This window comes from Chitinophaga sp. SVR4-12A, assembly GCF_056754765.1.
Window position 1 is genome coordinate 1845488 of record NZ_JBPGWP010000001.1, and the last position, 115343, is coordinate 1960830.

The following is a 115343-nucleotide window of genomic DNA, read 5'->3' on the forward strand; positions in this document are numbered from 1 at the left end:
ATGAACAGTGGGAAATAGGCGTTCTGGTGACCGGTATCTTTAAACATCTTATCGAGTACGTCGCGCATACCCTCCCATAAGGCAAAACCATAAGGTTTTATCACCATACATCCTTTTACAGGCGAATAATCGGCTAAACCGCCTTTCAGCACGAGGTCGTTATACCATTGCGAATAGTCTACTGAACGGGCCGTAATCTCTTTACTCATAGTATTTTTTATGTGCCGCCGCCACAGTGGCTGCTTTCAAGGCGCCACCGGCCTTTGGCTTAATTTTTGCTGTAATATTAAAAGGAAAAATCTTACAAACCTACATGAAAATCAGAAAGACACAAACTGTTTTTGTTAAAATAAATGAGCTGAAATGAGGTGCTGTAACATTCCGCGTTAATTAAGCGTTAAAACATTTATATTTATATTCATGAGAATAAAGTAAATTTACTACATAAAAGGACCCGATTAAATCACAACAAGATGAAATCCATACTCTATACAGCGGCCGGGGCTTTGCTCATATTGAGCAGTTGTTCTACGGCGTACAAATCCGCCCGTACGCCGGACGATGTATACTACTCTCCGCGTACGGAGCGTACAGCCTATGCCTCATCAAATAATAACAACCAGGGCCAGAATCAGCGCACTGTTGCAGCAGCGAACGAAGATGACGGTACCTATGTGACCTATGACGATGAAGACCAGGGGGATTATGCAAAACGTATTGACCGCTTCAGGAACAACTACAACGGTTCCTACTATGACGACGGTTCTCCTAACGTATATGTAAACAACTACTACGGCGGTTATGGCGGTGGTTTTGGTTACAGCCCTTACAGCTACTGGGGTGGCGGTTGGGGTGGTTACCCTTACTATGGTTACGGTTCAGGCCTGAGCATCAGCCTTGGTTTAGGCTGGGGTTGGGGCGGCGGCTACTACAGCCCCTGGTATAGCCCATACAGCGTTTACAGCCCGTGGTACAGCCCCTGGGGCTACCCGCACTACTATGGTGGCGGCTGGGCTTATGGCGGCGGTTACTACGGCCACTACTACCCGGGCGGCTATTACACAGCTCCGAGCCGTGGATACCGCAGCAGGACCGGCTTTGGCGGCGCCAACGGTTATACTAACGGCAACCCGCGCACGGTGCCTTCCGGCACTACCGGTAACACCGGCGACTACAGACCAAGAAGAATTTTCAGGGATAACAGCAGCGGCGGCTTTAACGGCGGCAGCAACAACGGCGGCACCTATACTCCAAGAAGGATCTTCCGTTCATCTCCGAGCGAAACGCCCACTGTACGTCCTAACAACGGCGGCAGCAACAGCAATGGCGGCAGCTACGCTCCCAGAAGGGTATTCCAGTCTGAACCGCGCGAAATGAGAAGCAACCCTGCTCCTCAGCGTACCTTCAGCGCACCTTCCTACTCTCCTCCTTCCAATAGCGGCGGTTCATCCGGCGGTGGCGGCGGAGGCGGCAGAAGCTTCAGGAGCAGAAACTAAAAAGACGACTCTTTACGTTATAAAGAAAATACCCTGGCATCAACACCAGGGTATTTTTATAATCCATGCTATTCTAAACCTCTAAAAAGATGATCAGAAAGATTGTATTGACCATTGTAACGACAGGGATTTGTTACACCTTGAACGCCCAAACCATAGCCGACGCATTGCGGTACAGCAGCACCGGTATCAGCGGCTCGTCCAGGGTGCAATCCGTGGGTGGCGCTGCCGGTTCACTGGGCGGCGACTACAGTTCCATGTTCGTTAACCCAGCCGGCGTTGCCTTCTTTAAAACCAGTGAGGCCGGTTTTTCCTTTGGTTTCCAGAATTCTTCTGCAGATGGCACTTACCTGGGCTCCAAAGGCAGCGACAACAGGGGCAACCTGTATATCAACAGTGCCGCTTTTATATTTGGCGGCGCCAAGAAAAACCAGAACAGTAAATGGGAGAACTGGTCTGTAGGCCTGGGCTTTAACCGGATCGCCAATTATAACGAGACCATTTACTACCGGGGCATCAATAAGAACTCTTCTTTTGCCGATAACTGGCTGATAGATCTGACCAACAAGCACATCACCGATCCCAATGTACTGAGCTCCGATCCGCAGTATGCGCACGGAGCAGACCTGGCCTATGCCACCGGTCTGATAGACCAGGATGTAGACCAGAACAACCAGCCCAATGGTGTATGGTGGGCGCCTATACCGGTTGATAAAGGCATTACACAGGAAAACTTTTTTACCAGCAAGGGCAACGCCAGTGAGCTGAACCTGTCTTTTGGTGGTAACTATAGCGACCAGTTCTATATCGGTGGTAGCCTCAACGTGCCTACCTACCGTTATGAACATAGCAGAAGCTTCCGGGAAACCAATACTTCTGACGCCACTGCACAGTTGAATTATTACGAGGTAACGGAAGACCTGAAAACAGACGGGGTAGGTTTTAATACCCGTATCGGTATGATCTACCGTCCAATAGTGCCTTTAAGGTTGGGCCTTACCTTTGTGTCTCCTACCTGGGCTACTTTCAACGATTCTTATGTTACCAGCATGGTAACGGATACCAAAGACCTGGGCCACAAAACTGCCAACTCTACCGAAACCAATAATGGTTATGCGGATGAGTCTAAGTACAACGTGACCACACCGCTGAAGGGGGTTGCCAGCGCCAGCTGGATCTTCCGCCCCGCAGGTGGGGATCCTACCAGGCCCTCTGGCTTTATCTCCGTAGATTATGAGTATACTGATTTTGCGGCCATGAAGATCAAGATGAAGAACGGCGGTACTTCAGATGCTACGGAATCTGCAGATAAGAACCGGGCGATCGATGAAACTTACCAGGCAGTGTCTAACATAAGAGTGGGTGGAGAGCTGAAGCTGGATGTTTTCGCTGTCCGCGCGGGCTTTGCTTATTATGGCAATCCCTATAAGATCTCAGGCCTGGATGGTTCCCGTAAGTTCTATACCGGTGGCGTAGGATACCGTAACAAGGGATTGTACCTGGATCTGGCGGTCATCTATAATACTGCCAGCAGGCAGGATCAACCTTATACAGTGATGGCTAATAATAGCGGTGTGGTGTCTCCGGCCCCGGCGCAGATTGATAGTAAGATTGTGAATGTGACGGCGACTTTAGGGTTTAAGTTTTAATAAAATAGTTGTTTTATACCGCGGGGCGGTGAAGCGATCTCTGACCAAAAAGATTGCTTCGCCGCCCCACTGCTTTTATCTGCTTTACGGCTTCGCAATAACGCGTCTCATTGTATGATGTGCTGATGCAGGTACTGAAGAATATGTTCGGGATCCTGGGAATCGAACCAATGAAATGCGTTGTCTTTACGGAACCAGGTGAGCTGGCGTTTGGCGTACTGGCGGGTGTGGGTTTTGATAAGATCTACAGCTTGCTCCAGGGTGGTTTTGCCGTCGAGGTAGTCGAAAACCTCCTGGTAGCCCACCGTCTGCAATGCGTTGTGATTGCGGTAGGGCAATACGCCTTTTACCTCGTCCAGCAGACCGGCGGCCATCATCTGGTCTACCCGGTGGTGAATGTTGCGGTGCAATAGCTCTTTGGGAAGGGTCACTCCTATTTTTATAATGCGGAAATCTCTTTGAGCAGGGTTGGCGGTACGAAAAGTAGTGATAGAACGGCCGGTGGCTTCCAGTACTTCGAGGGCCCTGATAAGGCGTTGCGGGTTCCGGGTTTCGGCTACCGCGTAGAAACCGGGGTCCAGCTTTTGCAGCTCCTGCTGCAGCCAGGGCAAGCCTTCTTTTTCATACTGCTTGTTGATAGCCTCGCGAATGGCAGGAGAAATAGCCGGCATGTTGTCTATGCCTTCACAGAAGGCTTTGATATACAGGCCGGTGCCGCCACACATCACGGCTATGGGCGTTCTTTCAAAGATATCCTGCGCGTATTGCAGGGCGAGCCTTTCAAAAAGGCCTGCGCTCACTTCTTCTTTGATAGAATGAGAATCAATAAAATAATGCGGAACGGTTTGCAGCTCCTGCGGTGAAGGTTTGGCCGTGCCTATGCTCAGTTCGCGGTAACATTGGCGGCTATCCGCAGAGATGATGGCTGTGCCGTAGGCCTGCGCCACTTTTATAGCTAATGCGGTTTTGCCTGCTGCGGTAGGACCGGCTATGACAATAACTGTGTTTTGCAAAAACTTCAAACATCAAGCGTTTAGTAAAGGCTTTCGTCCTCGCCTCCTGTTTCTTCCCCTTCATCTCCTGCGCTTTCTTCATCCTCCTCTCCTTCTTCGCTGAAACCGTCTTCACTCATGCCTTCTTTATTCAGATCGTATTTCTCTTCCATCTCTACCAGCTTATCGCCGATGAGGCCTTTGGTGCCATACTGGCTGGGGGCCAGTCCTTCTTTACGTACACAGTAGGGATAGGTGATCTTGGCGTTTTCATCCTTGCTGATGCCGATGAGCTCCACCAGGAAAGTCCAGCTTTTGGCAAAGTCATACAGGTAGATAAACTTCTGGTTAGGATCTTTTACCGCTGCGGCAATAGGGGTTTCTGCCATCAGCAGGGGCTCTGCTTTACGGGGCGCTGTATCCTTTTCGAGTATGATTTCCCGGCCGCGCTGCCAGTTGTCATTGCTGCGAAAGAACGTGGCTTTATGTTTACTGTCGAACTCAAATGCCTGCAATATGGACTGGTGAAACTGCAAAAAGGACTGATTAGGCTTAATGGCAATATCCCTGTATACACTTTCATCCTCCTCCCAGTAAACTCTGAATTTCAATACCGGCATGACAAATATATGTTATAGGTTTTAGTAATGTTCAATATAATGATGGCTTTTTCTGCTGTACAAAAATGGTGCTTAACAAGTGCTTAGGCCGCATAAATTTACCATTTTTATTTAACAGGGCTCAGGTTCATTGTCCGGGCTTTTTCCAGCATAAAAGCGTACGCAGCTTCGTAGGTATTGGCGATTTCTCCGTCGAGTATCGCTTCCCTGATAGCATTCTTCAGATCACCTACCTGCTTACATGGCTGCAGGCCGAATGTTTCCATAATCACTTCACCGGTTACGGGCGGTTGCCAGTTGCGGATCCTGTCGCTCTCTTCCACTTCCTTCAGGCGTTCCCGTACCAGCTCGAAGTTCTCCAGGTAGCGTTTAACTTTCGCTTTATTCTTGGAGGTGATGTCCGCTTCACAGAGCATCATCAGCGCGTCGATATCATCGCCCGCATCGAAGAGCAGGCGCCGTATAGCCGAATCTGTGATATTCTCCTTTGTAAGACTGATAGGGCGCAGGTGCAGCTCCACCAGCTTTTTCACCAGGCGCATCTTTTCATGCTGCGGGAGCTTCAGCCGTGCAAAGATACGGGGCACCATCTTCCCTCCCACTGCATCGTGGCCGTGAAAGGTCCATCCATGGGCCGGTTCAAAGCGTTTGGTGGCCGGTTTGCCAATGTCGTGCAGCAGGGCGGCCCAGCGCAGCCAGAGGTCTTTGGTATTGCGGGAGATATTGTCTATTACCTGCAGGGTATGATAAAAGTTATCCTTATGGCCTTTACCTTCCACCATTTCAACGCCTACCAGGTCTACCATTTGGGGGAAGATGATCTTCAGCAGACCTGCCTGGTATAGGAGATCGAGGCCTACAGAAGGTTTAAGCGACAGCATGATCTTGTTCAGCTCATCGGTGATCCGTTCCTGTGAGACGATCTTTATGCGATGTGCATTTTGTTGTATCGCTTCGAAGGTGGGCGGATAGATGGTAAACTGCAGCTGGGAGGCGAAGCGGATGGCCCGCATCATGCGCAGTGGATCATCGCTGAAGGTTTGCGCAGGCTCCAGCGGGGTACGGATGAGCTGTTTCTCCAGGTCTTCCAATCCGTTGAAAGGATCTACCAGTCTGCCATAATCATTCTCGTTGAGGCTGATGGCCATGGCGTTGATGGTAAAATCGCGGCGCAGCTGATCGTCCTCAAGGGTACCGGCCTGCACTTCCGGGTTACGGGAGTGGTCGCGGTAGCTTTCCTTGCGGGCGCCTACAAATTCTATTTCGAGATCGTTCCATTTTATCTGGGCGGTACCATAGGTTTTGAAAAAGGCGACCGGCACATTATCACCCAGTATTGCGGCCACCTTATGCGCGAGGCCGATGCCATCGCCCACGCATACGATGTCCATGTCTTTCGTTCTGCGGTTCAGCAGCTTATCGCGTACAAAGCCTCCGATCAGGTAGCAGGGAGTACCCAGTTCGTGGGCAGCCGTCGCTATCTGTTCCAGCACTTTCCGTTCCTGTAGCGTACAGGGAATGTCTATAGGCTTCCTACTGATCATATAATGAAAAGATATAAAAAGCGCAAAAGTATTTTAATAATTAATAATTAAGAATTAATAATGAATAATAAGTAACAAGTGTATCATTATTAAGTACTTGCAAATGGTTACTCCCGTATAACCTGGATATCGCCGTTGCGCAGGATCTTTATGATACGGGAGGGCTGCGCTGGTGTAATATCATGCTGCCGGTATTGCACTACATAGTTCACGCCATTTTTTATCTCGGGGCTCACGTCTGCAAAGGTGGCAGGTGATGGCTGTCCGCTGATATTGGCGGATGTGGACACCAGTGGTTTACGCAGGCGTTTTACCAGGTGGCGGCAAAAAGTATCGTGAACAATACGGATGGCCACGCTGCCGTCCTGGCTTACCACGCTGGGGGCCAGTCCAAGGGCGCCGTCGTATATCACCGTAGTGGGGCGGTCCACTTTCTCCAGGATGTCTGCGATGTTGGGATGGGGATGCGCCACATACCTCAGCAGGTCTCTGACATCGGCCAGCAGTACTACCAGGCTTTTGCTTTCTTCCCGTTGTTTGAGCGTGAACACCTCTTTTACAGCATCTTCGTTAGTGGCATCGCAGCCGATGCCCCAGATGGTATCTGTGGGATAGAGGATGAGGCCTCCGGCGTTCAGTACGCGCAAACTGGCGGTGATATCGTTCTCAAAGTCTGTCATATAAAGTTTTTGAGGTTTGAGGTTTGAAGTTTGAGATTTGAGGTTCGTTAAATGTTAGAGGTCCGGGATCATTATACCTTTACGGCACGCTTGATCCTGAACATCCAACTTCAAACGAACCTCAAACCTCAAACTTCAAACCTCAAACTATTATATACATTCATCATGGCTGCAGCACATTTATCCGGGGTGAACCGGTGGGCATGGGCCCAGCCTTTTTCTTTCATATCCTGTGCCAGTGATGCATCTTCTACTACCCGGCGGATAGCGTGCGCGATAGACACGGGATCCAGCGGGTCGGTATATTGGGCAGCATCGCCGGCGGTTTCTGCAAAACAGGACCCGCGGGAGGTGATCACGGGGGTGCGGCTCCATAATGCTTCCAGGATCGGAATACCAAAACCTTCAAAAGTGGAGGGATACAGGAAAGCCTTAGCGGCCTGGTAGAGCATGGGAAGCTCTGTATAAGGCAGCCTGCGCTGTTCGTTCAGCCATATCACCTGCTGCTCCAGGCCATGTGCGGCGGTAAATGCCTTGACCTGTTTCTTGTAGCCCTTGCCATCTCCCAGCACTACCAGTGGCAGATCTATATGTCCTTTCAATACATGCAGGGCCTTCACAAGGCCCAGGAGATTCTTGCGCTCGATCACGGAGCCTACATACAGCAGGTATTCCTGCGGCAGATTGTATTGCCGGCGCATGGCCTGCAGCTGCTCCGGCGTATGCGGAACAGCGAATGCGGGATCGCAGCTCTGGTATACTACCGCGATCTTTTCCGGATCAGTATTATAATAGGTGATGAGGTCTTCCCTGGTTTGCTGACTGATCGCCACTACCTTATCGGCATAACGGCAGGCATATTTGGCCTTACGGCGATAGGTCTGTACATCGATCGGGTTATACTGTTCAGGGTAGCGCTCGAAAATGAGGTCATGCATGGTGACCACACTTTTGATACCGCTACGGTGGATGCCGAAAGGTATTTCGTGGCTCAGGCCATGGTACAGACCGATCTGGTGCTGTTGCAGATCGCCCACCACATATTTGCTGCGCCAGGCGCCGCGGAAAAAGCGGTGTAAAGGCCGCTGCGGGAGAACCACCTGCATATCCGCAAATGGAGTGGTATTAAAGAGGCCCGTTTTCTTAGGTGCGAACAGATAATAATGATGTTCGGGAAAATGAACGGCCAGGGCGCTGATCAGGGAACGGCTGTAGTTTCCCAAACCCGTGGTATTCTGAAAAGCGCGTTTGGCATCGAAGGCGATGTTCAAAGTGTGTGTGTTTTGGTACTATAGGAGGGCAAAGTAAAGAAAAAATGTGCGGATCCGCCAGCACTCTTCCCATTGTCCACCCTGGCGAGTATATTTGCAAAAAATTGTCAACAATGGAACTAAAAGAGCAAATTCAGACCGTTTGGAACGATCGCAATCTGTTGGAGGAAACGACCTATACAGACGCGATACGGACGGTAATAGAAGCGGTAGACAAAGGTAATTTAAGAGTAGCGGAGCCCACCGCCGACGGATGGCAGGTAAACGAATGGGTGAAGCAGGCCATACTCCTGTACTTTTGCATACAGCCGATGGAGACCATTAACATGGGCCCTTTTGAGTTCTATGATAAAATGAAGCTGAAAAGCAATTATAAAGACCTGGGCGTACGCGTGGTTCCGCATGCTATTGCCCGTTACGGCGCATATATTGCCAAAGGCGCTATCCTGATGCCTTCTTACGTGAACATCGGCGCTTATGTAGGCGAAGGTACCATGGTGGATACCTGGGCTACGGTAGGCTCCTGCGCGCAGATCGGCAAGCACGTGCACCTGAGCGGCGGCGTAGGTATTGGCGGCGTTTTGGAACCGCTGCAGGCCAGCCCGGTGATCATCGAGGACGGCTGCTTTATCGGTTCCCGCTGCATTGTAGTAGAAGGCGTTCGCGTAGAAAAAGAAGCGGTGCTGGGCGCCAACGTGGTGCTGACACAGTCCACCAAGATCATTGACGTGAGCGGCAGCGAGCCGAAAGAATATAAAGGTTATGTACCTGCGCGCAGCGTGGTAATACCAGGCACGATCACCAAGAAATTCCCTGCCGGAGAATACCAGGTATCCTGTGCGCTGATCATTGGCCAGCGTAAAGCATCTACTGATCTCAAAACCAGTCTGAACGATACTTTGAGGGAATTCAATGTAGCGGTGTAACAACTTTTTTCCTTTCTGTGAAAGAAAAATTTGCAGGAATAAAAAAGTTATATACCTTTGCAATCCCTTAACACGGTTGCCCAGATGGCGAAATTGGTAGACGCACTGTGTTCAGGTCGCAGCGCTCGCAAGGGCGTGCTGGTTCGAATCCAGTTCTGGGCACGAAAACGGTTGTAAGTCATAAGATTTACAACCGTTTTTTATTTAACGCAAATCTCTCCGCTGACTTTTCTCTCCCGGTTAAAAACATTATTTTTATAGGGTGTGACTATTGTGAATATAGCTTACACAATTGAACCCTCGAAATAATGAAATCCCAGGCAGATAAAAATCCCGCTACCAAAGCCAATGCTGTTGCCAATCATCCGGCAGTACCACAAATCAACGATCCCGAAACTTTTCAGGCGGGAAATAGCGCCCCTGAGCATGTTGCCCAACGGCAACTGCAGGAAGCAGCCAATAACAGCCCGCAGGTAAAGCAATTGAAGGTACTGCACGCCGTAGCCAACCGCCGTACGTTTAACACCGCGCAGCTAAAGGGAAATAATTCACCCAGGGAGAACTGGCATGTTGCCCAACAGGCAAAGGCAACCGTAAATGAGGCAGCCGATGCGGTAGTGCAGAAAATATCAGGCGCCCTTGCACAGCATGCGTTTTTTCAGCCGGCATTAAATACAGACAGGGCGCCTCATTTACATTCCGGTAAAGGCACCGTACAACGGGCCATGCTACAGGTAACGACTGTAGACTATGATCCAAAGCACAACATAAAGTATGATTTCGATGTTAACCAGCAAAAAACATCGGGGATATTAACTGCGGCTAATAAAACTGCCAAGGGCAACCTGCAAAAAATATATAAGCAGCCTGTGACCAATGCATTCAATCATTTGAGCAACGATGCCGGAAAGCAGATCGTTTCGGCAGACGTACCAACACTTGCTGCAGACCTTTCCACAGAGGTACTTGGCAGATATCCTACTGCCAACCCTAACCTGGGCGCGCTGCCACAGAACCAAAAAGATATCGTGACCAATGCCATCACGACAGCCCTGCACGATTTTATGAAAGACCGGATCTTCGGGCACGGATTACAAACAAAAGCTGCCAAAGCGGATTTTAATAACATGATAACTGTCAGTACCTCAAAAAGCCGTGATAAAGGAGTCACCAATGTGATCAGCCAGGCTGCCTTGAATGGGGTTGATGCAACAGCCAATAATATCGCCACAGCCGTTGATACTGCTTTCAAAGCGCTGCACGTACTCAATCCTTCGCCGATGAAAAAAGCAGCACGGGGAGCTCAATATATAGCAGACCTGGCAACTTTGCCTGCCGGAAGAGACGCTCATCACAATGTGGCCGGCTGGCTGCCAGCATTGCCGCGGCCTGCTGCAGCTCCCTGGACCGCTCCCACCAATGATCATAAACGGTCTTCTGTGGTGGCCTGGGCCCTTACTGATGGTGCGCCGAGCCTTTACATGGAATTCAATGGCGGCCCAACTGCCAGCCGGATCGTTTATGACCCGGTGAACGGAATTTCCTATGCAACCATGCACTATACCAGCATAGGCGGCTACAATCCCTTCTTTAAAATAAACTAAGCACACCTGTATCAGTATGGAAGCAACGATACCTACCTCTAATGAGCTCATCCTGGATGAAAATATTCCTTTTACGCAAAGCATGATGTGGGACTACCAAAGAGCATATTATTTAAAGCAAAGTATCAACGCCTGGGCAAATAAGATCCCGTTCTATATCACCAGCAATCCCTACATCGCCAATTCATATGCAAATATCATCATCCGGTTCATCCAGGATTGCACGAAGAAAAACAGTCTTGATCCCACTAGTCCTTTCTATATTGTTGAGATCGGGGCAGGCTCTGGCACCTTTAGCTTTTATCTTTTAAAACGGCTTTTCGAGCTGAAAGCAGCGCTCTCTGTTGATGTGAAGCTGGTATATGTAATGACAGACCTGATCCAGGAGAACATCGATTTCTGGATGTCGCATGAAGCTTTTCAACCTTATATTGCTGCCGGGCAGCTGGACTTTGCCAACTTCGATGCTGAATACTCAAAAGAGATTTTCCTGACCCGGTCAAAAGTCACCCTCTGCAAAGAAGAAAATAAGGATGAAAAGAACCCCTTCGTATTCATTGCCAATTATTGTTTCGATTCATTAAGGCATGATGTTTTTCATATCTCAGATGATAAGCTACTGGAAGGACTTTGCAAGCTGACAACCGATGCCACTAATATGGATGATGAGCGCATTGTTCAGCTGAACCAGGTAAAAGTGTCGTTCAATTTCCAGGAAGCACAGCTGCCATATTATCATCATGAAGTGCTGAACCAATTACTGCTGCACTATAAAACCACTGCCAATAATCAGTATATTTCTTTTCCCATAGGTCCCTTAATGTGCATAAAGAATCTCTTGAATATTTCGAATAACCGGTTATTACTGATCAGTTCTGACAAGGGTTTCTCAAAGCATCTTGAAATCAATCAGAAAGAACCGCCTGAGCCTGTTTTTCACGATAACTGCTTCTCTTTGTCTGTAAACTTTGATGCCATCAGCCAATATTTTAAGCTGACAGGGGGCGACAGCTTTAACCAATTCACCGAGCAGGCCCTTACCACCAGCGCATTTATCAGCGGTTTTACCTTTGCTGACATGCAGGAAACGTCGCTCGCCCTGGAGACATCCTTAAACTCCTTTGGTCATTCCACCATCAACAACCTGTTCCTGAATTATAATTTCACCGCAAATCTTGCCAGCATAGAGGCTATCCTGCCTCTTCTGGGCGCTATCAGATGGGATCCCAGGGTATTCAACAGTTGCCGCGATATTATCATTAACCAGATCAGGAACGGGTATGCCAGGACTTCAGACATTGAAGACCTGAAAGAGAAGATGCCTGTAATTGAGGAAAATTTTTATATGCTGCCAAAAACAGCGGATACCTTTTTTGATATCGGTGTTTTTTTCCAGGAAACCATGCACTATGAGCAGGCCCTGGAATACTACGAAAAATCAATACATCATTTTGGCGAAAAGGATATCACCTTGTATAATATGGGGCTTTGTTATTACTTTCTAAAACAATCGGTTACAGCTATAGAAAAATTTTCCATCGCCCTGAAACATAACCCGGGCTATATTATGGCGAGAGGCTGGATAGCGCAGATAGCTGCTGAATCAGCAGATTAAACGTCTGGACCCTTACATCTGTCGTCTTACACCGCACATCTGTCAGCTGGCAGCTTACATCTGTCATCTTACATCGAACACCTTCGATCTGTCACTGTACACCTGTCAGGTGGGGCTATACATCTGTCATCTCGAACGATACATCTGTCAGCTGGCGGCGCAGATCTGTCATCTTACATTCAACACCTTCGATCTATCACGACAAACTTGTCATCTTTCATCGAATACCTTCGATCTGAAGCAAATTGTTGCCATGTGGCAAAGCACATTGCTTATGAGTGAACCTTAGAATCTACGAAATTTCCCGCAAATAAAAAAAACGAACTTGGCCGCTTTTCATTCAGGCAGGCCCATTAATTGCAGCATATAAGCAAAGAGGTATTTCGTGCTGAAATGGTTTAATGCCGATTTATTTATTCCACGACAGATAGGGTCTCGCGCTATTCGGGTTTTGCATTCATCTATCAAAATCTTTTTGTATGAACATGGTATTTGCAGCCCTCCAGGACTTTTTTGGCGGAGGAGGAGGACGGACTTACGAGCCCAGTCCTGACACCGCACCTTCCAACGTAACTGTTACCGCTTTTTCACAACCCAACGTACTGCAGAAAAGGATGCAGGAAGAAAAAATGTCGCATGGCGGAACAGTGAGAGCAAATTTATCACCGGTTCGCCTCGCCCTGGATCATGGTGGTGTGGTGATGTATTTTTGTCCCATGCAAAAACTGGAAATCCTTGAAGTTATTTCGGAAGGAGATGGAAAGACCATTCCAGACTCCGCCCGGGTAGAGGGATTGGACATTCCCGCCAATTTTAAATCAGGGCTTTATGAACTTGAAAACGTTGAATTGACTTCGAATGGTGAAATACAGGTAAAGGCTACAGAAGAAACGACCTGGAAATATATTGAAAGAGCACCTGCTTTTTGAAATGAAATAAACACCTGGTACACCTAAACGGTTACGATCATTGATCTGTAACCGTTTTTTAATGTCAACACTTGCAACCGATTTCCATAGTAATTGTGTGGACACTGTCCACATATTTTGATGAACGGGCTTGTACCCAGCCTCTGCAATCACTATCTTGCCAACTCATTTACTGAACGTTATGGTACTTAGATCGAAAAGAAATACAAGCCGGTCTTTGACGGGCTTTGTATGCCTATGCGGCGCCGGTATTGTGTTAAGCGGCACTGCGGCAGGCCAGGCTTCCAACATCTCCTTACAGGATCTTTCCGCTTTCCGCGATCCTGGTAAAAGCTGGCAGATTGCGGCTGATGTTAGTGCAGACCTTAACAAGCACGATGTGCTGTTCCCGGTGAACGGAACAGGCGTGCTGGTGAACCTGCCTGATAAGAAGCATCCGGGCCAGGACCTGTTTTCCCAAGCCGAATATGGCGATATGGAGCTGGAATTGGATTATATGATGGCGCCCGGCGCCAATTCCGGTATTTATCTGCAGGGCAGGTATGAGATCCAGCTGCTGGACAGCTGGAGCGTTACCAATCCCCGCCCCGGCGATAATGGCGGTATTTATGAGCGTTGGGATGACCGCCGTCCCGAAGGACAGCAAGGCTACGAAGGCTATGCGCCCCGCGTGAACGCCAGCCGTGCTCCGGGCCTGTGGCAGCATATGAAAATAGCTTTCCGCGCTCCACGCTTTGATGCTGCCGGTCACAAAACAGCCAATGCCCGCATGCTGCGTATTGAGCTGAACGGCGTTGTTATTCACGATGACGTAGAACTGATGGGCCCCACCCGCGGCTCTATTGGCGGCGGCGATGAAAAAGCCTCCGGCCCCCTCCGCCTGCAGGGCGATCATGGCGCCGTTGCCTTCCGCAATATCCGCATCGAAACCGCTAACCCGGATAAAGAACCGGCGTATAGCCGTCGCGACGACGTAGACCCTATCCTGGTAGATGCTACTTCCTCCAATACCATCTTGCGCAGCTTTATGGACGTGCCAGGCAGTGCGCGCATTCCGCATGCCGTATCCGTAGGTAGTCCGCTGCAGGTACATTATACCTATGATCTGGACAAAGGCATGCTGCTCCAGGTATGGCGCGGCGGCTTCCTGGACGCCACTCCCATGTGGCACGACAGGGGCAACGGTTGCTCCCGTCCCCGCGGTACCGTGCAATACTTTGGTAAACCGGCATTCGCGCTGGCAAGGCTGTCCACACCCGATGCCGCCTGGATCAGCGATAGCAGCGGCACCGGTTACCGTCCCAAAGGCTATGTGCTGGACGAAAAAGACAGGCCGGCTTTCCGCTACTTCATCTACGGCTCGGCTGTGACAGATGTTATCAAAGTAATGGACGACGGCCACGGTCTGACCCGCGAGTTGAGCGTGGAAAATCCCGGCGAAGGCCTGTATGCAAAGCTTGCAGAAGGCAGCAGCATCGTAGCGCAGCCAGATGGCATGTATGTGATAGACGGCAGATCCTACTATCTCCAGCTCAATGACGCTGCCGGCGCTAAACCGGTTGTACGTCAGAGCAACGGCCACCAGGAACTGATCGTGCCTGTAAAAGGCAAACTGGCCTATTCCATACTTTTTTAAACCGGAAGAGAACGACAAATACTAACAAATGAAACTGATCTATAAAACATTGCTCCTCACTGCTTTATCGGGCAGCGCGTTTGGGCAGGAAACTCCCAAGGAAGAGGATTTTTCGAAGATTGTGAAAGTGAGCTCTCCGGAGGGTACCCTGCTGGAAGTAGGCGGACTGGTAATGATGCCTAACGGCGACCTGGGTGTGAGCACCCGCCGCGGCGATATCTACATCGTAGAAAACCCTACCAGCCGCAAACCTTATTTCAGGAAATTCGCTTCCGGCCTGCATGAAGTGCTGGGCCTGGCCTGGAAAGACGGCGCCCTTTACTGTGCACAGCGCGGCGAGCTCACAAAGCTGGTAGACACTAATATGGACGGCAAAGCCGATGTATATGAAACCGTATATGCCTGGCCTTTGTCCGCCCACTATCATGAATACAGCTTTGGCCCGAAAATAGCGCCTGACGGTTCCTTCTTTGTATCTGCCAACGTAGCCTTTGGCGACGAAGAATGGTGGCGCGGCGAAAGCCGGGTACCCTGGCGCGGCTGGATGATGAATATCACCCCCGACGGACAAATGACACCTTATGCCACTGGTTTCCGCTCTCCCTGCGGACTAGGGATGATAGACGGTGAATTGTTCTACACCGATAACCAGGGCGACTGGGTAGGCTCCGGCGGTGTATGGCAGGTAAAGAAAGGCGATTTCATCGGGCACCCTGCAGGTCTTCGCTGGACCAACATGCCGAATTCACCCGTGAAGCTGACCACCGAAGAACTGTATGCGCTGGTAGACCCGCGCCGCAATAAAAATGCAGAAGGACGTTATATCAAGCCGGAGAATGTAGTGAATGAAAAATTCGTTACACTGGCGGAAGTAAAAGAAAAGATCCCTACCCTGCGCCTGCCTGCTGTAATACTGCCGCACGGCGTATTAGGTATTTCCAACTCCGAGATCGTGCCTATTCCTGAAGGCAGCTTCGGTCCTTTCACCGGCCAGCTGCTGGTAGGCGACCAGGGACAAAGCAAGATCATGCGCGTGGAACTGGAAAAAGTGAACGGAGAATACCAGGGCGTAGCTTTTGATTTCCGCAACGGCTTCCAATCTGGTGTATTACGTATGGCCTGGGCTAAAGACGGTTCCCTCTTCGTAGGTGAGACCAACCGCGGCTGGGGCTCTGCCGGTGAAGCGAATGAAGGCTTACAGCGACTGGTATGGAACAAAGAAAAAACGCCTTTTGAAATGCAGACCGTAAAGGCCATGCCCGACGGCTTTGAGATAACATTTACCCAGCCGGTAGATGAAAAATCAGCCAACGACCTGGCTTCTTATTCCGTGGAAAGCTTTACCTACAAATATCATCCGGTATATGGCAGTCCCCCGGTAAACGTAGAGACTTGCCCTGTCAAAGGTGTGAAAGTATCTGCGGATGGACTGAAAGTAAGGCTGGTGGTAGACAACCTGCGCAAGCATTATGTGCACAACATCACCCTGGAAGGTGTACGCGAGAAAGAACATTTCTATTCGCTGGTACATCCTACCGGTTACTACACCCTGCATAGCATACCGGAAGGAAACCGCCTGGCGGCGAGTGAGCTGAGCACACGCAATTCCGCCACGGAAGCTGCTGCAAAAACAGCGGCTGAAGAAGCTGCCAAAGCAAAAAGCGCTGCCGGCAAAACTGCCGCTGCTGCAAAAGCAAAGACAACCACCGCCACTAAAGCGGTAGTAGCTCCTAGCTATGAAGAGGTGAAACCCTTACTGGCCAAATATACCTGCTCCGCTTGTCACAATGCCAACAAAAGACAGGTAGGACCTGCTTTTATCGATGTGGCAAAGCGTAACTACAGCAATGACAAGATCGTAAGCCTGATCTATAACCCCCAGCCACAAAACTGGAGCGGTTATGCTACAGAGATGCCGCCTATGCCGAACGTGCCCAAAGCAGAGGCACTGAAGATAGCAGCATGGATCAATTCATTGACTACAGGAAAAACAGCGGCGAAATAAGAGAGAGATCAATGACAAATAACACTGGGCTGGCCAAAAGGGCCGGCCCTTTTAATTTTCCCCCTTCATCAGGTCTTCTATCTGCTGCGTGCCCGGCTTCGTCTTCATTTCAGCATACTCTCTCGGCGTTACCTTGAACTGTTGCAGAAAACATTTGGAGAAATAAGATGGAGAACTGAAACCGGTCATATAAGCGATCTCTGTAACCGTATGATCAGCTGTTTGCAGCAGCTTTGCAGCATGCTTCAGCCTTACCAGCTTTATCAGTTCATTGGGCACATAGCCCGAGAGAGATTTCAGTTTCTTATGCAGGTTGGAACGGCTCATGGCCATATCGCGGCTCAGCTCTTCTACTGAAAGCTGCGGATCAATGATGCGCTCTTCAATAATGCTCACTACTTTTTCCATGAAGGCTTTATTGCGGCTGTTGGTGGCCAGTACGCTCACATCGCTGTTAGGCTGTTCAGAGAATTTCAGGCGCAGCTTTTCACGGGAAGCAATCAGGTTCTTTGTTACGGCTGCAATATGCTTCCATTTAAAAGGCTTCATAATATAGGCATCCGCACCGGCCTCTATACCTTTTAGTTCCGATTCGCTATTGCCCCTGGCGGTGAGCAGTACAAAGGGGATGTGACTGTACTCGATATTGGTTTTTACCTGGTAACATAATTCCAGACCATCCATCTCCGGCATCATGATATCAGAGATGACCAGGTCGATAGCATGCGCTTCTATCAGCTCCAGCGCGGCCTTACCATTGGCTGCTTTCACCACGTTATAACCGTTGTCCTGGAAGCTCTCTGCGAGGAATGTTTGTATGGATGGATCATCTTCCGCCACAAGGATCAATGGCCGTGCTTCGTCGATGATCGCTGCTCCGGCATTCCGTTCCTGCTGCGCCGGTGGCTGTCCGGTCAGTGGTAGTTCCAGGGTGAAGATGGTCTTCTCCCCTTCCCTGCTTTCTACCAGCAGCTTTCCACCATGCTTTTCGGCCAGCGAATTGGCCAGCGCCAGACCAATGCCCGTGCCCTGGCTCTCAGTAGCAGTAGTGAAGAACTGTTTGAAAATGTTCTTTAAATGAGCAGCGGGAATGCCTATGCCATCGTCTTCTACGCTGATACAGAGACGTGCCCCTTCTCCTTCAACGCCTGCAATATCAAAAACAGAGATGCTCACTTTCGTTTTTGCAAACCGGAATGCATTGATGAGCAGGTTGCTCAGGATCTTATTCAGCACCTCCGGATCTGCGTGCAAAGGAAGCCTGCTCAGGCGGGTGCTCATCGTGAACGCAATATCCTTTTGATATGGCAGGGAAGAAAAGCGGGAGTAAACAGATTGCACCAGTGATATGATCTCCACGTTCTCTTTGCGGATCTCATATGCATCACTTTCTATCCTCCTGAAATCAAGCAGTTGATTCACCAGGTCCATTAAGCGCTCGGCATTTTCGTCCATAGTGGCCAGCTGCTGTTTTTCTTCCGGCCGCCACTTGTTCATGGCAAGCAATTTCTCCAGAGGCGCAATGATCAGCGACAAAGGCGTTCTTATTTCATGCGCCATCACTGTAAAAAATTCTATCTTCCTGGCGTAGAATTCCTGCTCTTCTTTGTTCTTCAGTCGCTCTATTTTGATCTGGTTCTGCTTCCGCATGTAGTTGAACGAATACCGGTAAATACCGTAAGCCGCCCCCAGCGCCAGTAATATGAAAATTATATATGCCAGCGTGGTTTTATAAAATGGTGGTTTTATCACCAACTGCATGGTGGATTCAGGCACGTTCCAGTTTCCTTTATCTGCTGTAGCCTTTACCTTGAAAGTGTAGGTGCCGGGCGATAAATTGGTGTAAGTGGCCTTACGCTGATCGCCCACGTAGTTCCAGTCCTTATCAAAGCCTTCCATCTTATAAGCATAGCTCAGTTTCTCGGGTGCGCTGAAATTAAGCGCTGCAAACTCAAAGCTCATGACGGATTGATTATGCTGCAATACCAGTTTATGCGCGTAATTGATCTGTTGCTGCAAGGGCCCGTCTTCAGACAATGGTACGTTCCTGTTGAACAGCTGAAAGTTGGTGAAGGAGACGTAGATCTTATCTGTAACAGTGGACACCTTTTCCGGGTAAAAGGCGTTAAATCCTTTGATACCACCGGCAAACAGCTTGCCATCAGACATTTTGCTGAAGGCTTTGTAATTGAACTGCCGGCTTTGCAGGTTGTCCTGCGGCGTAAAGTGCCTTGCCTTTGCGTGCAGCGGGTCTATGCTGTAGATACCGTTATTGGTAGTGATCCAGATCAGGCCAGCATCATCCTGCTGAATACCATACACCACATTCGCGCTGATGCCCGTTTTATCATTGTAGGGTTCTACCTGCTTTGTGTTAAAGTTATATTTATGCAAACCGCCGCCGTCTGATCCTATCCAGAGGTTTCCCTGGTGATCGTCATAAAGGCAGGTCAGTTTGCTCATGCCTTCTGCGCCTACCTTATTCCACTGATCGGTTTTCTTGTTATAGAAGATCAGGCCATCGTTATAGGTGGCAAACCAAATCGTTTTATTATTGTCTTCGTAAATATCGTAGATAATGGTGTTGCTCACACCATCCTGCAGCACGCGTGTAAAATCACGGCGTTCGCTGTCGTACAGGTCCAGTCCCCTGTCTGTTCCTATCCAGATCTTGTTATCCCTGTCCTGGTAAATGCAGAAAACATTATTGCTGTTCAGGGAGTGAATATTTCCTGGCTCATGCTGAAAGTATGCCACCTTGCCTGTTTTCGGGTCCAGCACATTGATCCCACCGGCAAAGAGCCCGATCCAGATATTACCGGCTTTCTCTCTTAATAAGGTGTGAATGTTATGATAGGATAGTGGCTGCTGCCCGGGCAGAAAAGGATATTGCTGAAAGGCGTGTGTAGCGGTGTTGAAATACTGCAAGCCGCCATCTTCCGTACCTACCCACAGTTTGCCGGGGCCATCTTCGAGGAAACAGCTCACCGCGCGGCCGGATAAGGCATTCGGCTCTCCTGTGGGATAATACAGCTCAAATGCCGGGCCTTTTTCATTAAAGTAGCTGGCGCCTCCAAAAAAGGTGCCCACCCACATGGTGCCTGCCTTATCAGGAAATATGGAATAAATGGCATTATCGCTGATGCTGAACGGATCATCCGCCTTGTTGGTATATGCCGTGAACCTGTCCGTTGCGATATCCAGCACATTTAGTCCCTTCTCTGTGCCCACGTAGATCTTATCAGGAGCAACCTGGCACAGGGCTCTTATAATATTATCCCTGATGGAATAAGGGCTTCCATCGTTACGGTAAACCTGGAAGCGGCGCTGGCGCGGCAGCCATTTACATAGGCCGCCATTCCAGGTACCCGCCCACATTACGCCGTCCCTGCCTTTGTATACGATATTAATATAATCGTTGCTTAATCCGCTTGTTGCGGAACGCAGGTTGCTGAATGAACCGGTGGAAGGGTTGTAAATGTCAATGCCATTCCCGAATGTACCGATCCAGATATTCCCGTCATCATCCTGTGCTATCCTGCTGATCTCATCGCTGGACAGCCCGGAGTTGCCTGCCTTGAAATGCTGCAAGAACCTTTTCACCGGATCATAGCGATATAAACCGTTGAGCCGTGATGCAAACCATATCATACCGTCTTTGTCGCGCATGATATCATAGACGGTTTTCTCCTTCGGCGGACCGAAATGCGAGAACTGTTCCTTTTCCAGGTCAAGTATATAAACACCGTTCTCAGTGCCTATCCATAAATGGGTATTGTCTATCCTGGTAATGCAATGTATAAAGTTGTTTCCCAGGGAGCTGGTATCGTTCTTTTTATATTGAAAATTCCTGAACTGATATCCGTCAAAACGGCTGATCCCGTTCTTGGTGCCAAACCAGAGGTAACCCTGGTCATCCTGCGCAATAGCGCGCACGGTGCTGGATGGCAGCCCGTCCGCCACGGAATAGTTCCGGAAGCGTATAGGCTGCCCCTTGCTTTGATAGTAGAGGAATAGCAGGCAAAAAAAGATCAGTCGTTTCATTCATTATATCATTTACACAGCTTCCTGATAAAAGCTTCTTCTTCCTTGCTGAAGGGTGTTCCATCCTTCCTGTAGATATCATGGAACCATAATTTCGGTTCTTCTCCACCAGGCATCGGTGTGTCCCAGGCGTAAATGGTGTTGGTTTTCCCGCTTACAAAGCCCCAGTTGATGGCGCCTATGTTTTCCGCTTTCAGCAAGGGCATGATCAGCTGGAACAAGCTGCCATTCCTCCTGGCCATGTACTCTGTACAGATCAGCGGGCGGCCGTACTTCTTCAGCGTATCGATGGTATGTTTGTGATCATCAATGTACGAGTAATTGTGGTAGGTGATCACATCGGAGTTTTCCAGCTGGAATTTGTTCAGGGCTTCAAATGGAGGCCCGTCGGCCCAAACGCCTGCTGATACAGGCTGAGAGGGCCTTACTTCAAATGCCCATTGAAATACTTTCTGCAACAGCGGCATGCTTTTACCAAACTGTTTGTTGTTGCCCGGCTCATTGTAAAGGTCCCAGAGCAGGATGCGGTCATCGTTCTTAAAAGTGGTGAGCACATCCTTTACATAGGCTTCCAGCACCTTCATGGTGTCAGGATGCGTGTAGATCATGGTGCCCGGATCTCTTACCCAGCCGGAGTTGTGCACGCCTGTTTTAGGCGCCGGCTGTTTGCCCAGCCAGGCAGTGTCGTTCCAGCAATCGTCAAAAAATACGAAGAGCGTTTTGATGCCATGTTTGGAAGAGATGGACAGGTAGGTGTCCAGCCTTTTTTTGAATCCTTCCTTATCTCCTGCCCATAACAGGTGATGCAGGTATACCCGCATCACATTAAAGCCAAGATGTTGCGCCCAGCTCAATTCGCGGTTGATGGTAGCAGTATCGAATGTTTCCGCCTGGAACATCTCCAGCTGGTTGATAGCGGTGGAAGGCTGAAAATTGCTTCCTCTCAGCCATCCCTGCTTAGCGTACCATTCTTTTGCTTTAGCAGCGGTCCATTTGCCTTGCGCTGTGGCTATGGTGATAAATAAGAGGCCAACGGCCATCAACATAATTGATCTCTTTATAAACATAGATTTTATTTTTTACCGGGTTTAGGAAATACATTGTGCGTGTTGGCCCATTGCTGCCATTGGGCCGCCATTTTGGAAACCATGTCTGGATGCTGGCCAGCCTGGTCATTCACCTCGCTTTCATCCTGGTTAATCTTGTACAGGCGCCAGGTAGTATCGCCGGATAAGGATACCAGTTTCCAGTCGCCATTACGGATATAGCGGGCATTGAAATGTTCATTGTACAGTGCATCATGCTCTTTCCCCTCTTTGCCTTCAAAGGCAGGCAGCAGGCTCAGACCTGTGTAAGGCGTGATATTATGCCCTTTGTAGGTAGCAGGATAAGATGCTTTTGCTACCTGCAGCAAGGTGGGCATAAAATCCATCACATGCCCCAGGTGGTCTGTGAATGCTCCTTTAGCCTTGATATTTTTCGGCCAGAAGGCGATCATGGGTGTACGCACGCCCCCTTCATAAGATTGCGCTTTGGCATAACGGTAGGGCGTATTCACCACATTGGCCCATCTTTCGCCGATAGAGGCGAAAGTGGTTTGCGGGCCTGGCAGTACTTTTTTATTCACCGGGTAGATGATCTCTTGTCCATTCCTGGTTTGGCCGGGGCGGTCGAAGCCAGGGCCATAGCGCATACAGTTTTCCGGGCTGGCGCCATTGTCGCTCAGGAACACGATGATGGTGTTATCCAGCTTTCCGCTTTCCCGCAATGCCTGGATGATGCGGCCAATGCCCTGGTCCATACGGTCTACCATGGCTGCGTGAACGGCCATCGCCCTTGCATCCCATTCCTTATCAGGATTATTCTCCCAGCTCAGCTCTTTGTTGATACGTGGTGATAAGGGCGTGGTGGCGGGATCGATCAATCCCTGCTTTACCATCCTGTTATAACGGGCTTCGCGGATCGCGTCCCAGCCGGCTTTGTAGGTATCTTCATACTTTTTGATATCCTCCGGTAAAGCCTGCAGCGGCCAGTGCGGCGCTGTTTGCGCTACGTAGAGGAAGAAGGGTTTGTCTTCCTTACTGAATGATCTGATATAGCTGACAGCCGTGTCGTTGATGGCGTCTGTATGATAATAATCTTTCGGCACTTGCTCAACGGGTGTTGTGCCATTCACCAGGCTGAAGGGATCAAAATAATCCACTACGCCGAAGATGTTGCCGTAATACTTTTCAAATCCCCTGCTCACGGGGTATTGTTCTACCGGTGAGAAATAAGGATGAGAGGCCTGGTGGTTCAGCCATTTAAGCTGTGCCTCTTTTGTTGGCTGTTCAAGAGTATTGGATACATGCCATTTGCCTGACATGGCGGTATGATAACCCGCGTCTTTCAATACCTCCGCCAGTGTAACAGTGTTCTCTGTGAGATAGCCGCGGTAACCGGGCTCCGGTCTTTCCGCTGTCATTTCGCCGATACCTGCCTGCTGGTTATACAAACCAGTGAGCAGGGATGCGCGGGAGGGACAGCAGCGGGAAGTGTTGTAAAAACGCCTGAAGCGCAAGCCATTGGCCGCCAGGTAATCGAGGTTGGGCGTTTGAATTTCACCGCCATAACACCCGATGTCTGAATAGCCAAGGTCGTCTGCCAGGATCAGCACAATATTGGGCCGTTCGTCTTTATTCACGGCCTGGTTGTTCTTGCGGCTTCCTGCACAGGATGTTAAAGCGATCGATGCTAAGAGTACAGCCAGTTTGTTCATTGTATCAGTTTTTCCAGTTCTCGTTTCAAATTGTTTACTATCTCCGGGTGTTGCGCTGCAAGGTTATGCGCTTCGCCGGGATCCCGCTGCAGATCGTACAGCTGTGCTGTGTGCTCCAGCCCCGTTTCAATTTTCTTGTTCTGCAGCCAGCCAGGCGCGGGCTTTTGCTGTGGAGCGATGTACTTCCATCCATCCCTGCGGAAGGATAAGGTATAAGACTCTTCCAGCAGGTATTTACGGTTCTGCTTTGACCTGCCCAGCCATACATCCAACGCATTATGGCTGTCCTGTGCAGCGCCGGACGGCAGCTCCCGCCCCGTTAATGCTGCCAGCGATGCCAGCAGATCCACCTGTGAGCACAAAGCAGGGGAAACACCGGGCTGTATATGGCCCGGCCAGTAGGTAACAGTAGATACCCGGGTGCCTGCCTCAAAAGCGCTGTATTTACCGCCCCGGAATATCCCTGCGGGTTGATGACCATCGTTCAGCTTTTCAGCGGAATCTTCGTACCCATCGCCCAGTACAGGACCATTGTCGCTGCTAAATATAATCAATGTATTTTTTGCAATGCCCAGAGAATCCAGCAGCTGCGTGATCTCCCCGGCCATCCAGTCCATTTCCGCGATCACATCACCACGCGGCCCGAGCTTTGTACTGCCAGCAAATTGCTTATTGGGTGTGCGGGGCACGTGGATATTAGGAAAAGGATAATAGAGAAAGAAAGGTTGGTTCCTGTTCCGGATAATGAAATCCTTTGCCTTGCTATTCAGCACCAGCGGGATATCCTCATCCACCCAACGGGCAAGCTTTCCACCGGTCATAAAACCGATGCGGCTGATGCCGTTGATGATGGTGTTGCTGTGCTGCGTATCCGCCCGCTGTTTCAGCAGCTGTGGGTCTGAAAGCCCGGTAGGCTCATCGCCTATCTTCCCCGCATAGCTGACTGCAATAGGATCGGCAGGATTGAGGTTGGGCACGCGGCCATTCTCCACAAATACAGTAGGCACACGGTCTGTAGTAGCGGGAATAATAAAAGAATAGTCAAACCCGATCTCATTCGGACCTGGTGCGATGTGCCCATTCCAGTTAATGGTACCGCTGCCCAGGCCTAAATGCCATTTACCTATCACCGCAGTAGTGTAACCTGCCTGCTGCAGTACACCCGGTAACGTAACTGTTCCCGGCCGGATCAGCAACGGCGCATCACCGGGAAGGATAGCGGCATTGTTGCGGAAAGCATATACACCGGTTAGCAGCGATACCCTGGAGGGCGTGCAGGTAGCGGCGGTACAATGTGCATCCGTGAAACGCAATCCTTTAGCAGCAAGACGATCAATGTTGGGAGTTTTTACTGCTTTTGCACCATAACATCCCAGATCGCCATAGCCCAGATCATCTGCATATAAAATGATGATGTTAGGCCTGGAGCGGGCCAGTTGCCTGCCACGATTGGTGATATCTACAAAATCATCAAACCACAAAGGGTTCGGTGTATATCCCCCATCTGCCTGCCGCTGCAGGCTCTTCATGGGAAAGATCGGGTTGATGAACCATATAGGCGTATTGGGCGTCACCTTTGTGGGTGCAGACTGGCTGAGATAACCATAGGTTGCCAGCACTACCCCATACTTTTGAAAATAGCGATAATAGGTCTGCATGAAATGCGGCGGAAACCATGCGCGTGAAGCAAAGAGATCGGACCACTCCGCGGCGCTTACCTTCTCTGTATTCGCCTTGCTGTACCATTCGTACAGCTTCATGCCCGGCTGGTAATGATATTTACCTGCGAATGTAACACCCGCCTCCGTGCTGCCCAGTTCATCAGACAAATGCTGGTTATACAAGCGAAAGAGCGAGAATTCGGGAATGATAATCGGCTTAACTGGCATGATGGAACGCACAAATTGAAATGCCTTGTCCATATCTGTGGAATCACTGATATGCAGATGCACAGACAGTCCTTTGATGCGATTGTTCTCCTGTGCCAAACGTATCAATCCCTGCACGCCCGGTTTTTTCTGCTGCTGTTCTTCAAACAGGGCAGGTAACGAACCGGTATACACATCGGGCCGGGTAAGCTGCGGATGCTGTTTGTAATAAGGCTCCACCACTTCGTCCAGGAGCCTTTCCGTAAATCTCACCAATGGCGCCACTCCTTTTTCATTCAGCTGCAGGTCCGGCTCCATGGTTTCCAGGTTGGGCTCATTACCTAACTTGAACACATGTACGTACGGGCCTACACGCTGCAGTATAGCAGTAGCGGTAGCAAAATACTTTTGCTCTTCTGCAGAACCGGGCTGCGGTATGCGCAGTGAATACTTTTTGAAATCCCAGCGGAAACCAAAGGCCACTTTATAACCAGCCTTTGCTGCATCGATCATTTTTTGGAGGCCCGGCGCCGTAGCGGGATCTTTTTCTCCATTGATATATTCAAAGATGTAGGGCGTGGTCCGGATCCATTGCACCGGTGTTCTCCGCAATACCGCCATGTCGATGATCTCGGGATCGTGATTAAAGTTGGCGCCAATCTCCTGCGCAAATACTGCTGCAGGAAGCAAGACCATCAGTGTTATAAAAATCCTCTTCAGCATGTTACTTTAATTTAAAAGAGGTATCCGGTCTTAGTTTACCGTTCTCCCATTTTACGGGTACCAGGCCGGGCCTGCAGGTTACCGTAAATTTGGAGCCCATGATGCCTCTTGGGTTAAAGAAAATCGTGGACCACCAGCGGCCGTTCCTGTCTTTAAAGAGATTGTTATGACCACCCTGTAAGATAGCGGCATAACGTGGCCCGTAAGGGCCGTAAATATTATCTGCTGCCGCCACTACCACATCATAGCTATACAAAGAATCCTGCTTGTTCTTATCATTCCGCAGGTAGGTAAAAGTGCCGTCTGCTTTCTTTACTGACCAAACGGTTTGCAGCAACTGGTACTTACCATCATGTTTGGTAAGGAAAACACCCTCGATGTAAGGGTCCGGATCGTAGGGCGTTTCTTTGAGCCTGCGGAAAGGTGCTGCAATATCACTAAGATCGTCCTTCATCCTGGCAATAAAATGATTATGCCCTACCAGGTATACTTCGCCCTTATCATCTTCGAAAAGGCTGAGATCAATATTGGGAAAAATAGCCTTTTGCTCATTCCCTTTAATATTCCTGTATGGCCCTTCCGGTTTGCCTGAAACGCTTTCCAACACGAAGGATCCCATTCCGCCATTCAGGCAGGCGATCAGCAGCCATTTCTTTTTACTGCTGATGTAGTGTAATTCCGGCGCCCATACTGCGCGGTAAAAGGAATCCAGCCGGTCTTTGTTAGGCGACATAGCGCCGGGCTCTAATGGTCTTCCTTTTTGCTGCCAGGGAGCGGCGTCTTTATCGAAGCTCCAGATCTGTCCCATTGCTTCCCATTGCTGCAGGTCTTTTGATCTCCACATGTACAGGCCGTCATTGTAATCCCAGCAGTGCACACGACCGCAGGGAAACTCACGACCGGGAGTGGCGGTGGTGCCCGTCATATAATAGTATCCGTCAGGGCCTGTCATCACGTAGGTATCCCGCATCCATTGGTCCATGAGGGGCACAACGGATGCAGGTACTGTTAAACCAGGGTCTCCTACCGGCGCTGCCGGATTGCTGTACCGGGCGGGCTGTCCACAGGATGAATGCGCGATCAGGCAAGCCAGGCCTGCAATCACAGTGCTTAGTCTAATCATTATAATACTTCCTTTAGCTTCAGTTACTAGTTGACAGTTATCAGTTATCAGTTATCAGTTGTCAGTTGTCAGTTGTCAGTCGTCGGTAATCTTTTTCGTCTCAGTAATCACTGACAACTGTCAACTGACAACTGACGACTCTCAATACCCGTCGTTCTGTTTACATGCCGGGTTGGCGTCAATCTCCGTTTGTGGTATGGGGAACAGCTTGTGCTTGTCTGCCGCTACCGTTACGCCCCTTGCGAGCGCTGATGAAATAAATTTATTGTGACGCAGCAGGTCTTCCCTTCTCAGGCCTTCGCTGTAAAACTCCCATGCTCTTTCGCGGAGGATCAGGTCTCTCAGTACTTCTTTGCTGCTGGCCTCTGCCAAAGTGAGATTGGCAATACCTGCGCGGGTTCTTACCTGGTTGATCAGGTCTAGTGCTTCCTGTGTAGGCCCGCTCAACTCATTCAATGCTTCTGCACGGCTTAACAGGATGTCTGCATAGCGGATGATGGGCACATCGTTGCCGCTATGGTTGCCTACAGTGGCGTTATCCCAGTATTTCAGGCTTCTTACGTTATCGGCGGTGGATAATAAATTCACCGCTGCATTGTTCGTATTTACATAGTGGCGTAAGAGCAGGATAGCCCGTGTGTCGTTGATCGTATCGAAAGTATTGGTAAACCCGGAGCGCATCCGGTACTGTGTGGCAAAATTGGCCATGGCGCTTGTCCACACAAATTCAGGGATCTGCGCGGATGTTTTAAAGCCCGGTGGCAGGGCGCCTGCAGTATACCAGTTGCCGAAGCCGTCCTGGTTGCGGCACGGATGCACCATGATCATTTCCTTGTTGCCTTCATTCTCCACCCTGAACATGTTCTGATAAGCAGGGAACAGCTGGTAATAATTATAGTTCATTACCTGCCTGCCCGCGTCGGCGGCTTTCTGCCATTGTTTGGTATTGAGATAGAATTTCGCCAGCACACTGGCAGCCATGCCTTTGTTGGCCCTTGCAAAGGCTTCTTCTTTACCGGGATCCGGCAGGTCGGTAATGGCGGCTGTGAGCTCCGCTTCAATAAAAGCCTTCATCTGCTCGTCTGTAGCCCTTGCCAGCGTTGCTTCAGAAGTGCTGGAAGTACGCAGCGGAACAGGGCCAAACCATTTATACAGCAGATCATATCCATATGCTCTCAGGAAGCGCGCTTCAGCGGCGTATAATTTTTTGTTGGCATCTGTGGTGTTTACGTTGGCAATGTTCTCCAGCACAATATTCGCATCGCGGATAGCGCGGTAGGTGGGCGCCCATACATCGGCCTGCAAGGTACCCAGTGATGCATCCCAGGTAAAGTTGATGAGCTGGGAGAGCGTAAGGTTCTCGGCACCGCCGGTGTTGTAGCCCACGTCTGTAGTCACTTCAGCATTATTGACCAGGTAGCGTGAAGGCGTTGGGTTTTGTATGCCTGCGTAGGAAGAGAATAATACGGAACGGATCCCTTTATCTGTGGTGAGCACATTGCCAGGCGCAAACTCGCCGGGAGGCGTTACATCCAGCGTCTTTTCACAGGCTGTTTGCCCGAGCAGTGAAACAATAATAAATGATAGTATGATGAGCTTTTGCATATAAGCGTTTTTAGAATTGAACATTGATACCGAACAGGAAGCTGCGGGTCATCGGGTAAGAGCTGTAATCTATTTTCAGGATATCATCGCCAATGGAGTTCACGGCAGGATCAATGCCGGAATAGTTGGTGATGGTGAACAGGTTCTGACCTGTAACATATGCCTGCAGCCCTTTGATCACTTTGTTATGCAGCTTGAAATCGTAGCTGAGCCGCACAGATTGCAGGCGCAGGTAAGATGCATCTTCCACCGTCCTTGAGTTTACGGTTTGCTGGCCCTGCGAAGTAGGATTTACGAAAGAAGGATATTCATTGGTAGGATTTTCTGGCGTCCAGCGGTTCAGGTAGGGCTTTGCCAGTTTGTTCCTCCTGAAGCTAACAGGGAAATAGCTGTCTATCGCCGCGTTATTCAGTATGCTGGCGCCTTGTGAGCCTTCCAGGAATACAGACAGGGAAACCCTTTTAAAGCTGAAGGTATTGGTGATACCGTAGGTAAAGTCTGGCAGGGATTTGCCCAGGATCACGCGGTCGTCTGCATTGATCTGCTTATTGCCATCCACATCGCGGAACTTCAGATCGCCCGGCTTCACGCCCACCGGTGCAGTGGAGAAATCATCATGCGATTGCCATACACCCAATACTTCATATCCATAATAAGATCCGAGGGATGCGCCCGGCCTGATAATGCTGGCATTAGAAATAAAGCCTGCACCACCGGTAAGGATCTGCGATAAAGGCCCGAGGCTCAGCACTTCATTCTTCACGGTGGAGAGCACTGCGCCGATGTTCCAGTTAAACCCAGCGCTGCTGCGAAGTACATCGCCGGCTAAATGCAGGTCGATACCCGTATTCTTCATGCGGCCGATGTTCTGTGTCTTTACGGCGAAGCCGGTGCTTAAAGGCTGCGGCAGATCCAGCAACAGATCGGAAGTGCGCCGGTCATAGTATTCAATAGAGCCGGTAAGGCGATTGTCGAACAAGGCAAAGTCGATACCTACATCCGCCTGCTTGGCGGCTTCCCATTTGAGGTCAGGATTCGCTACACGGGAAGGCGCGAGAGAAGTATAGCGGTTGCCGCCAAATACAGCATCGCCGCCGCCGGAGAAGGTAGTGATATAAAGATAGTTGGCAATGTTCTGGTTACCGATCACACCATAGCTCACCCTGAATTTCAGTTCATCGATAAAGCTGATGCCCTTCAGGAAAGATTCTTCATGCATTTTCCAGGCCAGTGCGGCAGAGGGGAAATAACCGAAACGGTTATTGGAACCAAACCTGGAAGAGCCATCGGCCCTGAAGCTGGCGGTAAGCAGGTAGCGGTCCTTAAAAGTATAGTTCACGCGGCCCAGGAAGGAAACGATCTTGGTAGAAGCGCGGCCGCTGCCAATCTGGTTCAGGGTGCTGTTACCGGTGCCTATGGCATTATAGGTAAGATCGGGCAATGCGTAGCCCCGACCGTTACCGCCAAAGGAGTTGGAGCCGAAATGCTCGTAAGTGCCACCTGCCACTGCATTCAGGGCATGGTCTTTTCCAAAGTCCTTTTTATAGTTGACGGTAGCCTCTCCCATATAGTAGTTCACGTTACCCGTGTTGATGGAAGCGATGCCGCCCGTGGGAGATCCGAGGATGGTAGAAGGATCAAGCCAGGTATTGCGCTGGGTAATATTCACATCACCCGCGCCTTTCAGTTTGAGCGAGAGACCGGGGATAAAAAAGTACTCACCGTACACGGTGCCGAAGGTCCGGAAACCATCGCTGTTGGCATACTGTCCGTTGGCCAGGATCAGCGGGTGGTCAATGGTGGTCATGTAGGGAGAGCGGTTATAGCTGCCATCCGGGTTGTATACCGGGTAGGAAGGATCATAATTGATAGCAGCATACAAAGCGCTGCCGTTCTCATTCACGCCGATACCTACCGAGTTATAATTGTCTCTTATATAAGAGGTGTTGAAGTTAATACCGAAGGCATATTTCTGCGCAACGCTGTTCTCCAGGTTCAGCCTGGCGGTGTAACGTTTTACGGAAGAATTCTGCAGCACACCTTCCTGGTTGAAATAACCGAGGGAAGCGTAGAAGCGGGTATTGTCCTTACCGCCGGAAAAAGAAAGGTCATGGCTTTGCACGGAGGCGGAGCGATACAGCTCCCGTTGCCAGTCTACATTCACGGGATCGTTGGTTACTCTTTCTGAAGCCACGCCCCCACCAGCGTCAATAATCGCGTTCAGCACCTCTTTATATTGCTGGCCGTTCAGCATTTCCAGTGAGTTAGAGGCTTTCTGCACACCGTAGTAGGCGCTGTAGTTTACTGTTAATTTCCCGCTCTTCCCTTTCTTGGTGGTGATCATCACTACGCCGTTGGAGCCGCGGGAACCGTAAATGGCTGTAGCAGAAGCGTCCTTTAAGATCTCGATGGACTCAATATCCGAAGGATTTAAACTGTTCAGCGGGTTACGGGGATTAGGCGTAGCCACGAAGCCGGCGCCGCTGCCCGTTACGGGAGCCAGGTTGTTGACCGGCATCCCGTCTATTACATACAGGGGATCATTCCCTGCGGTAATAGAGCTGGCGCCGCGGATCTTTACGCTCATGGCGCTGCCCGGCTCACCGCTTTTCTGGTATACCTGCACGCCGGAGGCCCGGCCCTGTAAGGTCTGCTCCACGTTAATATTGGCGCCGGGCGTAAGGTCTTTTGATTTCAGGGATACAACGGCCCCGGTAACGTCTGATTTTTTCACCGTTCCGTAACCTACCACCACTACTTCGCCCAGGCGCTCATTCTTTAATTCCAGGGCTACATCCAGGTTAGTGTTGTTGCCCACGGGCAGCTCTTTGGTAGTATAATCCACCAGGTAGAACAGCAACACGGCATTGTTGCCGGGCACCTGGATGGAAAAGTCGCCATTGGCGTCGGTGGTGGTCCTGGAATTGGATCCTTTCAGGAGCACCGTTACATTGGGGAGCGGCGTTCCTTTGTCGGCCGACGAGGCCTTTCCCCTCACCGTGCGGCTTTGGGCATTGGCCAGCAAGGTGCAAAATAAGAGCAGCTTGATCAGCAGCAAGCGTGTGGAATTCTTTGACATTTTGTTCATGTTTTCATTGGTTTTAAGGGGGTGCTCGCAAACATGGATGCCGGAATGGAGGCTGAGGATGGTGGTGGAATGTCACTCAGTGTTCACGGATTCGTTCGTATCAGATTTTGGCCGTAGGTGGTGTGGACCAGTTTGTATTGTCGGGTATGAAGTACCGTTTTAAGTGGGTTTTGGGATGTAATTTTTGTAGCAAAAAATGAGAAAAATGTAGCGGGGCAAAAAGACAGAAAGATCTAATCAGCTGATTTACAATAAAAAATCCGGAGCAGATACTCCGGATCATAAAAAGGTCCTATGTGTAGTTATTTTATTTATCCTGTTTCGCCAGCGGCTGCTTCACCCACAACATCTCTCCGCCACCGCTTCCTCCGCCACCGCCATTACGCCGGCCGCCGCCAATACTGCCCAGGTCTATGCCAACGCCGCCGCCGATACCCGAACCGCCATAGCCATAACTGCCGCCGCCAATACCCAGGCCAAATCCTACCCCACTAAATCCACCCCCGCGCCTGCGGCTGCGGCCACCACCTTCTATACTGCCATCATTAACAGCAACACCGTAAGCGATATCTTTAGTGTAGCCAGCCGTTATTCCGAGTTTAGACAGGGGGATCACAAATTCCAGGTTCAGTGAATCTCCTTCCGTCAGGGTGATCTCCGCAGCAATACCTGCTTTACGCTGGGCAACGTCGATGGTGCCGTCAGACAAGCCGGTAAGGCCTTTTACACCGGCGTTATTCATATGAGGCCGCAGCTCCCGGTAAAGATCTGCAGGCACCGGGCGATCAGCTGCCGAAGGCCGTCCATAACGACTGTTACCGTTGGCCTGCGCGCTGTTCCGCCGCTGGGCAAAGAGCACGCTTCCGGCTATCTGCGGATAGGTGAGGCTGGTGGTCTCTTTCTTTTTACCTTTAATATTTACCGCGAAGGTGAGGCCCCCGCGCAGGATGTTCACCTGGGTAACCTCGTCGGTAGTGCTGACGGCCAGGTACAGGTTCTCGCCGTCGTTGAAGATATCGTAAGTCAGGCGGTTCTGGTCATCTATATACCTCAGGGGGGTGGGCCATTCAGTCAGGGCCCCGTCCGCTGTTACCGGTGTGGTGGCCCAGCCGGGTAATGGGAGTTTTTCCTTTTGCGCGTATACGGCCGCGGAAGAAAGCACCAGGAAAATTCCCGGTAAAAAGCAGGTCAGTCTTCTCATACAATACAATTTTATGACCCGGAGTTTCAGATCATCGTGCAAAGAATACGTCACAGTCCTGCTTAAAGAACGTTAAACCGGATCAACAACGTAAAATTACGGCTTAAGTCCGGGAATTTACCGACCTGCGCGTTGAAATTTATCGATGTATTCTCTTCTCAGGCTTTTTACCGGATCGGCTACTGCTGCCCCGATCGTTTGCACGCCTAATGTGCCCAGGGCGATCAGCAGCATAGACAAGCCGCATAAGGCAAATACCCGTAACCGTTACGGAGAAATCATCATTGTACTGGATCTGGCTGCCGATCATATCTCCTATTCCGCTTGATGGAAAGTATTGTTTTGCCCCGGTAGCGGACACTGTCCGGATGCATGTCCTATCCAAATCAACACACGAAAAAGTCCAAAAATCCTCCCCTGGTTACGATGATAGATTTTAATTTTGCCCCATGCTTCCCCCGCTTATTAAAACTGCAAGATTTATTTTAAGACCATACGAAAGGCATGATGAAGATGCTTTTATTGAAATATCCTTAGATAAGGAGGCCAGAAGATTCATGGATGGAGGGCATACCAGAGGCGAAAATGAAGAGCGCAAATTATTCAGAAAAATATTTGACATCTATGCCGCTGATGATAAAAGATGGTTCTGGATCTGGGGAATTTATGAAGACAATAAATTATGCGGGCATTTTGAATTAAAAGAAACAGAGCATACCACTGCAAATGAACTGGAGATCGTGTACATGGTCCATCCCCGGGAAAGAGGAAGAGGAGTCATGTCTGAAGTCCTATACACGCTTAAAAATAAACAATCTGCCTGGAACAAAACCATCATTGCTACTACCAGCCCGGATAATGACATATCAATTGCTTTGCTGCATAAATGGGGAATAGAAAAGCAGGAGATTATTACCAGCGCTGATACAGCAGAGCAGTATTACAAATTCCATTTAAGCCGCTCCTGAGCCGCCTTTGCTGATCTCAGTAACTAACCCAGGCTTGCCAGTCTGCCCAGCTGTTTCAATTTGTGCCGCACTTCTTCCGAAAAAGGTAATCCCAAAGAAAGCCGCATACAGTTATTAAACTGGTCCTGCAGCGTAAATATTCTCCCGGGTGAGATGCTTATTTTCTGTTTCAGAGCGCGGTCAAACAGTGCTGCGGTATCGATCGTTTTATCAAATTCCACCCACAAGGCAAGCCCACCCTGGGGCCTGCTGGTCTTTGTACCTTCCGGGAAGTATTCCGCTATTGCCTCGATATAGTGTTGATAATTTTGTTGCAAGGACTGGCGGAGCTTGCGAAGGTGACTGTCATAGCGGCCGCTTTTCAGAAAATTGGCAACGGCCTCCTGTGTAACAGACGAAGAGGATATCGCGTGCACCAGCTTCAGTTTAATGATTTGTTCCTTGTACCGGCCCGGCGCTACCCAGCCCACACGATAGCCCGGCGCCAGCGTTTTCGAAACAGAGCTGCACCATAACACCATTCCCTCCTGATCAAATGACTTACAACACACAGGGCGTTGCGCTCCGAAATACAGATCGCCATAGATATCATCTTCAATCAGCGGAATATTGTGCCTGGCTAAAAGTGCTACCACCTCTTTTTTATGTTCGTCCGGCATACAGCTGCCCAAAGGGTTATTGAAATTGGGGACCAACAGGCAAAGCCTGATCTTGGGGATCACCTTTTTAAAGCATCGATCTCAAGCCCCGTTGCGGGATGTGCAGGCAGCTCGATCACCTTTAAGCCCAGGCTTTTAGCCAGCCGTAAACTGCCCGGATAACAAGGGCTTTCCATGGCAATGGTGTCTCCTGCTTTTGCCAAAGCCATCATGCAAAAAGACAAAGCATTCATGCAGCCGGCAGTAGTTACCAGGTCCTCTTCCTGCAAATTACCTCCCCAGTAAACAGAACGGGCGGCAATGAATCTTCTTAATTTTTCGTTTCCCTGCAGCTCCTCATAGGCAGTACCGCTATCGCTCAGTTCGCGGGTGGCCAGCATAATCTCCTTGTTCAGCTTTGCTACAGGCAACAGTTCGCCGGAAGGTACGCCAACGGAGAAAAGTGTAAGATCGGGTTTACCCATACTGGCAAAGACCTTCCGGGTCAATTCCTCCGGTTCTTTGTTCTGCGTACCGGCTGAAGGCCTGCTTACTTCCGGAAGCGGAAGCCGCTGATAAGACAGGCGGCTAACAAAATAACCGGACTGTGGTTTTGACGCTACTAGCGACTGCGCTTCCAGTTCCATGAATACCCTTTTTGCAGTATTCATACTGATACCATGCTCCTGGCATAACATTCTAACCGAAGGCAGCCGGTCACCCTGCTTTAATACACCATTTCTGATCAGTTTGGCAAATTTGTTGGTGATCTCAGCATATTTAAAGTCATCCTTCATGCAATAAAGGTAACTGTGTCCATAAAAATAAACAAAACTGGTACTGTACTCATTGCATACTGCTATCTACCTTTGCATAAAAACAGTAAAAGAGCATGTCAACAGTAGTCATTAAAACAGGCAAAGAGCATATGGATGTTCCGCTCATACACCGGTTCCTGTCTGAAGATACCTATTGGGCCAAGGGCATTTCCTACACCGTTGTAGACGAATCACTGAGCCACTCATTTTGTGCCGGCGCCTTTATAAATGGTGAACAGGTAGGGTTTGCAAGAATGATCACTGATTACAATACCTTTGGCTGGCTCGCAGATGTTTTTGTATTGCCGGCGTACCGAGGACAAGGCATATCAAAAAAAATAGTATCCCATATACTGGAGCAGCCCTGGTCCAAACGTTTAAGAAGAAAAATGCTGAATACACGCGATGCCCAGGGTTTGTACCGGCGCTATGATTTTACGGAGCTTGCTCATTCTTCGTATATCCTGGAGGTCTATCAACCCGATATCCATTTACGTTAATGCGCCCATATTACTAAGTTTAGTCACATATAGCGGCCGAATCTAATGGTATCAAATTTGACATGTTTTAGTAACTAGCATGAGACATGACATGAAAAGACGATTTGATCACCTGGATTTGCAGAGTTTATATGATCTCTTAGCAGTGCAAACTAAACGGTATACCAGCGCTCTTGTTAACGGTCGTAGAGAAAAACTCCTTTTATATAAGCAAGCAATTGATTCACTCCTTGAGGAAATTCGCCGCAGGAAGAAGGGAAGTATCTCCACAAAGCAGCATGTGGAGTATTTTACCCGCTAAGGGTCTATTCCTGATGCGCCAGCCAGCTGAGCGCCTCTTTAATAGCCTCCAGTGAGCTGTACCGCGGTTTGTAATGTAACAACCGCCGGGCTTTTTCAATACTTCCAATTGTGCTATGCATGAGGTGCTCCCGGCTGCATTTTGCATCTTCTGCGGAAACGGACTGACGAAAATCCTCCCAATTCACAAACTTTAGTTTGGCCTCCTGGCCGTACCAATCTGCAATGGCCTCAGCATAGCCACGACAGGTAATGGCATTTTCAGACAGCACATGAAAGCTTTCCCCCACTGCCCGCTCTTTGTTTGCCATGGCCTGCATAAAGGCCGCCGCTACATCATCCGCATGAACATGATGTAAGGTTTCCATACCCAGGCTGGGGAAAAGCACTTCCTCACCATTCGCTAATTGCGTAAAAACAGCCTCGTTAAAGTTTCCCACCGGGTTGACAGGCATCCAGCCAGGACCTACAATATGACCGGGATGCAGTATCGTGACCGGAAACTGTGTTCGATCTACTTCTTCCAGCAGGTATTGCTCCAATGCTGCCTTCAGAATACCGTATTCCCCAAGGGGACGCCGGGTATGCCATTCTTCAGACGGTACTTCCACCTTGTGCCCATGCACCCACATAGTTCCACAATGCAGGTAGTGTGAAAGATTTCCCTGTAGCGCACTCACCAATTGCTCCGCACTTTCAGTCTTAAAACAGATCAGGTCGATAACCACTTCCGGCGATAGATCAGATATTGCCTGGCCAAAGCTGCCCTCCTGTTCCATCTGGACACGGTCCAGCGTAACAAATCTCACCTGCTGCCAGGTAGGGTGCTCCTGGTAAGGCGTATGGCGCTGGCGGCTGACCACCGTTACCTGGTGGCCGGCTTCCACCAGGCGCGGGATCAAAAATGTGCCTATATGTCCGGTACCACCGATTACAACTACATGCATATCTCCTGGTTTTCTTTGCTACAAATGTACTAATTGCCACATCCTCTCTTTATCTACTTTATTTTCCAATAAGCGCTGGTCCCCGGCTTGCGCTCATCCGTGGCTTTTACCAATAAGGTATCGCCGTTGCGGAGATCGCCAAAAACTTCTATTCCCTTATCGGTGGTAATACCCTGGCGTACGTCCAGCCACGTTGCCTTCCCGTCGTTCACCCTGATCACAAACTTTCTTTCCTGCGTGGCAGCAACAGCTGAAGGAGGCACTATAAAGGATAGTCCTCCGCGTTCCAGGTCAAGCTTTACATATGCAAACGCACCTGCCTTGAGCTGGCCGGCGCTGTTATCCACTTTAAATTCCCATAGCTCTGTACGGGTAGCAGGATCGATCGTCTCAGTTTTGCGTGTCAGCACTGCGGGGAAACGCTGGCTCGGATAGGCGTCCACCCGGAAATCAATGTTGCGGGTCACACTGGCCGCGGCCACATATATCTCGGGAACCGCCACCCGTAAACGGAGCGTACGATTATGCTGTATGGTGAGCAACATTGCCTGTGTACCTACCAGCGCACCGGGATCCGCTTTACGCGCCGTTATCACTCCGTCAAAAGGCGCCGTAATATGCAGGTACCCGGATACTTCTTTATATGCCTGCGCCTGTTTCCCCAATGCTTCGTAAGAGGCACTGTCTGCCAGCATCTGGTTACGGCTGTGCTCCAGGTCAACGGGAGCTACGATGCCGGGTGTTTGCGCCTGGGAAGCGCGGTATAAACGTTCAAACTGGTCCCGGCTGCCGGCCCATTTGGCTTTAGCGGCCTGCAGCGCTGCTGCTGCTTCGGCAAATCGCGTATTCACCTCCGGCGCTTCAATAATGGCAAGTGTTTGTCCTTGTTTAACATGGTCGCCTATATCCACTTTCATAGACCGTACAAAGCCCGGCACTTTTGCATACAGGTCTGCCCGCTCATACGGGATCAGCTCAGCAGGTAATTCAACTGTCTTTTTCAGGGTATCTGATCTCAGTACAAAAACCGGTACCGTATCCTGCACATCAGCACCGGCTGCAGCGCTATCTGGCTGTCCGGCTGCCCCGCTGCAGGCTGCCAGTAAAGAGAGAAAAGCCATCAGTGCGTGCAAACCACGGCCGTACTGTATATTAGTGTTTGTCATAGTTCTTACTGTTAAGATCATCGGGATCTAATGATACATCGCTATACTGCACCCGGCCGATGATCCATTGGTACACATGCGGCAGGAAGAACAGCACACTGATCGTAGAAAAGATCAGGCCCCCTATCACGGCGGCACCCAAGGGAGCAGTCTGATCGCCTCCTTCCGTTAAACCCAGAGCCATCGGTATCATGCCTGCGATCATAGCCGCACTGGTCATCAGGATAGGACGCAAACGAGCTTCCGCCGCATGCAGGTGCGGCTGGCTGACAGCTTCTTTCCTTGCTTGTTCAGCATGGGTGATAAAGAGCACGGCATTGGCAATTGCCACTCCTACAGCCATGATAGTGCCCATATAGGACTGTATGTTCATGGAATGCCCGGTGATGAACAACAATAACAGGGCGCCTGCTATCACCGCCGGTATTACAGATAAAATAGCCAGGGCAACACGGAACGACTGAAAATAGACAGTCATCGTCAAAAATATAACCACCACTGCTATCAGTAATCCGAATTGCAGGCTTTGCAAGGTATTTTGCAGCAATTCCGGCTGCCCTCTCAGCAGGATCTTCGCCCCTCCCGGCAGCTTGCCAAAACTGTCGATAACTTTTTGCACCTTGCGGAAAACAGCCCCTCTGTCTTCATCATGAATATTGGCTGTTAACGTAATATAGCGTTGCTGATTGAGGCGGTCATATTCGCCCGGTATATTGGTATGTTTCCAGGTCGCCACTTCACTCAGGAAATGTGTAGTGCCTGCCCCGGAAGATACAGGCACCATTTCCAGTTGCGAAGTGCTGTTCATACGGTACTCAGGATATTGCACCTGTACCTGGTAAGCGGTGCCGGTAGCCTTATCCAGCCAGTAGCTGGGAGTAGTGAAGCGGCTGGAAGAAGTAGCGGCCACCGTAGACCTGGCCACCTGCTCGCTGGAAATGCCTAACTGCCCGGCTTTAACACGATCCACCTCCAGTTTAATGGCCGGGTAGTCCAGTGGCGTTGCTATCTGCAGATCTCTTAATGCCGGTATGGCTGATAGCTTTTGTTGCAACTGGCGGGCGGTCTTTTGTCCCTCCGCCAGGTTTCTGTTCACTACCGCTATTTCTACCGGGTTGCTGCTTCCCAGGTTTAATACCTGTTCTACGATGTCGCCCGGCTCAAAAGATAATTTTGCTCCGGCTATCTCCTTAGCCGCAGCTGCTCTTAATTTTTCCCTGAAGGTTTCAATAGGAATCACACCTGGTTTTAACTTGATCCTCGTAACAGATTCGTGCGGGCCGCTGGTCCACAAATGAATGTAGTTTACAGGATAGCTGGCAGGCTGCGTACCTATAAAAGCGGATGTAACCTCCACATTGCCTTTACCAGCGATACGTTCAGCGAGCGACAACAATTTGCGGGTGGCATCTTCCGTGCGCTCAAAACGGGTGCCCACGGGCAGCCGCAAACGCACCTGTGCCTGGCCGCTGTCTGTTTCGGGAAACAAGGCTGTGCCTGTAAGAGAAAAGAACAATACGGTAAGCCCTGCCGCAACGATAATAAACAGGATGGTGAATACTGCATATCCGTTATGGAACCGGCTTCCAGCTTTCATGTAACGATCTTTGAGCCGGTAAAAAAATCCTTGCGGTGTTGGCTGCTCCCTGTCATGCAACCGTTGTTTCAGCAGCCAGTTGGCAAGCACCGGTACAAATGTCTGCGACAAAAAGAAAGATGCGATCATGGCAAATCCTACTGCCATCGACAGCGGCATAAACATCGCTTTAGGCACGCCATTCATGAACAAAGCCGGTACGAACACGGCGAGTATGCTGAGCAGGATCAGCAATTTGGGCGCGGCTATCTCTTTACATGCATCTGCAATAGCACGCGGCCTGGTTTTACCCATTTCCTGGTGACGGTGTATATGTTCAATTGTTACAGTAGCTTCATCTACCAGGATGCCCACTGATAATGCCAGGCCGCCCAAGGTCATGATGTTGATCGTCTGGCCGCTGAGATAGAGCAAAGTAGCTGCCGCCAGCAAGGCCAGGGGGATGGTCATCACAACAATCAATGCACTACGACGGTCGCCGAGGAACAACCATACCATCAGCCCGGTCAACAGCGCGCCCAATCCTCCTTCAAATAACAGGCTTTTCAGGGAGTTGATCACATAGCCTGATTGATCAAATTCAAAGCTTACTTTAATATCGGCTGGGATAGCCGCCTGCATCTCCGGCAGCGCTGCCTTTACCCGCTGCACCACATCCCAGGTAGATGCATCGGCGCGTTTGGTAACCGGAATATATACAGAGCGTTTGCCGTTTACCAGGGCATAGCTGGTAGTAACATCGGCGCCCATGCTCACCGTGGCAATATCGCCAATATACACAGCAGGGCCGCTCCCCAGTTGCAGCGGCGTGTGCTGCAGGTCCTGCAATGTTTCTATAACGCTGTTTTGCGGGGTGATGTAGGTTGTATCGCCTATACGAACATTGCCCGCCGGCGAAATAGTATTGAATTGCACCAGCGATTGCACCACCTTGTCGGGTGAAAGCTGGTACGCCCGCAGCTTTTCCGGGTCAACCGTTACCAGCACCGTCTTCTGATTCCCGCCAAAGGGTGGCGGCGCAGAAACACCTGGCAAAGTGGAGAACATGGGCCGTACACGGAACAGGGCCAGGTCAGATATCTCTCCCAATGAACGGCTATCCGAACTAAATACCAGCTGGCCTACCGGCACACTGCCCGCATCAAAACGCGTGATAAAGGGCGGAACTGTGCCCGGTGGCATGAATGCCCTGGAACGGTTTACGTAACCCACGACTTCCGCCATGGCCTGGCTCATATCAGTGCCTTCATTAAATGCTATCTTGATAATGGCGGCGCCCTGGATACTTTTGGATTCTACATATTTAACGCCGGTGATGTAAAGGAAGTGATACTCATAATAGGATGTTACAAATCCCTCCATCTGCTCCGGCGACAGGCCGCCGTAAGGCTGCGCCACATAAACCGTAGGGAGGCCAAGGCTGGGAAATATATCGATCCTGGAATTACGGATAGACAGGTAAGAGAAAAAGATAATGGCGATCACCATTACCAATATTGTGATGGGGTGCCTTAATGCCGAAATAATTAATTTCATACGAATAGTCCTCCGATTATTTCAATTGATCGGTAAAAATTTGAAGGTTACCGCCAGCCACGGCTATTTCCAACAGGGAACGCCATACCTGTAAATTAGCGCCTGCTTCCGCGATCTCCGCTTTCAGCAGCTCATATTGCCCCTGTATAAGCCGGGTATAATCCGTTAATCCACTTTGATAACTGAGCTGCAAACCTTCATAGGCATAGCGAACAGCCTTTGACTGAAGGGGCGCCTGCTGCGCCACCAGCACGTTTTGCCGGTAGTTATATTGCGCGGTTTCCGATTGCTTCTGCAGGTTTAAAGCCACCTGCGAAAGCTGCGCATCGTCTGCTTTCAACAGGAAGCGGTATTGCTTCTTCCGTATACTTTCCCGGGAAAACTGTAAAACCGGGAAGCTGAGCTGCAGTCCGGCCCCGTAATTACTACGGGTTAAAGACCAACCATCCGCTTTATGCACCGTGCCATCGGCATTAATGCCGGAGCCACGGCCATAGGCATTTGCCCAAAGATCCAGCCGCGGGCGCCAGGCACGCTTAACTTCCTTTAACGCAGATGCACTGAGCTCTTTTTTTGCCTGGTAGTACCTGTACAAGGGGTTGTCTGTATAGGCGCCGCCAGCCCCGGGCTGTACCGGGAGCTGTACGGTGAGCATGGTATCGCTAAGTTGTATGTTGTCCGGCATTTCCGTCAAACCCGTTAGCCTGGTCAATTCTAACAACTGCGACTGGTATTGCCGCCGCGTATTCAGCCGGTCCATTTCTGCCTGCGCCATTGCCGATTGAAACTGGGCGGTATCAATACCGGGCCGCAAGCCTTCCCTGGCTAATACAAGGGATTGCTGCAGGCCAACGTTAGTACGCACCATATTAGCCTCTATAACGTTTAACAGCTGCTTAAGATACACGGCTTCCAGGTATACGTTGATGGCGGTATATTGTTCCCGGAATAATGCATCGTCATACTGGCTGGTGGCCAATTTATACTGCGCAGCAGCTTTTTCTACCGCAGCCTGCCGCTGGCCGAATGTAATCGGGCTCCATTTCAGCAAAGCCGTCAGCGCCGTACCGGGTACAGGATCATAAGTATTGCTGAGGGAAGGCGGACCGCTGATAGGCAGGATCAACCCGGGGTAACTCATTCCTGTAATATTATTATAGGTAGCATAACCAGCCTGGTAAGCCGCTTCCAGCTGAGGCATCAGCGTATTCCTGGCAAGATTGACATCATACCCCGCAGCGTTTGCCCGTTCGCGGTAGGCTGTAAGTTGTGGTTGCTGAGACTGTACAAGTGACAGGGCCTCTTTTATGGAAACAGCTCTTGGCTGTGCACTGGCAGCCTGGAAAATCAGCGCGATGCCGTTACATAAGATAAAATTGACTGCCCTGTTCATAATTGCGGCTGTATTGGGAACAAAGTAAATAGCTAAAGCCGGTAGAATATGGCGAAAAAGATAGAATTAATGGTAATTTTGAAAACTACCCCGCCTGAACTCCTCCGGGGTTTGCTGCTGGTATTTCTTAAAAAACTTGACGAAATACGACGGATCTTTAAAGCTTAGCCGGTAGGCAATCTCGTTAACATGATTTTCTGTATACAATAACAGCCGCCTTGCTTCATTCATGATGAAATCATCGAGTATTTCACCGGCGCTCCGGTTCACCGCCTTACGGCAGGCAGCGTTCAGATTTTGAGCGGTCACATTCAGTTCCTGTGCAAGTACACCTATCTTTCGCTGAACATATGGCCCGGTAAGCAAAAGATCGATATAACGGGCGTAGAGCTGTGTTTGCTGACCTGTATGCATGAAATTATGCCGGCCTTTCTCCAGTATACCTGCTACAAGCGCCTTCATCAAGCCATCTATACAATGATGTTCATACACGGTATCCATGGACGCGTGCGAGATGAGCAAGCTGAATAAAGTAATGATCTCTGCTGCATCCTCCAGGTAAAGACTATTGGCATGCCAGATCAAATGGAGCAGTTGCTTTAGGGATTCATCCCTGCTCTGCTGCAGAAAACTGTTCTTCAGGATCAGCACATATCCTTCGGGCTCCCCCTGCAGTTCCCAGTTATGTACCTGATCGCGGTTAAGGAAGAACAGCACCGGCGGTTTTACTTCGTAGCAAATGCCATCTATCCAGTGGTAACCGTTTCCTTTTGACAAAAGGATGATCTCAAAATACTGTTTGTGCTTATGGGGTTGCGTAACGCGCGTATCCTTACGGAAAGGCTCCACTTTTATATGTTTATCGGCATTGATCTTGTCTTTGATCTGTATATTCTTTTCTACGGGGAGGAGCATGATGTGGTCCGTTTTTACTTAAAACAACAAAATATGAAAAAATACTGCCTCACCAGGTACACAGTTTGATCAGCAGGCCAAGGGCAGCTGCTATTAAAATAATAATCTCTACCGATAGATTTCTTTGTGAGCTTATACGCGCTGACTGCTATGATGCCGATCACGGCGCGCCTACTCCATAGAACACCGCCTGCATCCAGCTGATTCCCTGGTAGTGCACATAGATAGCCCCCAACGCCAGTACCATCAGGAACGGAGGGATATTCCACCATGGTATGATAAAATGTTTAATGCATTTCGCCGTGGCCTGTCTGGTCCAATGCCGCTTTCAGCCCCGCTGCCAGCTTTTCAACCGGCCCAACGCCCCAATAGTGCAGGAAAAAGATACGGGGCTTTTCATGCACCATATGATTATGGACAGCCACTACTTCTATCCCGTTTTCTACAAGTGCTTTAATGACCGGCGTTACTTCGTTTTCCAGCATCGTAAAATCTCCCGCTACTGCCGCCTTCTCCGGTGTTCCCTGCCAGGCGGCCCATGTATTGAAACCCGCAAAGCTGCTTACAGGGATCCCATGTTCCTGCAGCGACACATCTGGCCTGCCGATAGTGTATTTATATACCCCTTTGCTCAGCTCTCCTTTATGTCCCAGGAGGGAATCGAGGTGAGGGATAGACAAGGTATTGATCACACTGTCTGCCTTCCCCTCTTTAGGATCATGGCCGCGTGCCTCCTTTACTTTTCCGAAGATGGCTTTCACGCTGCCCGCCAGCTGTTCTACCGGGCCCTTCCCATCAATGTGCATATACATCACGTTGGGATGATTGCGCACAAAGTGATTATGGATGGCAGTAATGGCGAAACCCTGGCGGATCACTTCCTGCTGTACAGGCGCCAGATCGGTTTCTGTCAGGATAATATCTCCCATCACCATGGCGCTGTCACGGCAGGGAGTAAAGCAGGCCCAGCTTCCCAGTCCCATTGGCGGGATGATCTTAAATCCGTCCACCACTACATGCAGGTCATTTTGCGGAACAGTGATCTTGTATTCGCCGTTCTTTTCAACGCCTTTCATGCCAGTTACCCGTTCAATGGCAGCAACATCCAGCTTGCTGCTGCCTGGCGGACAAACAATCGTATTGGAATCATTCTTTGCACCGGTTACAGCATTTGTAGCCGTTCCGGCGGAAGGCTGGCAGCTCTGCAGGAACACTCCTGCGGCAATTGTTGATAAAATGACGGTGGTCTTCATTTTATTATCTAGATCTAATTCAGCACAATGCTAGCCATTAAAAAGCCCCCGAAATAGAACAGGAATTACCCCCCTCTTGTACAGAATTTACTTTTTCTGCAAATTTTTCCTGTATGCTGATGGATTCTGACCGGTGTACTTCCGGAAGATCCTGGTAAAATGACTTTGATCGGAAAACCCGGTCAGGTAGCTGATCGCTGTCAGGGAATAAGCCGGATCTTCCATCAGCTGTATAGCCCGGTCAATACGCTGTTTCCGGATGTATTCCCCAAAAGAAAGATTGTCGAAGTGTTTTGAAAACTCGCGGGAGAGGTAGGAAGGATTGATATCGAGATCTTTGGATAGTTCTTTCAGACTGAGATTGGTATCAATATGATCCTGGATCATCTCTTTCAGTTCCTGCGCCCACACAGGTATACTGTTAGCTGTTTTTTGCCTGGACTTAAAGAAGCGGCTGAACATTTCCAGCAACAAATGTTCATTTGGCTGTTGGGTGTGCTTTTCTTTTTGCAGATGCCCGGCCCAGCTATAAAGTGCATCATAGATCAGCATTCCCTTTTCCAGGAGCTCGTAATCGTCTTTATAATTGTAAGCCAGACCAGCCGAGATAGCCCATAAACCGGACGCCTGTGGGGCAATATCGTGCCGGTCAGTATCCGCTCCGCGAACAACAGGGGCCATTGCCAGCACCGCAGGATCGGTGATTTTGTATTTTTTGATGAGGTAATCAAATGTACATTGGTCTCCATAATGCGTATGCTCTACCTCCGGAACGTCAAAAGGAGTCGCGCCCAGTGCGGCTGCCCGGCTCATCACATCGCTGAATGGCACATAAATAATCTCCGCATCCGGGTCTATGAACCGGCGTATCAGCCAGGGACATGCAATACGATCTATCTTCGGGTGCTCACGCGTAATCCATTTCATAAGGAAATTATACAACAGCAAAATACCCCTTTGTTTTGATTTTCTTTATTGAAAGCACCGATCGTCCCTTATCTCTAAGAACTACCAGCCATAGACCAGCCACGCCTACAGCTTCCTTACCAACGGTCCACCATTACTACAATCAAGCACTACCCTGTCGTCAATATTAAAAACCTGTCCGGCAACATCTACCCTTACCATCCTGTTATCCAGCAATATCACCAAACTCCCATTCCCTTCAACGGACACGACGCTGCCTGTCAATACCGAAGCATCCTGTTTCTTCAGGAAAAACTCCGCCGGGGCCGCCTGTTGCCTAAACCGCCCCTGCTCCAGCTGGAACACGGTATCCGATAACCGGATGATCTCATCTTCATTATGGCTTACCAATATCGTGGTCAGCGCAAAGCGCCGGTGTATCTCTGCTAAAGTGCCCTGCAGCTGCACGCGCATGGCATTATCAACAGCCGATAAAGGCTCATCCAGCAGCAGGATCGATGGCCTTCTGGCAATTGCTCTTGCCAATGCCACGCGTTGCTGCTGGCCACCGGAAAGCGACTGCACCTTCCCTCCTGCCAGCTTGCTCAATCCGGTAAGTTCCAGCAGCTCATCTACAATCTGCCGGGGCTCGTTCCTCTTCAATCCAAAGGCAATATTCTCCCGTACGTTCATATTCGGGAACAGGGCATAATCCTGGAATACAAAGCCGATCTGGCGGTGCTGCGGGTCTATATCGATCTTCTTTGCCGCATTAAACCAGGTAATACCATTTACTGCTATGAAGCCGGTGTCTGGCTTCATCAAACCAGCCAGCATCCGCAGCAGGGAGGTCTTCCCTGAACCAGACACGCCGTACAAACTAATGAACTGCCCCTTTTCCAGCCTGGCCTGCACATCCAGTTCCAGCCGGCCTTCCGCACTGCTTAAAGTTTTCTGTAATGAAAAATCGATCATACCTCAATAGAATTTCACCTGCTTCATCTTACCGTTAAATGAGTACATTATCAATAATATAATTAATGACAAAGCAAGCAGAATAACCGCGTACACATTCGCCTGGCGGTAGTGGAATGCCTGTACTTCATCGTAAATGGCAATGGAAGCAGTCCGCGTTCTGCCAGGCATATTGCCGCCGATCATCAATACCACACCAAACTCACCCACCGTATGGGCAAAGGTCAGCACAAGGCCGGTTAGCAATGAAGGCTTTATATTAGGCAGCAATACCCGCAACAGGGTTTGCCATTTTGTTTTCCCAAGCGAGTAAGAGGCTTCTTTTAAGCTGGGTGGTAGTGAAGACAGGCCCGATCTGATAGGATGTACCATAAAAGGCAAACTATACGCCACCGATGCGATCAGTAATCCCCCAAATGAAAATGCCAGCCGGATGTTCATCCATTGCTCCAGCCATTTGCCAAATGCATTGGCCGGGCTGAAGGCCAGCAATAAATAAAAACCGATCACCGTCGGCGGCAGCACCAGCGGCAGCGTCACTACGCTCTCAATAATAATTTTCAAAGGCGTCTTTCTTCCCGAGAACCAGGTAGCCAGCGGGATGGCCACCACGAACAGGATCAGCGTGGTGCTCAGTGCCAGTTTCAATGTAAGCCACAAGGGCGCGAGTGCTATCATTTTACAAGGTATCCAGATTGCTTATAAATAACCTTTGCTTCATCCGAGTACAGGAAATCGTAAAACTTCCTGGCTTTTGCTTCTTTGCCTTGCGCATACTTCAGCAGCGCAGCTGATTGCTCGATAGCGGGATAAGCGCTGGCATCCAGGTCTATCCATTTCCCCTTGCCGCTCATCTCACGGGAGACCACAACCGCCTTTGCCGTAAACCCGATATCCGCGTTTTGTGTAGCGATGAACTGGCTTGTCTGGGTGATATTTTCACCCTTTACCAGTTTCGGCTGCACCTGATGGTACAAAGCGTATTTTTCCAGCAGGGCTACCGCCGCACGCCCATAAGGGGCGGTTTCCGGGTTCGCAATGGCGATACGTTTGATGCTATCGCTCAGCAATAATTGCAGATCGCTTTGGGGGGTAATGCCTGGCCGTGTGCTCCATAACACCAGCTGCCCCTGTGCGTACACTTTAGGGGCTTCGATCGTGAAGCCTTTCGCGGCCAGCTCCTGCGGATATTGCTGGTCTGCAGATATAAAAATATCAAAGGGCGCGCCGCCCATGATCTGTTGCGTAAGATTACCGGATGCGCCGCTGATCACCTCGATCTCCGTGTTGTCCGTCCTGTTGAATTCCGCAATCAGCGCTTGTATGGTGTATTGCATGTTTGCGGCAACAGCTACGGTCAGTTTCTGCCTGGTGGATGATTGACAGGATACCAGTCCCAGTAGCAATAGCACAAATATTCTTTTCATAAGCTCCTATTTCGCTATTTCCTTGAAAATACAACGACCTAAGGTATTGAAAATTCAGACGATATCTTTTCTTATTTTTGAAGGGCACCCCAAAGGCCTTTGATAGCCATGCCATTGAGATTATGCTTGATCACCGTGCTGTTATTTACGCTTGCTGCCCCACTCCAGGCACAGCAACCGCATTTGTATTTTGAAAGGCTTACTACGGAAAATGGCTTATCCCATAATAAGATCAATTGCTTTTTACAGGATAAACGCGGCTTCATATGGATCGGCACAGAGGACGGACTGAACCGCTACGATGGCCATACTTTTACGATATTCCGGAATCAGCCCGGAAACGCCTCCTCCCTTTCAGGAAATATTGTTACCGACATCATAGAAGACAGGGACCAGCGCCTTTGGATCGCTACCGCCGATGGCGGAATGAGCCGCTATGATCACCGGCTGCCTCCCGCAGAACAGTTTAAACAATACCGCCATTTAGCGGCCGACAGCAGCTCCATCCCCATCAATATCGTTAATGCCCTTTTATACGACAAGGAGGGATACCTGTGGCTGGGTACCGGTGGAAAAGGCGTATGGCGTTTCAACATCCGCACGGAACGCTTTGAGCAGTCAACGAAAAAAGGTACACAGGGTGTCCTCGACCTTTGTATGGGCCGCGGCGGCATCATATGGGCAGGACGGCAAGGTGGCGGGCTCCTGAAGATCAACACGCGGAACTTCAGCTATGAGATGGACGAGCGATATACCGATCTGTATGCAAAACTGCCCCATGCCACCGTCACGGCGCTTTTTCAGGACCGCAGGCAGCATATGTGGTACGGCTCCTGGGATAAGGTGCTGTACCGGTTCAATAGCGCCACCGGGAAGGAGGAAGTATTCCAGGAACACAAAAAAGGCGGTAGCTTCCTGAACGATGAAATAAACTGTTTCGCAGAAGACCCTAAAGGCTTGTTGTGGATGGGTGGCAGCAGCAAGGGCCTGCAGATCTACGATCCTGCAAGGCAGCGCTTTTATCATTACGCCTATGACGCATCACTTGAAGGCTCTCTCTCCGACAACCGGGTCAATTGTCTTTTTGCAGATCAGGATGGGATCATGTGGATAGGCACCAACAAAGGCATCAGCATCAACCATCCCGGGCAGCAACAATTCGAACAGGTGTTCCTGCCTGCCGATAAAAAGATGCGGCCCACCATCTATGATTTTTTAGAGGATGATCTGCATAACCTGTGGATAGGCGCCAGCAATGGCATCTATATCTATCAGCCTGCATCGGCAACATTCCGCCATCTCCCGCTGGTATATAAAGGAATGCCGCTTATCATCTCTAAATTTTTCCGCGATGTGGACGGTACCCTTTACCTGGGCTCCGATTACTCCCTCTTCCGGTTTGACGGGCAGCAAGGACAGCTAAGGCTCCTGCCCAATACAGAGAAAGATCCGGTGATGAACAGGATCATTAAATCGAGGATCGTATCCATAGTACGGGATACGATCGAAGGCCATCCCGCGCTGCTCGTGTCTCCCTACGGGCATTTCCTTGCCTATTACGATCTTGTTGAGCAGCATTGGGTATCCCGGCTGGACACTGCCCGGAAGATCCTGCAACGCTTTAATCTGACGGACAATCTTATCAGGAAGCTCTTCAAAGCAGCTAACGGAAAAATATGGCTGGCTACCGGTAAAAGCGGTTTGGGTGAATGGCTGGAAGGAGCGCCGCCCCGTGTGCAATACCTGAATAGCAATACAGCAGCGGCAGGCAGTATCAGCAGTGATAATGTATACGATATTGCTGAAGACAGGCGTGGCAACCTCTGGCTGAGCACCTATGGCGGCGGTTTAAATTATTTTGATAAGGCTACCAGGAAATTCCGCCATATCGCCGATTCGGAAAACCTGCTGGAAGGTATCCAGCTGGACAGCAGCGGGCATGTATGGATGATCAGTAACGGCAACCTGCACCAATATGATCCCGCCAGGCGTCGTTATTATTCTTATCACCTGCCGGATATTGAAAGATCCGGGGGTGTTTCAGGTCCTGTTTATAAAGACCCCCAGGGTAAAATGTATGTAGCGGGAGCTGGTTATTTTATTGCGTTTGACCCCGCAGCCGTCATCACGGAAAGCCGGCAGCCGGAGATCCACTTCACCGATTTCAAGATCTTCAATACCTCCTACAGCCAGCTCTTATCCCAGGATGAGATCAGGCTGCGATATCACCAGAATTATTTCAGGATCGAGTTTGCGGCGCCCTTCTTCTCTCCTTCCCGCAATGTGAGATATGCCTACAGGCTGGAAGGCTGGGACAAAAACTGGGTAGAAACCGGGCCTGAGCAGTTTGCACAGTTCTCCAACCTGGAAGGCGGCGAATACGTCTTCAAGGTAAGAGCGAGTAGCAGCCAGGGCGCCTGGAATGAACAGGTGGCCAGCATCCGCATTGTCATTGTTCCACCCTTCTGGCAACGCTGGCAATTCTATGTACTGCTGGTAGTATTGGTCTGCGGCGCAGCCTTTGGCATTTACCGCTACAGGGTCAATGAGCTGCTGAGACGACAAGCCATCCGTAATAAGATCGCACAGGACCTGCATGATGACGTGGGCTCCACCCTGAGCAGCATTGCCGTATACAGCCAGGTAGCGAAGATCTATAATGAGCAGCAGCAGCCGGAGGCATTAAAAGGCGCCATCGATAAGATCAGCGATACGGCCGGCGAGATGATCACCGAGATGAATGATATCGTGTGGGCCATCAATCCCCGCAATGATAGCATGGAGACAATCCTCCAGCGAATGGAATCTTTTGCCAGGCCCCTGATGGCTTCCCGGAATATCCGTTTTCATTTTGACGTGGAAGAGGGCCTGCAGCATATTAACCTGGGCATGACGCCCCGCAAGAATTTCTACCTCATCTTCAGGGAATCAGTTAACAACATTCTGAAATATGCAGATTGCAAAACCGTATGGGTTAAGGTGCAGATGCAGCACCACCAGCTGGAGCTGAGCGTACAGGACGACGGCAAAGGATTTGAGCTGGAAAAAGTCAAGGTCAATGCTTCCCAGTCATTGTCCGGTAACGGCTTGCGGAATATGCAGATGCGGGCCGCAGAAATAAAAGGCAGCCTCCTGATTCATACGCAGCCAGGGCATGGCGCCACCATCCGGCTGCTCTTCCCGGTGTCCTGAACGCCGGCCATCCCCGCTTTCGGGGATTGTAGAAATGCTTAATTAATAGGAACTTAGGTAATATCCTCCATTATGAGCATACGCATTGCGATATTTGACGACAATAAGAACATCCGAGACAGCATTACTTTGCTGCTAAAGACTGTGCCCGGCCTGGAAATAGCCGGTTCCTTTTCTCATGTGCTGGATTGTGTGGAAGACGTCAGGAACAGCCGGCCCGATATTATCCTGATGGACATTGAAATGCCCGGCATGTCTGGCATTGAGGCGGTGCGCCTTATCAAACAATCCTTTCCAGGTATACAGATCGTGATGCAAACTGTATTTGAAGATGATGAGCGGGTGTTTGCCTCTATCTGCGCCGGTGCCTCGGGGTATATATTGAAAAATCACCTGGACAGCCTCTTGCCGGATGCGATTCCTTCCCTTCAAAATGGCGGTGCGCCCATGTCTCCCTCCATTGCCCGGAAGGTGCTGGAGAAATTGCAGCAGATGCCGATACAAACGGCGCCCGCTATGGATTATCACCTCTCTCCGCGCGAGAAGGAAGTATTGGCCTGCATTGTAGAAGGACTAAGCTATAAGATGATCGCCGACAGGCTAAAGATCGGTTATGAAACCGTACGCAGCCATGTAAAGAAGATCTACGAAAAGCTGCATGTAGCCTCGCTTACGGAAGCCGTAGCAAAGGCCATCAACCAGAAGCTGATCTAAACAGCGGTGGCCAAACCGCCTATATCCAGGCGGTTGAGCAGCTCGATCGCATTGTTCACCTGGAATTTTTCGAACAGTTTCTGCCGCATGTTCCGTACGGTATTAGGACTGATACCCAGGCAGCCCGCGGCTTCCTTGATGGAAAGTCCCTGCTTCATCAGGGGGATCAGTTCGTTTTCGCGGGGCGTCAGCTGCGCGCTCAGCTCACTCGCTGCATAATATTCCAGCACTCTTTCGCTATAGCCTTCTTTATAGGCCGTTATCTTGAAACCGCCGTAAGTCCCTTCCTGGCTGATATCCTTTAGCAGCATAAAATACAGACGCTGCCCGTTCTTCAGGCGGATCATTGCTTTCTCATCATGAATACAGATGTACCTGCCGTCTGTCCGCAATACCCTATAGTTGAATATAAACCGGAATTTATGATGTTCTTCCGGGTCTTCCTTTTTGAGCAGTTCTTCCAGCACATGAATGCCCTTGTTAAAATCAGTCATATCTGCCGGGTGCACCCGGTCGAAGAAGTTATCAAGATGGAAAGCCTCAATGCCTGCTGCGGGGTCCAGCCCTAACAGGTTGCGGAAATTATCACTTACATAAAAGAAGTTCGAATGCATGAACCTGCAGGTGCAGACGGTCCACTCAGGAAAGATCCTGTGAATGTTACAAAGCGTATGCATGATCTCCTCGTCTATTTCTTCCGCCTCCCCCTGGTCGGGGTCGAGGAAGGAAATAATATGATTCACACGCCTTCTCAGCTGAAGATGGGAATGCATTGGGGTATTCAATTTAAGTTAAGGAATAGTGCTACCGGAAATAAGCCACAAACTTAACATTCTTTCAAATACCCGCCAATCCCCATTTCCGGGGATGTGGCCATGGTAGAAATTTACTATTTCCAGGGGCTTCCTATGCCAATAATTTTGTGCCCATTATTTCAGTTTTGAGTACAAAAATATAATCCCAAAATGATGCAAATGTTCAGTGATCACCTGTTCCCCGTGAGCAGCGAAAAGAGGCCATACATCTTCAGTATGCAGCCAGCGGCGCTTGATAATGTTCCGTTCCATCAGAACACCGCCTGTATAACCAGGTATTTTGCCAGGCGCTTTCCTTTACACCTGGCAGTCCACGAAATTTCGCCGGTGTCAGCTCCACCTGCAGAATACACACATCCGCACAAACACCTGGACAGCGATGAGGTCAACATCATCCTGGCAGATGAGGAGCTGTTGTATAAGATCCGGATCGGCGAAGAAACATTCATCGCAGGCAAAAATTCCTGCGTATGGATCCCCAGAGGTGTGCTGCACTCCGCCAATGTGATGAAGGGAAGCGGTTATTTTATTACGCTCCGCATACGTTAATCTCATAATAATTAAAAATAAAAATGTACCGTCATGAAAATTGTATTGATCTTTGCCGCCGCGATGGCCTACGTTACGTTCGCAGAAAAAGACCGCCTGAACGGAAGATGGGAAACCAAACCATCCCCCAAAGGCAACGTAACCGGTGTGGTATTTAAAACAGATAGCACTTTTGAAGGCTATGTCAACAAAAAACCCTTTGTAAGCGGAACCTATACGCTGCAAGACGACATCTTCACTTTTACTGACAATGGCTGTGAAGGTAAACGAGGCGTATATAAACTTTTCTTCTTCAGCAATGCAGATTCCGTGCGCTTTATCCCGATAATAGACAGCTGCACAGAAAGAAAAAACGGGATGAGTAAGCTGGTAATGGGAAGAGTGAAATAATCCGCTTATTATCATGAAACAACTGATCATTATAACTATCGTTGCGACATTTGTGCTGCTGGTTCCGGTCTCCTTCAGGGACAAGGAACCGGCAGACATTGCCGAGCTGGGCGCGCTGCTGTTCTTTGATCCGATCCTTTCTGCAGACAGCACAATCAGCTGCGGTAGCTGTCACCAACCCGCTCATGCCTTTGCCGATACCGGTATGGTGAGCACTGGAGTAGGCCACACGAAAGGAACACGCAATACGCCTACGGCCATGAATGTCAGGCTGCAAAGCTCATTCTTCTGGGATGGCCGTGCTGCCAGCCTGGAAGAACAGGCCCTTGCGCCCATTGCCAATCCCGTTGAGATGAACCTGCCTGTATCAGTGGCATTACAGCGCTTACGCAACCATCAAACCTATCGCCATTATTTTAAAAAGCTCTTTAACCGTGAGCCAGACAGCACTAGCCTGGGCGCTGCACTTGCCGCTTTTGAACGTACACTGGAAACCAGCGACAGTCCTTTTGACAACTGGAAATTCAGCGATAATCCCGCTGCAGTAAGTGACGCTGTTAAACGAGGCTTTGCAATTTTTAACGGTAAAGGCAAATGTATTGAATGTCACTTCGGCGCTGATTTCACCCAGCCTGATTTCCGCAATATAGGCCTGTTCAATGGCACTACACTCAATGACAGCGGTCGTGCGCTTATAACAAAGCGCCCGGAAGATCTGGGTAAATTCAAGATCGGTTCGTTGCGCAATGTAGCCATGACGCCGCCGTACATGCACAATGGTATGTTCAAAACCCTGGAAGCAGTGATTGACTTTTACAATGAGCCGGATAAGTTTGTGCCGGATGCGATTAACAGGGATAGTTTACTGGCTAAGCCGATGGGACTGACGACAGATGAGAAAAAAGATTTATTGGCCTTTCTTCATTCACTGACGGATAAGAGGTTTAGTAAAGCAAGTGAATGAGCCGTTTTTGTTCCCCTTTCATTCTAGGACCTGAAAAAAGGGTGCCTCATTCTTGAGACACCCTTGCGCTATAATTTGGATAAGCATGCGGAAACAAAAATGCAGCAACAGCCTAATTTTTATGCCCTGACTCGCCGGGATATGCAATTTTATTATCCACGTCTACAACACAGGGACCTGAGAATACAGGACCGGTTGTTTTAAATACCCATTTAACTGCGCCGCTTCTGGCATCATAAGCGGATAGATCGTGTGTATAACTTCCGGAGAATACAACCCCGTGCGATACCGTGGGTTGAGGCGCCGCATCATAATTAACAGTCGAGTCAGTCGAGATCCATTTCAATGCTCCTGTTGCGGCATTCAGCGCATACACTCTCCCGTCGTAGTTACCAGCATATACCATTGTGCCTTCAACCACCGGGTAAGAAAATTCGCCGGACCGGAACGTACCGCTACCACCCGCATTATATCTCCATACAAATGCGCCGTTTTTTTGTTTATTGCGTAAATTACCATCACCGGCCCGAAGGAACCAAAGATTTCATTACCACCGAAATTGAATTATAATACTCCGGCACCCGTCTCCTGGATCCCTGTTCAACATCCTTGCGTCGCAATACGTTCATCCCCATTGCTACTATTGAGCAGAAAAAAAATTTGCCGGTTATTTTCTTTATCGTAATATTGCAATGTAACAATCATACAGCATGGGACTTACAAAGACAGCCTTATTTACCAAACAACAGAATGAAATTGCTGCTATGGCAAAAGCCCTTGCCCATCCAGCACGGATCGCCATACTGCAATACCTGATAAAACAGAACGCCTGTATCTGCGGAGACCTGGTAGAAGAGCTGGGCCTTGCCCAGGCAACGATCTCTCAACACCTGAAAGAACTGAAAGCAGTAGGTATTATACAGGGCACCATCGAAGGTCCCAGCGTTTGCTACTGCATAGATCCTAAAGCCTGGAAACGATATCAACAGGTGTTTGCCGGATTTTTAAAAGACGTGGATTTTAAGAACAGCAGCTGCTGTTAAATTTTTTTGCCTCACTATATCGTAATATTGCAATCAAGCATTAAATCCTTTTCTTATGTCTACAGATGCCAGGATCAAGGAAATGGTAAAGCAGAAGTACACTGAAATTGCTTTACAGGATAAGGAAGACAATCAATCCTCCTGCTGTGGTTCAGGAGGCTGCTCAACGGAAGTATATAATATCATGACAGATGACTACTCCGCTGTTGAAGGTTACAATCCCGATGCCGATCTGGGCCTCGGTTGTGGCCTGCCCACTCAATTCGCAAAGATCAAAGCCGGTGATACCGTAATAGACCTGGGATCAGGCGCCGGGAATGACTGTTTCATCGCCCGTAAAGAAGCGGGGGAAACGGGAAAGATAATAGGCATTGATTTTACACCCGCTATGATCGAAAAAGCGCGGGCCAATGCCGAAAAGCTGCACTTCAATAATGTAGAATTCCGCCAGGGAGATATAGAACAAATGCCCATCACCGCAAATGTTGCCGATGTGATTGTCAGTAACTGCGTGTTGAACCTCGTGCCCAATAAAGACGGCGTATTTAAAGAGATCTTCAGGGTATTGAAACCGGGCGGCCATTTCAGCATCTCTGATATTGTACTCTCCGGCACATTGCCCTCCAAAATACAGGAAGCCGCAGAGATGTATGCAGGCTGCGTTTCCGGCGCCATACAAAAACAGGAATACCTGCAGCTGATAGAAAAGAACGGCTTTACCAATACCACCATCCAGAAGGAAAAAGCCATCATTGTTCCGGATGATATCCTTACCAGTTACCTGACACAGGAGGAAATTGCGGCCTTCAGGAACAGTAACACCGGCATTTACAGTATAACAGTATACGCGCAGAAACCTGCGGCCACCGCTTGCTGTGAACCGGGCTGCTGTTCATAAGACGCCTTGTTTATAGAGAGCTGACTTGTATTATTAAACTTCAACATGAGCGCAAACAACTGTCACCCGGCACAACGTAAAAAGCTCAGCTTCCTGGACAGATACCTTACCCTTTGGATCTTCCTCGCCATGATACTGGGCATTAGCCTCGGGTATTTTATTCCATCCACAGCTGCTTACATCAATTCCTTCTCTTCGGGAACGACCAACATCCCTTTAGCGATAGGGTTGATCCTGATGATGTATCCACCACTGGCAAAAGTGCGATACGAAAACATGGGCGATGTATTTACAAACACCAGGATCCTCTCTGTATCCCTGCTGCTCAATTGGGTAATAGGCCCCATCCTGATGTTTGGCTTAGCGGTGTTATTCTTACATGGCTATCCCGAATACATGACCGGCCTCATACTCATTGGCCTGGCCCGCTGTATCGCCATGGTGATTGTATGGAATGAACTGGCAGGCGGCAACCGGGAATATGCAGCCGGACTGGTAGCGCTTAACAGCATTTTCCAGGTACTGCTCTACAGCATCTATGCATATGTGTTCATTACCTGGCTGCCTACACTCTTCGGTATGAAAGGTATCACCGTTCAGGTAAGCATCGGCAAAATAGCCGTAAGTGTCGCCATATACCTGGGAATACCATTCCTGGCGGGTATTGCCAGCCGTTACGGCCTGATAGCTTTAAAGGGGGAAACCTGGTTCCGTGAAAAATATGTACCGTTCATTTCTCCTGTCACCCTGATAGCATTATTGTTCACCATTGTAGTGATGTTTAGCCTGAAAGGAGAATTAATTGTACAGATCCCGATGGATGTGATCAGGATAGCGCTCCCACTGATCGTATACTTTGCCGTCATGTTCATTGTCAGTTTTTTACTGGGCAAAGCGATGGGCGCAAATTATTCGAAAAATGCCGCTATCGCCTTTACTGCAGCCGGCAACAACTTTGAGCTCGCCATTGCAGTTGCTATCGGCGTCTTCGGTATCAATTCCGGACAGGCATTCGTAGGCGTTATAGGCCCGCTGGTAGAAGTGCCCGCCCTGATCGCCCTCGTTAACGTAGCCTTCTGGCTGAAAAAGAAATACTATACCATCAACAAATTACAGGGTGCCTAATAACCGGATATATGAAAATTGCTTTATTCAGTGACATTCATGCCAACTTACCTGCCCTCGAGGCTTTCTTTAAAGATGTTGACAGCCGGCAGCCCGACGCCATTTACTGCCTGGGTGATCTCGTAGGCTATAATATCTGGCCCAATGAAGTGATCCGGGAAATCCGCAAACGCCGTATTCCCACTATCGCGGGGAATTATGATTTCGGTATTGGCCGTGGGATCGATGATTGCGGTTGCGCCTATAAGACAGATACAGAGAAAGCCAACGGCGCTGTATCTATCTCCTATACCAACCAGCTTGTACAGAACGAAGAGCGCAAATACCTGCGTACTTTACCGGCTCATATCAAAGTAGAATTCCAGCTCAACAACGACCAGCTCAACCTGCTCCTGGTGCACGGCAGCCCACGCAAGATCAACGAATACCTGTTTGAGGATCGTGAAGAAAAAAGCATGCTTCGCATCATGGAGGACGCCGGTGCTGATATTATGTGTTTCGGCCACACCCATAAGCCTTACCACCGTATTCTCTCATCCGGATCAAATGAGCATTACCGCCATGCCATCAACATTGGCTCTGTAGGCAAGCCCAAAGACGGCGATCCCCGTGGCGGATATATATTGTTGCACATCAATGAGAACAGCAGCATAAAGGACCAGGATAGTGTACAGGCGGAGTTTATCCGCTTTACTTACGATGTAGAGCGGGCAGCCAGAGCAGTGGAAGACAGCCCGCTGCCGGACGCATATGCAGAAAGCCTTCGCAAAGGAGTATAAATCACTTACTATGCAACAGCAGGCCATTCCCTTATGGGATCAGTTCAACACCGAGCTTAAAAGGTTTATCTGCAGGAAGATAGGCCATGAGGATCATTGCCAGGATATCCTCCAGGAGCTGTACCTGAAGATCTATATCAACCAGGGTAAAATAGCGAAAGCACAAAACATCCGGGCATATATTTTCCAGATGGCACATAACGCGCTCACAGACCATCACCGGCATACGGCCAGGAAAAGCACCCTTTCCGCAGATGCCGCCCCTGAGCAGGACCCGGCAACAGAAGAGCCGCTGCAGGAATATGGCTTAACAGGCTGCCTCCGGTCCATGATCGCTGCCTTGCCTGAGATCTACAGCCAGGCGCTTATCCTGACTGAGTTGGACGGCTTAACGCAAAAGCAGTTTGCCGAAAAGATGGGCATCTCTTTGTCAGGAGCTAAATCCCGGGTACAGAGAGCCAGGGAAAAACTGAAAGAAGAAATACTGAAATGTTGCCAGTACGAATTTGACAAGTACGGAAATATTATTTCCTGCTGCGGCAACTAAATATTTTGCGTCCTTTTTAAGGATCGCGCGTCTTATAGGTGATAGTATATTACAAAAACAAAAAAACTGTTATGAAAAGTTTGATTTCTATTGGTCTGCATGATTTAGACTTTAGTGGAGTGATCGAGGCGACGATCAAAAAACAAACAAAAGATAAAAAAGCAGCTGACACGGAAAAGCCATGTTGTGAGAAAGAAGAAAAATGTTGCCAGGGTCAGTGCTGCCATTAAATGTTCTTGCTATTTAAAAAGAAGGCCCCCGGCGTATAATGCCGGGGGCTTTTCTTTTACATTAAAGTGTCAAGGTCTAGCCTTTACAGCATTTGCTTTTATCACAGCTGGCCGGCGGACAAGGTTTACCACAGGTTTGCTCTGTGCACGCTGGCTTTTTGCCTTTGTTCTTATCCTTTTTTCCGTCGTTTGCAAATACGATGGAGCCGCTCAGCAGCACGAATGCCGAGGCCAATAAAAATGTCTTTTTCATATATTTTGTTTAAATGAAAATAAATTTGATTTGCTTCAATCGCTGGTATGATATGTATCAGCTTATATCCGGAGGCTTCCAGCTGCTTGAACAGAAAATAAAAATGTAGTGAAAGGCGAACAGGGAATATTCCTGTTCGATAACCTCTACGGTCTTAATAAGGCGCACAACGCTGGTCAGCGTTGAAACATAACAGAGCGGGCAGTTTAAATAACAATCCTGCTGACCCTCATCCGTCTTATTCTTTTTGTCCTGTTGCGGCTTTTCGCAGGATTGAGCGCAACATTCCGTTCTCATTGAACAAGGAACTGCTTCTTCCCGGGCAGACATGCAATAAGCTGGCAAGGCCGCCAGCTCTGCTAAATAGATAAACAGGCAAAAGAGTAGTATGGAAGCTTTAAATCGCAAGGTTCGGTCGATTGTTATCCTAATATAGAAAGAAATACTACATGCATTTCACCCTTATTTATGAACGGCAAACTGCGTCTTTTTAAGGGCCCATTCCATTTTCGCCTTCTCCAGGTCTGCTGCAAACGCCCGGGAATTTTTCCAGTAGCTAAGCAGTTGCCATGCAATCACCCGCGACGCTTCATTGTCACTGGGATAGTGTATGCCCATCAACTCCCTGGACCACCGCACCTCCTCTGCCCTTGCAATAAATTCATTTCGCTTCTCCGGTATGATCTCGCTGAAGACTAACGCTTCTGTAAACGCCCATAAAGTATGCCCGCTGGGAAAAGAAGGTGAATTGATCCTCGCCAGGGGCTGCAAAGCCGGCTCCAGGTGATAGGGGCGTGGGCGTTTAAAATATCTCTTCAAACGAAATTCCGTTACCCTGATATCCTGTATACAGTTAAGTAACAGTTGCGTAATGGCCGGGAAGTTTTGATCATTAAACCAGCTGCCCACCGGTTCAGCAATGTAGAATAGCTGCCTGCGATTCTCTGCATAATCGCTATCGAGCGGATTGATGATGTTAGGCCATGACCCAATGTTGGCTATATATTCAGCCTTTCCTATCTCCTCTTTCGTTCTTTGTTGCTGCAGCTGCAGCATATAATCCAGCTCTGCCCTGGTCTGATCTGAACTGTTGGCAGGAAACTTTACCAAGCCCGGTAGCTTGCTTTCATCCTCAGGGCTCAGATAATACGTGCGCATCAGTGAATTGCCGAGGGCGCCTTTGCTATACTCTGCCCAGGGAAATGCGATAGTATCAAAATTTGACCTGCCTGGATTGGGTGAGCTATCCAGGGCGCCCAGTGTTTTATAATGCCTGCTTGCAGGCTCCAGGGAGTGTACCGACTGAGCACGCAACTGCCCCGCAGACAAAGAGAGAATGCTGCAAATTAATCCTGCCTTCCTGAGTGCGGTCGGCAAATTTGTGTCCTTCATTGATAGATAATTTAAGTTAGAAATGATTAAGCTATCTATATGACGGAACGATCTTCAAAAGGACGCAATGTTGCGATACTCTCACTTCGCTCGCTTTTGATCATGCAATTGTTAACAGCAGCCAGGCCCCCAGAAAGATCTCATGGCTTAATAACCGCTTGCTTGCAATTGGCAGCCATTACTTTACAAATATGTCCACCTTTTCAGGATGTTAATCTGCTTGCCTGGCCCGATGTTGAGGCATATTTTTTGGGCGCCAAACTAGAAACAGGGGGACATGCAAATTATTCCGTTCATAGATGATCAGGGCATCTATCATCCCGACTATAATTCACCGCTGGTGCCCGAATCCATCAGGATATTAAAACCACTGATCCGCCGCGATGGCGATGCTTTCTGTATCCTGCACGGCCCTGCTCCGGAAGCAGGTATCTTCGGCTGCGGCGATACGCCCGAAGAAGCGATGAAAGACTTTCAGCTGGACTATGAAAAACATCACCGTGGCAAAGCTGAGTAACATCTCCCCCATGCTTGCCACGCTGGTAAAAGAACCACCGGCAGATCCTGCATACCTGTATGAAATTAAATGGGACGGATACCGCATCATCTCCTATGTACAAAAAGGAAAGGTCAGGATGGATTCCCGCAGCGGATTAGACTATACCAGTAAATATCCTCCTGTAAAAGCTGCCTTGGCAGCCCTCAAACATGATCTTGTCGTAGATGGCGAAGTGGTGGTCTTCAACGAAGAAGGCCGACCTGATTTTGATGCCCTGCAAAAATACAACGGCCACTCAACTGCCATCTATTACTGCGTCTTTGACCTGCTCTGGATAGATGGGGAAAACCTGATGGCGCTGCCCCTTACCGAACGGAAGGCCCGCTTACAACAGTTAGTGGCCGGGCATGATCAGCTGCGTTTCAGCGAGTCTTTCAATGATGGCCGCGAGCTGTACCACCGCGCGCTGGAATTAAACCTCGAAGGCGTCGTCGCCAAAAAGCGCGACAGCCCCTACCTGCCAGGCGACCGCAGCTACAACTGGCTAAAGGTGCCCACCCGCAAACGGCAGGAATTTGTTATCGGCGCCTGGGCCGAATCCGACCGCGGCAGATCATTCCGTTCTCTCTTGTTCGGCGCATACAACAAGTCCGGAAAGCTGGAATGGATAGGCCGCAGCGGCGGCGGCTACAAAGAGAAAGAGATGCCGGCTATCCTGAAAAAGCTCAAAGCCCTGGAAACTGATCAATCCCCTTTTAGCAATAAGATACTGGATAACAAGGGGGCTACCCTTCACTATGTCAAGCCGCAGCTGGTGGCCAATTTTGAATTTGCTACCTGGACCAGATCAGGCCGTATACGCAAACCAGCTACTTTTTTGGGATTTCGACACGATAAGGATCCGAAAGATGTGGTACTTGAAATACCAAGGGAGATACCCGGAGCAAAAACCGGTAAAAAAGATGCCTACCGGGCCGCCGGCGCAGGCGATATATCCGTTGACGTTAAAGCATCTCTCTCAAAAGCAAAGAACAAATATTTAAACGCTGATAGCAACTGGCGTGCTGTAGATAAAGAACAGGAAGGCACAGAATGGCTAGACCCGGGTATTGGCCGCTGTAATATCAAGGTGCATAATATAGATAGAGAATTGTGGCCAGGCATCGCTAAAGGCCGCTTAATTATATATTACAATGAATTATCGCGCTATCTCCTGCCCTATGTAAAAGACCGCCCTCAGTCCCTAACACTAAAGCTTTCCGACCATAAAGGGCAGCGATACTTTATAAAAGATATGGAAGGCCGGCAGCCTGAATGTTCCATGATATTCACCGACCAGCGTCGCAATGAAGAAGCAGGTAAAAGAACGCAAATAGACTACCTTGTATGTAACAATAAAGAAACGCTCATTTACATGATCGACATTGGCTGCGTTGACATTAACCCCTGGGCGTCCAGGTACCAGCAGGCAGATTATCCCGATCAGATATGGCTCGACCTTGATCCCAGTATTGACCCTGATTTACCAGACAATAAAAAGCAGATTGCGGAAACCGCAGGATTTAAAAAGGCGGTAAAAGTTGCCCAGGCAGCAAAAAGGGTGCTGGATGCTTATGGTCTGAAGGCTTTCCCCAAAACATCAGGCCAGACAGGCATACATATCTATATTCCCTGCCAGGACCTGACATATGAAGAAACCTATGTCGCAGCAAGACGGTTGGCAAATGAAATTCACGAGATGGTACCGAAGATCAGCACCAGGGAAAGAGCCAGGGAAAACCGCAGCGATCGCGTCTATATTGACGCCGATCAAAATCACTACTCGAAAACTTTAGCTGCCGTATACAGTGTCAGGCCCTATCATTGGCCGCTTGTTAGCACACCGCTTGCCTGGGACGAGATCACCGATAAGCTTGATCGTAAAGCATTTAATATTCATAGCATTCAGGACAGGATTAATAAGAAAGGAGACCTGTTCAAAGGTCTACTGTTGACAGCCAATAAAGCGCTCAATACAAAGATCCTTAAGAAGTTAGTAGCACGTGTAAAAAAAACTTAGTTATTTGTTAACACAACTGGCAAATAGAAAAAATAACCGCTGAAAAACTGTTATTTATTATATTGCATGAAATACAGCTTCTAATTTTACAACTTTAAATAACCTTCAAATGAAATTCCCAGCCCTCTTATGCCTTCTCATCATCTTCGCTTGTGCATGCAATCACAATAATGTACAGACAAAACTTTTAAGCGAACAAAAATTACTTAAGGATAGCGCTAACAATATAAATGAAAGGTCAGCAGGCTGCAACGGCCTTAATGACAAAGCAAAGGAAGAACAGTTGCAACTTGCAGCGGTTCATGCCCGATTGATAGATATACAGTCTTCAATTGACAGCCTTGCAAATGTGAAACAATAGAGCCATTGGGCTGTCCTACCAACAGAGACTGTAACAAAAAAGAAACCTACGCTGATAGATTATTAGCGTGGGTTTCTTCATTTGTAACACGGCAATGATTATTAGTCAAGGAGCTCAAAGTGGTCCCAGATAAAATAGCTGTCAAAGAGATATCTATAAATTGAATAAGATGTCGGAAATTCAGGCATGCCTAGGCCATACGGAGCGCCTCCGGATATACTGGTATTAAACAGCAATTTGTGATGCAAATACGAGTAGTTATTCTGATGGTGAGCTAGTAGGCACGTTCGCGATACTTATTCGTAACAGGAATGAAATAGTACAAGACAAATGCGGGTTTCCTTTTTCATCTACTATTCAATTTTAAAAATATGAGGTGGAAACCTTTCAAGTTTAAATTCCTGCCTTGTCTCCTTCGATTCCCAAATTTTACTAACTCTAAAGGTTTCGCTTAAAGAAAGGTTTAGGTTCCTTTCCTTAAACGATCGCTCCAATAATGTATCTGCAGCAATATCCTTATGATTTTGTAGATACTCTCTCACGTCTTTATAAAGATCATCAAAAATATGTAAATAATATTTTGGTTTGTTATCTTCTAAAATAATCCACTCACCATACGCCATATCAGAAAGCCGATAAATATATGTCCTTTCCGAAGAGGAAGTAAGGACTGGGATTACAAATAGAAAGACTGAAACTTCATTTTCCATAATTAATGAACTATTTTTCCGTTCTTCAATAAATCAAAGTTCTTAAATAATATTAGTTTCTCCTGGTTGTCTTATCGAATTATATACATTCGTTGCCATCTTTATCAAATTACTGAAGGCATTATTACTCCCCCTCCCCCACCCTATAAACCGCATCCACCAACCCCTCCAACCGTTTATACAAAAACAACAACTCCCATCTCTTCCCCGCCTCCTCATACCCCGCATACTTCGCCCCCATCGCCGCCATCAACCAATCCCACATCTGGCTCTTCACCGTCTCCTTATCCGACCAATCACAAAACTCTTCAATCACCGCCATCGGCTCTTTCATATGCTCCCCTAACGGGCCGCAGTAACCTGTTTCTTTATTGGCTTGCATAACAATGGGTTTTTAATATTATGAATGTAGAACTTTTTTTAACATCTTGCTCGATCGAGCAAGTTTTTTTCTGAATAATTCTTTCATCTTGTCCCAATGGAGAACGACAACAACGAAATACTAATTAAACTCGGACAAACAATACGACAAGCCCGCATCAAAAAAGGGCTTACCCTGTTAGAACTCGAAGTCCTTACTGGCATTAGCGAAGGCGGTATCTCTAAAATCGAAAACGGCAAAAAGAACTTCGCCGTCACCACCCTCATCAAACTCGCCAAAGGCCTCGAAATCCCCGTTTCCAAACTTTTATCCGATTTCTAACCCCTACGCCCCACCCCCATTTTACCAAATCCCCCGAAATTATTGTCAAATGACAATTTCTTTCTCACAATGTCATTCTAGCTTTTCTTTCTCATACCGTCATTTTACCTTCGCATCATCATAACCCTATCCAACAAGAGTGCATTAAATCAACCGTAAATTTTTGTTAACAAACTAAAGTACACTTACCACTTATGAATTTCATTACGCACTTCAACCGCTTCTACGCGCGGTTGTCCCGGGAACCCCGTTTCACGTCCCGGCACATCAGCCTTTATCTCGCCCTGTTCCACTGCTGGAACTACCACCGTTTCGAAAACCCCTTCCCTCTTGTCCGGGAACGGGTCATGCTGCTCAGCGGTCTCCGTTCAAAAGACAGCTATATGCGCTGCCTCAAAGAGCTTCACCTCAGCGGCTATATCATCTACTCCCCGGCGCTGCACAAGTACCACCGGCCCAAGGTCAGCATGCTTTCTCTAACGCCGCCTAACGGTGTCGAACCGCAGTTGCCACTCTTCGCACAAATCGATGAAGATAGCCCCGACACCGGTCCTCAAAACAGACCCGGGAGAGGTACCGGCGCGGTACCGGATCCGGGACCGACAAGGGTCAAAATTAGTATCCTGCCGGTACCTGTTTCAGGCCACATTAATAAAACAATTATAAACAATATAAACAGAGAGAGAAACGCCCGCGCCAAATTCCCCTTTACAAACCAACCAGCAAAATCAAACCGCTACACCCCGCGCCGCAGATCGGCCCACCCCTTCCCTCGAAGAGGTCCAAGCCCATTTCAAACAGGCTGGCTTCCCCGCAAACGAAGCCCCGCTATTGTTCAATCACTACGAAGCGATCGACTGGAAATTAGGCGGGAAAACGCCCATCACCAACTGGCACGCCGCCGCCGCAAAATGGATGGAATATGCAAAGAACATTAATCATCAAACCAATGATAAACCTGGAAAACTCCGCGGAGATGAACACCTCCACGTCCAACAGGACAAAGACTATTCAGAGCCCTTATGACTACGCCGCTGCCCTCGATACGGTGACCGCCACCGGCAAATGCCTCTACGGTTCCCGTTTCAGGCCATGCGATTTTCTGCCATAAACTAGATATTGACTGCTTTGCGACGAGTTTCCAGCCTTTCAGGGTATGGCGCTTAAGCTCCTGTGGCACTACCACATCATGTTTTACGAACGGACAATCGATTTGTTGGGCTTAACAAATGCAGAACAGTATCAATACCTCATCGAAAAACAACCTGAACTTCATCAACGGGTGCTACAAAAATATTGGGTATCGTACATGGGCATGAGCGATTCCACCTTCAACAGGACCGCAAAAAAACAGAAGGCCAGAAAATTGTAAAGTACCGGATAGATTACGCTTGCGGCTACTAATTGTCAGGATACCTCTCCTTCCGCTTAAACATTTGTCTAATAAAACACTTACAAATCACCTGGAAGAATTGCGTAAAAGGTGCTTGCTACCTATCAAACAAGCGCCTCCTTATTATACTTCACTCTATACTCCAATGGAGACATGCCTGTTATTTTTCTGTCAACAACAGTATAAACGGTGTTACAAAAGCACCACTGTTGTGTTGTCTTCTAACCGAGAACTGATAAGGTAAGAATTGTCTACACAAAAAAGCAATGGTCTCATAGGCTAGGAAACAGAAAAGCCGCGTAAATCATGCGATCTATGCGGCTTTAATCTTATGTTTAAATTATCAGGGCTGCTGTCATTGAGCACTACAAGCCTCTTTCGTGCGGATAAACTGCTGATACTCTTCCATCGAAAGCAGCGGGTCATGATTAAGGAATTTTGAAGGCGTAATAAAAAACATCCATCCATTATCCTGCGGGCTTTCCAGTATCAGGTTAAGATTATCATTCAGTTTCTGATTCTGACCTAAAAATTTACATTTTACAGGAGCATGGATAGGGATGACATTATTATCCGAACGGATTTCAGCGATCAAAGTGCCTTTTTCAATCGTGCCTTTACGATTATACCATTTTATATTATCGACCTTTTCTATACCCTTTAGTTTAAAGATAGAGGCGCCTACGAAACCAACTGTCCCATTAAAATCAATCCATTCATGATCATGGGTGAACTGCATTCTTGGGCGGGAAATAACTGATACTTTCATTTTGCAAAGGTAGCCCCTTTACAGCTAATACTTCGAAATCATTTTTTTAATAGACTGTTTGATAGTAATCAACTACATTTATAACAACCTATTTATAATATGTGACTAATTGGCCTGGTAATTTCAACGGAGGGTCATTTAAGAAATGATAGTACCTATTATTTAACTCCAATTTAATCCAACTAGGCCAGGAAGTCATAATGCGCCGGATCCATTCGGCTTATAAGTTACTAATTGTCAGGATACTTCTCCTTCCACTCCTTCAACAACCCTTCAGCTCTCTGCGGATCAAGCTGCCGGATGATATAATCCAGCTTCTCTTCCTTCCTGTCATCACCTTCCTTAGACTGCGGAGACCCACAGTACCAAAGGATAGACAGCCCCGCTACCTGCCAGATCAGCTGCAGGAATTCAGATTGCCAGTTCTCCATCGTATCGCGCATCATCTCCGTTACATAGCCCTGCTTATCTGCCGGCTGCCCATGCTCGCGCTGTTCTTCTACGTAGGTTTTCCATCCGAAATACCAGTGAAGGCCTATAGAAATAAAAAACAGGATCAGCGTTACCCACAGGTATCCCTTTCGCTTCAGGATGCTATACCTTTTTTGCTTACTGCTCATAACGTTTTGTTTGAGGTGCTATAATTGAAACAATAGTTAAAGACTTAGTGCGTGTCATTTTTTGCACTTCCTGATTTGCTTAAAGGCTTCCTTCGCCTCCATAAAACCTAAAGGGCGAAATTCCTTTCCCTCCTGGTTATTATAATTGATAAAGAATGCTTCCAGCTCTTTTATCATGTCAGGCAGGAAGTGCTCCGCATCATAAGACGCCTTATCAATTCCGGAGACAACCGGAGCCATGATGTAACGATCGTTCCTTACTGTTTTGCCGTCCTTTTCCCGCTGCTCCGCTATAATAGCGCCGAGCAAACGGCATTTAACCATACATCCGGGGAAAGTTTTGAAGGCCGATAATACAAAGGCGTCCAGGGGATCACCGTCCTGGCCTCTGGTATCTGTGATGAAGCCGAAATCGAAAGGAAACATCATCCCTGCAGGTAGAATTTTCTTCAATGTAAAATAGCGATACTTTGCATCGTAATCGTACTTCTCGGTACTGCCCTTGGGGGTTTCAACAACTACAAAAAAGGTGCGCTTGCCCATAACCGGCGATTTTTACAAGTTGATCTTTAGCCACAATCTGAGGCATTTTGTCCGCGGAGCCTGATCCTGTGTCAGACATATACGCTGAGGCATACGCAGGCTATATACCCTATTGTACTATATAACACAAAAAATCCATGCCAGACCAATATGGGCCAGGGTACCAGGCTGAGCGTAGTTCGCGGTTCGCGGCAGGCTCAACGGACATAATACAAAGCAAAAGAAAGCGGATCAAAGTTCACTGAAATGGCAGGAGAGAACGTAAGCACCTTAGTTAAACATCGTTGAGCTCCCTCAACATATAAAGAATCCTTTCTACTATATCCTGCAAAGCAGTTTCGCTGCTGGGTTTTATAAAATAATCTTTAGCGCCTAATTGTAAACACTGATTAATATGGTCAATATTGGCTGATGTACTCCATATGATCTTTCTTGTAGCGGCAAACGACATATTGCCGGCAAATTTCGTTAATATTTCAGGGGCGGTAAAAAAGGGCATCTGGTAGTCAAGGATAATAAGGTCCGGAAACTTCCGGTTCCCAAGTTGAACCAAATATTCAACCAGCTGTCGCCCATCTCTTACACCTTCTACTATTATGTTTGAGTCCGTGTCAGATATTGCGGTCTTCAGAAGTTCCTGATCGTCCATGTCGTCGTCAGCCAATAAAATTACTCTAGAGTACTTAGCCATATTTTTGAATTTATGCAATACTCTCTATACGTTAGTCAAACAGGGCAGGATGGACGCAAAGCTACAAATAAATAATTCAAAACGCTAGCTTCACCCTGAAAATGTCTGCCTTACACATATCCGTTTACGTTAATGAAGAGGCTGGTATTACCTGATTTGATCAGATTATATTATTTTAGATACTAAATACAATATGCGGGACGATTAATATTACTAAACGAACGACTGTTATATATGACCAGGGAATGTCTGCTTGTAGACGATGATATAGACGACCAGGAAATTTTCCTGATGGCGATGCAACAGGTGGATCCAAATATTCACTGCACCGTAGCACTCGACGGGGAAGAAGCACTTGCTAAATTAAAGGCGGACACGTCATATAGACCCCATTTTATATTTCTGGACATCAATATGCACAAGATCAGTGGCCTGGAATGCCTCCAGGAACTTAAAAAGCTGGAGCATTTACGTAGCACGCATATCATTATGTTTTCCACCTCGCCCGAGCCCCAGATTATTGCAAAGAGTAAGCAATTGGGAGCACATGATTTCCTTCCCAAACCGCCAGGCTTTTCTTTACTTTGTACAGAGTTGAGAAAAATACTGGAAAGCAGTAATAAGTAATACCATGAAACAGGAACAAACTAAAAGCGAACCAGACTACACATTTTTTTATAAAAGGATGGTAGAAGAAGTGGAGGATTATGCTATCGTCCTGTTAAACGAAAACGGCAACATCCAGGATTGGAATGCCGGCGCCGAAAAGATCAAAGGCTACCAGGCCGATGAGATCATCGGCAAGCACTTCAGCATCTTTTACCGGCAGGAAGACCAGGACAACCAGCTGCCGGAAACACTGATCAATACAGCCAGGAAGCATGGAAAAGCGCTGCATGAAGGCTGGCGGGTACGGAAAGATGGATCCCGGTTCTGGGGCAGTGTCGTAATTACCGCTTTACATAACGACCAGGACGACATTATCGGGTTTTCAAAAGTAACCCGCGACCTTACAGATAAAAAAATAGCAGAAGATAAAATGAAGGAATACCTGCAGGAGCTGGAGCTGCGGAACCAGGAACTGGAACAATTTGCCTATGTAGCTTCACACGACCTACAGGAGCCGCTTCGTAAGATCCGTACATTTACAGAAGTGATCGAGAACAACTTCCACGATGAAGCACTCAGCAGAAAATACTTTGGGAAAATCAATTCCTCCGCACAACGGATGAGTGAACTGATCAACTCTATCTTAAATTACAGCCGTTTATCAAAACATGAATCCGGGACCGAACCAACAGATCTGAATAACATCCTGGAAGAAGTCAGGTCAGACTATGAACTACTGATCAAAGAAAAAAAAGCCACCATAGTAAGCGATCCGCTCCCCAGCATCAATGCCATTCCCTTACAGGTACATCAGCTATTTGCAAACCTGATCGGCAATGCGCTGAAATTTTCAAATAATGACCCGCTTATTGCAATATCCTGCCGCTTGCTGTCTGGAGACCAGATCAAAGGCGATCCCTCCTATCCGCGGCACACACAATATTTAGAGATTACATTTAAGGATAATGGCATTGGCTTCGATCCATTTTATGAAAAAAGAATCTTCAACTTGTTTCAACGCCTGCATAGCAAGCAGGAATACACCGGAACCGGGATCGGGCTGGCCGTCTGTAAAAGAATAATGGAAAACCATCAGGGTTATATACATGCCAGCGGTAAACCCGGCCATGGCGCCAGCTTTTATGCTTATTTTCCAATAGCGTGATCTCATCAAACCAACGCCTCCTTATTGTACTTCATCCTATACTCTAAGGGAGACATGCCTGTAATTTTCCGGAACACTTCCCGGAAGGCCTTTATATCTACATAGCCCACCTCATACATCACTTCATTGATGGTCTTCCGGCTGGTTTCAAACGCTTTCTTCGCTGATTCGATCTTTACCCGCTGCGCATATTCTACCGGCGTATTACCCGTTGCCTTAATAAAGCGCCGGTCAAAATTACGCCGGCCCGTAGCAAACCTGGAAGACAGGTTCTCAACGGAGATCTTTTCATGCAGGTTACTCTCTATATAGGCCTGCGCTTCCTTCACCATTTCATCCCCATGCAGTTTCTGGCCAGTGAATATCGTAAAGGCCGACTGGCTTTGCCGGTCTATTTCTATCTGGAATACTTTAGAACAGAAAATAGCCGTCTGCCGGTCAAAATATTTCTCTACCAGGTAGATGATGAGATTCAGAAAAGAGTAAGCGCCCCCGTTAGTATAGATCCCGTTTTCATCAGTGATCAGCTTATCCGGTTCCAGGTGCACATTCGGGAACATGTTCCTGAAAGTGCCTTCGGCAGCCCAGTGGGTGGAACAGCTTTTACCATCCAGCAAACCCGATGAGGCCAGCATAAAAGCACCGGTGCATATACTGGCTACTTCAGCACCCTGCTTATACTGTTGCGCTACCCAGTTAATCATCTCCTGGTTTTCCTTTACCGCTTTATAGTAATTGTGATTCAGGGAAGGAATGATGATCAGATCAGTCTTTGTAATCTCCGAAATATGGATCTGCGGCTTTACAGAGAACAAGCCATCATAGAAGTCTACCTTTTTTGAAATACCTGCCAGCTGGATCTTAAACAACTCCGCGCTGCCACGGTCTTTCCAATACATATTTGCTCTTGAAAATATCTTGTAAGCGCCCACGATGCTGCTCAGGTTATTCTCTCCCTTTGGGACTAATATGCTAAGATGTTTCATGGCGGTGATTTTTACAAAGATAAAAATTCAAATTGTCCAGATCAGCCCCTTGATATGTCATTTTAACCCCCTGCTGAAAAATAAGACCGCTGTTCTGTTTTATACAATTTTTGAATTCTCACCAGTGCTAATTTTACATCATCAATTATAAACTTGTCATCCTTAAACTACAAAAAATGAAACGCCATTTCTTAAACAAGATCATTTTAACAGTAGCCATTACCCTATTGGGAACTTTTCATGTAATAGCAGCGCCCAGCGAGTCATTGATCCAGCTGTTCAACCGCACCTTCCCAGACGCAAAGTATGTAAAATGGGCAGAGCAGGAAGGTTTTTATGTTGTTTCTTTCACCCGTAACGACAGCCAATGCAGGATCTGGTACGACAAGGAAGGTTCGCTGGTCTATTCACTCAAATACTGCCAGGAAACTGAACTGCCCATGAAAGTGCTGCTCGCAGTAAAGAAAAGATATCATGATAAGCAAATTCAAGGCGTCACCGAGTTCACAAATAAGAACGGCGTGACCTACGAATTGATACTGAGCGACGATAAAAAATGGTACGTGGTAAATGCCACGTCCTATGCAGACGTATCCCTGAAATACGCCCTCAGGAAATAAGGATTGGTATGCAGGCTTTTAAGGTATATTTAGTACTTTTAGCCTGCTATTCCAATTAATCTTGTAAAGTGAGAATGCCTTACCCTATTGCTGCTAAAGAAGACATCGACTACCTGGTACACCTGCTGAACATGATCTACCCGATGAGCGAGGCACTCAAGGCTGCTTTTTACCGCAACGTAGTCGGCCTCCAAATAGCAAAAGACGAGATCCTGGTAAAGCAAGGCGACATCTGCGAGTATATGTACTTTATCAAAAAGGGGGCTATCATGGCCTACTCCATGCACAACCGCAAAAAAGTCACTACCTATATTTCAGTAGAGAACGAATTTGTCAGCTCGATCACAGGCCTGCATGGAGTAGGTCCTACTATGGAAACCATGGAAGCTGTTGAGCCCACCATCCTGTTGGCCATGCATAATGACGTGATGGAGGAGCTGTTCCAGACCCATTTCGATTTTAATTACATGTTCCGGGTAATGGTAGAAAAGTATTACCGGGACGCACAGGAAAGAGCGCATATCATCCGCATCGGGAATGCCAGGGAGCGTTATGCATACTTTACCAAAACCAAGCCGGGGTATATTGAACGCCTGCCCGCAGAAAGCGTGGCCTCCTTCCTGGATATCACTCCCGCTACCCTGCTGCGCATAAAAAAAGAAGCAGAAGCAGCCGCTTCTCAAACAACAGCGGTAGCCCGATTATGCGAAGAGATAGATGCGCATATGCAGCAACACCGCACTTATACGGACAAAAATATCAGCCTGTCTTCCCTGGCGGCTGCACTGGGCATTGCCCCGCATACCTTATCACTCTTACTCAATAATCACTACCATTTAAGCTTTGCCGATTACATCAATACTCTCCGCATCAAAAGCATCAAAGAGCAGATAGGTGGTGCTGGTAACCTGAAGAACTATACGATAGAAGCCATGGCAAGCGAAGTAGGATTTTCCTCCCGCAGCGCCTTCTACAGCGCTTTTAAAAAGCTGGTAGGTCTTAGCCCCCTGCAATACATACAAAGCCTCGGTCCGGACAGTCCTGTTTTATAAACCGGACAAGCTTCATTTTTACGCAATACTGCATTTAGTAATTTTAGGCCTCATTAAAGACACGCTCCACATACGGGCGCTATTCATCCTTATATCCTATTTGTTTATGGACAGTGTTACACTTCACTTCGACTTCAGCCATCTGCAGCTTCTTGGCAGGAACGGGCTGAATATAAAATTCATCAATTCCAACAAGAAAGCCCTTGTAAAGGAACATACGCCGGAAACCCGGGCCTATTACCGCAGCAGGAACAGGCTGTTGCAGGTACTATCAGATGAGACGCTGAACAGGTTCACACATTATGTAGAGCATGCCGAGTTCTCACCGGAGGAAGTCGGTTTTAACGTGATCACCTACCCCTCTGCCCGCCCGGGCGCAGTGGCCGGTGAAATAGCCGCTATGTATAACTACATTCCACGGCAAAAGGTCAAAAGAGCTGTAAAAGCGATCCATGCCAGCGGAAAAAATTCTTTCCTGCCTGCAAAAGTGGATTATTATACCAATGGTTCATTCAACGCGCCGGATACCCTCGCCCTGCCTGAATTAACCGATTATCATGCCGATGCCAACCTTACCGTAAATATCCTCGACACGGCCCTCTCGCTCGTAATGCAGCATCCGGAGATTGCCAGCGCCCTGGCAGATGTGCATTACCGTATAGCAGAAGAGATCATCCTGGCAGATCCTCTTTTTACAGACCTCTGGCAGTACCTGCTGATGCATCCCGCCGAAAGCGATACTCCCTGGTACGACAATACCGTCGTGAAAGATCCCGCAGGCAATATAATGCCGCCCGCCGACGGCCTGCTGGATGCGGAAGGAGAACTCATCGAATGGCCGGTGCTGGAAGTAGACGGGCAGGAACAACCCGTTATACCGCAATACAACCTCTCTGAGCGCTTAAAAGAGGTCATGACCCCCCTTTTGCACAGCATACTGCAAAAGCTCAAAGATACGGCCTGGCTGAAAGGCGCTCAGTGGCATGCCCTTAACGGCAGTACAGGCGAGACCACCGTAAGCGACCAGTCCAACCCCTTGCTGAAAACAGAGCAATTAAAGGGGGACGACGATAAGGCCAAAAATTGGACCATCAGTAACAAGACCTCCGAATACGGCCTCCATCTCTATTGGGAAACCCTGGAATTTGATCAGGCCTCCAAAAGGCTCAGCTTCGCCGTGAAGAACTGGCCTAACCGCGGCTTAGGCGTTTACTGCCAGTTTAAAACGCCGGATGGCGCCATCATTAATAATCCCGCTAACTGGGAAAGCGCCACCGGTGGCTTGAACGGGAAATTAAAAGATTGGTTTGAAAACAGCGACAATAAAAAGTACCTGACCTGGCTCGGCGCCGGCAGTGTGTTCTTCGGCGTGCCTGTATGGGCGCCAAAAGTTACGCTTTCTTTTCCCGTGCCCGATAACGCCAGCAGCGTAAATGTGCTCTTTGGCGGCTTAGGAGTAGGCCATTGGGATATGGATGTAGATAAGCTAGGCCTGGTGTTTACTTCCGTTGTTTCCTATGGCGTACCCGCCCTGTTCTCCGCTTTATCTGTCGGCGTTTCCAACACCAAGTGGTATACTGATTTTTTTAACAAAAGGGAAAACATAGTGATCCTGGTATCCGCTTCACTGGCTTGCTTTACGTTGATAGTGGGAGCAGCAAATGAGAACGGGCTGGATATAGCGCCTTTCTTCATTACCGCCGGACAAATGGTAACAGGCATCCTGCTGTCGAAAGGCATGAAGGAATTTGCCGCACAGGCAGTCGCACAGGCAGCTAAAGATAAGGTTGTCCAGAGCACACCGGTAGTAGGCCTCGCCCACCAGTTACTGAGCATGGCCAGCGCCATTACCAGTATGATCGCTACTACCACCGAAGTGCTGTTGTCTCCCGCCACTTATACCATCGAGGCTAAACGCTCCATGAGTCTCGGCGTGAAGGTGCACCCTGACCCCACACATGGCACTTCCTCCCAGGCCCCTGTTTGGCCCAAGGCTGGCGACAATTACGAGATCCTGGTACGATATGAAGGAAATACTTCTTCAAAAAAGAAGGTCGGCAGAATGCCCTGGAAAAGCGATGAACCGATCGAAGTGCTTTTTTCTCAAAAAACGCAGGACGAGCTACCCGTAGCACCAGGACAAAAAATGCAGATCATCGCCACCGTTTATTCAAAGGACGAATGGATCGTAGGCCAATGGACCAGCGGCTGGATGGATGCCGTCCCGGCTCCGGACGGACCCCGCCGCGAAGAAGGATCCATCATTGAACGACTGGTGCCACTATTGCCCGCTACAAAATATGTGCATCTGGAAAAGCTGGGATATAATCCACAGGATGGCAAATATCATTGGGTCAAAAACCCGCTGGCCCCTAAAGCTACCCGGGCTATATTGAATAATCAGCAGGTATCAGAACTGGTCAATATTACCACTAACAATATTGCATACAAGATAGGTTATTGCTATCGTGCAGCAGAACAACAGCTGCCTGTGGATTACGGCGCTACCAAACAATCCACGCCGATGTACCTCCTCAAAACAATATCGGCGCTGGCTAAGCCGGGAGCAGGTATGAAGGTATCCAACCGCGGACAAACCATTCAACCCTATATCGCCTTTGATCAATTCGGGCCTGCAGGTCTCTTTACCCTGGATGATGCAGAAAGCCTGATGCCTGACCTGAATTCGAAAACCACCGTTCCGGCTGCACTCATCAGCGCGTTTTCTGCCAATGGTTTAAGCCTGCCTCAAAACGCAGCCGTTCACCCGGTAAAGAAAGACGCCGCATGGAAGATCATCATCCCGGGCATCCAGACTTTATACGAGCTTCGCCGACAGGTGGACGTGATAAAAGTGTTCAAATGGCCCACGCCCGAGTTCAGTCCCAATAATTTCTACCTCGATACAAGAACCTACCCGCAGCAGCGATTATATCACCTGCGGCATGTGGACCTGAACGATGAAAAGCAACCGTATTTTGACTTTGCTCCTATCAAAAGCTGGGGCGCTTTCCCAATGGAGCACATCAGCGCGGTGGCCATTCATCCCAACAACTACGCCATTGCGATCAGCTATCGCGATAACAAAATAGCGATTGTACAATTGCCCGCGGCAGGCGTAAAAGATGAAAACGCACCCATCGCTATTCCGCTATCGGGCAAGGGTATACGGGAAGGCTTGCTGCAGGGCCCTGTAGCCATGACCATTACCGCCGATGGAAGGATCCTGGTGCTGGAAGATATCAATGCAAGGATCCAGGCCTTCGACACCCGGGGCAACGGTGTTCCCTGTTTTAAAGCAGAACTTTCCTTTGAAATAGCCGCCTCTTTCAGCGCAACCTTGTCCTCGAAAACAAGCTCCACTGCATTGCTGCAAGAGCTGCAGCAACAGGTGCCTGTCCACTATTCCAAAGGCGAACAGCGCTACCTGCTTACGCCCCTGGCCAGCCTGGAAGCCGGCTTTATACAGCCGCTGAATCAAGGTATACTGCCTCAGTCGGTACGCGACAAATTCAAAGAACGCCTCTTGGCCCTGAGCACAGATGCAGTATGTCATTGTACGAAAAAAGACGAGCTATGGCTGATCACAGACCCAACGGAAAATGTGACCTATGACCTGCGCTTTAACGGCGAAAAAACAAACGAGATCGATATATACAGGGGCATGAACCTAAGCATTGGCATAAAAGCGCCTGGCAAAGTATGGACGCTTGCAGATACTACCAATAGCCTTCACTACGACCTACAGCTGAATGAAAAAGGGACCGCCATTATATTTACCCGCCTTTCTTCCGTGATGAAACTGAAGGATGCCCCAGGTAGTAAAAGAACTTACCTGGACATCAGCAGCGAAACAAAAGGCTTTATCTATGTGCTTTCCTACAAAGACACAGGAGCAAAACCGGAGGATTATAAGCTGGATATTTATAACCCCGACGGCTCCCCGCTGACCGCCGATGAAGGTTCCAATAACGGGCAGGTAAATGCAGCCAGGTTTACTGTTGATCAATGGCGTACCTTATTCACGCTGAATTACGAACAGATGGAAGGCGCTGCAGGCAGGTACGAGCCTACTATCAGCCAATGGATCCCTAAAAGCTAAGACCTCTTCAAAAAGAATGACCGTGCAAAACAACGTAAATGAAGACGCACAGGCAGTATATGCCATGGTACCGGAAGAATTGCATCTCGTGCACGCAATGCTCAGTTTTCAGAACACCTACCGTGACAACGTAACTTCCACCGATATAGGGAAGTTCTTCACCCTGCTGGAATCACTTTCCAATAGTTACCCGGACATCAAAAACCCTACATGCCAGGGCTGGTACAAAAGCTTCTTTGATGAACTGGTGAAGATAGCTAACGTAGACATCATGTACCAGGTTTTCAAATACCGCAGGTTTGTACGTGATACCGGGGTAGAAGATTGCTGTGACTATCGCGGCTGCAGCGAATGGCGTAACTGGTGGTATACCTACCATCATGGCTGGGAATACTGGGACCAAAGCGATCAGACCACCAGGATCATTCCCGAAGCAGGATTACGTGGAGGCCCTGACAATTGGCGAAGCAAGGCCAAAGCATTGCTCGATAAATGGAGCGATAATAACCCCGAGAAACAATACATCGATAAAGGCGATAAAGTAGAGCGTGCAGGTGTGGCCGCAGTGCATACCTTTGAAGATGGTGTAATCGCTAATTGGACCGAAAAGTCATTAGCCATTGCCAAGGCTAAATTCATCTGCACAGCGCAGAAAACAGATCTGCAGGCCTTGCAATCGCTCAACAGCATGGACAGCAGAACATATCTTTTTCTGCTGCACCTCCTGATCGGCTTAAGTACCGGCAATGCGAAGATGACAGCTTTTGTGAACAAACTGGTGGTAGCTAAAGCGGATACAGACGCCTACCCGGAAGAAAAATTCATCAACCAGCTCACTTACTTTGTCTTAATGTACCTCGGCGACGCCCGCGAGCCGGATGAAAAGTATGGCTGGAACAACGGACAGTTACAGGCATTCGTAAGAGACCTGAAAAGCGTGATCTATACCGGGGAAGGCGCCAGTCCCGGCGCCCAGGCGATCGCCAGGAGCCTGGATCTGCAATTAAGGCTGCTGGCCTCTATATCCTCCTACCCTTTGATCGATCCGGAAAGCAGCCTGCCACTATCGGAGCGCAAAACCAGCACACGCGCCGCCTTAAACAAGGCTTTAAAATCAATCACCATCGAAGCATGATGCAGACAAGCACTTACAAGCCGGAAGGAACACCTCCTTATGATTTCACCGGCAAGGATCTCAGCGGAGAGAACCTGGAGAAGCTCGACCTGCGGAATGCGAAAATGAACAATACTATCCTGAAGGGCACCCTGTTCAAAGGCGCCATCAGCATGCAGGGCGCTGACCTTCGCGGTGCGCAGATGGGCAATGGTACTGATTTCTCTGGACTGGATCTTACCGGGGTTAAGTTTGATAGTAAACCTCAATTTGGTGACAATGCCAGCAAACCGGTTAAACTGAACGGCGCTACCATCAGATTCGAACAGCTCGGCAAACAATGGAAATGTATTGATCTCAGTGACGCGATCATTAAAGATATACCCGCCGATCCAGGCGCTTTCACCGCCAGGAATGCCAACCTTAGCGGGATAGACCTCTCCGGCAAGCGGCTGGATAATGTTCACTTCTACGGATGTGTGCTCACCGGCGCAAAATTCACAGGCAGTACCATGCGCGACGCCATCTTCGGAGATCGCTGCGACCTTTCACAGGCCAATTTATCGGGGGCGAAGCTGGCAGGAGCAGTATTCAATAAAGCGATACTCACCAAAACCATCCTGGACAGCGCCGAACTAACCAATGCCTCTTTCCTGAACGCAAGAATGGACGGCACAGTGTTCGACAATACCGATCTTACCAGCTGCATTTTCAGTCAGCCTGCCAGCTTTTCGAGAGACAGGAACAACCTCACTTCCTTCAAAAAAGCGAAGCTGAAATTTAACATGCTGAATAAGGACTGGTCTTACCTGGACCTTCGGGAGGCCCTGCTGGAAGGATTCAGTGCAGCAGTGAACCTTGATTACCTGCAGGCCATCTACAGCAACCTTTCCAAATGGGATTTCACCGGCTGCCACCTCGATGATGCAGACTTTAGCGGTGCTACCCTGGACGGTACCATCTTTAAGAATGCCCTGATGAACCGGGCAAAATTAAAGGCGGTCAAAGGGACCAAAACAAACTTTTCAGGTGCAGTATTGAATGCAGCAAACTTCAACAATAACCAGGAACTGAATACAACAACGGTGCTAAAAGGCGCTGATTTCTCAGGCGCCCGGCTGAACAACGCCTTGTTTATTTATGCAGATCTCAGTCCTTGTAAACAGCCGAGTGGCATAGCGCTCTCCTCCATATTCAGTGGTGCGGAAATGATGAACGGAGATTTCAGCAATGCAAACCTAACAAAAGCGCAGCTATCGGGCGGAATCCCCATGCATAACACCAACTTCACCGGGGCATTGCTGAAAGAGGCCAATCTTAGCGGCGCACAGATGGGTGCTTTCTCTACCTTATTTGAAGTGCCGGAAAAGGAACCACATTATGGAATATTACTGGACTGCCTGCAGTCCCTGGACAGCGCCGGTGTTGCGCAGATGTTCAGGCAATACGGATACGAGCTGTCGCAGAGCACGTCCGTCACGGCGGAAATAAAAGGCGTCACATGGAGCATTGTTTCAGGAGGCGCCACCTACCAGGTACTTAACTGGACATCGGCTGACGGGAAGCTTGCATTGGTGGTGTCAAAGCCTGTCAGCCCTGCCAGGCTTTCAAATGCCATCATGATCGACGCGGTGCTCAACCAGGCAGACCTGAGAAATGTGACCGCTACCAGCGTTGAACTATACGGCCCTAATGTCAGCCTCACCAATGCTAAATTGCAGAACATCGTATTATCCAACAGTAACCTGGCTAAAGTGAACCTGAAGGAGGCGATACTGTACAGGGCAGTGCTGGATCGCACTAATCTCATGAACGTTGATCTCACAGGCGCCAAACTGGACGGAGCCACCATGAACGATTGTAACCTGCAGGGCGCCAGGTTTACGGCCACCCAGCTGGATGGCATTACCTTGTCCGGTTCTGCAGTATCTGTTGATATCAGCCAGACAAAATCCGCCGGTGTTTTTCTCCTGTCAACATCCGACAAAGCCTTGCTGAAGGAACTGGACAACATCAGTGAACCTTTGGTGATCGTAAAAGGTGTAGGAAAAGCAGGTATCGATGCGCTGAATGCCGGAAGTATGTCCTCCCTCCTGTCAACTTATAAAAACCTGGAAGGCCTTCTTTCTGCCAGGGCAACCATCAGGGTGGTGGAAAAAGACAACACCTGGGAAATAACGGATCCTGAGAAGGGCATATTCCGGGTATGGAATGGGTTCAGTGCAAGAGGCGACATGGGCCTGTTTATGCAGCCGGCATTTCCAAAACTGACTAAGCTGCTCGCAGAAAAAGCAGGCGTCTATCTCCGGCACCAGGCCTGGATCAGCAAGGGCCCTGTTATCAATAGCTGGAATATTGATAATGACCTCATGAACCCCGCCAATCGTGATACCGGCTATATCAAGATACAAGCGGTAAAGGAAAGCAATGGCAGTGTCGCCTTCTACGGCACCAACCTGCGTCTGAGCCGGCTCAATGACCTGCGGCAGCGGGAGCTCATCATACACAGCTACAATTCCACCGTATTTGCCAAAAGCGGTACCAGCACGGCAGACTGCGGGCCTGATGGCAGCAACAGCGTTTTTGGCCCTGATACCATCTGTCCTAACAGGATGAAGTTCTCCACCAACCAGCTCGAACAAAAGCCCTGGGTAGAAATGCTGCGGCCACCGGAATTACCCAGGTAAATACGTCAGACAGATTTTGCCGAAGAAAAATTTGGCAAAACAATTTCAATTCCTATCTTTGCTGCCCTTAACACGGTTGCCCAGATGGCGAAATTGGTAGACGCACTGTGTTCAGGTCGCAGCGCTCGCAAGGGCGTGCTGGTTCGAATCCAGTTCTGGGCACTTTAAACAGTAAATCCGCTCTAGTAGCGGATTTACTGTTTAAAAACGTTTTCACATCCTCTCCAGCTTATTCATATCCAATGTCGAACCGTTCCGATGAACGCATTTGCGAAGAATAAATTAATTCCCGTAATTTAATACTGTATTTAAACCTAAAAATAATTGCGTTGCAATATCTTCCTTGCGACATATTGAAACCCTTTATAAGGAATTATTCCGTAGTTACTATCGACAAGGATATCAAAAATGAAATTTTTTATCCAAGTGGATTCGTGGATTTCATCGTTAAAATGCCAGATGGCAACGCTGCCACGATTATCAACGGGCTGTACCGGGATACCCCTGCATTTGAATTATTAGGGCATTTAACAGTCCCTGCCAGACTGAATGCGACGAAAGGCACTGCAATACTGATAGCCAGGATGTATCCCTATGCCTGTTCAATATTTTTCCCAAATCCGATTACTGATTTCACCAATGCTGCTACAAATCTTTTGGATGTGTATGCAAGAGAATTGCGTGAGCTCTATGAAGCAATGATGAGTAAAATCTCAATTACTCAGCAAATAGATCTCATCGAATCCTTTTTTATTGATAAATTAAAAAGACATGAGAAAAAACGGCAAAAGATCCAACAGCTATCCTTGATTTGTCAGCATATACTGACCACAGGCGAAGGCTTTGACCTGAATCAGTTATCCTCCACACTGGGTCTTTCCAAAAGATATATTCAGCAACAATTTTTTGAAATGGTGGGCCTGACGCCGGGTACCCTGTATGCATCTTACCGTTTCAACAGAAGTTTACAACAAATACTTACTACGGACCTATCTCTTACCTCGATTGCCTATGATTGCAGTTACTATGACCAGGCTCATTTTATTAAGGAGTTCAGGAAATTTACCGGAATTACCCCACTTCAAGTCAGGAGTACACTTATCAAAAATGGAGCTGAATTTCAGAAAGCAGTCAATATTGGATTGTAAATCTATTTTGATGCGGGTTTATTACTGCTGAACATATCTCTATGCATTTTCCAACCATCCGCTGTGTTTTTCCAGATCACAATAACTTTGCCTTCATCCAGTTTATTCCCGTTAAGGTCTGCCATTTCATAATAGCTTTCCTCGGTAATGAATGTTCTGGCATCCCCATACAGGTGTTGTATGATAAATTTGACTTGTACCTTAGGGCCGTCTTTAAAGAATTTTGCAATATTTTCTTTGCCGCAGACAGGTGCTGAATTTGGCGGTAGCAAACAGGCATCTTCCGTATACCTGGTCAGGATTGAACCGTCATTTTTGTTTGCCAGGTCTGCATAGATGGCATTGCTGCCTTCGATTGCCTTACGGGCTTGCCTCAATAGATCGTCATTGGTTTGCGCTTTGGAGATTAAGGATATAGCCATTAGCATTGCCAGGGTGAGGATTATCTTCATATGTTATTATTTATAACAAAGGAAGACTGTTTGCCGACATGAAAATTGTAAAAAAGCGCACAAGTGATAATTCTATAAGCCAGGCATAAATGGGCTGGTGGACGTTTAGTCTACAGCATAACGGCGGCCTGTAAGGAAAATTCTCTATTTTTAGCTTGCGTAAAACTGCATATAAGGATCACAAATTTTGCCGGAGTAAGCGACTATAGTGCTGAAAAAAATACTATTAAATGATGCAAAACACATTTAAAGTAACCATACACATGGTTTCAAGTCTTGATGGAATGATTGCCAAACAAGACAATAGCGTTTCCTGGTTCGATACATCTGACCACTACGAAAAAGGTGTAAGCCCACCAGACACCGCGCAATTCCTTAAAACAATAGATTGCTATGTGATGGGCGCCAGGACCTACGAACATGCCCTGGAACTTTCAAAATCCTACGGCTGGCCTTATGGAGACACTCCCACAATTGTTGTAAGTCACCGGAACCTGCCCATTGAACGGCCCAATATTGAAATTCATTCAGGCGACCTGAACAAACTGGTAAATGAACGGCTAAAGCCCAGCTATAAGAACGTCTGGCTCGTTGGCGGCGCCCTGCTTGCCAAAGACTTCATCCGTGCAAAACTAGCAGACGAAATAAGATTATCCGTTCTGCCCATTATGCTGGGTGAAGGCCTGCCGTTTTTTGAGCACCTGGCAGTGGAACAGCCATTACACCTGAAAGATGTCACTGCTTACAAAAGCGGCATGGTAGAACTATGGTATGAAATAAGAAAATAATGGCATATTTCCATCGCTTAGCCGTATCTTTAAAGTAGCACTAAGCATATGACAGCGTTCCGATTCAAACCGGTCATCCCGCACCCCTTATTACAACCCTACATTGCGAAAATGTGGGTGTTCGAAAGCAGCGGCCGTCTTCCAGACCTGGATAGGAAACTGATCGTTCCCAACGCAAATTTTAAATTAGCATTTAGCTGTCGTAACGGCCTCGTAGCCCGGGTAGGAGATAAAACCTTTACCCAAAAAGAACATGAGCTGACATTCACCGGCCTTGTCGACACCTCCGTTATGCTGGATCCACGGGAGGATGTACAGACAGACACCATCGTGGTCGAATTCAATCCGCTCGGCGCCTATCGCCTGTTTCATCTGCCCTATGCAGCAGTCAGGAACCAGATCGTAGGGATGACAGACCTACTTGGCAGCAGCGTAAGCGAACTACAGGAGCAACTGGCAGAAGCAGCTACTTTAGCGTTGAAATTGCGGCGCCTGCAGAACTTTCTGATCAAAGAGCTGAAAAGAACCGTCCCGGATCCTATATACGATTACTGCATCCATCGCATCAATGATTCCAAAGGCCTGATCAGCGTCACGCAGCTGGAAAAAGAAACCGGCTATAGCTCCCGGTGGCTGCACAATAAATTCTCAGAACATTTAGGCACCGGCCCTAAAAACCTTGCTGAAATAATCCGGTTCAAACAATTTTACCAGCTGTATGCAAGCGGCGCCAAACCGCAAAGCCTGAAAGAACTTATTTACGAGTATTACTACGACCAATCCCATTTCCTGCGGGCATTTAAAAGGTTCACCGGGGCCACCCCAACAGATCTTCAAAACAGCCTGAACGAGCTGGCCACCAGGCATTATACCAGTTGACTTCCGATTTGTACAATACTTTGGGCGACCATCCCCCGATCTTTGCTTAAAAAAGCAAACAAAATGGAAAACAACGATTTTAACTGCAGTATTGCTGCTCACATCAGCGCAGATGAGGCCATCAAAAAGATCAGCCGTGTACCCGAGTGGTGGGGCATCAGCTTTAGCGGAAGCGCCGAAAAACAGGATGATAAATTCCTAGTAACGATGGGAGGCGATTCTTTTTTCAACTTCACAGTAACAGCGTTAGTCCCCGGTAAAAGAGTAGAATGGTTGATCACCGATTGCTATATGCCCTGGTATACGGATAAAAAAGAATGGGCCGACACCCGCTTAATTTTTGATCTCAATGAAAATAACGGCGTAACAGCGCTGCACTTCAAACATGAAGGCCTTACACCGGATATTGAATGTTATAAGGATTGCAAACCAGGTTGGACCCATTGGATCAAAACAAGCCTCTTTTCTTATTTAACCACCGGCAAAGGTGTTTTCAGGAAAGCAACCAAATGAGATAAAGGAAGATTTCAACTCATTAACAATTCACATGAAAACATTCACCTGCAACATCTTCATTGACACCAGTGCAGAAAAGCTGTGGGAAGCGCTCACTTCTCCTGATCTTATCCGCCAATACTGGAATGATTTTACCATGCGATCACAATGGGAGCGCCAGGCTCCCATTGCGATCGTTAAGCAGGACGGCACCCTGAACTGGACATCAAAACTTTACTGGAAACCGGCAAGCCACTTCCCCCACTCAACATGCGCGCCAGCCAAAGCTCTTAAGCGCCCGATGCGCTTAGCTTCGGCAGAGATGCCCACCATTTTAGCAGCTTATCTTTCAGCCTGGCTACAATGGCCGGCTCCTTGTCTGCCATATTGATGGTTTCGTTTTGATCCTTTACGATGTTGAATAGTTGAATATCGCTGCCATCACTGTTCATGAGCAATTTCCATTCGCCGGAACGCAGCGCAAGGTTCGGGCTTTTATCTTTGCCTGTCGGGTATTTGAAAGCAATGTTATTACGTCCATACTCCCAAAACATGTCCTGCGCTCTTGCTGCCGGATTGCCCAGCAAGACAGCGCTTCTGTCTGTTCCATCGCCGGGATAATCATTTGGCAAAGCAATCTTGCCGAGTGTAGCCAGAGAGCGCATCATATCAAGGCCGGTGATGACGGATGATCCGTCCACAGTCCCCGCCTTAATATGTCCTGGCCAGCTGATGATGAAAGGCATGCGTGTACCGCCTTCATATAAAGAGAGCTTTGATCCTCTTAGTCCCGCGGCTCTGCTGCCTTTAAAGCTAGGCAAAGGCCCGTTGTCGCTGGTGAAAATAACGATGGTATTCTTTTCAATACCCAGCTTTTTCAATCCATCCAATAACCTGCCTATCTGCACATCATACTCCTTTAAAACCAGCTTAAAGGCCGCTTCCTCTTCCCGGTTCATGGGATACTGGTCAGTGTACTCAGGATCCTTCCGTGGCACCCATGGCGTATGCACATCGTCCGGCCACAGGTTCACAAAGCAAGGCTGGTCTTTATGCCTGCTCAGAAACTCCAGTGTTCTGTCTACAAAATACTTTGACCGGTCCCATCTTTTAATGCTGTCTTTATCAGACCAGATCCAGTTGGTGGCAGTAATTAAAGGGTCGGGATCCGGGCTTTCATAGGTGCTTGCGTGTTCATCAAAACCATATTGCTCAAAGCCGGGCGCATCTTTCACATCTCTCCCACCCCCCATGTGCCATTTACCAAAATGCCCGGTAGCATAGCCGGCATTTTTGAAAAACCGGGCGATGGAGGGAGCAGCCGGATCAAGAAAGTCCGCCTGCTCCGCATTCCTGTTATGCTTTTTGTTATCGAGATAGGTAGAGAAGTTCCATCTGCCAGGATACATGCCGGTAAGAAGCCCTGCCCTGGATGGTGAGCAAATAGGCGCAGCGCTATAATACTGCGTAAATCTGCGGCCGTTCTTTGCAAGGCGATCTATATTGGGAGTAGGAACAAATTTCCCTCCAAAACAGCCAATATCACTAAAGCCCATATCATCCGTAAGAATGAAAATGATATTGGGCCGTTTATCCGGCGGCCTATGTACTTGCGAGTAGATTGGCTGGGGCACGCTCCATAAGGCAAGTATAACTATTCCGGTTGCAAGCAATACTTTTAGCGTCCATTGCGGTTGATGAGGCATTTCTTCTCTTTTTTATTTGCTACAGTGAGGTGAAACGCAACCAATATAATTAATAATCCAGTTTATTTGTTTATCAATATCCCGTATTTTGTCTAAACTCTCCCTTATTCGTCACTGCATCCAGCTGCGCCTGCGGAATAGGCCTTAGCTGATGGAATGGCTGGATATAAGCGCCCGCATCCGGGTTATGGGCCCTTACCCTTTCTATCAGCTTACCGCTCCGTTTCAGGTCAAACCAGCGTAGCTGCTCGCCAGCCAGCTCACGCGCACGCTCATCCAGTATAAAGTCCATGCTGATGTTGGCAGGAGCTACCATCATAGCAGCTTCCTTACCGGGAAGCGCGGCCCGGGCTCTTACTGCGTTCAGGTAAGTGGCAGCGGAGTCCAGCTTACCCATTTTCATCTGTGCCTCGGCCACGATCAGGTACATCTCCGCTAACCTGATCAGGAACACATTACGGGCGCTCTCTGTCTGTGTAGCAGATGACCTGGTAGGATCATCGAACTTTTGCAGGGAGATAAAGTGGAACCTGTCTTTAGGTGCGCCATTCTCTCCGTATACATCATCGCGGTCATAAGTCCTGTAACGGTAACGGGCAGTGTATTTCTGCTGATAATCGTCGATCGGGTATTTGGTGATCAATACCGCTGTATCTCCTGCCGCAAACTTTGGTTGCCCTAATAAGGGAGCCAGGGCAGGGTTCTGCGCCACTTCTGCAGACGTCCACACCGGGTAGCTGGAGGCATTGGTACTATTGGCAATCCAGGCCTGTTTAAAGGAGGCATTGTAACGGGCATCGTTTTGCTCATCGAAGAGGTTCAGCAGGAACAGCGTAGGCATCCAGCGCACATTATCCAGGCCATTGGCTACATCCCTTGTCATGCCGGGCAACTCGGCATAGTTCATCAGGTACATGCTGTGACTTACATTGCTGCCTGCATTCAAGGCTAAATTACCAGAGTAGTTCAAAGCCCATACCACTTCCCCGTTCTTTTCATTCGCCATCTTCCAGAGGTCGGCATAGTTTGGCAGGAGCGAAAAGTTATAATTCTTGATCACGCTGATGGCGTGATTGCTGGCTTCCTCGTTATTGCCGCGCGTCAGGTTCACCCGGGCCAGGAAAGCCTCCGCAGCCGGTTTGGTAACCCTGCCATAGTCTGCATTGCTATTGGGCAGGTTAGCCACGGCAAATTGTACATCCGACAAGATCTGCCTGTAAATGGTATCCACCGGTGTGCGATTGGCAGTGGTAAGCATCGACGCTGTTGGCTCCAATGTAAAGTTTACCGGGCCAAAAGCTTCTACCAGGTGCCAGTAATACCAGGCGCGCATAAAGCGCAGCTCTGCTTCTGCAGATGGTTTCCGGGAAGCGGACAGACCGGCTTCGTTAATATATTTAAGCCCGGTATTGCACAAATTAATGGCTGCATAGCAGGGAACCCAGAGGTTGGTATTGATCCATACATTGTCCGATATCAGGCCCTGGTAAGTGGTCAGCGGCGTATTAGGGAAGATACCGTTGACGCCCGTGCTGCCATTAAAGGCAGCATTGGTCCAGATATCCGTACCGGCTTCCAGTAAGGCATGGCCCTGCTCTTTTCCATACAGGCTGCGGTTATAGGTATAAGTAGCGGTGATGGCCGCTTCAAAACCTTCCGGCGTTTTGAACAAGCTTTCCACGGTGGCGCCGCCAGGGTTATACTCCTGGTCGATCTCTTTTGTGCAGGATACAAATACAATCGCCACAAAGATCAAAAGCGCTATTTTATTGAAATGATGTTGCATGGTAGTTGATTTAATGGTTAGAAAGTAACGTTCAGGCCTGCTACAAATAATTTGCTCAGTGGCTGATCGATAATTCCCTCGCTTTCCGGGTCAAAATCCTTGTTCTTTGAGAAGAAGAGCAGGTTCTTACCGCTTACGTATACACGTGCGCGTTCAATATTGGCCCTGTTGGTAAATGACTTCGGCAGGGTATATCCCAGCGTTACATTCCGCAGCTTTATATAGGAGTTCTTATACTCCGTAAGTGTTGTTACATAAGAGGAGCTGCGGGTGGCATTGGGCCGCGGATAGGCGTTAGTGGGATTTTCCGGCGTCCAGTAATCCGAAACCAGCCCGTTCTGGGCAGCATTGCGGTAATACTTGGCGTAGTAATCAGAGCTCATCCACTGGCCAATACGGGCAATGAATAAAATATTCAGGTCAAAGTTCTTATAGCTGAAATCATTATTAAAGCCGCCTGTCCACTTGGGTACCCGTGTGCCGATAATAGTACGGTCATCTGCAGAGATCTTTCCATCCGGCTTCCCGTCCGGACCGGAGAGATCAGCTATTTTGATATCTCCCGGGATGGCCTGGTATTTGGCCGCTTCTGCTTCTTCGCCCAGCTGCCAGATGCCTAATTTCACATAGTCGTAATAGATAGTAGGCGATTGTCCCAGGATCAGGGATTGACGGTAATCGCTGCTGATCACGTTCCCGTTAGGCAGCTGCGTAATTTCCTCCTTGTTCCTGGAATAAGTGATGGTGGAAGTCCAGCGGAAAGCAGGACCTGCAATATTGGTAGTATTGAGGCTGAGCTCTATCCCTTTGTTGCTCGTTTTACCGATGTTCCGGTTAATGGTGGCAACGCCGGTAGAACTGGGCAGGGTGTAGGGAAAGATCAGGTTGTAGGTGCGCGCATGATAATAGTCCACCGTAGCGGTGACCCTGTTTTTAAGCACACTGAAATCAAGGCCGATGTCTGTTGTGGCAGTCAGCTCCCAGGTCAGATCAGGATTGGCGATCAGTGAATTGATCGTATACGCGGGAGAAGGATTGTCCTCTCCATAAGAGTACTGGATCTGCGTAAGAGAGTTCTGCGTTTCGTATGGATCGATCACATCATTGCCGGAGATCCCGTAGCTGGCCCTTAATTTAAGATCGCTGAAAATGCCCTGCTTTTTCATGAAAGCTTCATCACTGATACGCCATGCCGCCGCCACAGAGGGAAAGAAAGCCCATTTATGCCCCGGCGCCAGTTTGGAAGATCCGTCGCTGCGCCCTGTAAGGGTGAGCAGGTATCTGCCCAGGTAGCTATAGTTAATACGGCCGGTAAAGGACAAGAGGCTGTACTTGGAATAGCTGCTGCCATAGCGCGGGTTTTGCGCAGCGCCGGCCAGGTTGTTGAAAGACTGTGAAGGGAAGAGCTGGTTTTGCCCCTGCGCATAAGCGCCCGTTAGCACGGTTTGGTTATAGGTGGTAACACCCGTGATATCAAAAGCATGATCACCCAGCTGTTTTCTATAGGTAATCTGGTTTTCCCAGCTGATAAAGCTGTTCTCGTTATGGGTAATGGCCGCCTGTGAATTAGCGCCTTTACCATTGATGGAGTTCTTGCCGTAAAAGGTACCCGTCTTCGTATTCTCCTGCGTGGTAGTAAAAGAAGAGCGGATAGCCAGATCTTTCAGCGGTGTGATCTCCAGGTAGGCGGCGCCGGAAAAACGGCTGGTTTTCCTGTTGGCATCCCATTGGCCGGGCTGCTCATCAGCCAGTGGGCTGATCTGCGAACCGCCTAAGGGGAATACGATCACGTTACCGGCTGAATCAAAGGGCTGGCCCAGTGGCAGCGATTTGGATGCCTGGTTAAAAGGATCGCGCCGCTGATCATTGTCTATATAGGCATACTGCGAACTGATGCCTGCCTTTAACCAGCTGTTGATGGTCTGGTCAATATTAAAACGGGTACTGTAACGTTTAAAACCATCATCTTTCAAAACACCTTTCTCATGATAGTACCCTGCAGAGAAGTAGATCTTTGTTTTGTCTGTACCGCCGGAAACACCTACCTGGTAATTCTGCTGTGTGCCATGATGCAATAGCAGGTCTGGCCAGTTGATGTATTGTTTATTTTGGATGGCCGCCAGCTCCTGCGGGTTAAAGATCTTTGCATCATCCGCCGGACTGCTCCAGGTGCCTGCTGCTCTGTAAGCCTCGCGCTTGAAATCAATATATTCCGGGCCTGATTGGAAGCGCCCGTATTTAGACACATCGGAAACGCCTGCATAAGAGCTGAAGCTCAGCTTGGGCTTACCGGTGCTGCCCCTTTTAGTGGTAATGATGATCACGCCGTTGGCCCCTCTTGATCCATAGATGCTGGTAGAAGAAGCGTCTTTCAGCACATCGATAGATTGGATGTCGTTGGGATCAATATCTGCCATTGAAAAGCCCTGTACCCCATCTACAATATACAGTACATTGTTAGAGCTTTCCGGGCTGGCAATAGACCGGGTACCGCGGATCCTCAGGTTGGAGGAAGCGCCGGCATAACCGTTGTTCCTGTAGATATCCGCGCCGGGGATCTTGCCCTGCAATGCTTCCATGGCATTACCGGCCGGTACTTTCACGGCTTCATCGCCCTTGATGGAAACCACGGAACCGGTGAGGTCACGCTTCTTTACCTGGCCATAACCGATCACCACTATTTCGTTCACATTGGATACGGTGTTGCTTAACGCAACATCCATGGTGGAACGGTTGCCTACCGGCAGCTCCTGGGTGCCGTATCCCATGAAGCTGATCACCAGCACGGCATTGGAAGAAGGTACCTTAATAGAGAAAAGGCCTGAATTGTTGGTGACCACTCCTTGTGTAGTGCCTTTTACATTGATGCTTGCCCCCGGCAAGGGCTGTTTGGTGACCTGGTCTGTAATTTTACCGGTCACTGTTTTTTCTTGCGCCAGCAGCATGCTGTTACAGCAGAATAGCAGGAACGCAAACAAGTACAAAAACGTGGATCGTTTTTTCATAACGCAGCATTTTAGTAAGATGAAAAAATTACCTGGTCTCTTTCCACCCGCTGTACAACAGGCTTTTGTCGATATCCGGTTTAGGAAAGAAGAGGCTGGCGAAATACCCTACCCCTATCACTATTAAATGGCTGTAAACCCCTAACATGAGCTTGTGATGTGTGAAATTATATTTGCCAAGGTCCAGCAGTAATGTTTTATGTGCTCCCAACCCGATCTCTGTAGAAGTAAGAAAAGCATAGGCCGTGAACAATATGCACACAATAATGGCGATGCTGATCCCCTGGTTGTTCGCCCTGGCGCTTAAGAGGCCTAAGAGGAAGATGCCTACGATACCGCCGGAAAAGATGGCGTATAATGTGAAGACAATTCCCAGCACACCTTCATCGCCGGCGTTAATGTATAAGAGGGCAATGAGGATGGCGATCAGTCCGGACACCACCACCAGTGATCTGCCAGCCCTGAGATACTCCCTGTCTGACTTGCCCGGCCTGATTTTTTTATAATAATCCTCCACCCCTACTGCCGCCAGGGAATTGAGATCTGCGCTCAGGCTGCAGATAGCGGCAGAGATCATCGCGGCGATAATTATACCTACTACGCCGGCTGGCAGACGTGTCATGATAAAATAGGGAAACACACCGTCTGCACGCATACCAGCGGGCAAGGGATGCTGCTGATAGAATACAAATAGCGCTGTACCAATGAACATAAAAAGTGTCCATACCGGAACGGTTAACAGGATGCCCATCAGCGAAGCTTTCGTGGCTGCTTTATCCGTCCGGGCGGTCAGGTAGCGTTGCACCACCGTCTGATCGGTACCGTACTTCTGGATGGCATAAAATGCGCCATTGATCACCATTACCCAGAAGGTGAGCTGCGTAAGACTGGCATTATATGGGCCGAAACCTGTTCTGCCATTGGCAGACGCCACTTTCCATACTTCGGGCAAGCCACCCTTTACGGAAAACAGCAACACCGATATACAGATAATACCGCTGATAAATAACATGAAGCCCTGGAATACATCCAGCCATATCACTGCTTCGATACCGCCCAGCAGGTTCACGGCAATGATAATAAACCCAACCACCAGGATGATCACCATGGTATTGCCGCCCATAATGCTGTGCAGGGCCACGGCCAACAGGAAGAACACGGTGCCCATGCCGGAGAACTGCCGCAGCACAAATGCCAGGGAGCTGTAATACCGGGCAAAAGGCCCGAAGCGTTTTTCAAAATATTCGTAGGTACTTAAACGTATCACCTTCCTGTAAAGCGGTACAATGAACCAGATCACGCATACCAGCACAATGGGCACCATGAGCCCCTGCACCAATAGGATCCAGTTGGATGAATAGCCTGTGCCCGGGTAGGCCAGGAAGGTAACGCTGCTGATCAGGGTGGCCAGCAGCGACATGCCAAGGGCCCAGGCTGGGATCTTTCCCTTGGCCAGGAAATAGCCCTGGCTGGTCTTTTGTCTTTTGGCGAACACAAATCCGAAAGAGATGGTGGTAGCCAGTAACAGCACAATAATAACGTGGTCAATGAAATGCAAGGATGTATTCATGCTTACTTCATTAAAGATGGCGGCCATTCATAGCTGCCCGGTTTTAACGTGAGGAACAGGTCTTTCTTTCCTTTTACTTTCATTCGTGTAACGCCCGGCGCCAGTTCTGCCACCGGGTATAAGGTTTCGATTTGCAGCCTGCGTATCACAGCGGCGGCTGTAGCGCCTCCTTCCACCAGCAGTTCATTCAGCCGGGTGTGGTCTGCCAGGTATTCTGCGGCTTCCGCCATGAGGGTTCTGACAGCCAGCGCACTTACCTGCCTGTCTTTTATATCTGGATGTACCGCAATACCTGCTTTTCCTGTTTGCGACAGGTGTAACAGGGTTTCGTTCATCCATTGTATGAACAGCAGATCATCTGCTGCATTAGCGGCCAACGCCGCCGGCATATAGCTGATCGGAAACCCGTTCTGTTCCATCTCTTTTGTAAAGGAGCGGCTTTTATGAAAAGCGCTCCCGCATATCATCAGCGCCGGTAATTGTAGCGATGCTGCGTTATTGGCCGCAGCTGCGGGCCGGATATTCAACGATTCCAGTATGACGGTAAAGAACTCTGCCGCTCCGGCTACCAGTGTACCTGCATCTATCCTGCTGCACCATACGGCCAGATCACCGGCATCTTTCACCTCCCCTACTATGATCCCCACCTCCGGCATGGCTTCATGGGTTTTCAGCACGTGGACGTCTTCTTCCCTGGCATAAAGCATATGCGGCACGAGGGAAGAGCTGATGGGAAATTCCGGGTCCTGTGAGAAGCTGCTGAGATGCAAAGGCTGGCCATGCAGCAAATAAGTGCCGTCTACTACTGTTCTGCCCAATCCCGGGTTAGCCGGTACGATCAATGCTTTTTTCAGCTTCAGCCTTTCTTTCTGTATATTGATCTCCGCCAGCACATGTCCTCTCAATACTGAATCTATTTTCTTAAACACCAGCCTGGGATGCAGGCGCTCCAGGCCTTCGCTTACCTGCTGCACTACTGCTTCTGCTGCCTGCTTTGGTAAAGAGCGTGTATCCGTGGCAATGATCAGCAGCTCGGCGCTGGAAGTAGCATTCACCCTGGTGGTAATCTCGGTGGCAAGCCCATAGCGCAGCGCCAGTCCGCCCAGTTCTGCGGCTCCTGTCAGATCATCTGCTATTACTACAATCATTGCTTCGTCCTGTTTTTAGATAACTGCACGGCCGATTCAATGGCCAGCACCATGGCATCCGGGCTGGCAATTCCTTTACCTGCGATCTCAAATGCAGTACCATGATCCACGGATGTTCTGATGATGGGCAGGCCCATGGTAATATTCACGCCTTTTACACTATCCATCCGCTGCTTCTCTGCATTCCATTTAAAGCCGGAGAGCTTGAAAGGGATATGTCCCTGGTCGTGGTACATAGCCACAATACCGCCATAGTAGCCGGTAGCTGCTTTGGCAAACAGGGTATCCGGCGGTACGGGCCCGTCTACTTCGTATCCTAACCGCCGGGCCTCTTCTACTGCCGGTAATATTTCCATATCGTCTTCGGTTCCAAACAGGCCGGCATCGCCTGCATGCGGGTTCAAGCCTGCAATACCTATCTTCAGGTTCTTTTCATTCAGCTGGATCAATCCCTTATGCAGCAGCTCCGTTACTTCAATGATACGGTCTTTCTTTACCAGGTCGCAGGCCTGTCGCAGGGAAACGTGTGTAGACACATGGATCACCTTTAAATGCTCTTCTACCAGCAGCATGGCATATTTCTTTGTGCCGGTATAGTGCGCGTATATTTCCGTATGCCCTGCAAAATGATGGCCGGCTTCATTGATGGATTTTTTATTGATAGGCCCTGTAACGGTAGCGGCTATATCTCCGGCCATGGCCAGGTCAATTACTTTCCGTACGGCTTCAAAAGCAGCATTGCCGGCCATCGCGGAGATCTCGCCCAATTTCAGCTGTGGCAGATCTACATTGTGCAGGTCTAATACATCGATGACGTGGAATTGAAAATCAGCTTCGTTTACATTTTGTATGGCATGCACCCTGGCCTTAAGCCCCAGGCGCTCAATGATATCGCGGAATGTTGCGGCGTCACCTACCAGTAAGGGGCGGCAAATAGCGTGGATCTTTTCATCCAGCAAAGCCTTTACGGCTATCTCCGGTCCAATGCTGGCCGGGTCTCCCATGGTGATGCCTATAATGGGTCTACTATTATTCATGATCCAGGCTGTTTATTTTTTCCAGGTCGCCGAATACACTGCGTACCCCTTGTATTAATTGTTGTTCTTCTGCTGCAGGCAGGCGGTATAAGGGAGGTAATACCTCCGGTCCGCAGAGGCCATATGCAGACAACATCGCTTTGAAAGCCGCGAGCGACTGGCTCAGGATCCGGTCTTTCTGATACATTTCAGAAATACGGTCTCCTTTCTGCTGGGCAAGTGCAGCTGCTGCGCTATCGCCTGCTTTGGCGGATGTGTATATTGCCTGGTACACCAGCGGGGCGAGGTTGCCGCTACTGGGCACGATGCCATCTGCACCCTGTTCCAATGCTGATTGTGATTTCAGGGCCCATCCCAGCAGGTAAGAAAAATCTGTTCTGTGCTTCCACAATGTGGTAGCCGTGGTGATCCGTTCTTCGCCCCTTTCTGAATCTTTAAAGCCGCCGATATTCGGGTGCGCGCTTAGCTTGTCTACTATTTCCAGCGGGATGGAGAGATGGGTGGTAGCGGGAATGTTATAAATGATCAGCGGACAAGGCAACTGATCTGCCAGGGTTTCAAAATAGCGCAGTATCTGATCCGGCATTACCGGGTAGTAGGATGGCATGGTGGCCACCAGCGCACCGGCGCCCAGGTCGCGATACAGCTTTCCTTCTTCTACAGCTTCCTGCAAACTGTTACCTGAAATACCAGCGTATACCAGGCTCCGCCCGGCTGCGGCCTTGACTGTTTCTTCCACCAGGCGTTTCCGCTCGCGATAAGGAATAGAGGCGGCCTCCCCGGTAGTGCCCAGTATAAAGGGAAATGTTTTTCCATTTATCAAATGCTCTACCAGGCGCTTTACTGCAGGCGCATCTACCTGCTGCTGTGCGGTGAAAGGCGTCATCATGGGCACTACTACCCCGCTATATTTCTTTGTTATGTTCATGCTGGTATCTTATTAAAAGCGGCCCTGTAAATATCTTCGGCATCTTTCTGCGTTACGGTTCTCACGTTGTTCTTCAGGAGCCTTTGCACTTTCAAAGCATCTGCTGCCATTTGCTCAATGCCTTCGTATGGTATCTCCAATGCATCCAGGGAAGCGGGCAGCTTACAATCGCTGAGCAGCTTTTTGATCTTTGCGATGCCTGCGCTGGCAGTCCCTATATCTGAATTACCAGGAGCAGCGCCCAGGGCCAGCGCGATCTGTGCGTAGCGTTCCGGGGCAGCCGGCAGGTTAAATTCCATCACATAGGGCAATAACAACGCAACCGACAATCCATGCGGCACGTGATAAGTCACGCCCAACGGATAAGACAGTGCGTGCACAGCTGCGGTGTTCACTGGTCCCAGGCACATACCGCCATACATGCTGCCCAAGGCCACCTGTGCCCTGGCTTCCATATCATCCCCGTTCTCGCAGGCGCGGCGGAGATACTTTGCGATCAGCCGTACCCCTTCCAATGCGATCAGGTCTACTACCGGGTGCGCAAAATTATTCGTATAGGCTTCCAGGCAATGCGCCAGGGCATCTATTCCGGTAGAAGCGGTAACAGCAGCAGGTACGCTCCGCGTTAAGGCAGGATCTATATAAGCGGCATCCGGCACCAGGAAAGGACTGATCACGCCCACTTTGGCGCCGCTGTTATCCACGAATATGGCGTTGGGCGATACTTCGCTGCCCGTGCCTGAAGTAGTGGGAATACAGGCCAGGTAAGTAGCACGTTCCTTCAGATTACGGATACCGGTCACTTCGGCGGTGCTTTGCGTGTTCTTTATCTGTGCGGCTATCAGTTTGCTTACATCCAGCACGCTTCCTCCTCCTATGCCTGCTACGCTGTCTGCCTTGAATGCCCTGGCGTTGGCCAGGAGCTGCTCAAAATCGTCAAAGGAGGGCTCTCCTGTGATGCTGTCGTTGATCTCCAGCGCAATGCCTTTTTGCCGGAGAATGTCCAGCTTTTCACTGATCTGCGCTATTACCGGCGGAATAGAAACAATGAACAGGCGTTGTAGTCCCAGTGCCGTATAGTCATCAATAAACTGCTCAAAACAGTTTGTTCCGAATACCAGCTTAGCCGGATGTAACAAGGTGACCGTATTTTCTATCATGCCCATACTTGATGAAAACGTTTACATTTTTAGGTCAAAAAACAGCTATTCCTTTGCAGCTGCCTGGAATCCGCATGATTTACGGACGATCAGCTCTGTCTTCACGATCACATTCGCCGGCAGACGGGAAGGGTGCTCTATCCGCTGGTACAGCAGCTCAATGGCCCGCTGTCCTATTTCCACGCCATACTGCCTTACGGCGGTGAGGGACGGGTTCAGGGAGGCGGCCCAGTACATATCGTCAAAACCTACTATCGCTATTTCTTCCGGGATCTTTAACCCGCTGGCATGGATGGTTTCGAGCGCGCCCAGCGTCAGCAGGTTATTGGCAGTAAAAATGGCCGTAGGGCGGTCGGCAAGGTCCAGGATCTCCCTGCTTAGCTCCACGCCGCTGATAAAATTGGATTTTCTGCCCATGATGATCTTATCGTCTATGGGCACACCATATTGATGATGCGCCGCCGTATACCCGGCGATGCGCTCTTTTGTAGTGGGAATGGCGGGATCACCGGTAATATGCGCAATGCGGCGATGCCCCAGCTTGATGAGGTGCTCCACGGCACGAAAGGCCCCCGCCTCGTTATCTGATTTCACCACATCCACGTTGAGGTTAGTCAGGCCCCGGTCGATACAGACCACGGCATGCCCCTCATTGATCAGTTCCTCCACGTATTTGTCCTGCCCATCCGCAGGCGCAACAATAAAACCGTCCACGGATTCTGAGCGTAGAATATCTATATAGAGCTTTTCCTTTTTCTGGTCCTGTGAGAAGTTACCTATTACCACTGCTGATCCGTTCTCGTAGGCATATTCCTCGATGCCCCGGATCACATCCACATAGAACGGGTTCTGGATATCCGGGATCAACAATCCTATCAGTTTCTTGGTACGGACGGTAGAGCGCAGGCGTTGTGCTACGCGATTGGGATGGTAGCCGGAGGTTTTAATGGCCTTCTGCACGGCCAGCCGTGTTTCGTCTTTTACCAAGGGATCGTCGTTCAATACCCTGGATACAGTGGCAATTGAAACCCCAGCAAGACTGGCAACGGTTTTTAGACTAACTACGTTTTTTGCAGATTTCACCGGCAGATCATTTCGTGGAACTCTTTATGAAAACGTTTACATTTCTAACCAAAACTACAATTATTTTTTAAAATCCAATACCCGGATAAATTTTCTTCCGCTGGCTCACCTGTTCACTTTCCTTTCCCTGCCTCCTCGATTGGGCTCAAATGCAGTCCGACTGCCGGAAAACCAGGGGATGTCCGGTATATGTCCGGTATATGTCGGGTACTTGACGGGTAGATGTTCGGTATCTTATAAGGTACCGGACATCTACCTGAAATCAACAGAAAAGATAGGTTTGTACCACCCCTCAACCGGGGGAACGGGTGCAATAATCATATAATGAAAGCGCCCTTCCATCCGCCAGCTGGCGGATGGAAGGGCGCTTTCACATTTTAAAATCAGTTTACGCGATGCAGCCTGCTCCGTTGATAGTATAATACTCCTGGCTCTGGCTGCCATCTGACCACCTGTACACATAGTAACAACGGTACCAGTGATTAACGGAATCCCATTCACTGCGGGTCCATACCCGTACACCGGTTTCGCATACACCGTTAATGAGCTTTTTGTCTGCCCCTACGCAATCACGTTTAGCCGTTGTGCTTTTTTCGTGGGATGCCGGCTGCTTTGCTTTCTTTGCAGCGTTGTCATTGCTATTAGGTCCGCTTGCTACCGCTGCGTGGAAGCTGAGCGCAGCTGCCATGCAAAATAATAGTTGTTTCATGGTTGTGGGTTTTATATAGGTGAAAAAGATATACAGGTTTCACACGTCAGGGTTTGCTATACTATTCCAGGCCACCAGAACAAGTTAATAAATAGTTTTATGTAATAAAAGTTTTTAAATAGTAATTTGTTCTTTAACGCACAACAACTGTTCATAAGCGGACACTCACCTTTTGAAAATGCTTTGAAATAAAGGGCTTAGATGCGTGGCATAGCGTTTGACCATCGAAGCCACAACATATATTACGCATGAGAAGCTTTTTGCTGCTGCTGCTGACTTGTTATACCATACCGTCAATAGCGCAAACGGCCTATGATTCGGCCGACATATCTATCCATCAATACATGGCCAACGAGCATATCCCCGGCTTTGCTGCCTGCGTTGTAAAGGATGGGAAAATAGCATGGTCTAAAGCTTATGGCGAGGCAGATATCGCCCATAAAAAAGCCATGAGCATAGACGGTATTATGAACATTGGATCGGTATCCAAAACATTTACCGCTACGGCCATCATGCAGCTTTGGGAGAAAGGATTGATCGACCTCGATGCAGATATCAGCACTTACCTGGGCTTTGAGATCAAAAACCCGAAGTATCCTGGTACACCAATCACCATTTCCCAGATCATGACACATACTTCGTCTATCCATGATGGTAAGGCCTACGAGGACAGCTATACCTGCGGCGATCCCGCTGTGTCTTTAGATGACTGGATCCGTGGTGCATTGACACCTGGTGGAAAGTTTTACAATAAGGGCGATAATTTTGCCGAATGGGCGCCGGGTGGGCAACGTGCGTATTCAAATGTAGCATTCGGCGTGCTGGGACTGATCGTTGAAAAGGTAGCCAAACAACCTTTCCATCTATACTGCAGGGAGCATATCTTTCAGCCATTAGGCATGCAACATACCGGCTGGATGATCAGCGAGGTAGACACCGGCAATTATATCAGGCCCTATGCCTACATTACGGCAGAGAACAAAAAGTTCATCGTGAGCATCGCCCGCTTGTATCCTAACGAATCTGCCTTCCAGGAAGGTACTTATGTTGCCAACTGCCTGTATAGCTTTTACAATTATCCTGACGGGCTGGTGAGGACCAGTGTGCGTGAATTATCATACTACCTGGCAGCGTTGCTGAATGGCGGTGAACTGCACGGCAAACGCATCCTGAAAAAAGAAACGCTTGACAAAATGCTCACCGTGCAGATCGAAGGTAATCATTCGCAGGGCTTAACATGGCGTACGTCCGACTTTGAGACGGGATATGGTAAAGTGACCTTATGGGGCCATTCCGGCCTTGATCCCGGTATTCAAACTTTCCTGTACTTCAATACTGCCAATAAGACCGGTGTGATCACTTTCCAAAATAATACCGGCGATGGGACAGCACGTATTGTTGGAAAATTGTATGGCGCTGCCACTAAATAAACTTTATGCTACCGGCCGTTTAGGATCAGTGATCCATTCGCTCCAGGAACCTGCATATAATTTCGGGAAAGGATAGCCTGCATGTACCGCCAATAAAATATTAAAGGCCGCGGTAACGCCGGAGCCGCAGTAAAACACGGTATTCCCTTTTTCAAAATCCTTTGCAAAATATTCCTTCAATGTGGAGGGATCTGCTATCTCACCCTGGGCATTCACATTGGCATTAAAGGGTTTTGAAATGGCACCGGGTATATGCCCTGCTACCGGGTCAATGGTTTCATTCTGCCCGGCATAGCGGTCGGCTGTCCTGGAATCAATCAGGCAGCTGTTATTTTTGTCCAAGGCTAAGACCTCATCAGCGCTTGCCAGCAGCTCATCATGGAAATCAGCTTTAAATTCGGCTGGAGCGGGAGTAGTTATCTCATCTGTTAAAGGGAAGCCCTGGGCCTGCCAGGCGGGTTTTCCACCAGCCAGCACTGCTACCTGCTCATGCCCCGCCCATTTTAACAGCCACCAGAGCCTGGCTGCAGCCATAAAACCACCGGTGCTATCATAAGCCACTACCTGGGTGTTGGCGTCAATACCATATGAAGAGAACAGTTTTACCAGGTCTTCCTTTGCAGGCAGTGGATGACGGCCGCTGGCCCCTGGCTTTACTTCCCCTGCAAGATCATGATGCAGGTCTGCATATAAAGCGCCGGGAATATGACTTTTTTTATATTCAGCAGCTCCCCAGGACTTATCAGCCAGGGCGTAGCTGCAATCAATGAAGCGGTAGGCCGGATCGGAGAGCTTATTGAATGCCTCAGCGGGTTGGATAAAAGTAAGATAACGCATGTCTTTGTTGGGTAGATTTTAGAAAGTCTCGTTCAAATTTAAAAAGAATCCTTTAGATCCGTTGACTCCCCATGCATAATCCAGGCATAAGTTAGTGCGGGTGGTTTTATTGAACAGGACACGCAGCCCTAAACCGGCGGCTGGTTTCCAGATCTCCAGCAATTTGGTGCCTGCTTCATCATTGGCAGTTTGCATGTTCACAAAGGTCACGCCGCTGAACAGCTTATTCCTGGTAATAGGAAAACGGTATTCTGCTTCGGTATACAAGTACCGCGTGCCTTTGAAATAGCCGGATATATAGCCACGCCCACTGCGGAAGCTGGGGTCTCTGCCGCCACCAGGCAGCTCAAACATGGGCACTTCGCCGCTTAGTATGGCAGAGCCCCAGGTCCAGAGCGCCAGCACGTGCTCAGGCGAACGGGCAGACAGGCTGAGATATTTGCGGAAGTCGTAGGTGAACTGCAATGCATTCCGGGAGCTTCCCAACCAGGTTTGGTTGAGACGGAAACCAGCATCGAGGTAAATGCCTTTATAAGCCCGGTTGGGATTATCGCGCGTGTTATACTGTACATTAAACAGGAAACCATTTGACAGGTAATGATCATCATCAAAGCCAAAGCGCTGATTGTAGACCTGGTAAGGCGTAAGGGCGGTGTCTTTGCGCACATTTGATACCTTTCTTCTGATATCAAATCCAAGTCCTGCGCCCAGAAAGAGATTATGGCTGACTTCCCGGTATACTTTTTCAAAGAAGCGGTAGAACTGTGAATTCCAGACATACACCTTCTTCCCCGGGTTTGCCAGGATCTTATCTGCAGCAATATCGCTGGAAGAATGGCCCATGCCCAGGCCAAAGTCGGGCGTAACAGATCTTGCCGCCACCAGGCTGCCCTGGAAATTCCATTTGTTACCGGGCGTAAACACATTATGACTGATATAGAAATAGATGATCTTCTTGGTGGTAATGGAAGCTGAGGTAGCTGCTACCGACATATACGTATGAGGCTTTGAGCCCAATACTTTACCTGCCACCGCTTTAATACCGAACTGGAAACCGATGGTTGGATTGGCGGCTATATTGGGCACTACTGTGATAGCAGATCTTTTGCGCAGGGAATCATCTGTTCTTTTGGGATGCAGCACATCATTGATCATGTCGCCGATATCATATTGCTTATTTAAATTTTCCTTTGGCGATTGCTGTACGGGTTTAGCCTGGTTACCGGAAAGAGAAGTGTCCCCCGTGTTATCCTGGCTGTAAACATGGCCCAGTATGGCTAAAAACAGGAATGTAAGCAGCGCTGTCCGCATAAGTGTAATATCTCTGATCATGAAACATCCGCTTTTAAAAATAGTTCATCTAAAGCGCCGGGACGACCTGACCCTGGCGGCAAGGTATTTTCCTGCAAAACGCCTCACCAGCAGCATCCCAAACAAAAATCCCCCGATGTGTGCAGCATATGCTACACCACCGGCTTCTGTTCCTCCCAAAGCGCCGAACCCATTCACTACCTGGAAAAAGAACCAGACACCGACTGCTACCAGCGCCGGTACGGGAACAATGAAAAACAACATCCAGATATAGATATGTTTTCGGGGGAAGAGCACTATATATCCCCCGAGTACAGCAGAAATCGCACCAGAAGCGCCCAGACTTGGGATCAGCAGGTTCTGTCCGAGGATAAATGTGGTAAAAACATGACAGAGCGCCGCCAGTACCCCGCAAAGCAGGTAAAAGACGAGGTAATTAAAATGCCCCAGGGCATCTTCCAGGTTATCCCCGCAGATGGCCAGGAACAACATATTACCCCCTAAATGCGCCCAGCCGCCATGCAGGAACATGTAGGTAATCAAGGTGAGGTAAACCGGTATGCCTGTTCGCTGCAGGCCCGGCATTTCGAAAGTATGACGGGTAATTGGATCGATCAGCACCTGGCTGGGAGTAACAATATCATGACCTGTCAATATCTCTCCGGGCACCACTGCATATGCAAAGGTGGTGTGTGCGTCCAGGCCAAATTGCTGCCAGAAGATAAACACCAGGATATTGACCGCAATGATCAGGTAATTTACTATGGGAGTGATCTTTCTGTCCCTGTTATCATCACCAATTGGAAACAGCATCTTTTTTTCTTAAAATATACAAATGCTGTTCCTGAAATCCAATTATAATAGCAGGGGCTGGTATAAAAGCGCCGGGTTAAGCTATTCCTTTTTTCAGGCCGATAATACCCACCACGATCAGCCCAAGATAAAAGAGCTGCATGGGGTGCCAGGGCTCTTTAAACAGGCTTACATCCACCAGCTTCACGCCTATCAGCGCAACGCCCATCCATACGGCCAGGGCGGTTGAGGTAGGGATCTGCTTTACTGAGAGCGAAAAGAAGAATACATTGGCCAGGCCAAAGAGAATATAACCCAGTAAGGGCGCCAGCACCAGGAGATGCTGACGGTTACTGAAGAATGTTGCCCAACGGATGGCGCCTATCTTTTTAAAGTCAAGGAATTTCAGGGAGAAGGTCCAGGCGATCTCAAAAACAGCTGCAATCAAAAGATATATCCAGGCCATATTATTTATTTTGAAGCGTTGCCGGCTCCATCTCTGCTTCGGTATTCGTATCCAGCGAATCCTTTTGCCTGTGCAGCCATTTCATCAGATTAGGGCGAAGGTAATAGTATTTACTAAACCATTTATTCCGCAGCAGGTCTTCTTCCTTCACCCTCTTTACCGCGTGCACATGCTGTACGAAATAATCTTTCGGATAAACATACGGCAGCCCATAGGTGTCAGGCTTTTTATCCGGCAGGTAGGCGGTGCCAAAGAGCCAGTCCCACACTGCGAACTTGGTAGAAAAATTGGCATAGAACACTTCCAGGTGGTTGGCATGATGCCACTGGTGCATTTCAGGGCCGTTGATAAAGTATTGCAGCTTGCCGGATCTTACATTTATGTTGGAATGGATGTACATGCCCCACACCGCATCGATCAGCGCTTTGATGGGCACTACCAGGGGATTGGCCCCCAGCAGGATAATAGGTGCAAACTCGATGGTCTGGTTGATCAGAATCTCAATACTATGTGAACGGGAGCCTGCCAGCCAGTCTACTTCCGTTACGGAGTGATGCGCTTCATGCGTGCGCCACAGTATTTTGGAATGATGCTGCCAGCGATGGAACCAATAGATATACAGGTCATGCGTTACCAGGAAGAAGAGCACCTGTACCCACAAAGGCCAGCCGGCCACCAGCTGCAGGGACGATAAATGCCAGCTGCGGTCAACCGGCATGATGATGTAATCAAAGATGAGGATCTTCAGGAAATAGCTTTGTATGAATGTATACCACACCAGGTCAATCCAAAAGCCCTCCCTGAAAAAGGGAAGGCCTTTGGTATACGGAAATTTTCTTTCGAGGAATACCAGCACCACCACTGCTAATAACAAGATGCCGGTAGTATAATACACTAGATGGTTCATGCCATGGTGTTTAAAGGCGCCTGCTCAGGCGTAATAAACCTGCGCAGCTTTTTCATTGGGCCAATCTCGCTTTCGTATACGCGTTTGATACCATCGCCAATAGCGGTTTCCACGTCGCGGATATCACGCACCAGCTTGTGCATACCCTGCGGCTCAACAGAAGCAGCATGGTCAGAGCCCCACATGGCGCGGTCCAGCGTAAAATGCCTTTCCACGAAGAAGGCGCCCATCATCACGGCAGCGAGGGTGGTTGCCAAACCGGTTTCATGGCCGGAATAACCAATGGGTGTTTCGGGATACAGCTGCTGCAGCGTATGGATCATTTTCAGGTTCAGCTCAGCAGGCGGACAAGGATAAGCTGAGGTGGAGTGCGCTATCATCAGGTTATTTGTACCGAATTTCTCTATCGTGCTTTTGATCTCGTTCATGGTAGACATGCCGGTAGAGAGCATGTAGGGTTTACCGGTAGCTTTTACTTTTTCGATCAGGCCATGATCGGTGAGGGAAGCAGAAGCGAATTTATATACACCGGGGTTGAACTGCTCTATGAAATCAACGGAGGGCTCATCCCAGCAGGATGCGAACCAGTCGATATTGCGCTCACGGCAATGCTTGTCGATAGCGGCATATTCATCATAACCGAGCTCTATCCTGTGACGATAGTTGATGTAGGTCATGCGGCCCCAGGGGGTATCGCGTTGCTGATGCCATTGGTCTTTCGGCGTGCAAAGCTCCGGTGTGCGTTTCTGGAACTTTACGGCGTCGCAGCCTGCAGCTGCGGCTTCGTCAATGAGCTTTTTGGCAATTTCAAGCGAGCCGTTGTGATTGATGCCTATTTCGGCTATCACGTAAACGGGCTGGCCTACGCCAATACTTTTCCGGTTACTTACCGCAATTGTTTTCATAGATAAATTTTTTTGGAATATGCAGTTTCATGTTTTACGTTCTGAAAGCGATCAGCCATTCTGCAAACTCACGGAAGGCGCCCTCTCCTCCTTTCTGGCGGCAATGATAATGTACCAAAGCAGCTACCTGGGGCATTGCATCGGCGGGACAGGCCGTAAGCCCTGCGAGCTGGATAATGCCGATGTCGTTTACATCATCGCCGATGAAGGCAATCTCTTCTGGCAGCAGGCCATTGCGTTCGAGGATCACTCCCAGCAGGGAGGCTTTGTCTTTGATGCCCAGGTGCAGTTCCGTAATGTGCAGCTTTTCTGCACGCTTCACTACTGAGCCGGAAGTTTCGCCGGTAACGATGCCTGTTTCTATACCGCAGCATTTCCTCAGGCGTTCAACGCCCATGCCGTCGCGGATAGAAAAACGTTTCATTACTTCCCCTGCTTCGGAGTAGTATACACCGGTGTCTGTTAGCACCCCGTCTACATCTGTGAGCAGCAGTTTGATCTTCGCAGCTTTTGTTTTTAAATCTTCGTTCATGTTGTTGTACTTTTTAGATCGCAGTCCACCCGCCGTCCACTACCAGGTTGGCGCCTGTCATGTAAGCAGATGCATTGCCCGCCAAAAATACAACAGCACCTTTATAATCCGCAGCGGAAGCCATTTTGCCAAGCAAAGTCTTTGCTGCGTAATTCTGGATAAAGTATGCGTTCTGGTTATTCTTTACCCCGCCCGGTGAAAGTGCGTTCACCCGTACGCTCTTATGTCCCCAGTAAGCGGCCAGGTACTTGGTAAATCCCAGCACAGCCGCCTTGGTAACAGGATAGGATGGTGATTTATAGAAGGTTTGTTCGCCTGCCGCGTTACGGTAAATGCTTTGGTCTGGCGCTACGATACCGTAGGTAGACGCGATATTGATGATGCTACCGCCACCGTGGTTAGCCATTACCGTTCCCATTACCTGGGAGCAGAGGAACATACCGCTCACGTTCACATTCCAGGAACGGTTCCATTGTTCCAGCGGGTAATGCTCGAACATGGATTGCTCCTTTGCCATCAGCGGGTTTTCAAACATGTCGTTGATAGCGGCGTTATTTACCAGTACGTCTATACGTTGATAGCGTTCCAGGATCTTATCGCGCGCTGCCTGTAATGATGCAGGGCTGGTAACATCCATGGCAAGCGCCATGTGATCGGGCCCCAGCTCCGCAGCGATGGCCTGGCAGGCAGCTTCATTCAGATCAGCCACTACTACCCTGGCGCCGGCTTCAGCCAATGCTTTGCAATGCTGTATACCCAGCAGGCCACAGGCGCCGGTAACGATCGCTACTTTATGTTGCAGAGAAAAAAGATCCATACTGTTTTATGCCTTTACCACGGGTTTAGTGTTAAAGTTGCTCACCTTCCTGAACACGGCTTCTACCGGTGTTCCTTTCAGCAGGTTGTCGACCTGGTTATTGTCTACTGCCTGTTTTAACAGGGGCAATACTTCGCGGTATACGGCCAGTGTATGTTCGATATCAGCAGCTGTATGGGTAAAGCACATGTTATGGAAGCCTGACCACAGGATGCCTCTTTTGAACAGCTCCTGCTGTACAAAAGATTTTACTTTCAGCCCGTCCTGGCCAGGTGCGTCAAACACTACCATGGAACGGCAGTCGTAACCAATACAGCGGGTATATTGCTGCACGCCGGTTTCCTCTGCAATACGGTTATACCCTTCTCTCAGCAGCTTGCCTTTCTGCGCCAGCACAGCAGGAACATCTTTTTCGATCATTTCGTTGATAGTAGCTACTGCTGCTGCCAGCGACAATGCTTCACCGCCGAAGGTGGTAAAGAAGAACACTTCTTCATTGAACAGCTGCATGATCTCTTTGCGGCCGGTGAGCAGGGAGATGGGCATACCGTTGGCAAATGCTTTTGAAAAACAGGCCAGGTCTGCTTTCACAGAAAAGTACTCCTGGGCGCCGCCGATAGCGATCCGGAAGCCGGTCCACATCTCATCAAAAATGAGCAGGGTACCGTTGGCATCGCATACTTCCCGCAGCTGCCGGAGAAAATTATCTTTAGGCGCAGCGAATACAAAAGGTTCCAGGATCACACAGGCTGTATCTTCATCGATAGCCTCTTTTACGGATTCAATATCGTTATAGTCGAATGTGGATGTGAGGGATGCGATCTCCCCGGGGATACCGCTGTTACGGCTGGTAACTGCAATGTGCCAGTCGTGCCAGCCATGATAACCGCAGCAAAGCACTTTCTTCCTGCCGGTGAATGCACGGGCCACGCGTACGGCGGCACTGGTAACATCGGCGCCGGTTTTGCTGATGCGCAGCGCTTCCGCATTCGGGATAATGCGGTGCACCAGTTCTGCCAGGGTCACTTCCAGCTCATGCATCATGGAAAAAGTGATGCCGTCTTTCAGCTGCTCGGCGATTGCTGCGTCTACTCGGGGATAGCAATATCCCAGTGAAAGCGGCCCGATGCCCATGTTGTAGTCAATATATTCATTGCCGTCTACATCCCATACGTGCGCGTCCTTGCCTCTCTTCAGGTATTTGGGCGCTACGCCTTTGATGTATTGGCCGGGGCCTTTGGCCAGTGTTTGCGTTACAGGCGTCATAATTCCTACGGCGCGTGCATACAGCTTATCTGATTCAGTAATTACAGGATAGTTATCGTTAAATGAGATGGTGTTAGGCATGTTAGTTGTTTTTTGCATGAACAAGTTGCAGCTGTTTTGAAATGGTGGCAGCCATAGCATCCGGGGTGAAGCCTTCGTAAGCCAGCACTTCGCTGAGCAGGCCGGGCTTAAACCAGCGTTCTTTCAATGCGATCGGGAATATAGCGGCGGTGTAAACCTGGTTCAACAATGTTTCTGCTACGATGGAGTATAAGCCTCCGCACTGGAAATGGTCTTCTATTGTTACTACCAGGCGGCTGCGGTTAGCGCAGCGGAGAATGCAGGCTTCATCCACGGGCTTGAGGGAGCGCATGTTCACGAGGCCCACGCTCAGTCCTTCCTTTTCCAGCAGCTGTTTTGTTTCCAGTGCGTTGCCAAACAGGAAGCCGTAGGTAAGCAGCGTTACGTCTGTACCTTCGCTGATCACCTCTGCTTTGCCCATTTCGAAATCCGCATGCTGATAAGCGCCGGGTTTATGATTGATACGCACGTAAGACGGAGCGGGTGTTTGCCAGATGGCTGGCAGCATGCGCCCCAGGTCATCTTCATCTGCGGGGCAGAACACTTCCATACCGGGGATGTGACGCATCAGGGAAACATCTTCTATAGCCTGGTGGGTAGGGCCATTACCATCTGATAAAAAGCCGGGAATATATCCGCTGAGCTTCACCGGCAGGTGTGCGATGCCCACATCTGTTCTGATAAATTCAAATGCGCGCATGGTGAGGAAGGGAGCCAGCGCATGCGCTACCGGGATACGGCCTCGCAGGGCAAGACCTGCTGCCATACCGATCATGGTCTGCTCAGTAATGCCGGTATCAATGAAGCGCTTACCCAGTTGTTTGGGCGCACTGCGCACCAGCGCCCTGTTCTCGGCAGTCATTACGATGAAACGCTCATCCGCAAGAGCTGTGTGTACTAATAATTCTTCGTAGTTCATTAACGTACTGTTAAACTTTCGGATTCAATGAATGCTTCAACATTGCCATGCAGCTCTTCGAGCAGCTGTTGGATCTCGTTCTCTTTAAATGCGCAGAACCAGCGGTCGGCCCTGGCTTCAATGCTGGGCAGGCCCTTACCACGCACGGTATTGGCGATGATAACGCTCACTTTATTTTCGCTGAAAGGCAGCTCTCTGAAAGCAGTTTCCAGCTGTTCAAAATCATGGCCATCCACTGATCTTACGGCACAGCCAAATGCGGCGAATTTATCGGCCAGCGGCTCCAGGGGGATCAGCTCTTCTGTTCTTACATTGGCCTGGAACTGGTTACGATCTACCAGGATGGTGAGGTTGCTTAACTGGTAGGCATTGGCCACCAGCAGGGTTTCCCATACGGATCCTTCGTTCAGCTCTCCGTCGCCGGTGATGGCGATGATGCGGTTAGACTGATCACGCAGCCTGCAATCCAGCGCTACGCCTGCTGCCACGGCAGGCAGATGGCCCAGTGAGCCGGAATGAAACTCAACACCCGGTATGGCCCTGTTGGGATGCCAGTAAATGCTGTCTGAAGTAAGCAGGTGCAGTTGCAGCCTGTTGGCTTCAATGAAACCCAGCTCGGCCAGGGTACCGTACATGGCCGGTACATCGTGCCCTTTGGACAGGAACAGGTAATCGCGCTCAGGGTCCTGCAGGTTGTCTGGATCAAGTTCCAGCACTTCCGAGTAGAGGTATACCATTAGTTCCACGCAGGATAGCGAAGCACCTACAAAGCAGCCGCCGCCTGCGGTCATACGGATAATATGCTCCCTTACTTTTAAAGCCCTGGCAGAGAGCTCAGACAGTTTACTTTTATTCATACTTGGGTTGTCAGGATTTTAGTTTGTTGTGGTGTGATGGTCTTCAGTTCATCGAGGTGATGCCGGTACCAGTTGACACCAGCCCATTGCCTGTTGAGTGTATAGATATCTTTCCTTTCTTCGAGCAAGGCCAATATGTCTGTAACGGAGAACAAAGGATCCTTTTCATACAGTGCTTCGTACACTGCTTTAATGAACAGGTAATCTTCTTCGTAATCCATGGTAAAACGGTGTTCCATCGAATAATCGGGATGCCCTTCCATCACTACATTGCCGATGCGGTATTGCGCGGGGTGTTCCCATATATAAGGGGTAGTGTGCTCGCGCTCCAGCGGGCGGCGTGCATTGATCCATGCTTCCTGCAGCACATTGAAGTGCATGATCTCTACATCATTACCATCGGGATAGGTAGCGGGATGGAGGTTGCTTACATAATCATACTCACCGGCATTGTCCAGGTAAACGCTGATCACCCGGTCTATTACAGCAGGATCGATCAGCGGGCAATCGCTGGGAATCTTGATCACCGCATCTGCTTCATACATCAGCCCAACCTGGTAGTGCCTGTCCAGCAGGTCTGTGGCATGACCGCGATAGCACAGGATGTCTTCGCTGTTACAGATCGTTTCAATGATGTCATCCGCTACGTCGGTAGTGGTAGCCACTACGATGGTACCGGCCAGCTTTGCAGCGCGCACCCGGCGTACCTGTTGTACAAAGAGCGGGCTTCCCATCACGGGCAGTAAAACCTTACCGGGCAGCCGGCTGGAGCCCATGCGGGTTTGGATGACTGTTACAATGTTTAGATTGGCTGCTGGTGCATTGTGCATATGCTGATGCTTGTTGTTTGTGGTAGGTGTATAGAAATTCTGCTCTTGTACCCTTATGCTCTATATAGCTGCGGCAAATAGCTGCAATGTTATGTGCGGAGGCGCCGCCGTTCTGTATGGGCGCCAGCCGATGCAGTGTTGGCACATCAAAATAAGAATGCACTTTTTTACCCAGGGCAATACCCATGTATACTACGGTGGAGTATTGCGTGATCAGCTCTGCGCAGTTGGCGATCATATGCCCGGTATTGCCGTCTGCATATACCAGGGCGTTCGGCGCGAGCTTATTGATCTCTGCGGTAGCGCGTTCCCTGTTCTCATTAGGATGCAGCTTGAATATCAGCTGACGGCCGGCAGCTATTTGTAAACAATTACCGATAAAGGCGGCTCTGTCGTCACTGCGCATGGTTTCCCGTACATCGGAAGTAGCCACCAGGACGTAATCATGGTAAGGAAAATCGTTGTTATGATGGGTAGCTATGTTATCATAGTTAGGGATACCGGTAACAAAGATGCGGTCTTCTTCCGTACCAAAGCGGGCAAACTGTTGTTTATAGCCTTCGGAGGCTACACAATAAATATCGCAGATATTATTACCGCCGTTGAAGGCAGTATTCATAGCCAGTATAGGCGGTAGGTTCAGCCGATGTACTACTTTGCCCCAGGGTGTTACAGGATCGGTCATGCCTTCCTGTACAAACACTGTTTTGATCTTTCTTAGTCCCCTGGCTACCAGCAGGTCTGTACAGCAAACAGCCAGGTCATATTTGTTATTATATACGCGGGCGGCATAATCATTTGGCAGGCCATGTTCTGCTATGTAACGGTCTGACCGTTGTTTAAAGCCGCCACCTAAAATGGTATGATCCAGCCATCCGTTCTTCACTGCCCACCTGATGATCTTATCATCGCTGTATATCTGGCTAAAGAAACAATCATATTCCGGAAGCGCATTGGCTATCTGGTGCATTTGGGTAGCCTGGTTCAAGGATCCAACCAGGAACAGGATCTTCCTTTTTGACATAATAGAATCACTTTAACCGTGTCATGGTAGGTCAATGACAGGGTTACAAATTGCCCGTTCAGAACAATAATCAAACGTAGGAATTTTCACTTATTCGTTTAACAGGCATTATGGAAGATCACAATAAGATAATATTGCAGTGACCAGTATCTACTTGTACCATTGCAACCTGCCTACTGGTTAAAAGCGGTGATCTGATGCCTGTATTATTGTTTTAATAGCAAAAGCGTTCTACTTTTACATCAAAACAGATAAGGCATGGAATACACAAAGCAGTACACGGTAAAGGAAGAGCACATTGATGTACAGGGGATCATGGACGGGCTGTATTATCCATTTTACATGGAATGGTGCAGGCATGATTACATCCGCGAAGTATTAGGCTTTGACCTGGAGGAGCAGGCGAAGAATGGTGTGTTCATGGTGCTTTCGCAATATACGATCAAGTACCTGCGTTCACTGAAGAAGGATGACCAGTTCACTGTTACCTGTGATCTGTATGCGGATAAGGCAGGGCAACCACGCTTGCATTTCAAGCAAACTATTATGATGAATGGGAAGGTGATGACGACGGCTGTTTTTACGGGCACCTGTATCCCGGCGACGGGCGGAAGGCCTTTTTTACCGGAAGCTATTGCGCAGTTGATTGCGGAGGCGCCGAAATTGGAGTTTGAAGGTATAAAGTAAACGGGAGCACTTACTAAGCTCTCACTAAACACTTACTAAGCCTGCACTAAGCCAGCACTAAGCTAATCCCTTAAGCAGACATGGTGTAAAGGCCTTGTAGCAGTTAAGTAGAACAGTGCAGTTTTTGGACATAAGGTGGAGTTGATCAGGAGTTGAGTTAGAGATGAGATGAAGGGCAAGGGTAGTGGAAAATGGGGAGTGAGCGGTGTTTTTGGAGGTGATTTTACCATTTGAAAGTAAACAATTTGAGCATTTAAGGAGGCTCCGTTTATGACGGGGCCTCTTTTTATGGTTAAAATGGTGCATTTTGGGGGTGTGAGGCATGGTGGTGCAGGAGCTGGACGCTCAGGGGGCAGGGAAAGTGGTAAAAACGGTGTTTAATGAGGTAAAGACAATCATTCCCGTTGGGGCGATGGGGAGGGCGGTCCCTGGGTGCTGTCGGAGGAGGGAGATCCGGAGGAACGGGTGTTGCGGAAGGCAAAACGTTTACGGGCTGCTTTTGCGAAGTGTGCAACAGGTTTGAGCACCTGCTCTGCAGGTACAACCAGGTGGATAATATCGGCGGCCATATAGCGGCGGTCGTATGATGGGTATAAGACGCCATTAGTGGCTTTACAGGCCCGGCACTGGAGGGCTACCATTAAGGTACCCGCACCTTCCAATGGAACGTTTAAAGCGATGCCGCTAAAGGGCACATCTTCATTCAGGTCGATAATGGCGGTGGAAGCTTCGGAGCTTAATACGCACTGTCTTTTGAAGTCTATCCTTACGGCAATGAGGCAGACTTCCAGGTGGGTGTTGGCGCCTTGCGGGAGCATTTCCTGCGGAGGGATATGGAGCGTACCGTTTAACGTTAGTACGGGTGGGATGATGAACATCTTATCCAAACCGGTATGGCGGTTGAAATGGAAGCCTTGCAGGTCGGGGAAGTTGTTCCTGCCGGCCTGTATGAACAGTTTGTTGAGACGGTTCACGAGGGTGCCATCGCAGCGCATGTGCAGGTGGGGACGGAAAGCCTGACGAATAAGCTTTCCTTTCCGGCTGGCAATGCCGAAATAGCGGGACGCCCGCCGTGTGGCGGCGGTTTGTCTTACTTTGTCCGGCATGCTACGGAGGAAATATTTGCCGTTCCTACGGTAGCCTATGACGTTATCAAGTCTGCCGGTGAACTTGTAAACGCCGACTTGAGTGGCCATTGAAAAAGGGTTTATATGAATATACGGAAAAAGGGGGAAATGGAGTGTGGGGAGGGGAAGGAATTTGCTATCTAAAATGTATCTTGTCGTGTGAGTTTAACACATTATGAAAATTTTAGTAGTATGAGGCGGATGTTCCTTATCCTGCTGTTTGCTATTGTGGCCCTGCAACTTACAGCACAGCAAAAGACGTATCATAAATGCGGCTTAGTTCAAGTACATTTGCATATTGGTCTGACAGCTTCTTTTTCTGAGGAATTTCCGGCTTTAGATCTACACTAATCATCCTTTCATTCCTCTTC

Annotated in this window: 102 protein-coding genes, 2 tRNA genes and 1 pseudogene (1 of these 105 cut by a window edge); 43 read left to right on the forward strand and 62 right to left on the reverse strand. The window is 48.9% G+C overall.

Annotation, left to right across the window (positions count from 1 at the left end):
• Nucleotides 1–209, reverse strand: the start of a protein-coding gene (gene proS, locus ACR9Y8_RS07420; protein ID WP_481212608.1) for a proline--tRNA ligase. Its footprint begins 1267 nt before the window's first position; 209 of the gene's 1476 nt are visible here — the first part of the coding sequence; its start codon is at nt 207–209; its stop codon lies off the left edge, out of view.
• Between the two features lie 264 nt (nt 210–473).
• Here proS and ACR9Y8_RS07425 point away from each other — a divergent pair, with 264 nt between their 5' ends.
• The gene (locus tag ACR9Y8_RS07425) at nt 474–1496 is read left to right on the forward strand and encodes a hypothetical protein (protein ID WP_481212609.1); all 1023 of its coding nucleotides are present in this window, start codon (nt 474–476) and stop codon (nt 1494–1496) included.
• Nucleotides 1497–1585: 89 nt separating this feature from the next.
• Complete coding sequence (locus ACR9Y8_RS07430) at nt 1586–3145, forward strand: OmpP1/FadL family transporter (RefSeq protein WP_481212610.1); 1560 nt, start codon at nt 1586–1588, stop codon at nt 3143–3145.
• 107 nt (nt 3146–3252) lie between these two features.
• Here ACR9Y8_RS07430 and miaA read toward each other — a convergent pair whose 3' ends face one another.
• The 5 genes from miaA to ACR9Y8_RS07455 all read right to left on the reverse strand — a co-directional run bounded on the left by miaA (nt 3253) and on the right by ACR9Y8_RS07455 (nt 8252).
• On the reverse strand, nt 3253–4167 hold the full coding sequence (miaA, locus tag ACR9Y8_RS07435) for a tRNA (adenosine(37)-N6)-dimethylallyltransferase MiaA (protein ID WP_481212611.1): 915 nt from the start codon (nt 4165–4167) through the stop codon (nt 3253–3255).
• 11 nt (nt 4168–4178) lie between these two features.
• Nucleotides 4179–4757 carry an IS1096 element passenger TnpR family protein gene (locus ACR9Y8_RS07440; protein WP_481212612.1) on the reverse strand — a complete coding sequence of 193 codons (579 nt, stop codon included), beginning with the start codon at nt 4755–4757 and terminating at the stop codon, nt 4179–4181.
• Between the two features lie 107 nt (nt 4758–4864).
• Entirely contained in the window at nt 4865–6301 is a 1437-nt protein-coding gene (locus ACR9Y8_RS07445) for a CCA tRNA nucleotidyltransferase (protein WP_481212613.1), read from the reverse strand.
• A gap of 107 nt (nt 6302–6408) precedes the next feature.
• Nucleotides 6409–6981 (reverse strand): L-threonylcarbamoyladenylate synthase, encoded by a 573-nt coding sequence (locus tag ACR9Y8_RS07450; RefSeq protein ID WP_481212614.1) that lies wholly within the window; start codon nt 6979–6981, stop codon nt 6409–6411.
• A 128-nt stretch (nt 6982–7109) separates the two neighbouring features.
• A complete protein-coding gene (locus ACR9Y8_RS07455; protein WP_481212615.1) occupies nt 7110–8252 on the reverse strand; it encodes a glycosyltransferase family 4 protein in 1143 nt (380 codons plus the stop codon).
• Nucleotides 8253–8365: 113 nt separating this feature from the next.
• On the opposite strand from ACR9Y8_RS07455, the gene ACR9Y8_RS07460 reads away from it, so the two are divergent.
• The 7 genes from ACR9Y8_RS07460 to ACR9Y8_RS07490 all read left to right on the forward strand — a co-directional run bounded on the left by ACR9Y8_RS07460 (nt 8366) and on the right by ACR9Y8_RS07490 (nt 16967).
• Nucleotides 8366–9178 carry a 2,3,4,5-tetrahydropyridine-2,6-dicarboxylate N-succinyltransferase gene (locus ACR9Y8_RS07460; RefSeq protein WP_481212616.1) on the forward strand — a complete coding sequence of 271 codons (813 nt, stop codon included), beginning with the start codon at nt 8366–8368 and terminating at the stop codon, nt 9176–9178.
• Nucleotides 9179–9256: 78 nt separating this feature from the next.
• Nucleotides 9257–9340: transfer RNA gene (locus ACR9Y8_RS07465), tRNA-Leu, on the forward strand.
• Between the two features lie 146 nt (nt 9341–9486).
• Complete coding sequence (locus tag ACR9Y8_RS07470) at nt 9487–10782, forward strand: hypothetical protein (protein WP_481212617.1); 1296 nt, start codon at nt 9487–9489, stop codon at nt 10780–10782.
• 16 nt (nt 10783–10798) lie between these two features.
• Nucleotides 10799–12397, forward strand: coding sequence for a tetratricopeptide repeat protein (locus ACR9Y8_RS07475; protein ID WP_481212618.1), 1599 nt, complete (start codon nt 10799–10801; stop codon nt 12395–12397).
• A gap of 479 nt (nt 12398–12876) precedes the next feature.
• Complete coding sequence (locus ACR9Y8_RS07480) at nt 12877–13326, forward strand: hypothetical protein (RefSeq protein ID WP_481212619.1); 450 nt, start codon at nt 12877–12879, stop codon at nt 13324–13326.
• A 217-nt stretch (nt 13327–13543) separates the two neighbouring features.
• Nucleotides 13544–14962, forward strand: coding sequence for a 3-keto-disaccharide hydrolase (locus ACR9Y8_RS07485; protein WP_481212620.1), 1419 nt, complete (start codon nt 13544–13546; stop codon nt 14960–14962).
• 28 nt (nt 14963–14990) lie between these two features.
• Nucleotides 14991–16967, forward strand: coding sequence for a hypothetical protein (locus ACR9Y8_RS07490; protein WP_481212621.1), 1977 nt, complete (start codon nt 14991–14993; stop codon nt 16965–16967).
• A 51-nt stretch (nt 16968–17018) separates the two neighbouring features.
• On the opposite strand, the gene ACR9Y8_RS07495 is transcribed toward ACR9Y8_RS07490, so the two are convergent.
• From ACR9Y8_RS07495 to ACR9Y8_RS07530, 8 genes are all read right to left on the reverse strand, one after another.
• Nucleotides 17019–21011 (reverse strand): hybrid sensor histidine kinase/response regulator, encoded by a 3993-nt coding sequence (locus ACR9Y8_RS07495; protein WP_481212622.1) that lies wholly within the window; start codon nt 21009–21011, stop codon nt 17019–17021.
• Nucleotides 21012–21019: 8 nt separating this feature from the next.
• Nucleotides 21020–22057, reverse strand: a complete 1038-nt coding sequence (locus tag ACR9Y8_RS07500; RefSeq protein WP_481212623.1) for a glycoside hydrolase family 2 TIM barrel-domain containing protein — start codon at nt 22055–22057, stop codon at nt 21020–21022.
• A gap of 26 nt (nt 22058–22083) precedes the next feature.
• Nucleotides 22084–23769 (reverse strand): arylsulfatase, encoded by a 1686-nt coding sequence (locus ACR9Y8_RS07505; protein ID WP_481212624.1) that lies wholly within the window; start codon nt 23767–23769, stop codon nt 22084–22086.
• On the reverse strand, nt 23766–26360 hold the full coding sequence (locus ACR9Y8_RS07510) for a sulfatase family protein (protein ID WP_481212625.1): 2595 nt from the start codon (nt 26358–26360) through the stop codon (nt 23766–23768). The genes ACR9Y8_RS07505 and ACR9Y8_RS07510 overlap by 4 nt, the downstream gene beginning before the upstream one ends.
• Nucleotide 26361: 1 nt before the next feature.
• Nucleotides 26362–27483, reverse strand: a complete 1122-nt coding sequence (locus ACR9Y8_RS07515; RefSeq protein WP_481212626.1) for a family 43 glycosylhydrolase — start codon at nt 27481–27483, stop codon at nt 26362–26364.
• Between the two features lie 141 nt (nt 27484–27624).
• Entirely contained in the window at nt 27625–29088 is a 1464-nt protein-coding gene (locus ACR9Y8_RS07520; protein ID WP_481212627.1) for a RagB/SusD family nutrient uptake outer membrane protein, read from the reverse strand.
• A gap of 10 nt (nt 29089–29098) precedes the next feature.
• Nucleotides 29099–32167 carry a SusC/RagA family TonB-linked outer membrane protein gene (locus tag ACR9Y8_RS07525; protein WP_481212628.1) on the reverse strand — a complete coding sequence of 1023 codons (3069 nt, stop codon included), beginning with the start codon at nt 32165–32167 and terminating at the stop codon, nt 29099–29101.
• Between the two features lie 316 nt (nt 32168–32483).
• A complete protein-coding gene (locus ACR9Y8_RS07530) occupies nt 32484–33377 on the reverse strand; it encodes a hypothetical protein (protein ID WP_481212629.1) in 894 nt (297 codons plus the stop codon).
• Between the two features lie 145 nt (nt 33378–33522).
• Here ACR9Y8_RS07530 and ACR9Y8_RS07535 point away from each other — a divergent pair, with 145 nt between their 5' ends.
• Complete coding sequence (locus ACR9Y8_RS07535; protein WP_481212630.1) at nt 33523–33705, forward strand: hypothetical protein; 183 nt, start codon at nt 33523–33525, stop codon at nt 33703–33705.
• Between the two features lie 121 nt (nt 33706–33826).
• A complete protein-coding gene (locus ACR9Y8_RS07540; protein WP_481212631.1) occupies nt 33827–34345 on the forward strand; it encodes a GNAT family N-acetyltransferase in 519 nt (172 codons plus the stop codon).
• A gap of 23 nt (nt 34346–34368) precedes the next feature.
• On the opposite strand, the gene ACR9Y8_RS07545 is transcribed toward ACR9Y8_RS07540, so the two are convergent.
• Both ACR9Y8_RS07545 and ACR9Y8_RS07550 read right to left on the reverse strand, forming a co-directional pair.
• On the reverse strand, nt 34369–35004 hold the full coding sequence (locus ACR9Y8_RS07545; protein ID WP_481212632.1) for an aminotransferase-like domain-containing protein: 636 nt from the start codon (nt 35002–35004) through the stop codon (nt 34369–34371).
• 59 nt (nt 35005–35063) lie between these two features.
• Nucleotides 35064–35780, reverse strand: a complete 717-nt coding sequence (locus ACR9Y8_RS07550; RefSeq protein ID WP_481212633.1) for an aminotransferase-like domain-containing protein — start codon at nt 35778–35780, stop codon at nt 35064–35066.
• Nucleotides 35781–35875: 95 nt separating this feature from the next.
• On the opposite strand from ACR9Y8_RS07550, the gene ACR9Y8_RS07555 reads away from it, so the two are divergent.
• Nucleotides 35876–36301 (forward strand): GNAT family N-acetyltransferase, encoded by a 426-nt coding sequence (locus ACR9Y8_RS07555; protein ID WP_481212634.1) that lies wholly within the window; start codon nt 35876–35878, stop codon nt 36299–36301.
• Nucleotides 36302–36606: 305 nt separating this feature from the next.
• Here the strand turns inward: ACR9Y8_RS07555 and ACR9Y8_RS07560 are convergent, their stop codons facing one another.
• The 10 genes from ACR9Y8_RS07560 to modA form a co-directional block, all read right to left on the reverse strand.
• Nucleotides 36607–37548 (reverse strand): NAD-dependent epimerase/dehydratase family protein, encoded by a 942-nt coding sequence (locus ACR9Y8_RS07560; protein ID WP_481212635.1) that lies wholly within the window; start codon nt 37546–37548, stop codon nt 36607–36609.
• Between the two features lie 53 nt (nt 37549–37601).
• Complete coding sequence (locus tag ACR9Y8_RS07565) at nt 37602–38714, reverse strand: efflux RND transporter periplasmic adaptor subunit (protein WP_481212636.1); 1113 nt, start codon at nt 38712–38714, stop codon at nt 37602–37604.
• Nucleotides 38701–41847 (reverse strand): efflux RND transporter permease subunit, encoded by a 3147-nt coding sequence (locus ACR9Y8_RS07570; protein ID WP_481212637.1) that lies wholly within the window; start codon nt 41845–41847, stop codon nt 38701–38703. The genes ACR9Y8_RS07565 and ACR9Y8_RS07570 overlap by 14 nt, the downstream gene beginning before the upstream one ends.
• A 16-nt stretch (nt 41848–41863) precedes the next feature.
• A complete protein-coding gene (locus tag ACR9Y8_RS07575) occupies nt 41864–43240 on the reverse strand; it encodes a TolC family protein (protein WP_481212638.1) in 1377 nt (458 codons plus the stop codon).
• Nucleotides 43241–43306: 66 nt separating this feature from the next.
• The gene (locus tag ACR9Y8_RS07580) at nt 43307–44155 is read right to left on the reverse strand and encodes an AraC family transcriptional regulator (protein ID WP_481212639.1); all 849 of its coding nucleotides are present in this window, start codon (nt 44153–44155) and stop codon (nt 43307–43309) included.
• Nucleotides 44156–44442: 287 nt separating this feature from the next.
• On the reverse strand, nt 44443–45408 hold the full coding sequence (locus tag ACR9Y8_RS07585) for a DUF1259 domain-containing protein (RefSeq protein WP_481212640.1): 966 nt from the start codon (nt 45406–45408) through the stop codon (nt 44443–44445).
• An 87-nt stretch (nt 45409–45495) separates the two neighbouring features.
• Entirely contained in the window at nt 45496–46335 is an 840-nt protein-coding gene (locus ACR9Y8_RS07590) for a chromate resistance protein ChrB domain-containing protein (protein ID WP_481212641.1), read from the reverse strand.
• Nucleotides 46336–46440: 105 nt separating this feature from the next.
• Nucleotides 46441–47289, reverse strand: coding sequence for an ABC transporter ATP-binding protein (locus ACR9Y8_RS07595; protein WP_481212642.1), 849 nt, complete (start codon nt 47287–47289; stop codon nt 46441–46443).
• Between the two features lie 3 nt (nt 47290–47292).
• On the reverse strand, nt 47293–47967 hold the full coding sequence (gene modB / locus ACR9Y8_RS07600) for a molybdate ABC transporter permease subunit (protein ID WP_481212643.1): 675 nt from the start codon (nt 47965–47967) through the stop codon (nt 47293–47295).
• Entirely contained in the window at nt 47964–48716 is a 753-nt protein-coding gene (gene modA / locus ACR9Y8_RS07605; RefSeq protein WP_481212644.1) for a molybdate ABC transporter substrate-binding protein, read from the reverse strand. Before modA ends, modB begins: the two co-directional genes overlap by 4 nt.
• Nucleotides 48717–48824: 108 nt before the next feature.
• Here modA and ACR9Y8_RS07610 point away from each other — a divergent pair, with 108 nt between their 5' ends.
• Both ACR9Y8_RS07610 and ACR9Y8_RS07615 read left to right on the forward strand, forming a co-directional pair.
• Nucleotides 48825–51908, forward strand: coding sequence for a sensor histidine kinase (locus ACR9Y8_RS07610; protein ID WP_481212645.1), 3084 nt, complete (start codon nt 48825–48827; stop codon nt 51906–51908).
• Between the two features lie 72 nt (nt 51909–51980).
• Nucleotides 51981–52622 (forward strand): response regulator transcription factor, encoded by a 642-nt coding sequence (locus tag ACR9Y8_RS07615; RefSeq protein WP_481212646.1) that lies wholly within the window; start codon nt 51981–51983, stop codon nt 52620–52622.
• On the opposite strand, the gene ACR9Y8_RS07620 is transcribed toward ACR9Y8_RS07615, so the two are convergent.
• Nucleotides 52619–53395 carry a LuxR C-terminal-related transcriptional regulator gene (locus ACR9Y8_RS07620; protein ID WP_481212647.1) on the reverse strand — a complete coding sequence of 259 codons (777 nt, stop codon included), beginning with the start codon at nt 53393–53395 and terminating at the stop codon, nt 52619–52621. The genes ACR9Y8_RS07615 and ACR9Y8_RS07620 overlap by 4 nt on opposite strands.
• Nucleotides 53396–53587: 192 nt before the next feature.
• On the opposite strand from ACR9Y8_RS07620, the gene ACR9Y8_RS07625 reads away from it, so the two are divergent.
• The 3 genes from ACR9Y8_RS07625 to ACR9Y8_RS07635 are packed head-to-tail and all read left to right on the forward strand — an operon-like array spanning nt 53588 to nt 55340.
• The gene (locus ACR9Y8_RS07625; RefSeq protein ID WP_481212648.1) at nt 53588–53986 is read left to right on the forward strand and encodes a cupin domain-containing protein; all 399 of its coding nucleotides are present in this window, start codon (nt 53588–53590) and stop codon (nt 53984–53986) included.
• A 33-nt stretch (nt 53987–54019) separates the two neighbouring features.
• Nucleotides 54020–54376 carry a hypothetical protein gene (locus ACR9Y8_RS07630; protein WP_481212649.1) on the forward strand — a complete coding sequence of 119 codons (357 nt, stop codon included), beginning with the start codon at nt 54020–54022 and terminating at the stop codon, nt 54374–54376.
• A 13-nt stretch (nt 54377–54389) separates the two neighbouring features.
• On the forward strand, nt 54390–55340 hold the full coding sequence (locus tag ACR9Y8_RS07635; RefSeq protein WP_481212650.1) for a cytochrome-c peroxidase: 951 nt from the start codon (nt 54390–54392) through the stop codon (nt 55338–55340).
• A gap of 112 nt (nt 55341–55452) precedes the next feature.
• Here the strand turns inward: ACR9Y8_RS07635 and ACR9Y8_RS07640 are convergent.
• A pseudogene (locus ACR9Y8_RS07640) lies at nt 55453–55827 on the reverse strand (outer membrane protein assembly factor BamB family protein); the annotation flags it as partial.
• Nucleotides 55828–56050: 223 nt separating this feature from the next.
• Here ACR9Y8_RS07640 and ACR9Y8_RS07645 point away from each other — a divergent pair.
• The 6 genes from ACR9Y8_RS07645 to ACR9Y8_RS07670 all read left to right on the forward strand — a co-directional run bounded on the left by ACR9Y8_RS07645 (nt 56051) and on the right by ACR9Y8_RS07670 (nt 59962).
• The gene (locus tag ACR9Y8_RS07645; RefSeq protein WP_481212651.1) at nt 56051–56383 is read left to right on the forward strand and encodes an ArsR/SmtB family transcription factor; all 333 of its coding nucleotides are present in this window, start codon (nt 56051–56053) and stop codon (nt 56381–56383) included.
• A gap of 55 nt (nt 56384–56438) precedes the next feature.
• Entirely contained in the window at nt 56439–57281 is an 843-nt protein-coding gene (locus ACR9Y8_RS07650) for an arsenite methyltransferase (RefSeq protein WP_481212652.1), read from the forward strand.
• A 45-nt stretch (nt 57282–57326) separates the two neighbouring features.
• Nucleotides 57327–58406: an ACR3 family arsenite efflux transporter gene (gene arsB, locus ACR9Y8_RS07655; protein WP_481212653.1), complete on the forward strand. Its 1080-nt coding sequence runs from the start codon at nt 57327–57329 to the stop codon at nt 58404–58406.
• A gap of 11 nt (nt 58407–58417) precedes the next feature.
• On the forward strand, nt 58418–59185 hold the full coding sequence (locus ACR9Y8_RS07660) for a metallophosphoesterase family protein (RefSeq protein ID WP_481212654.1): 768 nt from the start codon (nt 58418–58420) through the stop codon (nt 59183–59185).
• A 10-nt stretch (nt 59186–59195) separates the two neighbouring features.
• Nucleotides 59196–59732 carry an RNA polymerase sigma factor SigZ gene (sigZ, locus tag ACR9Y8_RS07665; RefSeq protein WP_481212655.1) on the forward strand — a complete coding sequence of 179 codons (537 nt, stop codon included), beginning with the start codon at nt 59196–59198 and terminating at the stop codon, nt 59730–59732.
• Nucleotides 59733–59803: 71 nt separating this feature from the next.
• Complete coding sequence (locus ACR9Y8_RS07670; RefSeq protein ID WP_481212656.1) at nt 59804–59962, forward strand: hypothetical protein; 159 nt, start codon at nt 59804–59806, stop codon at nt 59960–59962.
• A gap of 76 nt (nt 59963–60038) precedes the next feature.
• Here the strand turns inward: ACR9Y8_RS07670 and ACR9Y8_RS07675 are convergent, their stop codons facing one another.
• The gene (locus ACR9Y8_RS07675; RefSeq protein ID WP_481212657.1) at nt 60039–60215 is read right to left on the reverse strand and encodes a hypothetical protein; all 177 of its coding nucleotides are present in this window, start codon (nt 60213–60215) and stop codon (nt 60039–60041) included.
• A gap of 462 nt (nt 60216–60677) precedes the next feature.
• Nucleotides 60678–61607, reverse strand: a complete 930-nt coding sequence (locus ACR9Y8_RS07680; protein WP_481212658.1) for a phosphatase PAP2 family protein — start codon at nt 61605–61607, stop codon at nt 60678–60680.
• Nucleotides 61608–61884: 277 nt separating this feature from the next.
• Between ACR9Y8_RS07680 and ACR9Y8_RS07685 the strand changes: the two genes are divergently transcribed.
• The 3 genes from ACR9Y8_RS07685 to ACR9Y8_RS07695 all read left to right on the forward strand — a co-directional run bounded on the left by ACR9Y8_RS07685 (nt 61885) and on the right by ACR9Y8_RS07695 (nt 64526).
• Entirely contained in the window at nt 61885–62124 is a 240-nt protein-coding gene (locus ACR9Y8_RS07685) for a hypothetical protein (RefSeq protein ID WP_481212659.1), read from the forward strand.
• A complete protein-coding gene (gene ligD, locus ACR9Y8_RS07690) occupies nt 62093–64165 on the forward strand; it encodes a DNA ligase D (RefSeq protein ID WP_481212660.1) in 2073 nt (690 codons plus the stop codon). The genes ACR9Y8_RS07685 and ligD overlap by 32 nt, the downstream gene beginning before the upstream one ends.
• Nucleotides 64166–64274: 109 nt before the next feature.
• Complete coding sequence (locus ACR9Y8_RS07695; protein ID WP_481212661.1) at nt 64275–64526, forward strand: hypothetical protein; 252 nt, start codon at nt 64275–64277, stop codon at nt 64524–64526.
• Nucleotides 64527–64879: 353 nt separating this feature from the next.
• Here the strand turns inward: ACR9Y8_RS07695 and ACR9Y8_RS07700 are convergent, their stop codons facing one another.
• Nucleotides 64880–65236 carry a hypothetical protein gene (locus tag ACR9Y8_RS07700; RefSeq protein WP_481212662.1) on the reverse strand — a complete coding sequence of 119 codons (357 nt, stop codon included), beginning with the start codon at nt 65234–65236 and terminating at the stop codon, nt 64880–64882.
• A gap of 124 nt (nt 65237–65360) precedes the next feature.
• Nucleotides 65361–65618 carry a hypothetical protein gene (locus ACR9Y8_RS07705; RefSeq protein WP_481212663.1) on the reverse strand — a complete coding sequence of 86 codons (258 nt, stop codon included), beginning with the start codon at nt 65616–65618 and terminating at the stop codon, nt 65361–65363.
• Between the two features lie 96 nt (nt 65619–65714).
• Here ACR9Y8_RS07705 and ACR9Y8_RS07710 point away from each other — a divergent pair, with 96 nt between their 5' ends.
• The 3 genes from ACR9Y8_RS07710 to ACR9Y8_RS07720 all read left to right on the forward strand — a co-directional run bounded on the left by ACR9Y8_RS07710 (nt 65715) and on the right by ACR9Y8_RS07720 (nt 67050).
• Nucleotides 65715–65939, forward strand: a complete 225-nt coding sequence (locus tag ACR9Y8_RS07710) for a helix-turn-helix domain-containing protein (RefSeq protein ID WP_481212664.1) — start codon at nt 65715–65717, stop codon at nt 65937–65939.
• A 194-nt stretch (nt 65940–66133) separates the two neighbouring features.
• Entirely contained in the window at nt 66134–66877 is a 744-nt protein-coding gene (locus ACR9Y8_RS07715) for a hypothetical protein (protein ID WP_481212665.1), read from the forward strand.
• Entirely contained in the window at nt 66862–67050 is a 189-nt protein-coding gene (locus ACR9Y8_RS07720) for a hypothetical protein (protein ID WP_481212666.1), read from the forward strand. Before ACR9Y8_RS07715 ends, ACR9Y8_RS07720 begins: the two co-directional genes overlap by 16 nt.
• 637 nt (nt 67051–67687) lie before the next feature.
• On the opposite strand, the gene ACR9Y8_RS07725 is transcribed toward ACR9Y8_RS07720, so the two are convergent.
• The 4 genes from ACR9Y8_RS07725 to ACR9Y8_RS07740 form a co-directional block, all read right to left on the reverse strand.
• Nucleotides 67688–68101 (reverse strand): biotin/lipoyl attachment domain-containing protein, encoded by a 414-nt coding sequence (locus tag ACR9Y8_RS07725; protein ID WP_481212667.1) that lies wholly within the window; start codon nt 68099–68101, stop codon nt 67688–67690.
• Between the two features lie 230 nt (nt 68102–68331).
• A complete protein-coding gene (locus ACR9Y8_RS07730) occupies nt 68332–68721 on the reverse strand; it encodes a DUF6766 family protein (protein ID WP_481212668.1) in 390 nt (129 codons plus the stop codon).
• Between the two features lie 54 nt (nt 68722–68775).
• Nucleotides 68776–69264, reverse strand: a complete 489-nt coding sequence (locus ACR9Y8_RS07735; protein WP_481212669.1) for an inorganic diphosphatase — start codon at nt 69262–69264, stop codon at nt 68776–68778.
• Nucleotides 69265–69538: 274 nt separating this feature from the next.
• Nucleotides 69539–69955, reverse strand: a complete 417-nt coding sequence (locus tag ACR9Y8_RS07740; protein WP_481212670.1) for a response regulator — start codon at nt 69953–69955, stop codon at nt 69539–69541.
• A gap of 234 nt (nt 69956–70189) precedes the next feature.
• Here ACR9Y8_RS07740 and ACR9Y8_RS07745 point away from each other — a divergent pair, with 234 nt between their 5' ends.
• Nucleotides 70190–70582 carry a response regulator gene (locus ACR9Y8_RS07745; RefSeq protein WP_481212671.1) on the forward strand — a complete coding sequence of 131 codons (393 nt, stop codon included), beginning with the start codon at nt 70190–70192 and terminating at the stop codon, nt 70580–70582.
• 4 nt (nt 70583–70586) lie between these two features.
• Entirely contained in the window at nt 70587–71729 is a 1143-nt protein-coding gene (locus ACR9Y8_RS07750) for a sensor histidine kinase (protein ID WP_481212672.1), read from the forward strand.
• A 5-nt stretch (nt 71730–71734) separates the two neighbouring features.
• Here ACR9Y8_RS07750 and ACR9Y8_RS07755 read toward each other — a convergent pair whose 3' ends face one another.
• The gene (locus ACR9Y8_RS07755; protein WP_481212673.1) at nt 71735–72715 is read right to left on the reverse strand and encodes a GlxA family transcriptional regulator; all 981 of its coding nucleotides are present in this window, start codon (nt 72713–72715) and stop codon (nt 71735–71737) included.
• A gap of 176 nt (nt 72716–72891) precedes the next feature.
• Between ACR9Y8_RS07755 and ACR9Y8_RS07760 the strand changes: the two genes are divergently transcribed.
• From ACR9Y8_RS07760 to ACR9Y8_RS07790, 7 genes are all read left to right on the forward strand, one after another.
• Nucleotides 72892–73335 (forward strand): hypothetical protein, encoded by a 444-nt coding sequence (locus ACR9Y8_RS07760; protein ID WP_481212674.1) that lies wholly within the window; start codon nt 72892–72894, stop codon nt 73333–73335.
• 74 nt (nt 73336–73409) lie between these two features.
• A complete protein-coding gene (locus tag ACR9Y8_RS07765) occupies nt 73410–74387 on the forward strand; it encodes a Crp/Fnr family transcriptional regulator (protein WP_481212675.1) in 978 nt (325 codons plus the stop codon).
• Nucleotides 74388–74493: 106 nt separating this feature from the next.
• Nucleotides 74494–78489 (forward strand): hypothetical protein, encoded by a 3996-nt coding sequence (locus tag ACR9Y8_RS07770; protein ID WP_481212676.1) that lies wholly within the window; start codon nt 74494–74496, stop codon nt 78487–78489.
• 22 nt (nt 78490–78511) lie between these two features.
• Nucleotides 78512–79624, forward strand: a complete 1113-nt coding sequence (locus ACR9Y8_RS07775) for a hypothetical protein (RefSeq protein WP_481212677.1) — start codon at nt 78512–78514, stop codon at nt 79622–79624.
• Entirely contained in the window at nt 79621–82290 is a 2670-nt protein-coding gene (locus tag ACR9Y8_RS07780; RefSeq protein ID WP_481212678.1) for a pentapeptide repeat-containing protein, read from the forward strand. The genes ACR9Y8_RS07775 and ACR9Y8_RS07780 overlap by 4 nt, the downstream gene beginning before the upstream one ends.
• Before the next feature lie 78 nt (nt 82291–82368).
• Nucleotides 82369–82452, forward strand: a tRNA-Leu gene (locus tag ACR9Y8_RS07785).
• Nucleotides 82453–82619: 167 nt separating this feature from the next.
• Nucleotides 82620–83438: a helix-turn-helix domain-containing protein gene (locus ACR9Y8_RS07790; protein WP_481212679.1), complete on the forward strand. Its 819-nt coding sequence runs from the start codon at nt 82620–82622 to the stop codon at nt 83436–83438.
• A gap of 2 nt (nt 83439–83440) precedes the next feature.
• Here ACR9Y8_RS07790 and ACR9Y8_RS07795 read toward each other — a convergent pair whose 3' ends face one another.
• Nucleotides 83441–83890 carry a YybH family protein gene (locus tag ACR9Y8_RS07795; RefSeq protein ID WP_481212680.1) on the reverse strand — a complete coding sequence of 150 codons (450 nt, stop codon included), beginning with the start codon at nt 83888–83890 and terminating at the stop codon, nt 83441–83443.
• A 230-nt stretch (nt 83891–84120) separates the two neighbouring features.
• Between ACR9Y8_RS07795 and ACR9Y8_RS07800 the strand changes: the two genes are divergently transcribed.
• The 3 genes from ACR9Y8_RS07800 to ACR9Y8_RS07810 all read left to right on the forward strand — a co-directional run bounded on the left by ACR9Y8_RS07800 (nt 84121) and on the right by ACR9Y8_RS07810 (nt 86070).
• Nucleotides 84121–84678: a dihydrofolate reductase family protein gene (locus tag ACR9Y8_RS07800; RefSeq protein ID WP_481212681.1), complete on the forward strand. Its 558-nt coding sequence runs from the start codon at nt 84121–84123 to the stop codon at nt 84676–84678.
• A gap of 48 nt (nt 84679–84726) precedes the next feature.
• On the forward strand, nt 84727–85557 hold the full coding sequence (locus ACR9Y8_RS07805) for a helix-turn-helix domain-containing protein (RefSeq protein ID WP_481212682.1): 831 nt from the start codon (nt 84727–84729) through the stop codon (nt 85555–85557).
• A 63-nt stretch (nt 85558–85620) separates the two neighbouring features.
• Nucleotides 85621–86070, forward strand: coding sequence for an SRPBCC domain-containing protein (locus tag ACR9Y8_RS07810; RefSeq protein WP_481212683.1), 450 nt, complete (start codon nt 85621–85623; stop codon nt 86068–86070).
• A 272-nt stretch (nt 86071–86342) separates the two neighbouring features.
• On the opposite strand, the gene ACR9Y8_RS07815 is transcribed toward ACR9Y8_RS07810, so the two are convergent.
• The 10 genes from ACR9Y8_RS07815 to ACR9Y8_RS07860 form a co-directional block, all read right to left on the reverse strand.
• Entirely contained in the window at nt 86343–87758 is a 1416-nt protein-coding gene (locus ACR9Y8_RS07815; RefSeq protein ID WP_481212684.1) for a sulfatase-like hydrolase/transferase, read from the reverse strand.
• A gap of 73 nt (nt 87759–87831) precedes the next feature.
• Entirely contained in the window at nt 87832–89544 is a 1713-nt protein-coding gene (locus tag ACR9Y8_RS07820; protein WP_481212685.1) for a RagB/SusD family nutrient uptake outer membrane protein, read from the reverse strand.
• A gap of 17 nt (nt 89545–89561) precedes the next feature.
• Nucleotides 89562–92549, reverse strand: coding sequence for a SusC/RagA family TonB-linked outer membrane protein (locus tag ACR9Y8_RS07825; RefSeq protein ID WP_481212686.1), 2988 nt, complete (start codon nt 92547–92549; stop codon nt 89562–89564).
• A gap of 28 nt (nt 92550–92577) precedes the next feature.
• Nucleotides 92578–94146 carry a sodium:solute symporter family protein gene (locus ACR9Y8_RS07830; RefSeq protein WP_481212687.1) on the reverse strand — a complete coding sequence of 523 codons (1569 nt, stop codon included), beginning with the start codon at nt 94144–94146 and terminating at the stop codon, nt 92578–92580.
• The gene (locus ACR9Y8_RS07835; protein WP_481212688.1) at nt 94122–95267 is read right to left on the reverse strand and encodes a four-carbon acid sugar kinase family protein; all 1146 of its coding nucleotides are present in this window, start codon (nt 95265–95267) and stop codon (nt 94122–94124) included. The genes ACR9Y8_RS07830 and ACR9Y8_RS07835 overlap by 25 nt, the downstream gene beginning before the upstream one ends.
• Nucleotides 95264–96304 (reverse strand): 4-hydroxythreonine-4-phosphate dehydrogenase PdxA, encoded by a 1041-nt coding sequence (pdxA, locus tag ACR9Y8_RS07840; RefSeq protein ID WP_481212689.1) that lies wholly within the window; start codon nt 96302–96304, stop codon nt 95264–95266. The genes ACR9Y8_RS07835 and pdxA overlap by 4 nt, the downstream gene beginning before the upstream one ends.
• Entirely contained in the window at nt 96297–97232 is a 936-nt protein-coding gene (locus ACR9Y8_RS07845; protein ID WP_481212690.1) for a dihydrodipicolinate synthase family protein, read from the reverse strand. The genes pdxA and ACR9Y8_RS07845 overlap by 8 nt, the downstream gene beginning before the upstream one ends.
• Complete coding sequence (locus ACR9Y8_RS07850) at nt 97229–98398, reverse strand: iron-containing alcohol dehydrogenase (RefSeq protein ID WP_481212691.1); 1170 nt, start codon at nt 98396–98398, stop codon at nt 97229–97231. The genes ACR9Y8_RS07845 and ACR9Y8_RS07850 overlap by 4 nt, the downstream gene beginning before the upstream one ends.
• 39 nt (nt 98399–98437) lie before the next feature.
• On the reverse strand, nt 98438–99475 hold the full coding sequence (locus ACR9Y8_RS07855) for a LacI family DNA-binding transcriptional regulator (protein ID WP_481212692.1): 1038 nt from the start codon (nt 99473–99475) through the stop codon (nt 98438–98440).
• 388 nt (nt 99476–99863) lie between these two features.
• Nucleotides 99864–100184, reverse strand: a complete 321-nt coding sequence (locus ACR9Y8_RS07860) for a hypothetical protein (RefSeq protein ID WP_481212693.1) — start codon at nt 100182–100184, stop codon at nt 99864–99866.
• Between the two features lie 248 nt (nt 100185–100432).
• On the opposite strand from ACR9Y8_RS07860, the gene ACR9Y8_RS07865 reads away from it, so the two are divergent.
• The gene (locus tag ACR9Y8_RS07865) at nt 100433–101614 is read left to right on the forward strand and encodes a serine hydrolase domain-containing protein (protein ID WP_481212694.1); all 1182 of its coding nucleotides are present in this window, start codon (nt 100433–100435) and stop codon (nt 101612–101614) included.
• Between the two features lie 3 nt (nt 101615–101617).
• Here ACR9Y8_RS07865 and ACR9Y8_RS07870 read toward each other — a convergent pair whose 3' ends face one another.
• The 13 genes from ACR9Y8_RS07870 to ACR9Y8_RS07930 all read right to left on the reverse strand — a co-directional run bounded on the left by ACR9Y8_RS07870 (nt 101618) and on the right by ACR9Y8_RS07930 (nt 113158).
• Nucleotides 101618–102451, reverse strand: a complete 834-nt coding sequence (locus ACR9Y8_RS07870) for a sulfurtransferase (RefSeq protein ID WP_481212695.1) — start codon at nt 102449–102451, stop codon at nt 101618–101620.
• A gap of 18 nt (nt 102452–102469) precedes the next feature.
• Complete coding sequence (locus ACR9Y8_RS07875; RefSeq protein WP_481212696.1) at nt 102470–103783, reverse strand: BamA/TamA family outer membrane protein; 1314 nt, start codon at nt 103781–103783, stop codon at nt 102470–102472.
• A 24-nt stretch (nt 103784–103807) separates the two neighbouring features.
• Nucleotides 103808–104575, reverse strand: a complete 768-nt coding sequence (locus ACR9Y8_RS07880) for a rhomboid family intramembrane serine protease (protein ID WP_481212697.1) — start codon at nt 104573–104575, stop codon at nt 103808–103810.
• 76 nt (nt 104576–104651) lie between these two features.
• Nucleotides 104652–105020, reverse strand: coding sequence for a DMT family transporter (locus tag ACR9Y8_RS07885; protein ID WP_481212698.1), 369 nt, complete (start codon nt 105018–105020; stop codon nt 104652–104654).
• Between the two features lies 1 nt (nt 105021).
• Entirely contained in the window at nt 105022–105927 is a 906-nt protein-coding gene (locus tag ACR9Y8_RS07890) for a sterol desaturase family protein (protein ID WP_481212699.1), read from the reverse strand.
• Nucleotides 105924–106832, reverse strand: a complete 909-nt coding sequence (locus ACR9Y8_RS07895) for an N-acetylneuraminate synthase family protein (RefSeq protein WP_481212700.1) — start codon at nt 106830–106832, stop codon at nt 105924–105926. The genes ACR9Y8_RS07890 and ACR9Y8_RS07895 overlap by 4 nt, the downstream gene beginning before the upstream one ends.
• A gap of 34 nt (nt 106833–106866) precedes the next feature.
• On the reverse strand, nt 106867–107364 hold the full coding sequence (locus ACR9Y8_RS07900; protein WP_481212701.1) for a KdsC family phosphatase: 498 nt from the start codon (nt 107362–107364) through the stop codon (nt 106867–106869).
• A gap of 13 nt (nt 107365–107377) precedes the next feature.
• On the reverse strand, nt 107378–108181 hold the full coding sequence (locus tag ACR9Y8_RS07905; RefSeq protein ID WP_481212702.1) for an SDR family oxidoreductase: 804 nt from the start codon (nt 108179–108181) through the stop codon (nt 107378–107380).
• A 6-nt stretch (nt 108182–108187) separates the two neighbouring features.
• Entirely contained in the window at nt 108188–109546 is a 1359-nt protein-coding gene (locus ACR9Y8_RS07910) for an aminotransferase class III-fold pyridoxal phosphate-dependent enzyme (protein ID WP_481212703.1), read from the reverse strand.
• Nucleotides 109530–110447 carry a transketolase family protein gene (locus ACR9Y8_RS07915; protein ID WP_481212704.1) on the reverse strand — a complete coding sequence of 306 codons (918 nt, stop codon included), beginning with the start codon at nt 110445–110447 and terminating at the stop codon, nt 109530–109532. The genes ACR9Y8_RS07910 and ACR9Y8_RS07915 overlap by 17 nt, the downstream gene beginning before the upstream one ends.
• Nucleotides 110447–111304 carry a transketolase gene (locus ACR9Y8_RS07920; protein WP_481212705.1) on the reverse strand — a complete coding sequence of 286 codons (858 nt, stop codon included), beginning with the start codon at nt 111302–111304 and terminating at the stop codon, nt 110447–110449. Before ACR9Y8_RS07920 ends, ACR9Y8_RS07915 begins: the two co-directional genes overlap by 1 nt.
• Nucleotides 111301–112080, reverse strand: coding sequence for a cytidylyltransferase domain-containing protein (locus ACR9Y8_RS07925; RefSeq protein WP_481212706.1), 780 nt, complete (start codon nt 112078–112080; stop codon nt 111301–111303). The genes ACR9Y8_RS07920 and ACR9Y8_RS07925 overlap by 4 nt, the downstream gene beginning before the upstream one ends.
• Entirely contained in the window at nt 112055–113158 is a 1104-nt protein-coding gene (locus ACR9Y8_RS07930) for a hypothetical protein (protein ID WP_481212707.1), read from the reverse strand. Before ACR9Y8_RS07930 ends, ACR9Y8_RS07925 begins: the two co-directional genes overlap by 26 nt.
• 258 nt (nt 113159–113416) lie before the next feature.
• Between ACR9Y8_RS07930 and ACR9Y8_RS07935 the strand changes: the two genes are divergently transcribed.
• Entirely contained in the window at nt 113417–113845 is a 429-nt protein-coding gene (locus tag ACR9Y8_RS07935) for an acyl-CoA thioesterase (RefSeq protein ID WP_481212708.1), read from the forward strand.
• A 395-nt stretch (nt 113846–114240) separates the two neighbouring features.
• Here ACR9Y8_RS07935 and ACR9Y8_RS07940 read toward each other — a convergent pair whose 3' ends face one another.
• The gene (locus ACR9Y8_RS07940) at nt 114241–115041 is read right to left on the reverse strand and encodes a hypothetical protein (RefSeq protein WP_481212709.1); all 801 of its coding nucleotides are present in this window, start codon (nt 115039–115041) and stop codon (nt 114241–114243) included.
• Nucleotides 115042–115343: the final 302 nt, after the last annotated feature.

Excerpts from the sequence above, each read along its gene's own strand:
- ACR9Y8_RS07700 (WP_481212662.1), bottom strand. The coding sequence starts at position 65,236 with ATGGAAAATGAAGTTTCAGTCTTTCTATTTGTAATCCCAGTCCTTACT.
- ACR9Y8_RS07560 (WP_481212635.1), bottom strand. The coding sequence starts at position 37,548 with ATGCATGTAGTTGTAATCGGTGGTACCGGACATATAGGCACATTTTTG.
- ACR9Y8_RS07935 (WP_481212708.1), top strand. The coding sequence starts at position 113,417 with ATGGAATACACAAAGCAGTACACGGTAAAGGAAGAGCACATTGATGTA.
- ACR9Y8_RS07460 (WP_481212616.1), top strand. The coding sequence starts at position 8,366 with ATGGAACTAAAAGAGCAAATTCAGACCGTTTGGAACGATCGCAATCTG.
- ACR9Y8_RS07770 (WP_481212676.1), top strand. The coding sequence starts at position 74,494 with ATGGACAGTGTTACACTTCACTTCGACTTCAGCCATCTGCAGCTTCTT.
- ACR9Y8_RS07920 (WP_481212705.1), bottom strand. The coding sequence starts at position 111,304 with ATGAATAAAAGTAAACTGTCTGAGCTCTCTGCCAGGGCTTTAAAAGTA.
- ACR9Y8_RS07565 (WP_481212636.1), bottom strand. The coding sequence starts at position 38,714 with ATGACAAACACTAATATACAGTACGGCCGTGGTTTGCACGCACTGATG.
- ACR9Y8_RS07675 (WP_481212657.1), bottom strand. The coding sequence starts at position 60,215 with ATGAAAAAGACATTTTTATTGGCCTCGGCATTCGTGCTGCTGAGCGGC.
- ACR9Y8_RS07505 (WP_481212624.1), bottom strand. The coding sequence starts at position 23,769 with ATGAACAAACTGGCTGTACTCTTAGCATCGATCGCTTTAACATCCTGT.
- ACR9Y8_RS07900 (WP_481212701.1), bottom strand. The coding sequence starts at position 107,364 with ATGAACGAAGATTTAAAAACAAAAGCTGCGAAGATCAAACTGCTGCTC.
- ACR9Y8_RS07635 (WP_481212650.1), top strand. The coding sequence starts at position 54,390 with ATGAAACAACTGATCATTATAACTATCGTTGCGACATTTGTGCTGCTG.
- ACR9Y8_RS07915 (WP_481212704.1), bottom strand. The coding sequence starts at position 110,447 with ATGAACTACGAAGAATTATTAGTACACACAGCTCTTGCGGATGAGCGT.
- ACR9Y8_RS07585 (WP_481212640.1), bottom strand. The coding sequence starts at position 45,408 with ATGAAGACCACCGTCATTTTATCAACAATTGCCGCAGGAGTGTTCCTG.
- ACR9Y8_RS07735 (WP_481212669.1), bottom strand. The coding sequence starts at position 69,264 with ATGGGCAAGCGCACCTTTTTTGTAGTTGTTGAAACCCCCAAGGGCAGT.
- pdxA (WP_481212689.1), bottom strand. The coding sequence starts at position 96,304 with ATGAATAATAGTAGACCCATTATAGGCATCACCATGGGAGACCCGGCC.
- ACR9Y8_RS07630 (WP_481212649.1), top strand. The coding sequence starts at position 54,020 with ATGAAAATTGTATTGATCTTTGCCGCCGCGATGGCCTACGTTACGTTC.
- modB (WP_481212643.1), bottom strand. The coding sequence starts at position 47,967 with ATGATAGCACTCGCGCCCTTGTGGCTTACATTGAAACTGGCACTGAGC.
- ACR9Y8_RS07725 (WP_481212667.1), bottom strand. The coding sequence starts at position 68,101 with ATGAAAGTATCAGTTATTTCCCGCCCAAGAATGCAGTTCACCCATGAT.
- ACR9Y8_RS07875 (WP_481212696.1), bottom strand. The coding sequence starts at position 103,783 with ATGATCAGAGATATTACACTTATGCGGACAGCGCTGCTTACATTCCTG.
- ACR9Y8_RS07895 (WP_481212700.1), bottom strand. The coding sequence starts at position 106,832 with ATGAAAACAATTGCGGTAAGTAACCGGAAAAGTATTGGCGTAGGCCAG.
- modA (WP_481212644.1), bottom strand. The coding sequence starts at position 48,716 with ATGAAAAGAATATTTGTGCTATTGCTACTGGGACTGGTATCCTGTCAA.
- ACR9Y8_RS07940 (WP_481212709.1), bottom strand. The coding sequence starts at position 115,041 with ATGGCCACTCAAGTCGGCGTTTACAAGTTCACCGGCAGACTTGATAAC.
- ACR9Y8_RS07795 (WP_481212680.1), bottom strand. The coding sequence starts at position 83,890 with ATGAAGATAATCCTCACCCTGGCAATGCTAATGGCTATATCCTTAATC.
- sigZ (WP_481212655.1), top strand. The coding sequence starts at position 59,196 with ATGCAACAGCAGGCCATTCCCTTATGGGATCAGTTCAACACCGAGCTT.
- ACR9Y8_RS07525 (WP_481212628.1), bottom strand. The coding sequence starts at position 32,167 with ATGTCAAAGAATTCCACACGCTTGCTGCTGATCAAGCTGCTCTTATTT.
- ACR9Y8_RS07880 (WP_481212697.1), bottom strand. The coding sequence starts at position 104,575 with ATGCTGTTTCCAATTGGTGATGATAACAGGGACAGAAAGATCACTCCC.
- ACR9Y8_RS07750 (WP_481212672.1), top strand. The coding sequence starts at position 70,587 with ATGAAACAGGAACAAACTAAAAGCGAACCAGACTACACATTTTTTTAT.
- ACR9Y8_RS07470 (WP_481212617.1), top strand. The coding sequence starts at position 9,487 with ATGAAATCCCAGGCAGATAAAAATCCCGCTACCAAAGCCAATGCTGTT.
- ACR9Y8_RS07815 (WP_481212684.1), bottom strand. The coding sequence starts at position 87,758 with ATGCCTCATCAACCGCAATGGACGCTAAAAGTATTGCTTGCAACCGGA.
- ACR9Y8_RS07555 (WP_481212634.1), top strand. The coding sequence starts at position 35,876 with ATGTCAACAGTAGTCATTAAAACAGGCAAAGAGCATATGGATGTTCCG.
- ACR9Y8_RS07860 (WP_481212693.1), bottom strand. The coding sequence starts at position 100,184 with ATGAAACAACTATTATTTTGCATGGCAGCTGCGCTCAGCTTCCACGCA.
- ACR9Y8_RS07615 (WP_481212646.1), top strand. The coding sequence starts at position 51,981 with ATGAGCATACGCATTGCGATATTTGACGACAATAAGAACATCCGAGAC.
- ACR9Y8_RS07745 (WP_481212671.1), top strand. The coding sequence starts at position 70,190 with ATGACCAGGGAATGTCTGCTTGTAGACGATGATATAGACGACCAGGAA.
- ACR9Y8_RS07885 (WP_481212698.1), bottom strand. The coding sequence starts at position 105,020 with ATGGCCTGGATATATCTTTTGATTGCAGCTGTTTTTGAGATCGCCTGG.
- ACR9Y8_RS07800 (WP_481212681.1), top strand. The coding sequence starts at position 84,121 with ATGATGCAAAACACATTTAAAGTAACCATACACATGGTTTCAAGTCTT.
- ACR9Y8_RS07905 (WP_481212702.1), bottom strand. The coding sequence starts at position 108,181 with ATGGATCTTTTTTCTCTGCAACATAAAGTAGCGATCGTTACCGGCGCC.
- ACR9Y8_RS07440 (WP_481212612.1), bottom strand. The coding sequence starts at position 4,757 with ATGCCGGTATTGAAATTCAGAGTTTACTGGGAGGAGGATGAAAGTGTA.
- ACR9Y8_RS07680 (WP_481212658.1), bottom strand. The coding sequence starts at position 61,607 with ATGAAGGACACAAATTTGCCGACCGCACTCAGGAAGGCAGGATTAATT.
- ACR9Y8_RS07625 (WP_481212648.1), top strand. The coding sequence starts at position 53,588 with ATGATGCAAATGTTCAGTGATCACCTGTTCCCCGTGAGCAGCGAAAAG.
- ACR9Y8_RS07645 (WP_481212651.1), top strand. The coding sequence starts at position 56,051 with ATGGGACTTACAAAGACAGCCTTATTTACCAAACAACAGAATGAAATT.
- ligD (WP_481212660.1), top strand. The coding sequence starts at position 62,093 with ATGAAAAACATCACCGTGGCAAAGCTGAGTAACATCTCCCCCATGCTT.
- ACR9Y8_RS07835 (WP_481212688.1), bottom strand. The coding sequence starts at position 95,267 with ATGATTGTAGTAATAGCAGATGATCTGACAGGAGCCGCAGAACTGGGC.
- ACR9Y8_RS07715 (WP_481212665.1), top strand. The coding sequence starts at position 66,134 with ATGAATTTCATTACGCACTTCAACCGCTTCTACGCGCGGTTGTCCCGG.
- ACR9Y8_RS07765 (WP_481212675.1), top strand. The coding sequence starts at position 73,410 with ATGCCTTACCCTATTGCTGCTAAAGAAGACATCGACTACCTGGTACAC.
- ACR9Y8_RS07730 (WP_481212668.1), bottom strand. The coding sequence starts at position 68,721 with ATGAGCAGTAAGCAAAAAAGGTATAGCATCCTGAAGCGAAAGGGATAC.
- ACR9Y8_RS07515 (WP_481212626.1), bottom strand. The coding sequence starts at position 27,483 with ATGATTAGACTAAGCACTGTGATTGCAGGCCTGGCTTGCCTGATCGCG.
- ACR9Y8_RS07540 (WP_481212631.1), top strand. The coding sequence starts at position 33,827 with ATGCTTCCCCCGCTTATTAAAACTGCAAGATTTATTTTAAGACCATAC.
- ACR9Y8_RS07430 (WP_481212610.1), top strand. The coding sequence starts at position 1,586 with ATGATCAGAAAGATTGTATTGACCATTGTAACGACAGGGATTTGTTAC.
- ACR9Y8_RS07845 (WP_481212690.1), bottom strand. The coding sequence starts at position 97,232 with ATGAACATAACAAAGAAATATAGCGGGGTAGTAGTGCCCATGATGACG.
- ACR9Y8_RS07490 (WP_481212621.1), top strand. The coding sequence starts at position 14,991 with ATGAAACTGATCTATAAAACATTGCTCCTCACTGCTTTATCGGGCAGC.
- ACR9Y8_RS07740 (WP_481212670.1), bottom strand. The coding sequence starts at position 69,955 with ATGGCTAAGTACTCTAGAGTAATTTTATTGGCTGACGACGACATGGAC.
- ACR9Y8_RS07720 (WP_481212666.1), top strand. The coding sequence starts at position 66,862 with ATGCAAAGAACATTAATCATCAAACCAATGATAAACCTGGAAAACTCC.
- ACR9Y8_RS07425 (WP_481212609.1), top strand. The coding sequence starts at position 474 with ATGAAATCCATACTCTATACAGCGGCCGGGGCTTTGCTCATATTGAGC.
- ACR9Y8_RS07865 (WP_481212694.1), top strand. The coding sequence starts at position 100,433 with ATGAGAAGCTTTTTGCTGCTGCTGCTGACTTGTTATACCATACCGTCA.
- ACR9Y8_RS07670 (WP_481212656.1), top strand. The coding sequence starts at position 59,804 with ATGAAAAGTTTGATTTCTATTGGTCTGCATGATTTAGACTTTAGTGGA.
- ACR9Y8_RS07580 (WP_481212639.1), bottom strand. The coding sequence starts at position 44,155 with ATGCTCCTCCCCGTAGAAAAGAATATACAGATCAAAGACAAGATCAAT.
- ACR9Y8_RS07475 (WP_481212618.1), top strand. The coding sequence starts at position 10,799 with ATGGAAGCAACGATACCTACCTCTAATGAGCTCATCCTGGATGAAAAT.
- ACR9Y8_RS07590 (WP_481212641.1), bottom strand. The coding sequence starts at position 46,335 with ATGAAATGGATTACGCGTGAGCACCCGAAGATAGATCGTATTGCATGT.
- ACR9Y8_RS07480 (WP_481212619.1), top strand. The coding sequence starts at position 12,877 with ATGAACATGGTATTTGCAGCCCTCCAGGACTTTTTTGGCGGAGGAGGA.
- ACR9Y8_RS07500 (WP_481212623.1), bottom strand. The coding sequence starts at position 22,057 with ATGTTGATGGCCGTTGGCCTCTTATTTATCACCATAGCCACAGCGCAA.
- ACR9Y8_RS07705 (WP_481212663.1), bottom strand. The coding sequence starts at position 65,618 with ATGCAAGCCAATAAAGAAACAGGTTACTGCGGCCCGTTAGGGGAGCAT.
- ACR9Y8_RS07450 (WP_481212614.1), bottom strand. The coding sequence starts at position 6,981 with ATGACAGACTTTGAGAACGATATCACCGCCAGTTTGCGCGTACTGAAC.
- ACR9Y8_RS07830 (WP_481212687.1), bottom strand. The coding sequence starts at position 94,146 with ATGGCCGCCATCTTTAATGAAGTAAGCATGAATACATCCTTGCATTTC.
- ACR9Y8_RS07545 (WP_481212632.1), bottom strand. The coding sequence starts at position 35,004 with ATGCCGGACGAACATAAAAAAGAGGTGGTAGCACTTTTAGCCAGGCAC.
- ACR9Y8_RS07445 (WP_481212613.1), bottom strand. The coding sequence starts at position 6,301 with ATGATCAGTAGGAAGCCTATAGACATTCCCTGTACGCTACAGGAACGG.
- ACR9Y8_RS07825 (WP_481212686.1), bottom strand. The coding sequence starts at position 92,549 with ATGAAAAAACGATCCACGTTTTTGTACTTGTTTGCGTTCCTGCTATTC.
- ACR9Y8_RS07495 (WP_481212622.1), bottom strand. The coding sequence starts at position 21,011 with ATGAAACGACTGATCTTTTTTTGCCTGCTATTCCTCTACTATCAAAGC.
- ACR9Y8_RS07575 (WP_481212638.1), bottom strand. The coding sequence starts at position 43,240 with ATGAACAGGGCAGTCAATTTTATCTTATGTAACGGCATCGCGCTGATT.
- ACR9Y8_RS07620 (WP_481212647.1), bottom strand. The coding sequence starts at position 53,395 with ATGCATTCCCATCTTCAGCTGAGAAGGCGTGTGAATCATATTATTTCC.
- ACR9Y8_RS07595 (WP_481212642.1), bottom strand. The coding sequence starts at position 47,289 with ATGATCGATTTTTCATTACAGAAAACTTTAAGCAGTGCGGAAGGCCGG.
- ACR9Y8_RS07550 (WP_481212633.1), bottom strand. The coding sequence starts at position 35,780 with ATGAAGGATGACTTTAAATATGCTGAGATCACCAACAAATTTGCCAAA.
- ACR9Y8_RS07685 (WP_481212659.1), top strand. The coding sequence starts at position 61,885 with ATGCAAATTATTCCGTTCATAGATGATCAGGGCATCTATCATCCCGAC.
- ACR9Y8_RS07650 (WP_481212652.1), top strand. The coding sequence starts at position 56,439 with ATGTCTACAGATGCCAGGATCAAGGAAATGGTAAAGCAGAAGTACACT.
- ACR9Y8_RS07660 (WP_481212654.1), top strand. The coding sequence starts at position 58,418 with ATGAAAATTGCTTTATTCAGTGACATTCATGCCAACTTACCTGCCCTC.
- ACR9Y8_RS07695 (WP_481212661.1), top strand. The coding sequence starts at position 64,275 with ATGAAATTCCCAGCCCTCTTATGCCTTCTCATCATCTTCGCTTGTGCA.
- ACR9Y8_RS07910 (WP_481212703.1), bottom strand. The coding sequence starts at position 109,546 with ATGCAAAAAACAACTAACATGCCTAACACCATCTCATTTAACGATAAC.
- ACR9Y8_RS07870 (WP_481212695.1), bottom strand. The coding sequence starts at position 102,451 with ATGCGTTATCTTACTTTTATCCAACCCGCTGAGGCATTCAATAAGCTC.
- ACR9Y8_RS07535 (WP_481212630.1), top strand. The coding sequence starts at position 33,523 with ATGTATTCTCTTCTCAGGCTTTTTACCGGATCGGCTACTGCTGCCCCG.
- ACR9Y8_RS07930 (WP_481212707.1), bottom strand. The coding sequence starts at position 113,158 with ATGTCAAAAAGGAAGATCCTGTTCCTGGTTGGATCCTTGAACCAGGCT.
- ACR9Y8_RS07890 (WP_481212699.1), bottom strand. The coding sequence starts at position 105,927 with ATGAACCATCTAGTGTATTATACTACCGGCATCTTGTTATTAGCAGTG.
- arsB (WP_481212653.1), top strand. The coding sequence starts at position 57,327 with ATGAGCGCAAACAACTGTCACCCGGCACAACGTAAAAAGCTCAGCTTC.
- ACR9Y8_RS07810 (WP_481212683.1), top strand. The coding sequence starts at position 85,621 with ATGGAAAACAACGATTTTAACTGCAGTATTGCTGCTCACATCAGCGCA.
- ACR9Y8_RS07780 (WP_481212678.1), top strand. The coding sequence starts at position 79,621 with ATGATGCAGACAAGCACTTACAAGCCGGAAGGAACACCTCCTTATGAT.
- ACR9Y8_RS07520 (WP_481212627.1), bottom strand. The coding sequence starts at position 29,088 with ATGCAAAAGCTCATCATACTATCATTTATTATTGTTTCACTGCTCGGG.
- ACR9Y8_RS07710 (WP_481212664.1), top strand. The coding sequence starts at position 65,715 with ATGGAGAACGACAACAACGAAATACTAATTAAACTCGGACAAACAATA.
- ACR9Y8_RS07755 (WP_481212673.1), bottom strand. The coding sequence starts at position 72,715 with ATGAAACATCTTAGCATATTAGTCCCAAAGGGAGAGAATAACCTGAGC.
- ACR9Y8_RS07805 (WP_481212682.1), top strand. The coding sequence starts at position 84,727 with ATGACAGCGTTCCGATTCAAACCGGTCATCCCGCACCCCTTATTACAA.
- ACR9Y8_RS07850 (WP_481212691.1), bottom strand. The coding sequence starts at position 98,398 with ATGGGCATGATAGAAAATACGGTCACCTTGTTACATCCGGCTAAGCTG.
- ACR9Y8_RS07820 (WP_481212685.1), bottom strand. The coding sequence starts at position 89,544 with ATGCAACATCATTTCAATAAAATAGCGCTTTTGATCTTTGTGGCGATT.
- ACR9Y8_RS07760 (WP_481212674.1), top strand. The coding sequence starts at position 72,892 with ATGAAACGCCATTTCTTAAACAAGATCATTTTAACAGTAGCCATTACC.
- ACR9Y8_RS07570 (WP_481212637.1), bottom strand. The coding sequence starts at position 41,847 with ATGAAATTAATTATTTCGGCATTAAGGCACCCCATCACAATATTGGTA.
- ACR9Y8_RS07925 (WP_481212706.1), bottom strand. The coding sequence starts at position 112,080 with ATGGGCTCCAGCCGGCTGCCCGGTAAGGTTTTACTGCCCGTGATGGGA.
- ACR9Y8_RS07530 (WP_481212629.1), bottom strand. The coding sequence starts at position 33,377 with ATGAGAAGACTGACCTGCTTTTTACCGGGAATTTTCCTGGTGCTTTCT.
- ACR9Y8_RS07610 (WP_481212645.1), top strand. The coding sequence starts at position 48,825 with ATGCCATTGAGATTATGCTTGATCACCGTGCTGTTATTTACGCTTGCT.
- ACR9Y8_RS07510 (WP_481212625.1), bottom strand. The coding sequence starts at position 26,360 with ATGCTGAAGAGGATTTTTATAACACTGATGGTCTTGCTTCCTGCAGCA.